Origin of the sequence: Acidovorax sp. 107, assembly GCF_003058055.1 — a bacterium.
Classification (GTDB): Bacteria; Pseudomonadota; Gammaproteobacteria; order Burkholderiales; family Burkholderiaceae_C; genus Acidovorax.
Genome location: NZ_QBTZ01000001.1, coordinates 2,560,001 through 2,674,214 on the forward strand (window position 1 = coordinate 2,560,001; position 114,214 = coordinate 2,674,214).

The 114,214-nt window shown below is 65.4% G+C and carries 109 protein-coding genes (2 of these 109 cut by a window edge); 64 read left to right on the top strand and 45 right to left on the bottom strand.

Annotated elements, in window-relative coordinates:
- Positions 1-922: the 3' portion of a bifunctional diaminohydroxyphosphoribosylaminopyrimidine deaminase/5-amino-6-(5-phosphoribosylamino)uracil reductase RibD gene (gene ribD / locus C8C99_RS11975; RefSeq protein ID WP_108625868.1), read on the top strand. The gene continues 173 nt to the left of window position 1, outside the view; 922 of the gene's 1,095 nt are visible here — the last part of the coding sequence; the start codon falls outside the window, past its left edge; it ends in the stop codon at positions 920-922.
- 136 nt (positions 923-1,058) lie between these two features.
- Complete coding sequence (locus C8C99_RS11980) at positions 1,059-2,960, top strand: ATP-binding cassette domain-containing protein (RefSeq protein ID WP_108625869.1); 1,902 nt, start codon at positions 1,059-1,061, stop codon at positions 2,958-2,960.
- An 86-nt stretch (positions 2,961-3,046) separates the two neighbouring features.
- Here C8C99_RS11980 and C8C99_RS11985 read toward each other — a convergent pair whose 3' ends face one another.
- From C8C99_RS11985 to C8C99_RS12015, 7 genes are all read right to left on the bottom strand, one after another.
- Entirely contained in the window at positions 3,047-4,150 is a 1,104-nt protein-coding gene (locus tag C8C99_RS11985) for a chemotaxis response regulator protein-glutamate methylesterase (protein ID WP_056648315.1), read from the bottom strand.
- Between the two features lie 15 nt (positions 4,151-4,165).
- The gene (cheD, locus tag C8C99_RS11990; RefSeq protein WP_199226383.1) at positions 4,166-4,915 is read right to left on the bottom strand and encodes a chemoreceptor glutamine deamidase CheD; all 750 of its coding nucleotides are present in this window, start codon (positions 4,913-4,915) and stop codon (positions 4,166-4,168) included.
- 30 nt (positions 4,916-4,945) lie between these two features.
- A complete protein-coding gene (locus C8C99_RS11995) occupies positions 4,946-5,851 on the bottom strand; it encodes a CheR family methyltransferase (protein ID WP_056648310.1) in 906 nt (301 codons plus the stop codon).
- Between the two features lie 104 nt (positions 5,852-5,955).
- Positions 5,956-6,444: a chemotaxis protein CheW gene (locus C8C99_RS12000; protein ID WP_056648307.1), complete on the bottom strand. Its 489-nt coding sequence runs from the start codon at positions 6,442-6,444 to the stop codon at positions 5,956-5,958.
- Between the two features lie 53 nt (positions 6,445-6,497).
- Positions 6,498-8,633, bottom strand: a complete 2,136-nt coding sequence (locus C8C99_RS12005) for a chemotaxis protein CheA (protein ID WP_108625870.1) — start codon at positions 8,631-8,633, stop codon at positions 6,498-6,500.
- Between the two features lie 40 nt (positions 8,634-8,673).
- Entirely contained in the window at positions 8,674-9,036 is a 363-nt protein-coding gene (locus C8C99_RS12010; protein WP_015015796.1) for a response regulator, read from the bottom strand.
- A 49-nt stretch (positions 9,037-9,085) separates the two neighbouring features.
- Entirely contained in the window at positions 9,086-9,532 is a 447-nt protein-coding gene (locus C8C99_RS12015) for a hypothetical protein (RefSeq protein WP_108625871.1), read from the bottom strand.
- A 188-nt stretch (positions 9,533-9,720) separates the two neighbouring features.
- Here C8C99_RS12015 and C8C99_RS12020 point away from each other — a divergent pair, with 188 nt between their 5' ends.
- Positions 9,721-10,830, top strand: coding sequence for an ATP-binding protein (locus tag C8C99_RS12020; protein ID WP_108625872.1), 1,110 nt, complete (start codon positions 9,721-9,723; stop codon positions 10,828-10,830).
- Positions 10,827-11,456, top strand: a complete 630-nt coding sequence (locus tag C8C99_RS12025) for a response regulator transcription factor (protein WP_056648301.1) — start codon at positions 10,827-10,829, stop codon at positions 11,454-11,456. Before C8C99_RS12020 ends, C8C99_RS12025 begins: the two co-directional genes overlap by 4 nt.
- Before the next feature lie 9 nt (positions 11,457-11,465).
- Here C8C99_RS12025 and fliR read toward each other — a convergent pair whose 3' ends face one another.
- The 13 genes from fliR to fliF form a co-directional block, all read right to left on the bottom strand.
- Positions 11,466-12,236: a flagellar biosynthetic protein FliR gene (gene fliR, locus C8C99_RS12030; protein ID WP_056648300.1), complete on the bottom strand. Its 771-nt coding sequence runs from the start codon at positions 12,234-12,236 to the stop codon at positions 11,466-11,468.
- Between the two features lie 132 nt (positions 12,237-12,368).
- Entirely contained in the window at positions 12,369-12,638 is a 270-nt protein-coding gene (gene fliQ / locus C8C99_RS12035; protein ID WP_015015801.1) for a flagellar biosynthesis protein FliQ, read from the bottom strand.
- Positions 12,639-12,649: 11 nt separating this feature from the next.
- Positions 12,650-13,441, bottom strand: a complete 792-nt coding sequence (gene fliP, locus C8C99_RS12040) for a flagellar type III secretion system pore protein FliP (protein ID WP_233247211.1) — start codon at positions 13,439-13,441, stop codon at positions 12,650-12,652.
- Positions 13,434-13,799, bottom strand: a complete 366-nt coding sequence (locus tag C8C99_RS12045; RefSeq protein ID WP_108625873.1) for a flagellar biosynthetic protein FliO — start codon at positions 13,797-13,799, stop codon at positions 13,434-13,436. The genes fliP and C8C99_RS12045 overlap by 8 nt, the downstream gene beginning before the upstream one ends.
- 7 nt (positions 13,800-13,806) lie before the next feature.
- Complete coding sequence (fliN, locus tag C8C99_RS12050; RefSeq protein ID WP_056648293.1) at positions 13,807-14,247, bottom strand: flagellar motor switch protein FliN; 441 nt, start codon at positions 14,245-14,247, stop codon at positions 13,807-13,809.
- Entirely contained in the window at positions 14,237-15,241 is a 1,005-nt protein-coding gene (gene fliM / locus C8C99_RS12055; RefSeq protein WP_056065744.1) for a flagellar motor switch protein FliM, read from the bottom strand. The genes fliN and fliM overlap by 11 nt, the downstream gene beginning before the upstream one ends.
- A 22-nt stretch (positions 15,242-15,263) precedes the next feature.
- A complete protein-coding gene (gene fliL / locus C8C99_RS12060) occupies positions 15,264-15,857 on the bottom strand; it encodes a flagellar basal body-associated protein FliL (protein ID WP_108625874.1) in 594 nt (197 codons plus the stop codon).
- Between the two features lie 194 nt (positions 15,858-16,051).
- Positions 16,052-17,389 (bottom strand): flagellar hook-length control protein FliK, encoded by a 1,338-nt coding sequence (locus C8C99_RS24205; RefSeq protein ID WP_233247212.1) that lies wholly within the window; start codon positions 17,387-17,389, stop codon positions 16,052-16,054.
- A gap of 2 nt (positions 17,390-17,391) precedes the next feature.
- Positions 17,392-17,841, bottom strand: coding sequence for a flagellar export protein FliJ (locus tag C8C99_RS12070; protein ID WP_108625876.1), 450 nt, complete (start codon positions 17,839-17,841; stop codon positions 17,392-17,394).
- A 21-nt stretch (positions 17,842-17,862) separates the two neighbouring features.
- Complete coding sequence (gene fliI, locus C8C99_RS12075; RefSeq protein ID WP_108625877.1) at positions 17,863-19,257, bottom strand: flagellar protein export ATPase FliI; 1,395 nt, start codon at positions 19,255-19,257, stop codon at positions 17,863-17,865.
- Positions 19,247-19,981, bottom strand: a complete 735-nt coding sequence (locus C8C99_RS12080) for a flagellar assembly protein FliH (RefSeq protein ID WP_108627137.1) — start codon at positions 19,979-19,981, stop codon at positions 19,247-19,249. The genes fliI and C8C99_RS12080 overlap by 11 nt, the downstream gene beginning before the upstream one ends.
- Positions 19,968-20,963 (bottom strand): flagellar motor switch protein FliG, encoded by a 996-nt coding sequence (gene fliG, locus C8C99_RS12085; protein ID WP_056648278.1) that lies wholly within the window; start codon positions 20,961-20,963, stop codon positions 19,968-19,970. Before fliG ends, C8C99_RS12080 begins: the two co-directional genes overlap by 14 nt.
- Before the next feature lie 30 nt (positions 20,964-20,993).
- Complete coding sequence (gene fliF, locus C8C99_RS12090; RefSeq protein ID WP_108627138.1) at positions 20,994-22,688, bottom strand: flagellar basal-body MS-ring/collar protein FliF; 1,695 nt, start codon at positions 22,686-22,688, stop codon at positions 20,994-20,996.
- A gap of 175 nt (positions 22,689-22,863) precedes the next feature.
- Here fliF and fliE point away from each other — a divergent pair, with 175 nt between their 5' ends.
- Positions 22,864-23,175 carry a flagellar hook-basal body complex protein FliE gene (fliE, locus tag C8C99_RS12095; RefSeq protein ID WP_056648275.1) on the top strand — a complete coding sequence of 104 codons (312 nt, stop codon included), beginning with the start codon at positions 22,864-22,866 and terminating at the stop codon, positions 23,173-23,175.
- Positions 23,176-23,499: 324 nt separating this feature from the next.
- Here the strand turns inward: fliE and C8C99_RS12100 are convergent, their stop codons facing one another.
- From C8C99_RS12100 to C8C99_RS12115, 4 genes are all read right to left on the bottom strand, one after another.
- A complete protein-coding gene (locus C8C99_RS12100; RefSeq protein ID WP_007860919.1) occupies positions 23,500-23,799 on the bottom strand; it encodes a flagellar protein FliT in 300 nt (99 codons plus the stop codon).
- Between the two features lie 2 nt (positions 23,800-23,801).
- Entirely contained in the window at positions 23,802-24,251 is a 450-nt protein-coding gene (fliS, locus tag C8C99_RS12105) for a flagellar export chaperone FliS (protein ID WP_108625878.1), read from the bottom strand.
- 62 nt (positions 24,252-24,313) lie between these two features.
- Positions 24,314-25,747 carry a flagellar filament capping protein FliD gene (gene fliD, locus C8C99_RS12110; RefSeq protein WP_108625879.1) on the bottom strand — a complete coding sequence of 478 codons (1,434 nt, stop codon included), beginning with the start codon at positions 25,745-25,747 and terminating at the stop codon, positions 24,314-24,316.
- Positions 25,748-25,964: 217 nt separating this feature from the next.
- Positions 25,965-27,524: a flagellin gene (locus C8C99_RS12115; protein ID WP_108625880.1), complete on the bottom strand. Its 1,560-nt coding sequence runs from the start codon at positions 27,522-27,524 to the stop codon at positions 25,965-25,967.
- A gap of 324 nt (positions 27,525-27,848) precedes the next feature.
- On the opposite strand from C8C99_RS12115, the gene C8C99_RS12120 reads away from it, so the two are divergent.
- The 10 genes from C8C99_RS12120 (at position 27,849) to C8C99_RS12165 (ending at position 39,179) form a co-directional block, all read left to right on the top strand.
- A complete protein-coding gene (locus tag C8C99_RS12120) occupies positions 27,849-29,414 on the top strand; it encodes a flagellin (RefSeq protein ID WP_108625881.1) in 1,566 nt (521 codons plus the stop codon).
- 275 nt (positions 29,415-29,689) lie between these two features.
- On the top strand, positions 29,690-30,550 hold the full coding sequence (gene motA / locus C8C99_RS12125) for a flagellar motor stator protein MotA (RefSeq protein WP_056648254.1): 861 nt from the start codon (positions 29,690-29,692) through the stop codon (positions 30,548-30,550).
- Positions 30,551-30,592: 42 nt separating this feature from the next.
- Positions 30,593-31,525: a flagellar motor protein MotB gene (motB, locus tag C8C99_RS12130; RefSeq protein WP_108625882.1), complete on the top strand. Its 933-nt coding sequence runs from the start codon at positions 30,593-30,595 to the stop codon at positions 31,523-31,525.
- Positions 31,526-31,597: 72 nt separating this feature from the next.
- A complete protein-coding gene (gene cheY, locus C8C99_RS12135; protein ID WP_010466076.1) occupies positions 31,598-31,984 on the top strand; it encodes a chemotaxis response regulator CheY in 387 nt (128 codons plus the stop codon).
- 4 nt (positions 31,985-31,988) lie between these two features.
- Positions 31,989-32,606: a protein phosphatase CheZ gene (locus C8C99_RS12140; protein ID WP_108625883.1), complete on the top strand. Its 618-nt coding sequence runs from the start codon at positions 31,989-31,991 to the stop codon at positions 32,604-32,606.
- Positions 32,607-32,829: 223 nt separating this feature from the next.
- Complete coding sequence (locus C8C99_RS12145) at positions 32,830-33,984, top strand: flagellar biosynthesis protein FlhB (RefSeq protein WP_108625884.1); 1,155 nt, start codon at positions 32,830-32,832, stop codon at positions 33,982-33,984.
- Positions 33,981-36,062 carry a flagellar biosynthesis protein FlhA gene (flhA, locus tag C8C99_RS12150; RefSeq protein ID WP_108625885.1) on the top strand — a complete coding sequence of 694 codons (2,082 nt, stop codon included), beginning with the start codon at positions 33,981-33,983 and terminating at the stop codon, positions 36,060-36,062. Before C8C99_RS12145 ends, flhA begins: the two co-directional genes overlap by 4 nt.
- Positions 36,059-37,555, top strand: coding sequence for a flagellar biosynthesis protein FlhF (gene flhF / locus C8C99_RS12155; RefSeq protein WP_108625886.1), 1,497 nt, complete (start codon positions 36,059-36,061; stop codon positions 37,553-37,555). Before flhA ends, flhF begins: the two co-directional genes overlap by 4 nt.
- Entirely contained in the window at positions 37,548-38,345 is a 798-nt protein-coding gene (locus C8C99_RS12160; RefSeq protein WP_108625887.1) for a hypothetical protein, read from the top strand. Before flhF ends, C8C99_RS12160 begins: the two co-directional genes overlap by 8 nt.
- A gap of 117 nt (positions 38,346-38,462) precedes the next feature.
- Positions 38,463-39,179: an RNA polymerase sigma factor FliA gene (locus tag C8C99_RS12165; RefSeq protein ID WP_108625888.1), complete on the top strand. Its 717-nt coding sequence runs from the start codon at positions 38,463-38,465 to the stop codon at positions 39,177-39,179.
- Positions 39,180-39,293: 114 nt separating this feature from the next.
- Here C8C99_RS12165 and C8C99_RS12170 read toward each other — a convergent pair whose 3' ends face one another.
- From C8C99_RS12170 to flgA, 3 genes are all read right to left on the bottom strand, one after another.
- Complete coding sequence (locus C8C99_RS12170) at positions 39,294-39,668, bottom strand: hypothetical protein (RefSeq protein WP_056648231.1); 375 nt, start codon at positions 39,666-39,668, stop codon at positions 39,294-39,296.
- A gap of 42 nt (positions 39,669-39,710) precedes the next feature.
- Positions 39,711-40,031, bottom strand: a complete 321-nt coding sequence (flgM, locus tag C8C99_RS12175; protein ID WP_056648228.1) for a flagellar biosynthesis anti-sigma factor FlgM — start codon at positions 40,029-40,031, stop codon at positions 39,711-39,713.
- 94 nt (positions 40,032-40,125) lie between these two features.
- A complete protein-coding gene (gene flgA / locus C8C99_RS12180) occupies positions 40,126-40,848 on the bottom strand; it encodes a flagellar basal body P-ring formation chaperone FlgA (RefSeq protein WP_233247370.1) in 723 nt (240 codons plus the stop codon).
- Positions 40,849-41,169: 321 nt separating this feature from the next.
- Here flgA and C8C99_RS12185 point away from each other — a divergent pair, with 321 nt between their 5' ends.
- From C8C99_RS12185 to C8C99_RS12240, 12 genes are all read left to right on the top strand, one after another.
- Entirely contained in the window at positions 41,170-41,640 is a 471-nt protein-coding gene (locus C8C99_RS12185; protein WP_056065666.1) for a flagellar basal body protein, read from the top strand.
- 36 nt (positions 41,641-41,676) lie between these two features.
- Entirely contained in the window at positions 41,677-42,081 is a 405-nt protein-coding gene (gene flgC / locus C8C99_RS12190; protein ID WP_056648222.1) for a flagellar basal body rod protein FlgC, read from the top strand.
- 18 nt (positions 42,082-42,099) lie between these two features.
- Complete coding sequence (locus tag C8C99_RS12195; protein ID WP_108625890.1) at positions 42,100-42,753, top strand: flagellar hook assembly protein FlgD; 654 nt, start codon at positions 42,100-42,102, stop codon at positions 42,751-42,753.
- Between the two features lie 38 nt (positions 42,754-42,791).
- Positions 42,792-44,072 (top strand): flagellar hook protein FlgE, encoded by a 1,281-nt coding sequence (gene flgE, locus C8C99_RS12200; protein WP_108625891.1) that lies wholly within the window; start codon positions 42,792-42,794, stop codon positions 44,070-44,072.
- Positions 44,073-44,118: 46 nt separating this feature from the next.
- Positions 44,119-44,859 carry a flagellar basal-body rod protein FlgF gene (gene flgF / locus C8C99_RS12205; protein ID WP_015015835.1) on the top strand — a complete coding sequence of 247 codons (741 nt, stop codon included), beginning with the start codon at positions 44,119-44,121 and terminating at the stop codon, positions 44,857-44,859.
- Between the two features lie 43 nt (positions 44,860-44,902).
- Positions 44,903-45,685, top strand: coding sequence for a flagellar basal-body rod protein FlgG (gene flgG / locus C8C99_RS12210; protein WP_056648212.1), 783 nt, complete (start codon positions 44,903-44,905; stop codon positions 45,683-45,685).
- A gap of 49 nt (positions 45,686-45,734) precedes the next feature.
- Positions 45,735-46,457: a flagellar basal body L-ring protein FlgH gene (locus C8C99_RS12215; protein WP_233247213.1), complete on the top strand. Its 723-nt coding sequence runs from the start codon at positions 45,735-45,737 to the stop codon at positions 46,455-46,457.
- A 289-nt stretch (positions 46,458-46,746) separates the two neighbouring features.
- Positions 46,747-47,898, top strand: a complete 1,152-nt coding sequence (locus C8C99_RS12220; RefSeq protein WP_304529397.1) for a flagellar basal body P-ring protein FlgI — start codon at positions 46,747-46,749, stop codon at positions 47,896-47,898.
- A gap of 71 nt (positions 47,899-47,969) precedes the next feature.
- Entirely contained in the window at positions 47,970-48,890 is a 921-nt protein-coding gene (flgJ, locus tag C8C99_RS12225; RefSeq protein WP_108625892.1) for a flagellar assembly peptidoglycan hydrolase FlgJ, read from the top strand.
- A 25-nt stretch (positions 48,891-48,915) separates the two neighbouring features.
- Positions 48,916-50,892 carry a flagellar hook-associated protein FlgK gene (gene flgK, locus C8C99_RS12230; protein ID WP_108625893.1) on the top strand — a complete coding sequence of 659 codons (1,977 nt, stop codon included), beginning with the start codon at positions 48,916-48,918 and terminating at the stop codon, positions 50,890-50,892.
- Positions 50,893-50,919: 27 nt separating this feature from the next.
- On the top strand, positions 50,920-52,173 hold the full coding sequence (flgL, locus tag C8C99_RS12235) for a flagellar hook-associated protein FlgL (protein WP_108625894.1): 1,254 nt from the start codon (positions 50,920-50,922) through the stop codon (positions 52,171-52,173).
- Between the two features lie 135 nt (positions 52,174-52,308).
- Positions 52,309-53,556: an HDOD domain-containing protein gene (locus C8C99_RS12240; protein ID WP_056648198.1), complete on the top strand. Its 1,248-nt coding sequence runs from the start codon at positions 52,309-52,311 to the stop codon at positions 53,554-53,556.
- Between the two features lie 87 nt (positions 53,557-53,643).
- Here the strand turns inward: C8C99_RS12240 and C8C99_RS12245 are convergent, their stop codons facing one another.
- A complete protein-coding gene (locus C8C99_RS12245) occupies positions 53,644-55,140 on the bottom strand; it encodes a PLP-dependent aminotransferase family protein (RefSeq protein ID WP_108625895.1) in 1,497 nt (498 codons plus the stop codon).
- 165 nt (positions 55,141-55,305) lie between these two features.
- On the opposite strand from C8C99_RS12245, the gene C8C99_RS12250 reads away from it, so the two are divergent.
- The 12 genes from C8C99_RS12250 (at position 55,306) to C8C99_RS12305 (ending at position 65,990) form a co-directional block, all read left to right on the top strand.
- Positions 55,306-55,920, top strand: coding sequence for a LysE family translocator (locus C8C99_RS12250; RefSeq protein ID WP_108625896.1), 615 nt, complete (start codon positions 55,306-55,308; stop codon positions 55,918-55,920).
- The gene (locus C8C99_RS12255) at positions 55,917-56,822 is read left to right on the top strand and encodes a DMT family transporter (RefSeq protein ID WP_108625897.1); all 906 of its coding nucleotides are present in this window, start codon (positions 55,917-55,919) and stop codon (positions 56,820-56,822) included. Before C8C99_RS12250 ends, C8C99_RS12255 begins: the two co-directional genes overlap by 4 nt.
- On the top strand, positions 56,819-57,148 hold the full coding sequence (locus C8C99_RS12260; protein WP_108625898.1) for a DHCW motif cupin fold protein: 330 nt from the start codon (positions 56,819-56,821) through the stop codon (positions 57,146-57,148). The genes C8C99_RS12255 and C8C99_RS12260 overlap by 4 nt, the downstream gene beginning before the upstream one ends.
- 98 nt (positions 57,149-57,246) lie before the next feature.
- Positions 57,247-58,452 (top strand): PLP-dependent aminotransferase family protein, encoded by a 1,206-nt coding sequence (locus C8C99_RS12265; RefSeq protein WP_199226387.1) that lies wholly within the window; start codon positions 57,247-57,249, stop codon positions 58,450-58,452.
- A 6-nt stretch (positions 58,453-58,458) separates the two neighbouring features.
- Positions 58,459-59,088 (top strand): glutathione S-transferase, encoded by a 630-nt coding sequence (locus tag C8C99_RS12270; RefSeq protein WP_056648184.1) that lies wholly within the window; start codon positions 58,459-58,461, stop codon positions 59,086-59,088.
- An 8-nt stretch (positions 59,089-59,096) separates the two neighbouring features.
- Positions 59,097-59,960, top strand: a complete 864-nt coding sequence (locus C8C99_RS12275; protein ID WP_056648179.1) for a PhzF family phenazine biosynthesis protein — start codon at positions 59,097-59,099, stop codon at positions 59,958-59,960.
- Between the two features lie 180 nt (positions 59,961-60,140).
- Positions 60,141-61,016 (top strand): PhzF family phenazine biosynthesis protein, encoded by an 876-nt coding sequence (locus C8C99_RS12280; protein WP_056648176.1) that lies wholly within the window; start codon positions 60,141-60,143, stop codon positions 61,014-61,016.
- On the top strand, positions 61,013-61,732 hold the full coding sequence (locus C8C99_RS12285) for a VOC family protein (protein ID WP_056648175.1): 720 nt from the start codon (positions 61,013-61,015) through the stop codon (positions 61,730-61,732). Before C8C99_RS12280 ends, C8C99_RS12285 begins: the two co-directional genes overlap by 4 nt.
- A 6-nt stretch (positions 61,733-61,738) precedes the next feature.
- Positions 61,739-62,380: a LysE family translocator gene (locus tag C8C99_RS12290; protein ID WP_056648172.1), complete on the top strand. Its 642-nt coding sequence runs from the start codon at positions 61,739-61,741 to the stop codon at positions 62,378-62,380.
- The gene (locus C8C99_RS12295) at positions 62,377-63,363 is read left to right on the top strand and encodes a threonine dehydratase (protein WP_108625899.1); all 987 of its coding nucleotides are present in this window, start codon (positions 62,377-62,379) and stop codon (positions 63,361-63,363) included. The genes C8C99_RS12290 and C8C99_RS12295 overlap by 4 nt, the downstream gene beginning before the upstream one ends.
- A 73-nt stretch (positions 63,364-63,436) precedes the next feature.
- Positions 63,437-65,200, top strand: coding sequence for a hypothetical protein (locus C8C99_RS12300; RefSeq protein ID WP_108625900.1), 1,764 nt, complete (start codon positions 63,437-63,439; stop codon positions 65,198-65,200).
- Between the two features lie 118 nt (positions 65,201-65,318).
- Positions 65,319-65,990 carry a histidine phosphatase family protein gene (locus C8C99_RS12305; protein WP_056648163.1) on the top strand — a complete coding sequence of 224 codons (672 nt, stop codon included), beginning with the start codon at positions 65,319-65,321 and terminating at the stop codon, positions 65,988-65,990.
- Positions 65,991-66,078: 88 nt separating this feature from the next.
- On the opposite strand, the gene C8C99_RS12310 is transcribed toward C8C99_RS12305, so the two are convergent.
- Positions 66,079-66,930 carry a creatininase family protein gene (locus C8C99_RS12310; protein ID WP_056648160.1) on the bottom strand — a complete coding sequence of 284 codons (852 nt, stop codon included), beginning with the start codon at positions 66,928-66,930 and terminating at the stop codon, positions 66,079-66,081.
- 64 nt (positions 66,931-66,994) lie between these two features.
- Here C8C99_RS12310 and C8C99_RS12315 point away from each other — a divergent pair, with 64 nt between their 5' ends.
- From C8C99_RS12315 to C8C99_RS12340, 6 genes are all read left to right on the top strand, one after another.
- Positions 66,995-67,747, top strand: coding sequence for an alanyl-tRNA editing protein (locus tag C8C99_RS12315; RefSeq protein ID WP_056648157.1), 753 nt, complete (start codon positions 66,995-66,997; stop codon positions 67,745-67,747).
- A gap of 301 nt (positions 67,748-68,048) precedes the next feature.
- Positions 68,049-71,888 (top strand): DUF748 domain-containing protein, encoded by a 3,840-nt coding sequence (locus C8C99_RS12320; RefSeq protein ID WP_108625901.1) that lies wholly within the window; start codon positions 68,049-68,051, stop codon positions 71,886-71,888.
- Positions 71,889-72,105: 217 nt separating this feature from the next.
- Positions 72,106-74,361 carry a protein-disulfide reductase DsbD gene (locus C8C99_RS12325; RefSeq protein ID WP_199226389.1) on the top strand — a complete coding sequence of 752 codons (2,256 nt, stop codon included), beginning with the start codon at positions 72,106-72,108 and terminating at the stop codon, positions 74,359-74,361.
- Positions 74,362-74,424: 63 nt separating this feature from the next.
- Entirely contained in the window at positions 74,425-75,039 is a 615-nt protein-coding gene (locus C8C99_RS12330; protein ID WP_056648151.1) for a thioredoxin family protein, read from the top strand.
- A 40-nt stretch (positions 75,040-75,079) separates the two neighbouring features.
- Positions 75,080-75,595 (top strand): CoA-binding protein, encoded by a 516-nt coding sequence (locus C8C99_RS12335; RefSeq protein WP_056648147.1) that lies wholly within the window; start codon positions 75,080-75,082, stop codon positions 75,593-75,595.
- Positions 75,596-75,699: 104 nt separating this feature from the next.
- On the top strand, positions 75,700-77,022 hold the full coding sequence (locus tag C8C99_RS12340; protein WP_108625902.1) for an O-acetylhomoserine aminocarboxypropyltransferase/cysteine synthase family protein: 1,323 nt from the start codon (positions 75,700-75,702) through the stop codon (positions 77,020-77,022).
- Positions 77,023-77,034: 12 nt separating this feature from the next.
- Here C8C99_RS12340 and C8C99_RS12345 read toward each other — a convergent pair whose 3' ends face one another.
- On the bottom strand, positions 77,035-77,844 hold the full coding sequence (locus C8C99_RS12345; protein ID WP_108625903.1) for an IclR family transcriptional regulator: 810 nt from the start codon (positions 77,842-77,844) through the stop codon (positions 77,035-77,037).
- A gap of 142 nt (positions 77,845-77,986) precedes the next feature.
- On the opposite strand from C8C99_RS12345, the gene C8C99_RS12350 reads away from it, so the two are divergent.
- The 4 genes from C8C99_RS12350 to C8C99_RS12365 all read left to right on the top strand — a co-directional run bounded on the left by C8C99_RS12350 (position 77,987) and on the right by C8C99_RS12365 (position 81,971).
- The gene (locus C8C99_RS12350; RefSeq protein ID WP_108625904.1) at positions 77,987-78,946 is read left to right on the top strand and encodes an MBL fold metallo-hydrolase; all 960 of its coding nucleotides are present in this window, start codon (positions 77,987-77,989) and stop codon (positions 78,944-78,946) included.
- A 27-nt stretch (positions 78,947-78,973) separates the two neighbouring features.
- On the top strand, positions 78,974-80,620 hold the full coding sequence (locus C8C99_RS12355) for an FAD-dependent oxidoreductase (RefSeq protein WP_108625905.1): 1,647 nt from the start codon (positions 78,974-78,976) through the stop codon (positions 80,618-80,620).
- Positions 80,621-80,646: 26 nt separating this feature from the next.
- Entirely contained in the window at positions 80,647-80,904 is a 258-nt protein-coding gene (locus C8C99_RS12360) for a DUF2783 domain-containing protein (RefSeq protein ID WP_108625906.1), read from the top strand.
- 98 nt (positions 80,905-81,002) lie between these two features.
- A complete protein-coding gene (locus C8C99_RS12365; RefSeq protein WP_056648130.1) occupies positions 81,003-81,971 on the top strand; it encodes a tripartite tricarboxylate transporter substrate binding protein in 969 nt (322 codons plus the stop codon).
- Between the two features lie 64 nt (positions 81,972-82,035).
- On the opposite strand, the gene C8C99_RS12370 is transcribed toward C8C99_RS12365, so the two are convergent.
- The 3 genes from C8C99_RS12370 to C8C99_RS12375 are packed head-to-tail and all read right to left on the bottom strand — an operon-like array spanning position 82,036 to position 83,753.
- The gene (locus C8C99_RS12370) at positions 82,036-82,587 is read right to left on the bottom strand and encodes a DUF2062 domain-containing protein (protein ID WP_108625907.1); all 552 of its coding nucleotides are present in this window, start codon (positions 82,585-82,587) and stop codon (positions 82,036-82,038) included.
- A complete protein-coding gene (locus C8C99_RS24035; RefSeq protein WP_199226391.1) occupies positions 82,584-82,742 on the bottom strand; it encodes a hypothetical protein in 159 nt (52 codons plus the stop codon). The genes C8C99_RS12370 and C8C99_RS24035 overlap by 4 nt, the downstream gene beginning before the upstream one ends.
- Positions 82,743-82,769: 27 nt before the next feature.
- Positions 82,770-83,753, bottom strand: coding sequence for a TerC family protein (locus C8C99_RS12375; protein WP_060987433.1), 984 nt, complete (start codon positions 83,751-83,753; stop codon positions 82,770-82,772).
- A 162-nt stretch (positions 83,754-83,915) separates the two neighbouring features.
- Here C8C99_RS12375 and C8C99_RS12380 point away from each other — a divergent pair, with 162 nt between their 5' ends.
- Complete coding sequence (locus C8C99_RS12380) at positions 83,916-84,818, top strand: LysR family transcriptional regulator (RefSeq protein WP_108625908.1); 903 nt, start codon at positions 83,916-83,918, stop codon at positions 84,816-84,818.
- A gap of 79 nt (positions 84,819-84,897) precedes the next feature.
- On the opposite strand, the gene C8C99_RS12385 is transcribed toward C8C99_RS12380, so the two are convergent.
- The 4 genes from C8C99_RS12385 to C8C99_RS12400 all read right to left on the bottom strand — a co-directional run bounded on the left by C8C99_RS12385 (position 84,898) and on the right by C8C99_RS12400 (position 89,152).
- On the bottom strand, positions 84,898-85,626 hold the full coding sequence (locus tag C8C99_RS12385; protein WP_108625909.1) for an alpha/beta hydrolase: 729 nt from the start codon (positions 85,624-85,626) through the stop codon (positions 84,898-84,900).
- A 188-nt stretch (positions 85,627-85,814) separates the two neighbouring features.
- A complete protein-coding gene (locus tag C8C99_RS12390; protein ID WP_108625910.1) occupies positions 85,815-86,786 on the bottom strand; it encodes a helix-turn-helix domain-containing protein in 972 nt (323 codons plus the stop codon).
- An 84-nt stretch (positions 86,787-86,870) separates the two neighbouring features.
- A complete protein-coding gene (locus C8C99_RS12395; RefSeq protein ID WP_108625911.1) occupies positions 86,871-88,199 on the bottom strand; it encodes a sulfatase in 1,329 nt (442 codons plus the stop codon).
- Entirely contained in the window at positions 88,196-89,152 is a 957-nt protein-coding gene (locus C8C99_RS12400; protein WP_108625912.1) for a Bug family tripartite tricarboxylate transporter substrate binding protein, read from the bottom strand. Before C8C99_RS12400 ends, C8C99_RS12395 begins: the two co-directional genes overlap by 4 nt.
- Before the next feature lie 118 nt (positions 89,153-89,270).
- Here C8C99_RS12400 and C8C99_RS12405 point away from each other — a divergent pair, with 118 nt between their 5' ends.
- The 4 genes from C8C99_RS12405 to priA all read left to right on the top strand — a co-directional run bounded on the left by C8C99_RS12405 (position 89,271) and on the right by priA (position 95,815).
- On the top strand, positions 89,271-89,816 hold the full coding sequence (locus C8C99_RS12405) for a MarR family winged helix-turn-helix transcriptional regulator (RefSeq protein WP_056648103.1): 546 nt from the start codon (positions 89,271-89,273) through the stop codon (positions 89,814-89,816).
- A 135-nt stretch (positions 89,817-89,951) separates the two neighbouring features.
- A complete protein-coding gene (locus tag C8C99_RS12410; RefSeq protein ID WP_108625913.1) occupies positions 89,952-91,532 on the top strand; it encodes an MFS transporter in 1,581 nt (526 codons plus the stop codon).
- Between the two features lie 152 nt (positions 91,533-91,684).
- Positions 91,685-92,797 carry a uroporphyrinogen decarboxylase gene (gene hemE / locus C8C99_RS12415; protein WP_108625914.1) on the top strand — a complete coding sequence of 371 codons (1,113 nt, stop codon included), beginning with the start codon at positions 91,685-91,687 and terminating at the stop codon, positions 92,795-92,797.
- Between the two features lie 885 nt (positions 92,798-93,682).
- Positions 93,683-95,815 (top strand): primosomal protein N', encoded by a 2,133-nt coding sequence (gene priA, locus C8C99_RS12420; RefSeq protein WP_056648386.1) that lies wholly within the window; start codon positions 93,683-93,685, stop codon positions 95,813-95,815.
- A 92-nt stretch (positions 95,816-95,907) separates the two neighbouring features.
- Here the strand turns inward: priA and C8C99_RS12425 are convergent, their stop codons facing one another.
- The gene (locus C8C99_RS12425; protein WP_108625915.1) at positions 95,908-97,869 is read right to left on the bottom strand and encodes a gamma-glutamyltransferase family protein; all 1,962 of its coding nucleotides are present in this window, start codon (positions 97,867-97,869) and stop codon (positions 95,908-95,910) included.
- 335 nt (positions 97,870-98,204) lie between these two features.
- On the opposite strand from C8C99_RS12425, the gene C8C99_RS12430 reads away from it, so the two are divergent.
- Positions 98,205-98,486, top strand: coding sequence for a cupin domain-containing protein (locus tag C8C99_RS12430; protein WP_108625916.1), 282 nt, complete (start codon positions 98,205-98,207; stop codon positions 98,484-98,486).
- Positions 98,487-98,514: 28 nt separating this feature from the next.
- On the opposite strand, the gene C8C99_RS12435 is transcribed toward C8C99_RS12430, so the two are convergent.
- Positions 98,515-99,468 (bottom strand): AEC family transporter, encoded by a 954-nt coding sequence (locus C8C99_RS12435; protein WP_056648088.1) that lies wholly within the window; start codon positions 99,466-99,468, stop codon positions 98,515-98,517.
- Between the two features lie 110 nt (positions 99,469-99,578).
- On the bottom strand, positions 99,579-100,859 hold the full coding sequence (locus tag C8C99_RS12440; protein WP_108625917.1) for an ABC transporter substrate-binding protein: 1,281 nt from the start codon (positions 100,857-100,859) through the stop codon (positions 99,579-99,581).
- 323 nt (positions 100,860-101,182) lie between these two features.
- On the opposite strand from C8C99_RS12440, the gene C8C99_RS12445 reads away from it, so the two are divergent.
- The 4 genes from C8C99_RS12445 (at position 101,183) to C8C99_RS12460 (ending at position 105,791) form a co-directional block, all read left to right on the top strand.
- Entirely contained in the window at positions 101,183-103,282 is a 2,100-nt protein-coding gene (locus C8C99_RS12445) for an ATP-dependent helicase (protein WP_108625918.1), read from the top strand.
- A 179-nt stretch (positions 103,283-103,461) separates the two neighbouring features.
- Positions 103,462-103,815: a hypothetical protein gene (locus tag C8C99_RS12450; protein ID WP_233247214.1), complete on the top strand. Its 354-nt coding sequence runs from the start codon at positions 103,462-103,464 to the stop codon at positions 103,813-103,815.
- On the top strand, positions 103,812-105,032 hold the full coding sequence (locus C8C99_RS12455) for a phospholipase A (RefSeq protein ID WP_108625919.1): 1,221 nt from the start codon (positions 103,812-103,814) through the stop codon (positions 105,030-105,032). Before C8C99_RS12450 ends, C8C99_RS12455 begins: the two co-directional genes overlap by 4 nt.
- Before the next feature lie 372 nt (positions 105,033-105,404).
- Complete coding sequence (locus C8C99_RS12460) at positions 105,405-105,791, top strand: hypothetical protein (protein WP_108625920.1); 387 nt, start codon at positions 105,405-105,407, stop codon at positions 105,789-105,791.
- Positions 105,792-105,872: 81 nt separating this feature from the next.
- Here C8C99_RS12460 and C8C99_RS12465 read toward each other — a convergent pair whose 3' ends face one another.
- Entirely contained in the window at positions 105,873-106,352 is a 480-nt protein-coding gene (locus tag C8C99_RS12465; protein WP_056648077.1) for a universal stress protein, read from the bottom strand.
- Positions 106,353-106,461: 109 nt separating this feature from the next.
- On the opposite strand from C8C99_RS12465, the gene tgt reads away from it, so the two are divergent.
- From tgt to C8C99_RS12485, 4 genes are all read left to right on the top strand, one after another.
- Positions 106,462-107,634 carry a tRNA guanosine(34) transglycosylase Tgt gene (gene tgt / locus C8C99_RS12470; RefSeq protein ID WP_108627144.1) on the top strand — a complete coding sequence of 391 codons (1,173 nt, stop codon included), beginning with the start codon at positions 106,462-106,464 and terminating at the stop codon, positions 107,632-107,634.
- Positions 107,635-107,826: 192 nt separating this feature from the next.
- A complete protein-coding gene (locus C8C99_RS12475) occupies positions 107,827-108,225 on the top strand; it encodes a hypothetical protein (RefSeq protein WP_108625921.1) in 399 nt (132 codons plus the stop codon).
- Between the two features lie 51 nt (positions 108,226-108,276).
- Positions 108,277-108,846 carry a PAS and helix-turn-helix domain-containing protein gene (locus C8C99_RS12480; protein WP_056648071.1) on the top strand — a complete coding sequence of 190 codons (570 nt, stop codon included), beginning with the start codon at positions 108,277-108,279 and terminating at the stop codon, positions 108,844-108,846.
- A 48-nt stretch (positions 108,847-108,894) separates the two neighbouring features.
- Positions 108,895-110,304, top strand: coding sequence for a diguanylate cyclase (locus tag C8C99_RS12485; RefSeq protein ID WP_108625922.1), 1,410 nt, complete (start codon positions 108,895-108,897; stop codon positions 110,302-110,304).
- Positions 110,305-110,338: 34 nt separating this feature from the next.
- Here C8C99_RS12485 and C8C99_RS12490 read toward each other — a convergent pair whose 3' ends face one another.
- The 4 genes from C8C99_RS12490 to C8C99_RS12505 all read right to left on the bottom strand — a co-directional run bounded on the left by C8C99_RS12490 (position 110,339) and on the right by C8C99_RS12505 (position 113,483).
- A complete protein-coding gene (locus C8C99_RS12490; RefSeq protein ID WP_108627145.1) occupies positions 110,339-111,391 on the bottom strand; it encodes a zinc ribbon domain-containing protein in 1,053 nt (350 codons plus the stop codon).
- A 119-nt stretch (positions 111,392-111,510) separates the two neighbouring features.
- Positions 111,511-112,362, bottom strand: coding sequence for a DUF2145 domain-containing protein (locus C8C99_RS12495; protein ID WP_082576982.1), 852 nt, complete (start codon positions 112,360-112,362; stop codon positions 111,511-111,513).
- Between the two features lie 14 nt (positions 112,363-112,376).
- On the bottom strand, positions 112,377-112,862 hold the full coding sequence (locus C8C99_RS12500; RefSeq protein ID WP_369818085.1) for a hypothetical protein: 486 nt from the start codon (positions 112,860-112,862) through the stop codon (positions 112,377-112,379).
- A 132-nt stretch (positions 112,863-112,994) separates the two neighbouring features.
- A complete protein-coding gene (locus C8C99_RS12505) occupies positions 112,995-113,483 on the bottom strand; it encodes a YiaA/YiaB family inner membrane protein (protein ID WP_056648063.1) in 489 nt (162 codons plus the stop codon).
- Between the two features lie 292 nt (positions 113,484-113,775).
- Between C8C99_RS12505 and C8C99_RS12510 the strand changes: the two genes are divergently transcribed.
- Positions 113,776-114,214, top strand: the 5' portion of a protein-coding gene (locus C8C99_RS12510; protein ID WP_056648058.1) for a trans-acting enoyl reductase family protein. Its footprint extends 755 nt past the window's final position; the window shows 439 of its 1,194 coding nt (coding positions 1-439); the start codon lies at positions 113,776-113,778; the stop codon falls past the right edge of the window.

Consider the following 114,214-nt stretch of genomic DNA (forward strand, 5'->3'; position numbering starts at 1 on the left):
GCAGCAAGGTCATTCGACCCAAGGCGCCACTGCCTATGTCACGCTGGAACCCTGCTCGCACCACGGACGTACCGGCCCTTGCTGCGACGCATTGATCCAAGCGGGAGTCGCCAAAGTCGTCGCATCGATCGCTGACCCCAACCCTGCCGTGGCGGGCAACGGATTCGCGCGACTGCGTGCTGCGGGGATAGCGGTGGAAGTAGGCCCCGGGGCAGAGGCGTCCCGTGAAATGAATCTTGGGTTCTTCAGCCGGATGATTCGCAAAACGCCCTGGGTGCGGATGAAGGCGGCCGCCTCGCTCGACGGTGTCACCGCATTGCCCAACGGAACCAGCCAATGGATCACCGGACCGGCGGCGCGTGCTGACGGACATGCCTGGCGCGCAAGGGCCTGCGCGGTGCTCACGGGCATCGGGACCGTGCTCGCGGACAACCCAAGACTGGATGTGAGGGATGTACCTACCGAACGTCAACCAACGTTGATTTTGGTGGACAGCGCGCTGGAGGCGCCCCTCAGCGCCCAACTTTTCGCGGCGAAACGCCCGGTCTATATCTATACAGCAGCCGCGCACAAGGAGAAGCGCGGCGCGCTGGAAGCCCAAGGCGCCATTGTGATCAGTCTGCCCAACAAGGCTGGCAAGGTGGATCTGGCAGCCATGGTGCAAGACCTTGGACGGCGGGACATCAATGAACTGCACGTAGAAGCGGGATACAAGCTCAATGGCTCGCTCCTGCGCGAGGGACTGGTCGATGAATTGCTGGTTTACCTCGCCCCCAAACTGATCGGCGAGGGTCTCGGATTGGCCCAGATGAACCCCATGACCGAGCTTTCCGAGGCGCATGCCCTCAGCTTTCACTCGGTGGACCGATTGGGGGACGACTTGCGCATTCTTGCTCGCGTGCAGGGACGCGACAGGTTCTGACGCCATCGCGGCGGTATGCGCGCTGAAATTTAGTGTTGGCCGAGGCCTTGCCCAAAGAGCACTGATTGCCGCGCCGTCAGGTCATTCAGGGCCGAGAAAATGCCTCGCCAGAGTGCGGCAAGGATAATCCCGCCCTATGGCACTTATCACCTTACTGGACGCCCAACTCGCATTTGGGCATGTTGCACTGCTGGATCACGCCGGCTTTTCTCTGGAGACCGCAGAGCGTGTCGGCCTGATCGGGCGCAATGGCGCGGGCAAATCATCCCTCCTCAAAATCCTGGGAGGGCTTGCCAAACCGGACGATGGCTCGTTGCAGGTGCAGCAAGGGGTGCGCATTGCCTTTGTGGCGCAAGAGCCTACGCTCGACCCTGGCGCCACCATTTTCAAGGCGGCCTCGGAAGGCCTGCAACGCGTGATCGCCATCCGCGATCAATACCTGTCGGGCGCAGATGGGCTGGATCTGGATGCCCTGCAGTCTGAAATCGAGGCCTACGACGCCTGGAACTGGGAGCAGCGCGTAGAAGAAACCCTGCAGCGATTGCATCTGGACCCCGAAGCCGTGGTGGGCACACTCTCGGGCGGTACCAAAAAGCGCGTAGCGCTGGCACAGGCGCTGGTGGCCCGCCCTGATGTGTTGCTGCTGGATGAGCCCACCAACCACCTGGATTTGGACTCCATCGAATGGCTGGAAGACCTGTTGCTGGACTTTCCCGGCAGCGTCGTGACCATTACCCATGACCGGTCGTTCCTGGACCGTGTGGCCACCCGCATCGTAGAGTTGGACCGAGGGCAGTTGCGCTCTTATCCTGGCAACTTTGCGCAGTACCAGATACAAAAGGAGGAGCAGTTGGCGCAAGAGGCGGTAATCGCCACCAAGGCCGACAAGCTCCTCGCGCAAGAGGAAGTGTGGATACGACGCGGCGTGGAAGCGCGCCGCACCCGCAGCCAAAGCCGCATCAGCCGACTCGAACAGTTGCGCGCACGCCGCGAGGCCCGCCGCGAAGTCGTCGGCAGCGTGCGTATGGACGTTGCCACCGGCAGCTCCAACGGGTACCAAGGCAAGATCGTGGCGGAACTGGAAGGAGTGGGCAAATCCTTCGGCGACAAAACCATCGTTCACAACTTTTCCGGGACGATTCTACGCGGTGACAAAGTGGGCTTGATCGGCCCGAACGGCGCTGGCAAAACCACGCTGCTCAAGATGATCCTGGGCGAATTGCAGGCCGACAAGGGCACCATCCGGCAGGGAGCAAACCTGCAGGTAGCCTACTTTGACCAGATGCGCCACGCCGTCAACCTAGATGCCACCCTGGAGGACTTCATCAGTCCCGGCAGCGAGTGGATCGAGATCGGCAACCAGCGCAAACACGTCAAGAGCTATCTGAGCGACTTTCTGTTCTCCCCGGCACGCGCTCACTCTCCGGTGCGGTCTCTGTCCGGCGGCGAGCGCAACCGCTTGCTGCTGGCCCGGCTGTTCGCCCGCCCTGCCAATGTGCTGGTTCTGGACGAACCCACAAACGACCTGGACATCGACACCCTGGACTTGCTGGAGGAACTGCTCGAAAACTACGAGGGCACAGTGTTCCTCGTCAGCCATGACCGCACCTTCCTCGACAACGTGGTGACCAGCACCATTGCTTTTGAGGGCAATGGCCTGTGGCGCGAGTACGAAGGTGGCGTTCAGGACTGGCTGCTGCAATCCAAACGCAGTCGGTCGTTGCAGGCGGCTGCGTCAGCACCTGCCAAACCATCCACCTCAGAAAATTCAGACCAAAACGCGTCGGAGCGCATATCAAATAAGCCTGTGCAGCTATCAAAAAAGAAGCTTAGCTACAAGGAACAGCGCGAGCTGGAACAACTGCCCGACCTGATCAGCTCGCTGGAGACTGAACAGAAGACCCTCCAGGAGGCCCTGGCGGACGGGTCACTGTTTGGCACCGACCCAGCCCGCGCAACCGCCATGACGACCAGAGCCGCAACCATCGACGAGGAACTCATGACGGCCCTGGAGCGCTGGACAGCCCTCTCTGAATAGGCACCGAGGCACTAGCGAGCTCCCGGCGGGGGAGCTCCTCCGGCCACGGACAGACCGCTGTGCCGCCCCTGCGCGCAGCGACCCCCTTAAATCCGGTGGTGGAGGCGGTCTGTCGTTCCGCGCAATCGGGCAATCAAAGCAGGGGCAATCTGCCCCAGCGGCAGCACTTCATCGGCAGCGCCGTGGGCAATGGCCTCGCGCGGCATGCCAAAGACGATGCAGGTCGCTTCGTCCTGAACGTAGTTGTAGCTGCCTGCGTCTTTCATTTCACGCATTGCCACCGCACCGTCATTGCCCATGCCCGTGAGCATGATGCCGAAGGCATTGCGCCCCACCACGGTCGCCGCGGACTTGAAGAGCACCTCCACTGAGGGCTTATGGCGGTTGACCGGCGGACCATCATCGACCACCGCCACATAGTTGGCGCCACTGCGGGCCACATGGAACTGGGTCCCGCCCGGGGCTATATACGCGTGGCCAGGCAAAATGCGCTCGCCATTCACGGCCTCTTTCACCGTGATCTGGCACAGCCCGTTCAAGCGGGCTGCAAAACTGGTGGTGAACCCGGGGGGCATGTGCTGGGTAATCACGATCGCCGGCGAGTCCGCCGGCATCTGGACCAGCACTTCCTTGATGGCTTCCGTGCCGCCCGTTGACGCCCCGATGCAGATGAGCTTTTCGGTGGACAGGCGCCCCAGCAAACCTACTGCGGGCACGGCGTGCGACACGGGAGCCCCAACGGCACCGCTGGCAGGTAAAGCGTCGCGCGCGGGCGCACGGCGCACCTGCGCGACGGCAGCAACGCGGATCTTGTCCACAATCTGTGTCGCCAGTTCATTGAGCCCGCTGGCCAGCCCCACGCGCGGCTTGGCCACAAAGTCCACAGCGCCCAACTCCAGCGCCTTCATCGTGACCTCCGCGCCGCGCTCGGTCAGCGTGGAGATCATCACTACCGGCATGGGCCGCAGGCGCATGAGGCGCCCCAGAAAATCAATACCGTCCATGCGCGGCATCTCGACATCCAGGGTGATGACATCCGGATCCAGCTCGCGAATCATCTCGCGCGCCACCAGAGGGTCGTTGGCAGTGCCAATGCACTCCATGTCACGCTGGCGGTTGATGATCTCTGACAGCAGACTGCGGACCAACGCCGAATCGTCCACCACGATCACCCGGATTTTCCTGCTCATTCACTCACACCCTTATCAAAACAGATCCACAGAACCACCCGACGTGGTCTTTGCCACAGTGGCCGCATTGCCACGAACCTCCTGGGCCACCAGGGCTTCGGGATGGGCATGTGCCAGCCGCTTGACCATGGCTTTGCCGGTCACCGGGAAAAAAACCACCTTGCGCGGGTAGATATCCAGCACATCCTCGGAGACGATCGGAATGCGCTCCGTGTGCAAATAGTTCAACACGAAATTGGTGTTGCGCTCCCCCACGTTCATGGTGGTGAAGTTGTGCATGACCTGGGCGCCCCCGAAAATCTTGGCCTGCATGGTTTCACGGCGGGCGCCGAGCTTGAGCATTTCATTGATCAATAGCTCCATGGCATACGAGCCGTACCGCCCCGACGCATCCGCCAGATCACCGTCGGGCAGCATGAAATGGTTCATGCCCCCAATGCGCGCGCGACTGTCCCACAGGCAGGCCGCGATGCATGACCCCAGCACCGTCATGATGACCATGTTCTCGTCCGACACAAAGTACTCGCCGGGGAGCACCTTCACCGCGTTGTGCTGAAAGTGGTGATCGAGGTAGAAAAACGAGGCCTCGCCTGGCTTGCGGCTGCGTGCCTTGAGCTCCTGCAGCGATGACTCCCGCGCGGGGGTATTGCCAGACACATAAATGTCGGCACTCAGCGGTGCAATGCGGGGAGCACGGCGCCTTTCGGAGGTGCCAAGCGCAGCAGGCGCACTGGTAGGAGATGAACCTGTGTAGATGTTGGTCATGGGTGCAATGTGCAGGACAACATGGACAGGTCAGCGGCGCTCGTACACCGTCTTGCCACGCAGGGTAAACAGGTCTTTGGACTCGCTGAAATTCTCGGCGTGCCCTACAAACAGCATACCGCCGGGCTTGAGCACTCGGTGGATTCTTTCGAGCACGCGCCGCTGCGTAGGGGCATCAAAGTAAATCATTACGTTACGGCAGAAGACCACATCAAAGGGTTCCTTGAACGGCCAATCGTCGCGAATGAGATTCACGCTCATGAAGTCAATGGCGCGCCGCAGTTCAGGCTTGGCACGGACCATGCCAGCGTTCCCGGCTTTGCCTTTGAGGAAAAACTTCTGCAGGCGCTCAGGGCTTAAGCCCTTGACGCTGTCGAGCCGGTACACACCCTGAGCAGCCGTCGCCAGCACGCGCGAATCAATGTCACTGGCCGTCAACTTGAAAGAAGCGTTGGCTCCCAGCGCCTCCAGTGCGGTGATCACGATGGAGTAGGGCTCTTCGCCAGTGGACGCCGCATTGCACCAAACCCTCCAGTTGGCCGATGGCTTGGACCGCAGGTGCGACGCAAAGATTTCAAAGTGATGCTGCTCACGGAAAAATGCCGTGAGGTTGGTGGTCAGCGCATTCACAAACTCCTGCCACTCCGGCCCATCATGGGTCTCCAGCCAGCTCAGGTAGTCGTGAAAGCTGGTGTGCCCGGTGTCGCGCAACCTCCGGGACAGGCGGCTGTACACCATCGCATGCTTGCCATCGTGCAAGCTGATGCCCGCGCGCTGGTAGATCAGGGCCTGAACCCGGGCAAAGTCCGCATTGGTCCAGACAAACTCCCGCCCCTGGGCCAGGGGGCCTGAGGGCGCTGCCGCTGCGGCCTGCGCGGGATCGCCCCTGGCCGGCCCTGACCGGGCTGACGCAGAAGCACTGGTGGTTTGGGCCATATTGATCGTCCGAGAGGAAGTCCTGTTCGCTCCAAAAGGTCTGCAAGCTCCGGCTCACAGCCTGACATGTGCCTGAGCCACCACTGGCTGCTGACTATTGCGCCTTATTCGTTGGCGGTCACCAAGCCCATGTCCACGCTGGACATGAGTTTTTCGATATCCAGCAAGATCAGCATGCGCTCGCCCACAGATCCCAGACCCAGAATGCAGCTGTTATCGATGGCACTCTCAATGTCTGGCGCTGAGCGGATGCTCTCTGGCGTCAGCTCCATCACGTCGCTCACGGAATCCACCACGATGCCGACCACCCGGTTGCGCAAGTTGAGGATGATGACCACCGTGAAACTGTTGTAGTCCGCTTGCGCACAATTGAACTTGATGCGCATGTCAACGATGGGAACGATCGTGCCGCGCAAATTGACTACGCCCTTGATGAAATCAGGGGCGTTCGCAATGCGCGTGGGTGGCTCGTAGCCACGGATTTCCTGCACCTTCAGGATATCGATGCCGTACTCTTCCTGGTCGAGGCGAAACGTCAGGTATTCACGCGCGCCCGTGGGCGCTGCATCTGCTGCTTTACCGATCACACTCATGGTGCATTCTCCTTTCATGACGGCGCAGCGCCTTTGGGCGCCAACGCCTGAATCTAGTGGCGCGCCCGGCGGACCAGGCCACCCGTGTCGAGAATCAACGCCACGGTGCCGTCGCCCAAAATGGTGGCGCCCGACACGTTGGGCACCTTGCGGTAGTTCGACTCCAGGTTCTTGACCACCACCTGGTGCTGGCCCAGCAACTCATCCACCAGCAGCGCCACACGGCTGCCGTCAGCTTCCACCACCACCATGATGTTGCTGGATTTGTTCAGATCGAAGCGCGGCACCTGGAAGATCTTCTCCAGCGCGATGACGGGCATGTATTCGTCACGCACCTTCACCAGCTGCGAGCCTTGCGCCACGGTGCTGACATCATCGGCGTTGACCTGGAAAGATTCGACCACCGATGACAAGGGGAGGATGTAAACCTCTTCACCCACACCCACCGACATGCCGTCCATGATGGCGAGCGTCAGTGGCAGGCGAACCGACACCTTCATGCCATAGCCCTCGGCAGAATCGATCTCGACAGAGCCGTTGAGCGCTGCAATGTTCCGCTTGACGACATCCATACCGACACCACGCCCGGACACATCGGTGACCTCGTCCGCCGTGGAGAAGCCGGGGGCGAAAATCAGTTGCCAGACCTCGGCATCGCTCATTTGCTCCGACACCTCGATGCCGCGCTCCTGGGCCTTGCTGAGGATTTTCTCGCGCGACAGACCGCGGCCATCATCGCGCACCTCAATCACAATGGAGCCGCCCTGGTGGGATGCGGACAACGTGATCGTTCCGTGCTCGGATTTGCCCTTGGCCAGGCGATCAGCAGGCATTTCAATCCCATGGTCGCAGCTGTTGCGAACCAAGTGGGTCAACGGGTCGGTGATTTTCTCGACAAGCCCCTTGTCCAGCTCGGTGGCTTCACCCAGGGTCACCAGTTCCACCTTCTTGCCCAGCTTGTTCGCCAGATCGCGCAACATGCGGGGGAAGCGGCTGAAAACGATGGACATTGGAATCATGCGGATAGACATCACCGACTCTTGCAAGTCGCGCGTGTTTCGATCCAGATCTGCCAGCCCGGCCAGCAATTGCTGATACGCCCCAGCATCGAGGCCCCGGCTGTTCTGCGCCAGCATGGCCTGCGTGATCACCAGCTCACCCACAAGGTTGATCAGTTGATCGACCTTCTTCACATCCACGCGGATGGTGGTGGACTCCATCTGGGCCTGCATCGCAGCCTTGGGCTCCGCCGCAGCCCTGGTGGCAGCCTTGGGAGCTTGCGGTGCTGGCGCATGCACGGCCCGTGTCGCCTCTCCGAGCGGCGCACCGGGCGCACCATTAAAGAAGCCGTAAGGTGCTTCCCCCCCGGAGGTATCCACGGCCGCTGTGGCCTCATCATCGGCACCTGCTGAACCGTCACCCGCTGCATCGCGGATCAGTACCTGCTCCTTGGCGACATGGAAGGCAAACAGGTCCAGCAAATCGTCGTTGGTAGAAGTCGTTTCCACCGCGAAGACCCGCGTATTGGGAGGACTGCCCGGAACATCGCGGATCGCGCCCAAACCGGGAATATCCCGGAACAACTCCTTGATCGCATCGGCCTGCTCGGGGCGATCCAGGGGGCCGATCTGGATTTCCAGTTGCCGCGCCTGCCCCGGCGCTGAGGAGGAGGAAGGCTTGGGCGCTGGAGCCGCCGCAACGGGAGCTGGTGCTGGAGCCGAAGGGGGAGGAGCAGCCACAACCGGCGCGGTGTCGCCAGGCACCAAGCCGGCGGCCAGGTCACTGATGCGACGAACCAGTGAGGTGGTCGAGACGGCCTCGCCCTGCCCCCCTGCCTGATGGCGCGCCAACAGGCTACGGGATGCGTCAGCAGACTCCAAAAGAACGTCCACCATCTGGGGGATGGGCTGCAGCTCATGGCGACGCAGACGGTCGAGCAGGGACTCCATCTGATGGGTCAGTTCGGCCACATCAGAGAAGCCGAAAGTGGCCGAGCCACCCTTGATCGAGTGTGCGCAGCGAAAAATTCCGTTGAGCTCCTCGTCGTTGGCACTGCTCAGGTCCAGATTGAGCAGCATCTGCTCCATCTGGTCGAGGTTCTCACCTGCTTCCTCGAAAAAGATCTGATAGAACTGGCTGAGATCGAAGTCAGCGCCAGCACCCGATCCTTCTTGGTAGGTTTCCGCCATGGTGGGCTCCTGTGTACTAAATGCTCTCAGTCAACCCGGCTCAGCGGATCACTTTCTGGATGACTTCGATCAGACGATTCGGATCAAAAGGTTTCACCAACCAGCCTGTCGCGCCCGCCGTGCGGCCCGCCTGCTTCATCTGGTCGCTCGACTCCGTCGTAAGAATCAGGATGGGAATCGTTTTGAACTTGGGGTGCTCACGCAGTTTCCGGGTCAGACCAATGCCGTCGAGGCGCGGCATATTCTGGTCGGCCAGAACCAGATCGATATTGTGCGTCTCGGCCTTTTCGAGGGCATCTTGCCCGTCCACTGCCTCCACGACGTGATAGCCGGCACCGGTGAGGGTGAACGACACCATTTTTCGCATGGAAGGTGAATCATCAACGGCAAGGATCGATTGCATGTACGGCTCCAACTGACTTGAATATATAAGGTAACCAGTGATGTGAACGTCAAAACAGGTCCACAGAACCTGCATCCATCTCGCTTTGGGTGACAGGGTTTGGCCTGTCGGGCGCCATCTCAGCAAAGGGCGCCGCGTCTTCACCTTCTTCGTGCCCCATGGCTTCCGAAGCCAGCCGAAAGGCGCAGCCCTGCAGCACCTTGGTGGTATGCCAGATCAGTTGGGAGGCCATGTCCTGGAACTGCAACTCCGTCACCGCACTGCGCAACGCTGCACGTGCAGCCACCAGTTCCGGTGAGTCTGCCACCACGGTATCGGTCAACAAGGAGTTCGCCTCGCCAAACCGCTCCAGCAGATTGTCGGTGGCGTGGTTCAGCAAACCTTCCAGGCGGTGCAGATCGTGCATTACGACCAGCAAGGAGTCCTGCAGCTCTGCCGCCACCATGACGGGAACCTGGACAGCAGGTCCTCCAGGCGTTGTTAGCGTAGATTGCATCGTTTCTCCATCGCAGCACGTAGCAGCAAAACACGCAAATACACAGGACTACGATACATGCATCAGTAACCTGCCAAGGCCCCCGAGCAAACCGGAGCGTCCGCGCCCATTGAACGCTGACGCGCAAACCATCCCAACCAGACAAACACCGTTGTTTGTTCCAATTTGTATCCTATGATAGCGCTCCTATGGGCCCTGCAACACCAGACCAGACCCTTGACATCCTGCATCTTGAAGACTCACCCGCCGATCACGAATTGGCAGCGCGTGTGTTGCGTCGATCCGGGCTCCAGTGCCACCTCCAGCGGGTCGATACGCTTCCAGAGTTCCAAAGGCTGACGGATAACGACAGCTTTGACATCATCTTGGCAGATTACCGCCTGCCAGGTTTCACCGCATTGGATGCCTGGGCCCATGTGGCGCAAAAACCGCAGCACCCCCCTTTCGTGCTGCTCTCGGGCGCCATCGGCGAGCCTGCAGCAGTAGACGCCATGCGCCTAGGGGTGGCGGACTATCTGCTCAAAGACGATATCCAGCGTCTGCCCCACGTGATCGCCAGGACCCTGGAGGTCCATGAAGCACGCAACGCGCGCGAGCAGGCCATTGCCGAGCTGGCGATGTCCCAGCGCCGTTTGGCTGAGTTGGCCGAACACCTGCAAACCTCCATAGAGCAAGAGCGTGCCTCCATCGCACGCGAAATCCACGATGACATTGGTGGTGCCCTGACGGCCGTGCGCTTCGATGTGGCCTGGATCGGACGCCACAGCACGGACCCGATCATGCAGGAGCATGCAACATCGGCGGCGGACATGCTGCAACATGCGATCGGCGCCAGCCAGCGCATCATGATGAACCTGCGCCCACCCATACTGGAGCAAGGTCTGGTGGCTGCTGTCCAGTGGCTGGCCACCGGCTTTGAGCGCAGGACTGGCATCCCCACTGGAGTGCAGAGCAGCAGCGACGCCATAGATACGCGTGCCGACATTCAACTGGTGGCGTACCGCACCGCCCAAGAGGCATTGACCAATATCTCCAAGCATGCGCAGCCCAGCAAGGTGGACATCGAACTGTCTGACAAGGAGGGGGTGCTGACCCTGGAGGTCACAGACGACGGCCGTGGCATGGATGCCACAGTGCGTGACAAACCCAAGGCCTTCGGGCTCAAGGGCCTTCAAGAGCGTGCGCGCACCGTAGGAGGGTGGCTGGACATCAGCAGCCGGCCCGGTCAGGGCACGTCGGTCATCCTGTCCATCCCGTTACCATCTCCCCTCACACCCGCACCAGGAGATGCCCCGTGATCCATGTCGTCTTGTGCGACGACCATGCCGTCCTGCGGCGCGGCATTCGCGACACACTCACCGAAGCGCCGGACATTCAGGTAACCGGCGAAGCGGGCGGATATTCAGAACTCCGTGATGTTCTGCGTACGGCCGCCTGTGACGTGCTGCTGCTGGACCTGAACATGCCTGGGCGCAGCGGCCTGGAAGTCTTGGCCAGCCTGCGAGAGACCCACTCCACCATCAAGGTGCTGGTGGTTTCGATGTACCCCGAGGACCAATACGCATTGCGCTGCCTCAAGGCAGGGGCCCAGGGTTATGCAAACAAGGCCGGCGACCCGGTCGAGCTCATTGCCGCCGTACGCACAGTGATGCAAGGGCGCAAATACCTCACTGCCGAAGTGGCTCAGATGCTGGCGGACAGCTTGGCCCAACCCACGCCAGAGGTGCCCCATGCGGCGCTTTCCGAGCGCGAACTGCAAACCCTGGTGAAGATTGCCTCGGGTCGGCGCTTGTCGGACATTGCCGAAGAGTTGATGCTGAGTCCCAAAACCGTGAGCGTCTACCGCTCACGGGTTCTCGAAAAACTGAAGCTCTCTAACAACGCGGAGCTGACTGTATACGCCATCCGCAACCAGCTTGTGTAGCTGCCAGCCTCATCTGCCGGCCGCAAAAAGATCCACCGCCTGCTGCATCAACGCCAGCACGGGCTGTTCCAGCATCGGGAGAGTTGCCGCGATGCCCAGCATCCCCACCGTGAGCGTGACCGGAAAACCCACCGCATAGATGTTCATCTGCGGCGCAACGCGCGAGATGATCCCCATGGTCAGGTTGACGAACAGCAGTAACGCAATCATGGGCATGGCGATCCAGAGCGCGCTGGAGAAGAGTGAAGCTCCCAGCTCATGCAACCTCATCTGCCCCAACGCCTGCAGAAAATTGCCGTCGACCGGGAAGCGGTCAAAACTCTTGACCACGGCCATCAGTATCAACAAATGGCCATTGATGACGACAAACAGCAGCATGGACATGTGACCAAAGAAACGGGCCACAGCGCTGATCTGTCCATTGGAGGTGGGGTCAAAAAATGAAGCAAAGTTGAGCCCCATCTGCAGCCCAATGATTTCGCCCGCCAGCTCGACCGCCGTGAACACCAGTCGCACCGAAAAGCCAATGGCGAGTCCCACGGCCACCTGCTGAGCGACCGCACCCAGAGCGCCTCGACCATTCACGCTGATGACAGGCTGTTCACCCAGCACACCTTGCGCGCACAAGGCCACCAGGAATGCGAGGCCGATCTTGACGCGCATGGGCACCACACGCATGGAAAACACCGGGGCCACAGAGAACAACGCCAACACCCGCAAAAAGGGCCACAGGATGGGCGACAGCCAGCCCATGATCTGTGCTTCGGAAAAGGTAATCATCGGCCCCCTCCCCTGGCGTCGCCGAGGTATCTTGAAAGCGATGGCAACCGATCTCCACGGGACACGGATTCCCACGAGCGCCAAGCCGGCCGCACGGTCCTCAGGCAGCCAGTTGCCCAGATTGACATGGCGCTACCCAATCATCGACGGGATTGATTCGATCGTCCTGCGGATGAAATCCACCAGCGTGCTGAGCATCCAGGGCCCCGCAATCGCAAACACCACCATGGCAGCAATCAACTTGGGCACAAAGGCCAGCGTGGCCTCATGGATCTGTGTGACCGCCTGGAAAATACTGACCAACAACCCCACAGCCATGACCACCCCCAGCACAGGCATGGAGATCATCAACAACAAGGTGAGGGCATCACGCCCGATGGTCAGCACCATTTGTGAGGTCATGGCGAAATCTTTCAGGTGACAAAGCTGGCAGCCAATGATCCGATCAGCAAATTCCAACCATCGGCCAGAACAAACAGCATGAGCTTGAATGGCAATGCCACCAACACCGGCGACAACATCATCATGCCCAGCGACATGAGGATGCTCGACACCACCATGTCGATGACCAGGAATGGAATGAAGATCATGAACCCGATCTGGAACGCCGATTTGAGCTCACTGGTCACAAAAGCCGGTACGAGCACACGGATCGGTGCAGTCTCAGCCGTCACGCTGGGATCCAGACGTGCGAGCCGGGAGAACAGCGCAAAGTCCGATTGCCGCGTCTGCTTGAGCATGAAGCTGCGCATGGGCGCCTCCGCTCGGTCCAGCGCCTGTTCAAAGCTGATCGTGTTGTTGGTGTAGGGGACATAAGCATCCTGGTACACCCGATCCAGGGTCGGCCCCATGACAAAAAAGGTAAGGAACAAAGACAGCCCGATGATGACCTGGTTGGGGGGCGCCGACTGTGTTCCCAAGGCCTGGCGCAGCAAGGACAACACAATCACGATCCGGGTAAAACCCGTCATCATCAGGAGCACGGCGGGCAAAAAAGACAGCGCCGTGAAAAACAGCAAGGTCTGTATCGGTACCGAGTAGCTTGCGCCAGAGGGCCCACTGCCCACCACCAATGGCAACGCCCCCGCCGTCTGCGCCCAGGCCGAGCCTTGAACTCCCAGCCCCAGCACAGCGACAGCCCAAGGCCACGAGCGCGCGGCCCATCGCGCCCCTTTGCCTAGGAACGAGGATTCGCGCTCAGACATGGGCAGACTTTCCAACCTCAGCGGAGGCTGATTGCATCTCCCGGGCAAACGATGGCCCCGCTGGCGACGCAGCAGCCACCGCATCACCGGCCCCCTTGCTGGCCAGCGGCAGCACATGCAGGCAACTGACCTGCTGCGCCGTCACCCCCAGCACCAGCCAGGTACGTGCATTTTCCGGGCCGACCTCCACGGTGACGACCCGCTGCTGGGGTCCGACGGCTACGGCAGACACCACGCGCGATGCCACCCCGGCGGCCAACGCCCCGGAGGATTGGCGCTGCTGCAGGCGACGCACCGCCCAGGGAAGCAAGGCCATGGCCCCCACAAAAAGCACCACAACCAGCAGCGTCTGGGTCATGCTCCCACTATCCACGGCTGACCCGGCGTAACCGCTCCGACGGAGTCACCACATCGGTCAGGCGGATACCGAACTTGTCGTTGACCACCACCACCTCGCCTTGTGCGATGAGGTAGCCGTTGACCAGCACATCCATGGGTTCGCCTGCCAGCGCATCCAGCTCCACCACTGAACCTTGTGCCAGCTGCAGGATGTACTTGATAGGTACCTTGGTGCGCCCCAACTCCACCGACAGTTGCACTGGAATGTCCAGCACCATGTTGATGTCGTTGACGGAGTCACCGCCCGCAGCGCCAGAGAACGGCCGCACAGGCTCTCCCGACAGCGGCCCGCCCTGCTCTGCATCCGCCGGCTTTTCGTCCGTTCGCTTCTGCTCTTCCAGCGCCTCAGCCCAACCCGCAAACGGATCATCCGCGCCTGCGTCCTTGTTGTCTTCTTCAGTTGCCATTTTTCTCTCCCAGCCAGCTCATGTCCGAAGTACGCAGACACTCTTCAATGCGAATGGCGTACTTGGAATTGTGGGTTCCATACTGGCATTCAAAAATTGGAACCCCTCCGATCGACGCACGGATACGGGGCTCACGGTCCAGTTCAATGAAGTCACCCGGCTTCATCGCCAGCAGTTGCTCGACGGTGGCATCGGCTTTCGCCAGCTCCGCCACCAGCGTAACTTCTGCAGACTGAATTTCACGCTTGAGCACGTTCACCCAGCGGCGGTCCACCTCGATGGAATCGCCCTGGGTGGACGAATACAGCACATCGCGGATGGGCTCCAGCGTTGCATAGGGCATGCAGATATGGATGGCGCCTGACAGGTCACCAATTTCCAACTGGAAGGCCGTGGACACCACAATCTCGCTGGGCGTGGCAATGTTGGCAAACTGGGGTTGCATTTCTGAGCGCTGGTACTCCAGCTCCAGCGGATAGATGCCCTGCCATGCCTTTTTGTATTCCGCACAGATCACATCCACCAACCGGTTGATGACACGCTGCTCCGTGGGCGAAAAATCACGGCCCTCAATGCGGGTCTGGAACTTGCCGACCCCGCCGTACAGCGTGTCGATGATGCCGAACACCAGCGAAGGCTCGCACACGATGAGCCCGCTACCGCGCAAGGGCCGAATCGCCACGATGTTGAAGTTCGTGGGCACCGCCAGCTCCCGCAGGAAGGCGCTGTAGCGTTGCACCGACACGGTCCCCACCGAAATCTCGGGGCTGCGGCGGATGAAATTGAACAGCCCGATGCGGAAGTTGCGCGCAAACCGCTCATTGACGATTTCCATCGTCGGCATGCGGCCGCGGACGATGCGTTCCTGGCTGGAGATGTCGTAGTTGCGGACCGAGCCCGCCTCGGCCACCTCTTCGACCGACTTCTGGCTTTCACCAGTGACCCCTTCCAGAAGGGCATCGACCTCTTCCTGCGAAAGAAATGAATCACTCATGGCTGGTCCTTACCCGGCGGGCTCATTGGATGATGAAGCTCGAGAAGAGCACCCTGCGCACCGGATTGCGCTCCGTGCGCTTGCGCGCGGCGGGACGCTCCTCGGCATCTCCGTCCTGCTCGGCGGCGGCCGCAGCCTTTGCACGCTCACGCTCTGACGGCACCGAGTAGCCCAGAGGCCGCGAGACCTCGCGCAAGATGTCGGTGGCCAGCTTCTCCTTGCCCTCGCGCTGCAGCAGCTCGGTGGACGTGCGCTGCGACACCAGCATCAGGATGCCGCTACGGATCGTAGGCAGATATTGCTTGACTTGGTCAGACGTTTTGGCGTCTTCCAGCTCCAGGGTGATGCCAATCTGCGCAAAACGGTCGCCGCCAGGATCGGCCAGGTTGACCACCATGTTTTCCATGGGCAGAAAGGTGGGGGCAACTTTTGGAGCCTCCTTGTGTGCCGCAGGGGCGCCGCCCTCCTCATCCTCAGCGGCGTGCGATCGGCTGGAGATGAACCACGCTGCAGCCCCCCCTCCGATCACCAGCACGGCCACCACCACGCCGATGATGATCAACAGCATCTTCTTGCTTTTGGCGGGCGCCGCTGCTGCGGGAGTATTGGCTGACACGATGGAATTCCTTGCGGTAGGGAGCTGCTGTGCAAGCGCTATCAAAGCGCAAGCACAACCGGGTAGCTCATTATTGGACGGGGGTGCAACCAATAATAGCCAGAATAAAAGCCCAAAACCATGGCATTCGCCGCGCTCATCTGCGCAGCCGGGCGAGACAAGTCAAACCGCAGCCTGTCCACGCCCTCATCAAATCAGACGAAGACGTCCACGGCGCGATCTGCCGCCCCACCGCCGCGCGCCAGCGAGACCGTGCCCCCAGGCACTGCAGACACTACCTGTGCCTGGCGCACTCCCTCTCGGGGGCGCTGCTGACCGGACTCCCGGCCCCCTCCACTGTCACGTGCCGATGTACCCACGGACATGCCGGACAGCACCAATCCCTCGCTGCGCAACAGATCGCTCAGCTGCGCCATGCTTTGGTCGAGCAGCTCCCGCGTCTGCGGCTGGTCGCTGCGGAATGACACATGCGCCTCATTGCCCGACAGAGACACGGATACCTCCACAGGTTGGCCATCACGTTGCAGGGTCAACTCCGCGTTCTGGGTCTTCTGATTCACCCAGTAGGCGACCTGCTCGGCAACCTGTTCTTCTGTGCCGAGGGCGGTAGGGTCGGTCAATGTCGTTGCATCAGTGAAATTAGCCGACTCCACAGGCGAAGCGCCTGATGCACCTTCGGACCAGGCTCCACCGCCCGCGCCATCTTCATGCGAACGTCCACCAGCCGAGGCTTCTGGCGCGCGCGCTGAGGCAACAGCCGCCAACAAACCGTCAGGGATGGGCGTACCGGCCTCGGCCCCAGTGGGACTGGAATGGGCAACGCCTGATCGCTCGGCCACAGAGCCAACGGGCAACCCGGAGAACGCCCGTTCTCCCGCGGAGGACGCCAACGCTACCGAGCCGCCATGAATCGCGCTGGAATGCGCTGCAGAGTCCCGCACGGTGGCTAAACCCAGCGCTGCATCGGCCATACCCGCGCCACCTGCTCGTTGAGCGCTGGCACTCTGCAAACGCGAGAATGTGCGCCCCAATGCAACCAATGCTCCTTGCGAAGGCTCTTCCCTGAGGTCAGCAGAGGCATCCAGCTTCGCAGTCTCAGCAACCAAACCCTGGGGAATACCCCCCAGCAGCAGGTCATTGAGCGCATTGCCTTGCGAACCCGGCTGCGCCACCGCCGTGATTCCTCCCAAACCTGAACTGGCAAGTTGAGACGTCCCCAAGCCTGTCTGCCCATTGGCCCCACCGGGCTCGTTCAGGTTTTGCATAGGTGCAAGTAACCCCTGCCATGCAACCATCGCTGAAGCATCTGCCGCAGCCAACGAGGCAGGATCAGCGCCGTTTTCGGTCAAAGGGATCACGGTATCGCCCGAGATCTCACCGTCCGACCCCTCCCCCAACGCCGCCAGCAGCGCCAAGAATCCGCCTGCGGCGGTCGGGTCGCCAGCATCTGCAGCCGACTGGGACGGCGATTTGGCGCGGGCCGCGTGCGCGGGCTGGGTCCCTTGCGAGGAAGCTACTTTGGTCGGTTCCATATTCAATTTTCCTGGCCTGCGGTGCGGTACTGCAGCGCGGCGCGTTCGTCGGTCTGCTTCTGGTCCCTGCGCAGTTGTTGCAGCGCGAGATCATTGCGCCGCTTGTCCACCACCTTGCGCAGACTGGCCAAACGTAGCTCTGCATCCAGCAAAGCACGCTGCGCAGCCTGCACCCGAGCTGAATGATCACCCACCACCCCGGTCTGGATGCTGGCCGCATGACCCAGCCGGTCCATGAAGTGATAGTGGTGGTACATCACTTCGGGTTGCACGGCCGTGTTGGCCTTCATGCCCCAGCGGGACTCGGTTTCACGGGCATAGTCCTGGAGCTGATCGAGTTGAGCGCGTGCCGCCTGCTCTGCAGCCAAGGTGTCCTGCAGCACTTGACGGGCCTCGTCCCGCTTGCGGGAGGCCACTTCAACGGCGACAGACAGGGCGTTGAGACTGGACATGAAGATTTACCTGTTCCGCCCTCAATGGTCCAGCACCGCCGCCATTGCGCCGACGCTGTGGTCCATGGAGGCTGCCTCGAACATGTCCTGCTGCAGAAAACCCGCCATCTGCGGCTGCAAGCGGATCGCCTCGTCCAGCGCGGGGTCCGAACCGCTCATGTAAGCCCCCACCTGCACCAGATCACGGCTCTTCTGATAGCGCGAATACACTGCACGAAACCGCCGCGCCAGATCAAAGTGCCCGCGCGACACCACGTTGTGCATGACCCGCGATGCCGATTGCTCGATGTCGATGGCCGGGAAATGCCCAGTCTCCGCCAAGGCGCGCGACAGCACAATGTGGCCGTCCAGAATGGCACGCGCTGCGTCCGCAATCGGGTCCTGCTGGTCATCGCCTTCCGACAGCACCGTATAGAACGCGGTGATGGAGCCCACCCCATGCAGACCATTGCCACTGCGTTCGACCAGCTGTGGCAGCTTGGCAAAACACGATGGCGGATACCCCTTGGTCGCAGGCGGCTCGCCGATGGCCAGAGCTATTTCCCGCTGCGCCATTGCGTAGCGAGTGAGCGAGTCCATGAGCAGCAGCACATGCTGGCCCTTGTCGCGGAAATGCTCTGCCACCGCAGTGGCATAGGCCGCCCCCTGCATGCGCAGCAGGGGCGGCGCGTCGGCGGGTGCAGCCACCACCACCGACCGCGCACGGCCTTCCTCTCCCAGGATGTCTTCCACAAACTCTTTGACTTCGCGTCCCCGCTCGCCAATGAGCCCCACCACAATCACGTCGGCCCGGGTGTAGCGGGCCATCATGCCCAGCAGCACACTCTTGCCCACGCCAGAGCCCGCAAACAACCCCAGGCGCTGACCGCGCCCCACGGTCAGCAAGGCATTGATGGCGCGCACGCCGGTATCCAGAGGCTCGCGCACCGGGTCGCGGTCCATGGCGTTGATCTGGCGCCGGCCCATGGGTTCGGACACCACATCCTGCACAGGTCCTCCGTGGTCAAGAGGAAGGCCCTGGGCATCCACCACGCGCCCCAGCAACCCGTCACCCATAGGCAAACGCAGCACACCAGCGCGCTGCACCGGTCGAGCAGGCTCTCCCAGGCGAGGCATAGGGATATAGGGCACAGCCGGCACCACGCTGGCGCCACTGGACAACCCGTGGATATCGCCCGCAGGCATCAGGAACGCGCGGTCGGCAGAGAATCCGACGACCTCAGCCAACACTGGCGCATGTCCGGGCATTTGCACCATGCATTGCGAACCCACGGGCACGCGGATACCTACCGCCTCCAGCACCAGGCCCGTCAGGCGAGTGAGCGTACCGCGCGTCTCCAGCGGCGTGCCTTCTGCAACTCGCTCGCGCGCGTCGTCCATGAAGCGGTCCCAGGCGGTGGGGGTTTCAACGGTCATCGCCATCTCCGCGGTCCCCATCGTCCCAGGGAGACTGCAACCCCAACGACGCGATCGCGCGCTGCCAGCGCTTGTCGATGCTGCCATCCACGACCGCGCCCGCCGACTCCACCAGGCAGCCGCCAGCAGGTACGGTGGCATCGGCCATCCATTGCACACCGGGCGCATTGATCTCTTCCCGCAGGGGTTCGGCCATGGCCTCCATATCCACCGGATTGAGCCGCACCGTGGCAGGACGCCCCTCGTTCACCAGCATGCCCACAGCCTCCCGTACCACAGGCAGCAAGGCATTGGGGTTGACCGACAGCTCCTGGCGTACCACCTGGCGCGCGATGTCGCACGCCAGTTCCAGCACCTGCTGCGCCATCTGCTGCTGCATGTCGATCAGGCTGGCGTCGAGGGTCTGCAGCACGCCCTGCAGGCGCTGGGCCGCCTCTTGTCCCTGCTGGGCAATGTATTCATCCATGCGGCGCTGCCACTCCAGCGCGGTCTGTGCCTGTCCCTGGGCAAAGCCCTCGGCATAGGCATCGTCGCAAGCCTGCTGGAGCAGCGCCTGCTGTGCCGCTTCGTCCAGCTCAACCGGCAGTTCTGCCACAGGCTCCGGTTCGGGCTCCGGCTCCACCAGGTCGGAGCCATCCACCGCAGCAAACTTCCACTGCTTGAAGTCGCCGACCTCCTCGCTAGGAATGAAGCGCGAATAGGACCGCTGGTTAGACGAAGGCATCATCACCACCGCCTCCGATCACGATCTGGCCTTCGTCGGACAGGCGACGCACCGTCTTGAGGATTTCCTTCTGCTGCGCCTCCACCTCGGACAGCCGCATCGGACCACGCGACTCGAGGTCCTCACGCAGCGCTTCAGCGGCGCGTGAAGACATGTTGGACAGGAATTTCTCGCGCAGTTCGGGCACCGCACCCTTGAGGGCCACGATGAGGGTTTCCGACGCCACTTCCTTGAGCACCGTCTGAATGGCCTTGTCGTCGAGTTTGAGCACGTCTTCGAACACGAACATCTTGTCCATGATCTTCTGGGCCAGGTCAGGGTCGTAGCCACGGATGGACTCGAGCACCACGGCATCCATGTTGCCGCCCAGCATGTTGATGATTTCTGCGGCCGCCTTGACGCCGCCCAGAGAGCTCTTGCGGATTTTGTCGCCACCCGCCAGGACCTTGAACAACACCTCGTTCAGGTCCTTGAGGGCCGTGGGCTGGATACCTTCGAGGGTGGCCACGCGCAGCAGGATCTCGCTGCGCTGGCGGTCCGTCAGGTGCATCAGGATGCCCGACGCCTGGTCGCTGTCCAAGTGCACCAGGATGGCGGCGACGATCTGCGGGTGCTCGTTGCGCAACAGCTCGGCCACCGACAGCGGGTCCATCCACTTGAGGCTCTCGATGCCCGAAACATCGCCACCCTGCAAGATCCGGTCAATCAGCAGCCCGGCCTTGTCGTCGCCGAGGGCACGCTTGAGCACAGCGCGCACGTAGTTGCCGGTGTCGGACACCAGCAGGCTCTGCGCCGCGGCTGCGTTGGAGAACTTGTTGATGACCTCGTCCACCTTCTCGCGCGACACCGAGCGCATGCGCGCGATGGTTTCGCCCAGCTTCTGCACCTCTTTGGGCGAGAAATGCTTGAACACCTCGGCGGCCTCTTCCTCGCCGAGGGACATCAGCATGATGGCGGCGTCGTGGAGTCCTTGGTCGTCCATGGTTGTCGTCCGTGCAATCGGTATCGGCCACTAAACGGGGTCGCCGTTCAGCCAGGTCTTGAGAATATTGGCGACCGCGACCGGGTTTTCCTTGGCCAGCGTGCGCGCGTCTTCCAGGCGCAGCTGCTCGGGGGTCGCTGGCAACACCTCGTCCTTGCGGACGGGTGCCGCCAATGCCGGACGCTCGGGGGTCTCTGCTTCCAGTGCATCCAGCTGACCGCCAGCCACCGACTTGGCGCCACCCGCCTTGGCCGGCGCCGCGCCCTTGAGTGCGGGACGCACCAGCCCCATCAGCACCAGAGCGGCAAACAGAACCGCGCCGACCGGCCAGGCAAAGGTCTTGGCCAGGTCCACCACCTCAGGCTGCTTCCACAGCGGGGTATCGGTAGCGGGCACAGCAGTGACCTGGAACGGTGTGTTCATCAGGTTCACCGAGTCGCCACGTTCACGGTTGAAGCCAATGGTCTCGCGCACCAGCGCCGTCATCTGCTCGATCTGCTCGGGCGTGAGCGCCTTGGTCACGGTCTTGCCCTTGTCTTCAGCCGACTGGTAGTTGACCACCACCGCAGCGCTCAGCCGCTTGACGGCGCCCGTGCTTCCACGGACCACCTTCACCGTCTTGTCCACTTCGTAGTTGGTGGTGGACTCGCGCTTGTTGGACTGCTCTTCGGTGCCCTGCTGCCCGCCCGCATTGGGCGCGGGGTTGGCACCGTTAATGGGCGCTGCGGAGGGAGCAGGAGGCTGGTTGGCGACAGCGCCCGGCACACCCGTGGCGGTCTTGGTCGCACTGCCACGGCTTTCCAGCACTTGCTGACTGCGCACAGCACTGGAGTCCGGTGTCTGGTTGGGGCGGAATTGCTCGGAGGTGGACTCGGTCTGGGAAAAATCCACCTCGGCCGTGACCTGGGCCTTGACGTTGTCGCGGCCGACCACAGGCTCCAGGATGTCCATGATGCGGCGCGAATACTGTTGCTCCAGCTGCTGCACATACAAGAGCTGCTGGGCATTGATTTCGGCACCGGCCGTGCTGTCGGGCGACTGAGAGAGCAGTTTGCCCGTGTCGTCCAGCACGCTCACGGCCGACGGCGCCAGCTCCGGCACACTGGAAGCCACCAGGTGCACGATACCCGCGAGCTGGGCGCGGTCCAGAATGCGCCCGGGGTGCAGACTCACCAGCACCGAGGCCGAGGGCTTTTGCTGCTCACGGAAAAACCCATTCTGGTTGGGCAAGGCCAGATGCACACGGGCGCTTTGCACCGACGACAGGGCCTGGATGGAACGGGTGAGTTCACCCTCCAACCCGCGCTGGAAGTTCAGGCGCTCCTGGAACTGCGTCATCCCGAACTTGCTGGATTCCATCAGCTCGAAACCCGCTACGGAGCCCTTGGGCAAGCCCTGAGTGGCCAACCGCAGGCGCACATCGTGCACCCGCTCCGCAGGGATCAGAATGGCGCCGCCGCCCTCCGAATACTTGTAGGGCACATTCATCTGGGACAACTGGGCCACCACGGCCCCGCCATCCTTGTCACCCAGATTGGAAAACAGCACCCGGTAGTCAGGCTGGCGCCCCATCACGACGGCCGCAACGGCTGCAGCCACCAGCAGCGCCACGCCCGCACCCAGCCGCATGCGCTGCGCCCGGTCGAGGGCGGACAGCCGCTGCAGCCAATTGGGGCTGGCCGGCGTCGGGAGCGGATTGAGAGGGACTTCAGCAACAGCAGACATCTTGCTTTCCATTAAAGCAGGCCCTGCAACAGACCTAGCGTGGGGTCGATTATTCGGTCACGCCCCCAAAATGTTCGCTGGATAAGCCGTCCGTTTGTCCATCTATTCAGCGCGATGCATGTTGGGCCGGTAGCTAGGATACGCAGCATACCGCCATTCCCCTACGGATACCGCCATGGACCTTCGCATCTCCAGCTCAACCGCCCCGCTGACGGGCGCTGGCGTCGCGCGCCGTGCCGCAGCGCCGCAAACCACGGGCAATGAAGTCGGCTTCTCCGGCGCACTCAAGGGCGCACTGCAATCTGTGAGCGCCGCGCAGAACAAATCGTCCGACATGCAAAAGGAGGTGCAAATGGAAAACCCCTCCGTGAGCCTCGAGGAGACCATGGTGGCCATCCAGAAAGCGCAAATCGGCTTTCAGGCCACTCTGCATGTACGCAACCGCATGGTGCAGGCGTACACAGACATCATGAACATGCAGGTGTGACGATGAGCGGGGCAGTGAGCCCTCGCCTCTCAACCGGCAACTGTGTGGCATCACGCTGCGCCAACACAAGAAACTATATTTTTGATAGCAACAAAGGCATATCGCACTAGCGCTTGGTACGAATTAGGCTCAAACCCCTGAGATTTGAGCGTTTGTAGACCGAAATTGCCCCCTGTGTTCAGCGCTGCGCGCCTTAAGAGCTTGCGGTTAGCACCGCCTGGCTACTAGGCCAGCACCCCACAAGCCACTCAACCCCTATAGACGCCCCCTTCGACGGTCAGGCCACTGCCTCGCAACAGCTTGTGCGTGCCGCGCAGCACGCACTCAATGCATCATCTGGGGCTGACCCTCGAACAAATGCTCAAACTGCGCGAGCCAAGGCTCGGCCAGGCAGCGGATCTGCGCATCGTTTCGCAATATGCGCTGCATGATGCGGGTCTTTTCACGGCGGTGCTCGGGCAGCAACTCGTGCTCTTGGGACTTGAAGCGCAACTGCTCGATCAGCACGGCACAAGCGCCTTCGTAACGCACCACACCATCCCAGTCCTTGAGCTTGGCGGCCTCCAGCATCTTGGCGCTGCTGTCTTCAATCGCCTTGTAATAGTCAATCAGCATGTGGGACATGGTCAGGCCTCCACCAGCACGGGCTGGCCCGAGACGGGTGCTTCGGCAGCACCTGCACCCGACTTCTTGATTTCATTCCATCCCGTTGCCACGGGCTCGATCAGGCGCATGACTTCTTGCATCATGGCATCGTCGTTGCGGGCGTTGGCCAGGATCAGACGGTGGATGCAATAGTCGTAAAGAGCGCCCAGGTTTTGGGCTAGCTCACCACCATCCACCTTGTCGAGCGCCGTGTTCAAGCCCTCCTCGATGATGCGAATAGCTTTGGAAACGGCGTTGACTTTGCACAGCACATCGCCACGCGCCATGGCGCCACGGGCCGTGGCAATGGAGTTGAGAACACCTTCATACAGCAAGCTGACCAGCTGGTGCTGGTCGATCGTGTGCATGCTGGTCTCTACGTTGATGCGCTGATAAGCGTTGGCTGCACGGGGGCTGTAGGCGCTGAACATGCTTGCATCCTTGCTATATGTTGTTTTATTTATCGACCAACGTCGGAAAAACTAAAGCAAAACTATCCAGACGACTTATTCCATGTCGTCACTTGCTGAGCAATGTAGGCATTCAGTGCATTCAGCTGACTCATCTGCTTGTCCAGTGCCGTGTAACGCGCTTTCAGGCTTGTTTCCAAGCGATCTGCTTGGTCGTTCACTCGCTGTATTTCCTGGGCATTCAACTTGAGAGACCCCTGAAGCAACTTGTCCTTGCTTGCAAAAAATCCGGTGGTGGACAGGAGACCAGCAGTCACAGCATTGATTTTTTCGGCAACACCGTCGTTGCCCCCTCCACTATCAGGCCCACGGAACATCGCTTTGACAGCATCTGGGTTCTCCAGCGCCTTGTTCAATTTGCTCGCGTTCACCTCCAGATCGCCGGTAGGGGACAAGTTGGAGAGCCCTCCGGCAGACACAACTCCGATGTCCGAAAGGCTACGAAACGGACCAGTCCCGCCAGCCAATGACTGGATGGCATTTCGCAAAGCATTCTGCAAGCCAATCGCCGTCGAATCCCCCTGCAGCAGACCGGCAGTCTTGGTGTCCTTATCGTACTTCGTGATGTTGTTCAGCGCTTGGTTAAGCGTGTTATAGGCCTTCACAAAAGCATCAATATTGCTTTTAACTGCCGTGTCATCTTTAGCCACGGTGATCTCAACAGGGGCCGTTGTTACCTTGACGGCATTGAATGTGACACCAGCCACGGTATTGACAAACTGATTGGTTGCAGAAGAAACCGCCATACCGTTGACCGTGGCTTGCGCATTGGCGCCCGCTTCAATTGCTGCACCGTTGACAAGACGCGATAGCCCTGACGCATCTGTGTTGTTGCCATCCCCGTCGGTCACAGAAAGCCGAAACCCTGCGTCCGCACCCGTTGTTTTGCTACGCAGTAGCAATCTTTCGCCAGATGCATCCGAAAGGATGGTTGCGGTAACGCCTACGTTAGCGCCATTGATCTTGCCCGCGACATCGGACAATTTGTCGTTAGGGCCGATACCAAGCTCAATAGAAGTGGCCGTACCTGCTGCAATTGTTTGGGGGGTTCCTAGCTCCAACTTCAAAGCTCCCACACCCAGAAAGCCCCCCACCGGAAGCAATGGAGCAGAGGCCATGGTCTGGGCCTTGGCGAGGCTTTGTACTTCCACACTGAATGATGTCGCAACAGTGCCACCTGTGGCGGTCGCCGAGACATAGTCCGTGTTCGACGAAGTCGTTGTTACAGCATTCCAACCGGTCACGCTATTGAGCTTGCTGACCGCAGCAGACAAATCGGAAACCATGGACTTGAGCTGCCCGAAGGTCGATATTTTTGCGCTCACGAACGAAGCCTGGTCGTTCAACCCATTTGTCTTAGTGATTGGAATTTTGACCGCATCCACGGAGGCCTTGATGAGTCCATTGACATCCACACTGCCACCAAGCCCCACGCCTATTGATGAAAAGCTAGCCATGATCCATCTCCTAAAAGCGTTGCGGGTTACAGCCAAGAATTATCGAAGACCTTTACGCCGACAGCCTGCAAAAAAACACCTGAGAACCCTGCCAATCTACCGCCTTGCGTTATTCTTTGCAAAGGCAAAAAAGCGGCGGCGAATCAATCACCGCCGCTTCGCACCCAAAACCCGTGCCCCAAAGGGCTGCGAGTTCCGGGTAGCCGATGAGCGCCTATTAACGCAGCAGAGCCAACACGCCTTGTGGCAACTGGTTGGCCTGGGCCACCATCGCCGTGCCGGCTTGTTGCAGAATTTGCGAGCGCGACAGGTTGGCAGTTTCTGCTGCGAAGTCAGCATCCAGGATACGTCCACGCGCCGCCGACGTGTTTTCCGACGTGCTTTGCAGGTTGTTCACGGTGCTCTCAAAACGCGCTTGCAAGGCGCCGTAGCTGGCGCGCTGGCCACTGATGGCCGACAGTGCGGCATCCACGATAGCCAAGGTGCGATTGGCTCCATCCACCGTACTGACGTCCATATTCTGAACAGTTTGAATCTGACTCGCCGTCGAAGTGGCGGCCAACAGGAAACCACCCGACGCACCGCCGGCTGAGTCCACTGCACTGAACGACTTCGACGAATCGAGAGTAATCTGACCGGTGGCCACGAGGTCGTCTGTACCGAACGCGCCCGCACCTGCTGCACCAGCAATACCTGCACCAGCACCGCCAGCCAACGCAGTGCCATCTGCATTGGTAACGTCAATCGTGTTGGCAGCTACCGAATCGTTGACGATCTTGACGTCGTTACCAGCGGCGTTGGTCAACACCAAGCCATCCCCAGCGTCATTGACACGCGCTGTCACGCCCGTTTTGGCAGCGGCGTCGTTAAATGCCTTGGCAGCGTCGCTCAGGCCGTCATTATTGAGTTGCGCGCCCACGGTGAACGAGATCGTCACGGCTTGGCCCGTAGCGTTATCCGACGCCACCTTGAGCGTGTAAGACGATCCAGCAGTCAAACCGCCCAGACCGATTTCCGTGCGTGCCGTAGCGCTGACGCCGGTCTTTTCAGTTTGTGCGTTGACCAGCGCCGCCACATCTTTTGCCGACGCGGCTGCAGCGTAAGTGATTTGCTGGCTGCCATAAGCGCCGTTTACGTCCAGGGTACCGCCAGTGATTGCGGAGGCGCCCACATCACCCTGAGCCACTACAGCACCGGCGGTGCTGCCCAGCGTCAGATCGCCAGCGCCACCCGTGGTGGTTGCAGCCGTGGCACCCACGCGGTAGTTGCCGTAAGCGCTGGTGCTGAAGTTGGAAGAGGTTGCAGTGATGGTCTGGTTGGCATTGGCGCCGACCTGGAAAGCTGCGCTGGTGAACGAACCATCCAGCAGCTTGCGACCGTTGAAGTCGGTGGTTTTGGCAATACGGTCCAGCTCGGAAGTGAGCTGGTTCACTTCGGCATTCAGCGCCTGGCGGTCAGAAGCCGAGTTGGTGGCGTTGGCCGACTGCACTGCCAGTTCACGAACACGTTGCAGGATGTTGCCGGAAGATGCGAGCGCGCCTTCAGCAGTTTGCGCCAAAGAGATACCGTCGTTCGCATTGCGTACAGCCTGGTTCAGACCACGGATTTGCGAGGTGAAGCGCTCCGAGATGGCCAAGCCAGCAGCGTCGTCTTTGGCGCTGTTGATGCGCAGGCCAGAAGACAAACGCTGAATGGAAGTGTTGAGCGACGCTTGGCTCATGCCCAAGTTGCGCTGGGCCGTCAAAGAAGCGACGTTGGTGTTGATGGTAGCTGCCATGGCAAATCTCCTGAAAAGAACTGACTGAATATGGCGTTGCCGCCAACCTGGTGCCAGGCAAGGCACCCGGCTATACGGTTCACAGCGCCAGCCTGGCTTCTGTAGAACGGCGGGTCAATTACGTCCCGTTGCAAATGTTTTCGGTTGCTGGCGAGAAAACTTTAGGGCGGAACGCACAAGTTACGGGGTTTTTGTGCTCTTTATCCCGCCACTGCGCTGGGCATCGGACTTTCACAATTCACCCATCGTTCCCGTCTTGTCTGCCGGACGGTGGGGCTTCTACCGGCGCAGATTTGGTTTTCAAAGCCTTTAAGGAGCATATCCATGGCAGCCACTATCAACACCAACGTCAGCTCCCTGACTGCCCAGCGCAACTTGAGCATGAGCCAAGCGTCTCTGAGCACTTCCATTCAGCGCTTGTCTTCTGGCCTGCGCATCAACAGCGCCAAAGACGACGCCGCGGGCCTCGCGATCTCGGAACGCTTCACCACCCAGATTCGCGGCATGAATCAAGCCGCCCGCAATGCCAATGACGGCATATCGCTCGCACAGGTGGCAGAAGGTGCACTGGGCGGCGCTGGCAACATTCTGCAGCGCATTCGTGAATTGTCGGTGCAATCAGCCAACGCCACCAATTCGGCTTCTGACCGCCAGGCGCTGAATGCCGAAGTGAACCAGCTCACTTCCGAATTGGACCGCATTGCCAAAACCACAGAGTTCAATGGTCGCAAGCTACTGGACGGCTCGTTCACCAGCGCGGCATTCCAGGTCGGTGCCAATGCCAACCAGACCATTACAGCCACTTCTTCGAATTTCAGCACCAACGCCTACGGCAACTACCGCATTGGAGGCACAGCGGCCACCACGACGGGTGGTGCCGGCGATTTGACGCTGGGCAGCACGCCCAACGCAGTAGTCGCACAAGGTGTCATCGGAGCGTCCGCCATTACCGGCAGCACACTGACTGTCAATGGCGCGTATGGCAGCGTCGCCATCCCCTACCCTGCCGGCGCTTCGGCCAAGGATACGGCGGCGCTGGTCAATGCACAAACCGAAAAAACCGGGGTGAGTGCCAGCGCGCGCACGGAAATTGGCCTGTCGGGCCTGACTGCCGCCACCTCCTACACCCTCAAGCTCGCCTCGGACAACGGTGATGCGCAGGCGGTCACCATTTCCTTCACCGTGGGTAGCCCGATCAACAACGATGGTTTGAGCGACGCCGCCAAGGCATTCAACGACGCGGCGGCCAAAACTGGCGTCGTTGCCCGGGTGAATGACGGCGGAACGGGCCTAGTGCTGACCAATGCAGCGGGCAATGACATCAAGATCGCCAATGACTCGCTGGCGGCCAACACCATCGATATCACGGATGCTGCGGGGGGTGCGTTGATTGGGGGCGCAGGCGCGGGGATTGCAGGAAACGGCGGCGCCGCCACCGTCCCAGGCACCGCACTGGTAGTTACCGGCCAGATCACACTCGACTCGTCAAAATCCTTCAGCGCAATCGATGCCGCTGGTGCTGCTGCAGGCGGGGGCTTTCTTGATATCGCGACCGCCGCAGGCAGCCAGATCCAGACCGTGCAAAACATGGACGTCAGCACTGTGGATGGCGCCAACCGCACGCTCGCCATCGTGGATTCAGCCATCGCAGCCATCAGCGGGCAACGCGCCAACTATGGCGCCTTGCAGGCGCGCTTCGAAACGGCCATCGCCAACCTGAACGTGTCGTCGGAGAACATGTCGGCAGCGCGTGGACGCATCCAGGACGCCGACTTTGCCGCTGAAACTGCCAACCTGTCGCGTGCCCAGATCCTGCAACAGGCCGGCACCGCAATGGTCGCCCAGGCCAATCAGATTCCCCAGGGCGTATTGGCACTTTTGAAGGGTTAAGCGCCAAGTGGACAAGCCGGCGCCTCAAACAAATGAGCAGCCATAGCCCACCCACAGAGCATAAGAGGCCAATTTGGCCTCTTTTTTTTGAACCACCTGCCCGTGCCATGCGCTAGCATGAGTGAACTGTCGAGCCCCTACAGTCATTCGGTCCTTGGCCCCGGCTACTGCAATCCGATACATTTAAGAACAATGCGCTCGCGCCCTGATGTTCCTTCTGCAGGCGCACTGTCGGCAGCGCCTCTCCATTAGCCGTATCTCATACCGCACACAGCATGTTCGTCATCATCGGTTACGTCGTCTGCCTCGGCTGCATCTTCGGTGTTTACATCATGCACGGGGGCAATATCAGCGTGATTCTCAAGGCACTGCCCTTTGAGATCGTCACCATCCTGGGTGGCGCCCTGGGTGCGTTTGTGGTGAACAACCAGCCCAAGGTGATCAAGGCCACCCTGGCGGCCCTTCCGATGGCGCTCAAGGGCTCCAAGTACACCAAGGAGCGCTATATGGAGCTGATGGCCATGCTCTATGACATCCTGCAGAAAGCCCGCAAGGAGGGGCTGATGGCGATTGAAAAGGATGTCGAAGCGCCCCACGAATCCGAGATCTTCAAGAAATACCCCACGGTGGGTAGCGACCACCATGTGATCGAGTTCACCACCGACTACCTGCGCATGATGGTGTCGGGCAACCTCAACTCCCACGAGATCGAGGCGCTGATGGACAGCGAGATCGACACCCACCACCAGGAGGCCCATGCCCCCGTCGCGGCCCTCGCGCGCCTGGCGGGCGCCCTGCCCGCCTTCGGTATCGTGGCCGCCGTGCTGGGGGTGGTGAACACCATGGGCTCGGTGGGCCAGCCGCCTTCGGTGCTGGGGGGCATGATCGGTTCGGCGCTGGTGGGCACGTTCCTGGGCATTTTGCTGGCCTACGGTGTGGTGGAACCCCTGGGCGGTCTGGTCGAGCAAAAGACCGAGGACGCCGCCAAGGAGCTGCAATGCATCAAGTCCACCCTGTTGGCCAGCATGCAGGGGTACAACCCCGCCACGGCCATTGAGTTTGGCCGCAAGGTGCTCTTCTCCAACGTTCGCCCCAGCTTCACGGAACTGGAAGGGCATGTGAAGGGCAAAAAGTAAGCCTTCGCAGCCAGCACACCCGCCTCGCCACGCCCCAGCACCATGGCAGAAAAGAAACTCCAGCCCATCATCATCAAGCGCATCAAGAAAGGCGGCCATGCGGTGCATGGCGGTGCCTGGAAGATCGCGTACGCCGACTTCGTGACGGCCATGATGGCGTTCTTCCTGCTGATGTGGCTGCTGGGGTCCACAGCCAAGGGCGAGCTGCAGGGCATTGCCGCCTATTTTTCGTCACCGCTCAAGGTGGCGATGACGGGCGGGGATGGTGCCGGCAACAGCTCCAGCGTGATTCCGGGTGGTGGCAACGATCTGGCCAAGGTGCATGGTCAGGTGCGCCGCTCCGACGTGGAAGAGGCCAAGCAGCGCCGCATGAGCATCGATGCAGCGCGGGCAGAACGCGCCAGGCAGGACCAGGAACGCATCAAGGCCCTGGAGGCCAAGATCGATGCACTGATCACTGAAAACCCGCGCCTGAACGAGTACAAATCGCAGATTCGCATCGACATCACGCCCGACGGCCTGCAGATCCAGATCATCGACGACCAGAACCGCCCCATGTTCGACAGCGGCAGTGCGTTGGTAAAACCCTACATGCGGGACATCCTGCGTGAAATCGGCGCCGCCCTGGGGGGCGTCGAAAACCGCATCAGCCTCGCTGGCCACACCGACGCCGTGCCCTATGGCAACAGCGAAAAGGGTTACAGCAACTGGGAGCTCTCGGCAGACCGCGCCAACGCCTCGCGGCGGGAGCTGGTGTCTGCCGGCATGCCAGACGCTAAACTGGGCCGCGTGGTGGGCTTGGCCGCCAGTGATCTGCTGGATCCCAAGAACCCACGCTCTCCCTCCAACCGGCGCATCACCATCACGGTGTTGACCCGCGAGGCCGAAGAACGGCTCATGGGCAAAGGGATCCCCGAAATCACGTCTACAGAACTGTTGACGGAAAAGCGGGAAAATCCCCCCCCAAGCAGGTAACGGTTACGACTTGTCACCAAACCTGCCGCCTATGACAATGCTTACAGTAAATCTCGACTGAAAGGGTCCCAAGTGACCACAGCCCTTCGTTTTTTGATCGTTGACGACTTCTCCACCATGCGACGCATCGTTCGCAATCTGCTCAAAGAGAGCGGGTTTGCTGACGCCGATGAAGCCGAAGACGGCGTCGCTGCACTCAACAAGCTGCGCAACAGCAAGTTTGACTTTGTGGTGACCGACATCAACATGCCCAACATGAACGGCTTCCAGCTGCTGGCCGAGATCAAGAAGGACGACAAGCTCAAACACCTGCCCGTCCTGATGGTGACTGCCGAAGCCCGCAAGGAAGATATCGTTGCCGCCGCGCAGGGCGGCGCAGCGGGTTACATCGTCAAACCCTTCACCAAGGCGACTCTGGAAGAGAAGGTGACCTTGATTCTGAAGAAGATGGGGCTATGACACCATGGACGACACACCGGACAACAGCCAGCCTGCCGATGTTCACCACAAAATCGGCCTGCTGACGCGCCAGCTTCACGATTCCCTCAACGAACTGGGTTATGCCGACAAGCTGCGCGGCTCAATGGGCGAGTTGCCGGACGCCCAGAGCCGACTGTCCTACATCGCGCGCTTGACCGGGGAAGCCGCCGAAAAGGTGCTCAACCGCGTCGAACAGGCCAAGGCCCAGCACGACTACATCGCGACGGAAACGCGGCGGGTTGTCACCTCCCTGGTGGCCGACCCGGTGGCTGCCGTGGCCAAGGGCGAGATCTTCAACTTCCTGACCGACGTGGAGCGCGTGACCAAAGAGGCAGACACGCACCTCACGGAAATCATGATGGCGCAGGATTTTCACGACCTCACCGGCCAGGTGATTGCGCGCGTGGTGAATCTGGCGGCCACCATCGAAGAGCAGCTGGTGCAATTGCTCATCCAGACGGCCCCTCCCAACGCCCAGGTCGCCACCGAACCCGCTCGCGCTGCGCATCTGCAAGGCCCCGTCGTGGACCCGGAGAACACCCCCGACGTGGTCACCGACCAGTCCCAGGTGGACGATTTGCTGGCCAGCTTGGGCTTCTGACCCTGAAATTTCGGCATTTTTGGCTTCAAGTGCTAGTGCAGCATGCGCGGAGCGCTATCATTTTTGAAGTACCAGGGTGAGGGTATAAGGTGCAGCCCAGGTGAAGCCCCTCCACTGAAAGCACCCCGGGCACTACCGAAAAGAGGGGGCTGCAGCCCCCTTATCAGCCTTTAGATTTCCAGGTCGCTCACGACAATGGCATGACACCAGCCGTCATGCCACCATGGAATCCAGCCAAGAAAAAAGCCTCCCCGCGTCAGAGCGCAAGCTGCAAAAAGCGCGCGAAGACGGCCAAGGGGCGCGCTCGCGCGACCTGTCGCACCTGGCCATCCTGGGTGCGGGCGCCGCGTGCATGCTGCTGCTGGCCCCCCAACTGATGGACCGCCTGCAGTGGGCCATGAGCCAGCAGTTGGCGTTCAATGCCGCCACCGTGATGGCACCGGGCACCATGCTCTCCCGGCTGCAGGACATGGTCATCGTGGGCGTGATCGCCAGCACGGTGTTTGCCGCGCTGACCAGTGCCGCGGCGCTGATCAGCGCCATCGGGGCCGGTGGCTGGATCCTCAGCGCCAAGCCCATCACGCCGCAGTTCAGCCGCCTCAACCCGATCTCCGGGCTGGCCAACCTGTTTTCCAAGCAGCAGATGGCCAACGTGGCCAAGATGGTGCTGATGACAGCCATCCTGACCTATGTGGCCTGGAAGTTCCTGGGCAACAGCATCGAAACCGTCGCCATGCTGGTGCTGCAGCCCTCACCCATGGCCATTCGCCAGATTGCCGACTGGCTGACCTCGGGCATGAGCCTGTTGCTGCTCGTCGTGTTCCTGGCGGCGCTGGTGGACGTGCCCTTGCAGGCGTACTTCTTCAAGGAGCGACTGAAGATGTCGCACGAGGAAGTCAAGCAGGAGCACAAGGAGTCGGACGGCAACCCCCACACCAAGGGCCGCATCCGCCAGAAGCAGCGCGAGATCGCCGATCGCGCCAGCGTGGGCGCCGTGCCCAAGGCCGATTTTGTGGTGATGAACCCCACCCACTATGCGGTGGCCCTCAAGTACGACGAGAAGACCATGAGCGCGCCCCAGGTCATCTCGCGCGGCACCGACCTCATCGCCATGAAGATCCGTGACGTGGCCAAGGAGCACAACGTGCCCGTGCTGCAGTCACCCATGCTGGCCCGCGCACTGTATGCCCATGCCGAACTGGACCAGGCCATCCCCGCCACGCTCTACACCGCCGTGGCCCAGGTGCTCGCCTATGTGTACCGCCTGAAGGCCGCGCTGCGTGGCGAAGGCCGCATGCCCGACAGCCTGGTGGAGCCTTTCGTGCCGCCTGAACTCGATCCGCTGAACCGCACCACGGTGCAAGGTGCTGCCGTATGAACACCTCCGTAAAGTCTTTGCAGCAATGGGCGGGCACCAACGCCAGCGCCCTGCAGGGCCTGTCGGCACCGCTGCTGGTGGTGGCGATTCTGGCGTTGATGGTGCTGCCCATCCCGCCCTGGCTGCTGGATGCCTTCTTCACGCTCAATATTGCCGTCGCGCTGATGGTGATGATGGTGGCGGCGTACATGCTGCGTCCGCTGGACTTCGCGGCCTTCCCTTCGGTGCTGCTGCTGACCACGCTGATGCGCCTGTCGCTGAACGTGGCCTCTACGCGTGTGGTGCTGCTCGAAGGCCACCAGGGCCCGGGTGCAGCGGGTGCAGTGATCGAGGCTTTCGGCCACTTCCTGATCGGCGGCAACTTCGCCGTTGGTCTGATCGTGTTTGCGATCCTCGTGGTGATCAACTTCGTGGTGATCACCAAGGGCGCGGAGCGCATTGCCGAAGTGTCGGCCCGCTTCACCCTGGACGCCATGCCCGGCAAGCAGATGGCGGTGGACGCCGACCTGAACGCCGGCCTGATCGACGAAAAAGAAGCCAAGCGTCGTCGCGCAGAAGTGGCAGAAGAAGCCAACTTCTTCGGCTCCATGGACGGCGCCTCCAAGTTCGTGCGCGGCGACGCCGTCGCGGGCATCCTGATCCTGCTCATCAACATCATTGGCGGCTTTGCCATTGGTGTGTTGCAGCACGACCTGTCGGCCAAGCAAGCCGCAGACAGCTACATCCTGCTGGCCATTGGCGATGCGCTGGTGGCGCAGATTCCGGGCCTGCTGATCTCGGTGGCGGCTGCCATGGTGATCTCGCGCGTGGGCAAGGACCATGACATGGGCCGCCAGATCGTGCAGCAGCTGTTCATGTCGCCCCGCGTGCTGGGTGTCACGGCCGGCATCCTGATCCTGCTGGGCCTGATCCCCGGCATGCCGCATGTCGTGTTCCTGACCATGGGCGGCCTGCTGGGCTACGGCGCCTGGGTGCTGTACGAACGGCAGAAGGTGCCGCCCGTGGTCGAAGCTCCACCCCCACCCGTCACCGATGGCGAGGCCACGTGGGACGACCTGCAGCCCGTGGACCTGCTGGGCCTGGAGCTGGGCTACCGCCTCATCAGCCTGGTGGACAAGAGCCGCCAGGGCGATCTGCTCACCCGCATCAAGGGCGTGCGCCGCAAGTTTGCGCAAGAAGTGGGCTTCCTTCCCCCTGCCGTGCACGTGCGCGACAACCTCGAACTCAAGCCCAGCGGTTACCGCATCACGCTGCGTGGCGTGGTGGTGGGCGAAGGCGAGGCCTTCCCGGGCATGTTCCTGGCCATCAACCCCGGCGGCATCACCACACCACTGATCGGCACGGCCACCACCGACCCCGCCTTTGGTCTGCCAGCACACTGGATCGACGACCGGCAAAAGGAAGCCGCACAAATGGCGGGTTTTACCGTCGTTGATTCCGAAACCGTGATGGCCACCCATTTGTCACACTTGATGCAAGTGCAAGCCGCCAAGCTCCTCAGCCGCACCGAAACGCAGCAGCTGGTGGAACACGTGGCCAAGCTGGCCCCCAAGCTCATCGAAGAAGTGGTTCCAAAAATGGTCTCCATCGCAACGTTCCAGAAAGTCCTCCAGCTGCTGCTGGAAGAGTCTGTGCACATCCGCGATATCCGCACCATCATCGAAACGCTGGCCGAGCATGCCGGTGGCGTCTCGGACCCCGTCGAGCTTGCCCGCCGCGTGCGCATCGCGCTCTCGCCCGCCATCGTGCAACAGATCTACGGCCCCACCCGCGAGCTCAACGTCATTGCCATCGAGCCCGGCCTGGAGCGCCTGCTGGTGCAAGCCCTGGGCAACACCGCCGGGCCCGCGCTGGACCCGGGCGTGGCCGACATCCTCACACAGAAGGCCGCCGAAGTGGCCCTCAAGCAGGAAGAGATGGGCCTGCCCGCCTGCCTGCTGGTTCCCGACCAGATCCGCAATGCCATCTCCCGCCTGGTGCGCCGCGTAGCGCCCCGCCTGCAGGTGCTGGCACACAGTGAAATTCCAGAGACCCACACCATCCGTATTGGGCCGATCCTTAAAGGTGCATCAGCATGAACATCAAACGCTTTACCGCCCCCACCTCCCGGGAGGCTCTGGCCAAGGCGCGCATGGCCTTTGGCGACGGCACGCTGATCCTGTCCAACCGCCCCACGGCCAACGGCGTCGAAGTGGTGGCCACGGCCGAGGACACACTGTCTGCCCTGGACGGTGGTGCGCCCATGGCCTCTTCCAACGCGCCCCTGCTGGCGCCCAGCACCGGGCGCAGCGCCCTACAACGCGCCAGCCAGCCGGCAGCGGCGTCGGGCCTGGGCCGCAACCCGGTCGAGGAAGACACCGAACAGCTGGCCATGAGCACGCTGTCGTTCCAGGACTATGTGCGCGAACGCATGCTGCGCCGCCGCCACGAGGCACTGAACGGCCCGTCGGAGCCCCAGACACTGTCTGAACGCAGCCGCGACCAGGAGCCCGAACGCGAGCGCATGCCCGCGCCTTCCGTGGCACGCCACAACCCGCTGCGCACCATCCCGATGGACATCCCGCCCGAGCCGCCGCGCCGTCGGCAAGAGGCCCCCAGCGCCCACCTGATCCAGTCGAACAACCAGCAGAGCGTGATGAACGAACTGCATGCGATGAAGGAACTGATCGAGGACCGATTCAACACGCTGGCCTGGCTGGGTCAAGCGCGCCAGAACCCGATCCAGTCCAACCTGATGCTCAAGATGATCCGTGCCGGGTACTCCCCGTCGCTGGCCCGTGCCGTGCTCGAACGCATGCCGGAAGACTTGTCGGCCGGCGAATCGGTGCGCTGGCTGATGGAGGTGCTGGAGCGCAACCTCAAGACCGACCAGACCGATCCACCCCTCTACGAACAGGGTGGCATCTTCGCCATGGTCGGCTCCACCGGTGTGGGCAAGACCACCACCACCGCCAAGCTGGCAGCGATGTGCGCACGCATCCACGGCCCTGGTAGCGTGGGCCTGATCACACTCGACACCTACCGCGTGGGCGCCCACGACCAGTTGCGCACCTATGGCCGCATGCTGGGCATCGTGGCCCACCTGGCGCACGACCGCGCAGCCTTGCAAGACCTGCTGGGCCTGCTCAGCGGCAAGAAGATGGTACTGATCGACACCACCGGTGTGGCACCCCGCGACCCGCGCAAGCGCGACATGCTGGACGTGCTGGACCTGCCCAACGTGAACCGTCTGCTGGTGCTCAATGCGGGCTGCCATGGCGACACGCTGGACGACGTGCTAACCGCCTTCAAGACCGACGGATCGCAGCAAGCCATCCTGTCCAAGGTGGACGAAGCCGTGAAGCTGGGCCCCGCCATCGATGCACTGATCCGCCACCAGATGGTGCTGCGCGGCGTGACCAACGGCCAGCGCGTACCCGAGGACTGGGAACGTGCTAACGCGCACCAGCTCATCAGCGCGTCCATGCGTGCGCCGGCCAAGTCGGCGTTCGATCCCAAGGCCACGGACCTGAACTTCTTTTTCTCGCACTCTCCCGACACGGTGACGGAGGGGGGGCTGGTCGATGCTTGATCTGGGTTTTCACCAGGCCGCCAGCCTGCACAGCCTCACTCCGCAGGCGGAGCTTCGGTTGCTGGCGGTCGCCAGCCAGGGCAACACGGCGAATGGACTGGAAACGCTGTGGCAGATCTGTGCGAGCCTGCAGCGGCTGGGCTATCCGGTGGTGGTGCTTGACGGAACGGCGCAGGAATCCGACGACAGCCCCGGGCTGCTGCACCTGCTGCAACATGCCACATGGAATGACGGTGCCAGCCTCAACCTGGGCGCCACGGCCTCTTCGCTCGCCGTGATTCCGGCGGCCAAGGGGCTGCAGCATCTGAGCCGCAAGGCAAGCGGCGACACACGCTCGCCCATGGAGAGCCTGCTGCCCTACTTCAGAACCTATGGCCTGATGGTGATTCACGCCCCCGCCTCCACCCTGGGGCCTTTGCTCACCCACACGGCCACGGTGCCACTGGTGGTCATGGGCAGTGGGGCAGCGGGCGTGATGACCAGCTACAAGAGCCTCAAGCAGATTGCCCTGCACACCGGGTTGCCGTGCATGGTGGCGGCTTTGTTGCACAGCAACACGGCCGCCGAACGCCGCAAGGCCCAGTCCCAGTTGATGACGCTGCAGGCCTGTGCCGAGCGCCATCTGGGCGGCCCCATACGGACCACCACCATTGCCACGCAGAACCCCCAGGAGCTGCAGCGCCTAGCCTTGCAACTGCTGGAAAATGCGGGCACTATGAACGGAGCGCTGGCTGCCCTGCCCACCAGCAACCTGGCAGGCATGCCTGCGCATTTTGTGCGGAGCCATTGACCAGCGCCTGTGATGCATCTCTACGTACCCACGTTGACCCGAAGCACTCCGATGGCCCCTCCTGCGGCTTGAGAACAAGATTGCCTACCCGCCCTACCAGTGCATAACACCCTCTCTATGTACACCGCCAAAGGCCAGCTTGATCGCGATGCCATGATCCGCCAGCATGTACCGCTGGTGCGGAGGATTGCGCACCACATGATCGCCAAGCTGCCTCCCAACGTCGAGCTGGACGACTTGATCCAGGTCGGCATGATGGGCCTGGCCGAAGCACTGTCCCGCTACGAAGTCGCCCAGGGCGTGCAGTTTGAAACCTTTGCCACCCAGCGCATCCGGGGCGCCATGCTCGACGAGCTGCGCGAGGGTGACTGGATGAGCCGCAGCTCGCGCAAGAGCCAGAAAGACATTGAACATGCCGTACACCGGCTGGAGCAAAAGCTGGGCCGCAGCCCGCTGGAGTCAGAGATAGCGGGCGAAATGGGCATGGGCCTGGCGGACTACCAGAATCTGCTGGGCAAGGTGCGGGGTACCCAGCTGGTGTACCTGGAAGACATGACGCATGGCAACGACGACGAGGACGGTTTTCTGGACCGCCACGTTGCCGACAGCGCGGCCGACCCGGTGGAGTTGCTGCGCGACCAGCGGCTCAAGATATCGCTGGTGAACGCCATCAAAACCTTGCCAGAGCGCGAGCAGCACATCATGGGCATGTACTACGAACATGACATGAACCTCAAGGAGATCGCCGCCGTGCTCGGCGTCACCGAGTCGCGCGTGTGCCAGCTACACAGCCAGTCCATCGCCCGGCTGCGGGCCAAGATGCGCGCGCACTGAGCGCGTACGCCAACCACGCCGGGCGCCGCGAGGGCCGTGGCGTGTGCCAACCAGGCTCCTAGGGTGTCGCATGTGGCCCCCGGCCACAAAACCCTTTTGAGAAATGAGGCGCGCTCAGCCCGCTGAGCGGTAGATGCGCGCGACGCCCGGCGCAGCACCACGCGTGCCCAGGCCATCACCGTAGGTAGACGCTGCATTGGACGGAGGCAGCAGGCCGGCGGCCTGGCGGTCGGTGCTGGCGGCAAGCCGGGCCAGGCTTTCACGATGCAGGGCCAGCATGGTGCGGATAGCATCCGCGCGCTTTTGCAGCGACGCCGGCAGAGGCATGCCACGCGCGGCCGCTTGCTCCAGAGCGCGCGAAAAATCGGCCGCTGCATCACGCAAGGCCGTACTGTGTTTTTCCAGGGAGGTAGGGTCTGCCGCCAGGAGTGCGGTCGAGACTTGTTCGATCAGCTGCTCAACAGCCGAGAGGGATTCTTCCAGAGACATGGCGCATTGTGCGATGGATTGCGCCGGGGAGCAAAACGCCGATCAGCCCCGCGAGCGGGACAGGATCTCCTGGGCGTTGGACAACAGCTTGTCGGCGATGGCTTCGGCATCCACCGAAAATTCGCCCTTTTCGATGGCAGCGCGCACGGCCTTGACCTTGCCCGCATCAAAATCAGCCGTGCTGCGGGTGGAAGGGCTGAGCGCCCGGGCAGCGGTAGAAACAGTGACAGGCACACCGGCGGATGACGCAACGAGCGCGTCTTTGGCGGCGCCTTCAGCAGCGCTTGCTGGGGCCTTGGCTTGCTTGGCAAGCCCCGTCGGCGGCAACCCGCCCGGCAGTTCCGGTGTTTGACCTATCTTCATCGCTCTCTCCACCACCCCGTTGGATGTGGGGCATCAGTAGCAATGTTTTCGACCCATTTGGCCCGGACTTTAGCCATTTATTGCCAGGGCGTCATCACAGAGTGACGTCCACTGTCCCAGAATCATTCACAGTTCCACTTACTATGCGCCCATTCTCCATGCGAACGCGCACAGTCTGCCCGGAAGAGCCTGCGGTCAGTGCCTGACCCGCTGAACTGACCGCATAACCCGGCCCCTGAGCCACCACCTTCACCTGTGCGCCGGCCTTGAACAGCAGAGGGGCTCGCACCATGGCCTGGCGCACCGCCTGCCCTGCCACCAGCTGGCGGGCAGCGGTCTGGCCCACCCACAGGTCGGGATTGGCCATGACAGGAGAGGCATCGGCCGCCCAGTCTACCTCGGCCTCGGTGGCGTCATTGGCCGTCAGCACGGCACCCGGTGCCACATTGTTGGTCAGTACCCAGGCCGGGCCAAACGCCTTGATGGTCACTGGCAAAAACACATTCCATGCGGTGGCGCCCTCCACGCAGCGCAGCCCCAGGCGTGTGCGGCCCCACAGGCGGGCACCCACGGGGAGATAAGGTTCAACGCGCGCGCAGGGCGCCAGCCGCAGGCGCGAATCCAGTGAGCCAACACTTACTTCCATACGCAAAGGCAGTGCAGAGGACGGGTTGCGGGACATCGCATCGTCCAGCCAGCGCTGGGTGAGTGGGCCCAGATCTGCCGCGGGGTCTGCCGCCGACTGGGCGTGTACAGCACCACCAGTGCCCAGCGCGGCCCCAGCCACGGCGCCCACCAGGCACAACCGACGCAACATGGCGCGGGCATGCACAGCCAGCAACGACCGGGTGGTGCTGCGCAGCGCGGCGCCATGGTTGGCAGGAGAGAAAAAGGAGCGGATGGTCATGGGAGCCTCCTGGGCATCGGCTGGCCAGGCTGCCCGCGCACGGTGCGCTACGGAAGGCAGGGGCCATTTCACCCCTGGAACTATAGGCAGATGGCCCATGCGCAAAACCCGGAACTGCGCATCCATTTGCCAGTTCTTCGCGCTTTAGAAAAAAGGCGCGGTTTCCATAATCGAGCAACGCCAAAAAGCCCCCGGGGCTGGCGACTTTGCAACCGACGGTGTGAGGCACACATGCTTGACAAGATGACCAACCAGCTGAATTTTCACGGCAACGCCCTGGTGTTGCGCGGGGAACGCCAGCGCGCCATCGCCAGCAACATTGCCAATGCCGACACGCCCGGCTACGTGGCCCGCGACTTCAAGTTTGGCGACGCGCTGCGCGAGGCCACGGGCATGACCTCTTCCGCCACGGGCACCGCTGGAGCGGCGGTCACGCGGCTGGCCACCGGCGGCTCGTACGGAACCGCAGGCACCACCGATCCGCACCATATCCCGCTGCCCACCGTGAATTCCAGCACCAGCATCGACCGGCAGGGCGCGCTGGGCTATGCCGTGCAGACGCAACCCAGCCTGGACAACAACTCGGTGGACCTGGACCGCGAGCGCGCCAACTTCGTGGACAACGCTGTGCGCTACGAAGCCACGCTGCGGTTCATCAACGGCAACGCCAAAACCATGCTCAGCGCCATCCAGGGCCAGTAAGCAGCCAGACCTGCAGCGCAGAAAGCGAGCCACCCCATGTCCATGTTTTCGATCTTCAACGTGTCGGGCAGCGCCATCAGTGCGCAGTCGCAGCGACTCAACGTGGTGGCCAGCAACCTGGCCAACGTGGATGCCGTGGCTGGCCCCGACGGACAGGCCTACAAGGCACGCCAGGTGGTGTTCCAGACGGCACCCATGGGGGCCGACAGCTCTGCGGGCGTCAAGGTCAGCGGCGTCAGCGAAAGCAATGTGCCCGGCCGCCGCGTGCACGACCCCAGCCACCCGTCGGCAGACGCCGAGGGCTACGTGACCCACTCCAACGTCAATGCGGTGGAGGAGATGGTCAACATGATCTCCGCCTCGCGCTCGTACCAGAACAACGTCGAGGTCATGAACACGGCCAAGTCGCTGCTCCTCAAGACCCTGCAGATGGGCCAGTAATTCCCGGGAGACCCCACCATGATTCTCAGTGCCACCAACGCCGTTACCACCACCACGGATGCGTCCACCAAAGCCAATGCCGCAAGCGACCCCTCGGCAGCCCAGGACCGCTTCTTGAAACTGCTGGTGGCGCAGCTGAACAACCAGGACCCGATGAACCCCCTGGACAACGCCCAGATGACCTCGCAGATCGCGCAGATCAACACGGTGACCGGCATCCAGCAGCTGAACCAGACCATGCAGAGCATGGCCGCGCAGTTCAACTCGCTGCAGGTCATGCAGGGCACCGCCCTGGTCGGCCGCAACGTGCTGACCGAGGGCTCCAGCCTGGCGGTGGCGGACAAGGCGGGCAAGGGCGGCTTCGAGCTGGGCTCGGCCGCCACCAACGTGAAGATCGAGGTCACGACCGCAGGCGGGCAGGTGGTGGACACCATCGACCTGGGCGCCAAGGCAGCAGGCCGCCACACCTTCGACTGGGACGCCAGCAAGTACACCGGCGCCACCGATGCACTGCAGTTCCGCGTGACCGCCGTCAATGGCTCCACCAAGCTGGATTCCACCGCTCTGAGCCTGGCCAAGGTCACGGCCGCAGGCGCCGAGGACGGACAGCTGGTGCTGAGCCTGTCCAACGGAAAAACCATCAACTACAGCCAGATCAAGGCCTTGGTGTAACACCAGCCCGCTTCGTATCGCGTCAACAGGAGAACACCATGAGTTTTCAGCAAGGCCTGTCCGGCTTGAACGCCGCCAGCAAGAACCTCGATGTCATCGGGCACAACATTGCCAACTCCAACACCGTCGGGTTCAAGGCCTCGCGGGCCGAGTTTGCCGAGATGGTGGCCTCGGCCATCGGCTCTGCCGGTGGCTCCAACGCGGGCATCGGGGTGGAAGTCGCTGCCGTGGCACAGCAGTTCACCCAGGGCAACCTGACCATCACCGGCAACAGCCTGGACGTGGCCATCAACGGCAACGGGTTCTTCAGCCTGACCCTGCCCGATGGCACCGCCGCCTACACCCGCTCCGGCAACTTCAAGCTGGACAAGGAAGGCAACATGATCACCAACGACAACGCCAAGGTGATGGGCTTCCCGGTGGACCCGGTCACCGGCCTGCGCTCCGGCACCGACCCCATCCCCATGGTGTTCCCGACCTCCGAGCCGATCCCTGCCAAGCAGACCACCAAGATCACGGCAGCCTTCAACCTGGATGCCCGCGCCACCGACGCCGCAGGCGACCCTGCGGCCACGCCCCCCATCCCGGCCACGCCACGCGCCACCTATGGCACGTCGATCAACGTGTTCGACAGCCAAGGGGTCGCCAAGCCGGTGAGCCTGTACTTCCAAAAAACCGCCACCGACAACACCTGGGACGTGTACGACGCCCTGGACGACCCCACGGCCGTGCCGCCTGTGGTGGCCACGCCCATCGGCCAGATCACGTTCGACAACAACGGCACCATCACCGGCCCGGTGGCTACGCCACCCGCCACCGGCTTCTCGCTGCCGCTCACCGTCAACCCCACGCCGCCCAACCCCAACAACCTGCCCACCTACACCGTGGACGTGAGCCTGGACAAGGTGACCCAGTTCGGCACCAAGTTCGCGGTGTCCAACCTGAGCCAGGACGGCTACACCTCGGGCGAGCTGACCGGCATCAACATCGAGAACAACGGGATGATCATGACCCGTTACTCCAACGGAGTGACGCGTGCCGAAGGCCAGCTCGCGCTGTCCAGCTTCCGCAACACGCAGGGCCTGGCCTCGGTAGGCAGCAACAACTGGGTGGCCACGTTCGAGTCGGGCCAGCCCGTCGTCGGCACCGCCACGGATGGCAGCTTTGGTTCGCTGCGCTCCGGCGCCCTCGAAGACTCCAACGTGGACCTCACGGCCGAGCTGGTGAACATGATGACCGCCCAGCGCGCCTACCAGGCCAACGCACAGACCATCAAGACGCAAGACCAGGTGATGTCCACCCTGGTCAACCTGCGCTGACCGGCTGAGCCCCTACTGAACCCGTACAGGACACCGGAGAGCCCCCATGGACCGCATCATCTACACCTCGATGACAGGCGCCAACGCCGCCGCCCACCGGCAGGCGGTGCTGTCCAACAACCTGGCCAACGTGTCCACCGGCGGGTTCCGCGCCGAGATGTCCACCTTCCGCTCGGTGCCCCTGCAGGGCGACGGCGCCAAGACGCGCGTGTTTGCGCTGGAGGCCACTTCGGGCTACGTCAACACCCCTGGCCCCGTGCAGCGCACCGGCCGCAACCTCGACGCGATGGCCGCGGGCAATGCCTGGTTTGCCGTGCAGGGGCTGGATGGCACCGAGGCCTACACCCGCGCCGGCAGCTTTGAAGTGTCGGCCACGGGCCAGCTGCTCACCCCCACCGGACTGCCCGTGCTGTCGGACGGCGGCGCGCCCATCGACGTGCCACCCGGGGCCGATGTATCGCTCGGGTCGGACGGCACCGTGACCTCCAAGATTCCGGGCCAGCCCGCCCAGGCCATCGGCCGCCTCAAGCTGGCTACGCCCACGCCCGAAGACCCGCTCAAGCGCGGCGACGACGGGCTGTTTCGCACCACCTCGGGCGACCCCATGCCCAATGACGCCAACGCGCGCATGCTGTCAGGGGCGCTGGAAGGCTCGAACGTGAACCCGGTCGAATGCATGGTCGGGATGATCGCTGCATCGCGCCAGTTCGAGCAGCAGATGAAGCTGCTGCAGACCGCCGAAACCAACGACAAGACCGCCAGCCAGTTGCTGAGCATGAACGGCTGATGCCGCTGCCACCCCACGCACGCACCCGCCATAAGGAAGCACCATGATCAACTCCCTCTGGATCGCCAAGACCGGCATGTCTGCCCAGCAGACCCAGCTCGACGTCATCTCGCACAACCTGGCCAACGTCTCCACCACCGGCTACAAGCGCAACAACGCGGTGTTCGAAGACCTGATCTACCAGAACCTGCGCCAGGTGGGCGCCAACACCACCGAGCAGAACCAGCTGCCCACCGGCCTGCACCTGGGCCTGGGCGTGCGCACCGTGGCGACCAGCCGCAACTTCATGCAGGGCAGCCTGCAGGAGTCCAAGAACAACCTGGACGTCGCCATCAACGGCAACGGCTTCTTTGAAGTGACCATGCCCGACGGCACCGTGGGCTACACCCGCGACGGCTCCTTCCAGGTCGATGCGCAGGGCCGCATGGTCACATCCAGCGGGCTGCCCGTGGTCAACGGCATCACCATTCCGGCCAACGCCACCAGCGTCAGCATCAGCGCCGAAGGCGCCGTGGCTGTTACCGTCCCGGGCAATACGCAACCGCAGACCGTGGGTAACCTGGCCATGGCCAGCTTCATCAACCCGGCCGGCCTGGAGCCTATCGGGCAGAACCTGTTCAAGGAATCCGCCGCGTCCGGCCAGCCCCAGCAAGGCACCCCTGGCACGAACGGCCTGGGCATCATCAAGCAAGGCTTTCTGGAAGCCTCCAACGTGAACGTGGTGGAAGAGCTGGTCACCATGATCCAGACCCAGCGCGCCTACGAGATGAATTCCAAGGCCATCCAGACCTCGGACCAGATGCTGGCCAAGCTGGCCCAGCTGTGACCCCCTTGTGACCTCCCTTTCGCCCGCGCTTTCGCCCAGGACCTTCGCCATGCGCACTTTCACACGCTCCCTTCGCCTGCTGCAGGCACTTGGCTCGCTTCGCGCGGGCGTCCCCGCCCTGGGCGCAGCACTGCTGTGCGCCGGTTGCGCCACCCTGTCGCCACCGCCGCCGGTGGACATCCTGCCCACCACCCCGCCGCCGCTGACCGCTGCACCGCGCACCCCGCCCCCGGTGACCGGCGGGCTGTTCCACAACGCCAGCTACCGCCCCGCGTTTGAAGACCGCCGCGCACGCCTGGTGGGCGACAACGTGACCGTCCAGATCGTGGAGAACGTGACGGCCAGCCAGAAGTCCTCGTCCACGGTGGACCGCGACTCCAAGGTCTCCGCGGGCGTGACCGCCCTGCCCTTCACCAGCACCAGCTTCACCGACAAGCTGGGCGTGGGTGCTTCGTCCGGCAACGCGTTCTCGGGCAAGGGTGGCACCGAAAGCGCCAACACCTTCACCGGCTCCATCACCGCCACGGTGGTGGATGTGCTGCCCAACGGCCACCTGGTCATCGCCGGCGAGAAGCAGATCGGCGTGAACCAGAACGTGGATGTGCTGCGCTTTTCGGGCACGGTGGACCCACGCGCGCTGCAGCCCGGCAGCATCGTGAACTCGACCCAGGTGGCCAACGTGCGCGTCGAATCGCGCGGACGCGGCGCGCAGAACGAAGCCCAGGCCATGGGGTGGCTGGGCCGGTTCTTCAACACCGTCACGCCGTTCTGACCGCCCAGGGCTTCGGCATCTCCACGCACTTGGCGCCGGGACATCGGCGCTGCGCCCCATCGGCGCCCTCTCGGGCGGCGGCGGGGTGCGCGCCATCCATCACTACCAATTTGATAGCTGCTTGCGCATATAGCACTAGCACATCCGGCTGTTTTGTTCAAAAAGTCACTCGCCAGAGCGCGAGCGGCGCACGCCTGCGCTCACCCCGTGAAAGCGCGCTCCAGACCCATCCAATAAGCCGGTGAACCTGCTTCTTTTTGGGTTTTAGTTCTGGCCATGGCCCACCACAATGGATGCCATGAAAGCCTCGTCCCACTCCCCCCTGCCCCGCACCGTGCGCGCCCTGTGGCTGCTGCTGGCCGTTGTGGCCGCAGGCCTGGCAACGCCGGCGCAGGCCTTGCGCGTCAAGGAAGTGGCGGCGGTGCAGGGTGTGCGCAGCAACCAGTTGACGGGCTACGGCCTGGTCGTCGGACTGGACGGCACGGGTGACCAGACCACACAGATGCCCTACACCACGCAGGCCATGTCCAATTACCTGCAACAGATGGGTATCAGCCTGCCACCCGGCACGGCGTCGCAGCTGCAGCTCAAGAACGTCGCAGCGGTGATCGTCACCGCGCAACTGCCCGCATTCGCCCAGCCGGGCCAGCAGATTGACGTGAACGTCTCGTCCATGGGCAATGCCAAGTCGCTCAAGGGCGGCACGCTCATCGTCACGCCGCTGCGCGGCGCCGACGGCGAGATCTATGCCCTGGCCCAGGGCAACATGGTGGTCGGCGGCGCTGGTGCGTCGGCCGGTGGCAGCAAGGTGCAGATCAACCACCTCAGCGCAGGCCGCATTCCGCTGGGTGCGCAGGTGGAACGGGCCGTGCCCACGCCCCTGAACGAAGGCGACACCATCAACCTGGGCCTGAACGCCTCGGACTTCCAGACCGCCCGCCGCGTGGCGCAGGTGATCAACGCCAAGCTGGGCCAAGGCCTGGCCACCGCACTGGACGGCCGCACGGTACAGGTGCGGGCTCCCATCGACCCCGGCGCCCGCGTGGGCTTCATCGCCGACCTGGAAGAGCTGCCGCTTGAATCGTCCACCCCCGCGGCCAAGGTGGTCATCAACGCCCGCACGGGGTCGGTGGTGCTCAACCAGTCAGTCACGCTGGGGCCTTGCGCCATCGCCCACGGCAACCTGTCCATCACCATCAGCTCCACACCGGTGGTCAGCCAGCCCAATGCCTTCTCGCAAGGGCAGACGGTGGTCACGCAAAAGAGCGACATCACCATCAACCAGGAGCCGGGCAACGTGATCCAGATGCCCGCGTCGCCGCAACTGGCCGACGTGGTCAAGGCCCTCAACACGCTGGGCGCCACGCCGGGCGACCTGCTGGCCATCCTGCAGGCCATCAAAGCCGCCGGCGCACTGAACGCCGAGCTCGAGGTGATCTGAATGAAGCACCCCCTGCGTCGCTTCGCGCCGGATTCACGGCCTGTGGGTGACCCACCGCAAGAGGCTTGACCATGGCCCTCACCCTCCCCTCCTCCGGTAGCACCACCAGCCCATCGAACGCGCTGGCGGTCGATATCCGCTCGCTCAATTCCCTCAAGTACGACGCGGGCACCGCCAACAGCGCACAGGTCACGCGCGAGGCGGCCAAGCAGTTTGAGTCGCTGTTCATGCGCGAACTGATCAAGAGCATGCGCGACGCCACGATGAAGTCGGGCCTCATGGAAGGCGAGCAGGCCAACCTGGGCCAGGACATGCTGGACCAGCAGCTGTCGGTCAACATGTCGGGCCAGCAGGGCGGTCTGTCGGAAGCCATTGCCCGCCAGCTCTCGCGCCAGATGGGGGGCGCAGATGCCAACTTTTCGGTGCCTTCCACGCTGAGCCTGCCGCAGGCCCAGCCCCGGTCTGCGACCTCCGCCACCACGTCGTCCGTCGATACCACCCTGCCGGTCCCCAAAGGCCGCGAAGGCTTTGTGCAGCACCTGAGCGGCACCGCCGAGCGCGTGGCACAGGAGAGCGGCATTCCCGCCAGCTTCATGCTCGGCCAGGCCGGACACGAAACCGGCTGGGGCAAGAGCGAAATCAAGACCGCCAGCGGCGGCAACTCGTTCAACCTGTTCGGCATCAAGGCAGGCAAGGGCTGGACCGGCAAGGTGGCCGAGATCACCACCACCGAATACATCAACGGTACCCCCCGCAAGGTGGTGGCCAAGTTCCGTGCGTACGACTCGTACGAGGATTCGTTCCGCGACTACGCCAAGCTGATCACCGACAACCCGCGCTACGAAAAGGCCCAGGCCACCGCCAAGACGGGCTCTGCCGTGGCCTACGCGGCCGAGCTGCAAAAGGCGGGCTACGCGACCGACCCCGAGTACGCCAAGAAACTCAGCGGCGCCATCAACAGCGCACTGCGCGTGCAGCGCGCCCAGGCATGATGGACCAGAAGAACCGAGGTAAGCCATGAGTCTGCTCAACGTCGGCGCCCGCGCCCTGCTGGCCAATCAGGTGGCCCTGCAGACGGCGGGCCACAACATTGCCAACGTCAACACGCCCGGCTATTCGCGCCAGACCGTGGTGCTGCAAACCGTGCAGGGCCAGTTCACGGGCGGTGGCTACATCGGCCAGGGCGTGGACGTGCAGACCATCCTGCGCAACCAGAGCGAGCTGCTCACGCGGCAATCGGCCGCTGCCGGATCGACCCAGGCGGCCGACGCCGTGCGCGCCGAGCGCCTGAGCCAGTTGCAAGAAGTGTTCAGCGGTGGCACCCAGGGTCTGGGCGCCGCCATCAACGACATGATGAACGCTTTCTCGGACGTGGTCAGCAGCCCCACCGACATCACCGCACGCACGGTGGTGCTCACGCGGCTGGACGAAACGGCCGCACGCATGCGCACGGCCAGCGACCGGATCAACGAGATCGAGTACACCGTCAAGGAACAGCTGCAGAGCAGCGTGACCGCGATCAACAGCCTGGCCACCCAGATGGCGGCCATCAATGAGCAGATCGCCCGTGCCACCGGCAATGGCCAGAGCCCCAATGACCTGCTGGACCAGCGCGACCAGATCATCCGCGACATCAACCAGTACGTGCAGACCACCCAGATCCCGGCGGATGACGGCACCGTGGGCCTCTTTGTGGCGGGCAGCCAGCCCTTGGTGCTGGGCTCCACGGCCACCAGCCTGTCGATCGGGGATGCGACGGCCTTCCCGGGCAGCGGCCAGTCCAAGCTGTTTTTCAATCGCCCCGGAGCCACCCCCGTCGAACTGGACGAGAACGTGCTGGGCGGCGGCACTGTCTCGGGCCTGCTGCGCTTTCAGAACACCGACCTGAGCGAAGGACGCAACCTGCTGGGCCGCATGGCGCTGGCCATCGGCATGACGATGAACGACCAGCAGAACCTGGGCCTGACGCTCGACGGCGTGCCGGGCAAGGACCTGTTCGCCTTGCCCACCAGCATGCCGGGGTACACCAACGGTGCAGGTGTGGGCACGGTGTCGTTCACCGGCCCTACGCAATTCGCGGCCTCGGACTATGAAATCCGCTTCACCACAGGTACCGCCGGGCAGGTGGTGCGCCTGTCCGATGGCAAATCGACCCCGTTCACCGACGCGGCCAATCTGGCCACGCTGCAGATCGACGGGCTCAACTTCAACCTGACTACACCCGGCAACCCCGGCGAGCGCATGCTGTTCAAGCCGTTCAGCACGGCCGCCAACAACATCCAGGCGCTGGTGTATTCGCCGCGCGACCTGGCCGCCGCCAACCCCATCAACGCGGCCATGGGCACCGCCAACGGCGGCACCATGCAGCTGGGCAATCTCAAGGCCACGGGCCTGCCCAACCCGCCGGGGCTGGTGCTGCCGGCCAATGCCAACCCTGCGGCCGTCCCACCCATCCTGGGGGGTATCCAGCTGCAGTTCAACGCCGGGCCGCCCACGACGTACGACGTGCTGGACCGGGGCACCGCCCCCCCCACGTCGCTGGCCACCGCGCAGCCTTACACCTCGGGCCAGCCCATCTCGATCAACGGCTGGGAAATCACGCTGCAGGGCACGCCCAAGACGGGCGATACCGTGGTGATCGGCAATGCGGTGGACCCGCAATACGGCGACACCTTTACCCGCAACGCGGGCAATGCCAGTGCGCTGATGGGCCTGCGCGACGTGAAAATGTTTGACGAATCCACCCTCACCGACGGGTACGCGGGCGCCATTGCCCAGGTGGGCACGCGCACCCAGAGCGCCAAGTTTGCAGAACAGCTGTCTTCCACCATCGCGGCCAACCTGGAGCGCGACCGCACGGCGGTCTCGGGCGTGAACCTGGACGAAGAGGCGGCCAAGCTGATCCAATACCAGCAGGCCTACCAGGCATCCGCCAAGATGATCCAGATTGCACAGAACATTTTTGATTCGCTGATCCAGGGCCTGGGCCGCTAACCGCCGCCCCAGTGTGAGGAGTTCGACATGAGCACAAATATCTACCGCGTCGGCACCGCCAACATGTATGACAACGCGCTGCGCAATCTGGGCGCGCGCCAGACCAGCCTGACCACCTTGCAGGAGAACCTGACCTCGGGCAAACGCGTGGTGCGCGCCAGCGACGACCCGGTGTCGGCCGCGCAGGCCGAGCGTGCGCTCAACCGCCTGTCGCGCATCCAGACCGAGCAGCGCGCGCTGGAAACCCAGCGCAATGCCATCGCGCAGGCCGAATCGACGCTGGGCGACGCGGTGGGCCTGGTGCAGAGCTTCCGCGAGCTGGTGGTGAATGCGGGCAGCGCCACACTCACCACCAACGACCGCGCCACCATCGCCAACCAGCTGCAGGGCCTGCGCGAACAGCTGGTGGAAGTGGCCAACCGCAAGGACACCAATGGCATCCCGTTGCTGGGCGCGCTGGGCAGCGCCCTGGCGCCGTTCCTGGGGCCCCTCAGCAGCAGTCCCGACTACGTCTTTGATGGCCTGCCCGGCCAGACCGCCAGCAATGGCGTGACCATCCCCGGTACCGTGGACGGCGACGCCGCTTTCATGTTCGACCCCAACCGCGATGGCGTGTACACCGCGGGCGTCAGCCCCATCCCCAACAGCCGCCAGCTCACCACCACCCCCGTCACGCCCGTGGACAAGAGCCTGATCACCGGCGACAACTACACCATCACCTTCAGCGCGGTGGGCGCGGGCGCCACGCCGGGCACGAGCACTGCCACCTACACGCTGACCAACACCACTACGGGGGCCGTGTCTGCGCCCGTCACGGTGCCCGACTACCCCACCGACAAGCCGGTCACCATTTCCGTCACCGGCATTCCGGGGCTGACCTTCGATATCCAGGGCAACCCTGCCAACGGCGACACCGTCACCCTGCAGCCCAGCCCGAGCATGTTCAGCACACTGGACAGCGCCATCAACGGCATCCGCAACGCCCCCAACAGCAACGCGGCCATCCAGGCCGTGGGGCAGGCACTGGCCAACATGGACGTGGGGCTGGAGCGGCTGCACAACATCCGCGGCTTTGCGGGCGAACTGCTGAACCGGGCAGACCGCATCACTGGCGACCAGGACAAGCGCTCCATTCAGCTTGAAGGCGACCGTTCGCGGGCGGAGGATCTCGATATGATCAAGGGCATTTCCGACTTCCAGAACCAGCAGGTGGGTTATGAGGCCGCACTCAAGTCCTACGCGCAGGTTCAGAAGTTGTCGCTGTTCAACTTTATTGGCTAAGAGCCTGCGCGGCAGGGTGTTGTGGGTACTGCACCCGGTGCGCCCTGTGCCGCCCGGCCTCAGCACCGGCTGGTGCACCGTGGCGACACCCATCCCACGCGCGCTGGCTGGCCCCGTTTTTTTGCCTGAGAGCACATGGTCCAATCCGTCCTTGGCAGCCTGATCCTGGGCTACCGCCCTTTGTGGAACCGCGCCCGCAAACTGGCGGGCATCCAGCTGTACGCCCACAACGAGGCCTCGGCGGCGGTCGACGGCGGCCACCTGCTGCGCACGCTGCAGGAGCTGTGGTCAGCCAGCTCCCCCCCGCTGCTGATCTCGGCAATGACCCGCCAGCTGCTGTGCGACCTGCTTGAGAACGCGCCACGGGCCGCACCCTGGATCGAGGTGCGTGGCGAGTGGCTGTCGGACTCGGCCATCTATGACCGGGTGAAGGCCGCGCACCAGCGCGGGTTGCGCATGGTGTGGCGGGGCGACATGGACAAGCTGCCCGAGCCCGAGATTGCCCGCTGCTTTGACAACAGCCTGCTGACCCTGCGCCCCGAAGACGCCGTGACCGCACTGCAGGCCACGCCCCCACGCCCCGGCAGCGCAGCGGCTGCCACTGCAGCGCCCGCCGCCAAGCGCACTCCCAGCCCGGTGCTGGCCGGCCAGATGTACGAAAACATTGCCAGCCGGGCCCTCATGGAGCATTGCCTGGACCAGGGCAACGCGATGGCCCTGGCCGGTTGGCCCACGGAAGACGTGCTCTACAGCCTGCGCCACCATCCGCAACAGCCGTCGCACGCGGTGATCTTCAAGCTCATGAAAGCCATCGACGCCGAGCAGTCGCTGGAGACCTTTGAAGACATCATGGGCGAGGACCCGCTGCTCGCCTACCGCTTCATGGTCTATACCAACTCGGCCGCATTGGGGCTGCGCACGGGCATCGATTCGCTGCGCCGGGGCCTGGTGATGATGGGCTACAGCTCCATCAAGCGCTGGCTGTCCGACCAGCTGCCCCATGCAAGCACCGAGGCCAACATGCAGCCGGTGCGCGAAGCCATGGTGATCCGCGCCCAGCTCACCGCCAGGCTGCTGGACGCAGGCATCGAGAACGACCTGCGCCGCGAAATCTACCTGTGTGGCCTGCTCTCCCAGATCGATGAGCTGCTGGGGGAGCCGCTCGGCACCATCCTCAAGCGCCTGCCCCTGTCCGAACGTATCTACGACGCCGCCGTGCTGCGCACCGGCCCCTACACCGGGGGCCTGCAGATGGCCTGTGCGCTGGAGACGGACGATGCCAGCGCCATCCGCCAGCTGTGCGAAACCTTCGAGATGGATCTGGAAGAGGTCAACCGCGCGCTGCTGCGGGTGCTGTCTGACCTGGAAGTGGAACGGAAATAAGCGCGCCCCGAGCCGCCGCGTGCCTTCTCCCGGGCCTGCAACGCGTTGAAGCGCTTGCTCTGCGCGAACGGGCCGATCCCGGCTTGCTTACCTCGCCTGCTCGTCGCGCACCCGGGCAAACGCCTTCCAGAACGCCGCCTCCTGCGTGGTGGCAAAGTTGATGCGCATGAGCGTGCTGGGCTTGCGCTCTGCATGGAACAACGCACCGGGCGCCAGCAGGTAGCCTTCGTCCAGCATGCGCTGCGACAGCGCATCAGTGTCTACCCCCGTCTCCACCCAGCCGAACAGGCCCACCGGCTCGGCTGCAAAGGTGCAGCCCGCCCCCATGGCGAGCTTGACGCTGCGCGCACGGGCGGCATCGAGCCGGGTGCGGATGCGTTCGGCGTGGCGGCGCAGCTGCCCTTGCTCGATGCACAAGGCCAGGGCTTTTTCCAGTAGCGCAGGCGTGGTGAGCGTGGCCAGCAGCTTGGTGTCGAGCAACTGTTCCACCAGCGCGGGCGGCGCAGCCATGAAGCCGATGCGCCAGTTGGGCGCCAGGATCTTGGCGAAGCCGCTCACGTAGATGGTGCGCTGCAGGCCATCCAGCGCCGTGAGGCGCGTGGCGTGCTCCGGTGCAATGTGGCTGTAGGTATCGTCCTCCACCACATGGAAGTTGTGCTGGTTGGCCAGCTGCAGCACGCGGTGGGCACTGCCCGGCGACAGGCAATAGCCCGTGGGGTTGTGGAACACGCTCACGCTCACGTAGAGCTTGGGCTTGTGCACCTCGCAGTAGCGCGCCATCACCTCCAGGTCAGGGCCATCGGCGCGGCGCGGCACGGGCAGGATGTGCATGCCCAAAGCAGCCAGGCGCGCAAACTCCACCGCCCAGCCGGGCTCCTCCACCATCACCGGGTCGCCCGGGCGCAGCAGCGTACGGCTCACGATGTCGAGCGCGTGCGTGGCGCCCACGGTGGTGATGATGTTCTCGGGCACCGTGTGCACGTTGAGCGTGGAGAGCTTCTTGGCCAGCACGCGCCGCAGGCCTGCATCGCCCAGCGGCTCGCCGTATTGCAGAGAGAAGTCCTGCAGAGCGCGTGAGTTGGTGACCTTGCGCACCGCAGCAGGCATGAAGGTGGACTCCAGCCAGTCGGGCGGGAAGACCCCCATGCCAGGCTGGGGCTTGTCGCTGATCTTGTGGAACATGCCCCGGATCAGCGCCGTGGCGTTGACGGGCGAGACCCCAGGGCCTGCGCGCCCGGCGGCACGCGCTGCAAACCAGTGCGCCGTGCTCCAGTTGGCCGCCGCACTCTCCAGCGCCAGATCGTCGGGGCGTGCCCGTGTGTCGAGGTCGGCGTCCGACGCGTCCGCCGCCCGGCCACTTTCACGCACAAAAAAACCCCGGTTCTTGCGCGCCTCCACCAGCCCCTGCGCCAGCAGCTGGTCGTAGGCCGCCACCACGGTGGAAGGGCTCACCCCATGCTGCTGCGCGCATTGGCGCACGGAGGGCAGCCGCGCGCCCGGCGCCATCAGGCGGTTGCGGATGCGTTCGGCAAACCGGGCAGACAGTTGTTCGGTCAGCGACTGGGTGGACGATTTCATCAGCATGGTGGCATCCTGCAGGGGTGCGCCGCCAGGCGCCTGTGTGTATTGTTTTGCCGGGCAATACAGATTTGCAACTGCCCCGACTGTCTGTACTGGTCGTGTACTGGTAGCAAGATTACATTGGAGGCAGACCTCCGACAAGCCCCCTACCTATCCCCGCACCCCACCATGAGCGTCGCCGAACTCACCGCCCTGCTGCTGTTTTGCACCGCCATGAGTTTTTCGCCAGGGCCCAACACCACCTTGTCCACCGCGCTGGCGGCCAACCTGGGCCTCAAACGCGCACTGCGGTTTTGCCTGGCCGTGCCCACAGGCTGGACACTTCTCATGCTGGGCAGCGGCCTGGGCTTGGGGGCCCTGATCACGGGCGTGCCCGCACTGCGCTGGGCGGTCACGCTGCTCGGGGTGGCCTACATGCTGTGGCTGGCCTTCAAGCTGGCCCGCGCTGGCCAGCTCACCGCCATCGACCCCGCGCGGCTCAACGTCACCTTCTGGCAGGGCGTAGGCCTGCAGTTCGTGAACATCAAGGCCTGGATGCTGGCGCTCACGCTCAGTGCCGGATGGGTGGTCAACGCCGCCGGCCAGCCTGCCGCCAACCCGGGGGAGCGCCTGGCCATCATCTGCGGTGTGATGATGGTGTTTGCCTTCTCCAGCAATTTTGTCTATGCGCTGGTGGGCTCGCTGCTGCGCCAGTGGCTGGCGCAGGGCGCGCGCCTGCTGTGGTTCAACCGCCTGCTGGCCCTGGTGCTGGTGGCAACTGCACTGTGGATGCTGACGCTATGAAGCCCGAAGAAATCAAGGGCCTGTGGCTGGGGTTGCTGGGTGTCACCATCTTCGCACTGACCCTGCCCATGACCCGCATGGCGGTCGGCACGCCCGAAGCGCCACAGATGTCGGGCGTGTTCATTGCCCTGGGACGGGCGGTGGTGGCTGCCGGGCTGTCGGCCCTGTTTTTGCTGGCCACGCGTGCGCCCTGGCCCCGGCGTGAAGACTGGTGGCCCCTGGCCATCACGGCCGCGGGGGTGGTGTTCGGGTTTCCGCTGTTCACCTCGGTGGCCATGCGTTATGTGGAGGCCGTGCACGCCAGCGTGATCGTGGGGGTGTTGCCGCTGGCCACCGCCGCTGTGGGCGCGCTGCTGCACCGGCAGCGCCCGTCGGCAGGCTTCTGGATCTGCGCCGCCATTGGTAGCAGTTTGGTGGTGGGGTTTGCGTTGCTGCGCTCGGGCAGCGCAGGGCTGGCCCTGCACCCGGCCGACGCGCTGCTGCTGGCCGCCATGGCCTGTGCTGCCGTGGGCTACGGGTATGGCGCGCGGCTGTCGCAGCGCATGCGGGCCGAGCATGTGATCTGCTGGGCGCTGTTGATCGCGTTGCCGATCACCCTGCCCGCCACATTCATCGCCCGCCCGCAGGGCACGCTGCAGGCCTCGGCCTGGTGGGGCTTTGCCTACGTGGCCGTGTTTTCGATGTGGCTGGGGTTTTTTGCGTGGTACCGGGGCCTGGCCCTCGGGGGCACCGTGCGCGTGAGCCAAGTACAGCTGGTGCAGCCGTTCCTGGGCATGCTGTTTGCCGTGCCTTTGCTGGGCGAGCGGCTTGATGCCGTCACCCTGGGGTTTGCGCTGGCTGTGATTGCCACCGTGTTCGTCGGAAAGAAGATGCCTGTGCGCGCAGTGAAAGGCCAGCCATGAAAATGCAACACATCCCGTTTGCCACCACCGACTGGGCGGCCATTCCGCGCGAAGAAAAAGGCGCCGAAGCCGGCCAGGCCTTCTGGCGCACCCAGACCTTTGGCGAGATGCGCGTGCGCATGGTGGAGTACACGCCCGGCTATGTGTCCGACCACTGGTGCACCAAGGGCCATGTGCTGCTGTGCCTGAGTGGCGAGCTGCACACCGAGCTGGCCGACGGCCGCCAGTACACCCTGACGCCCGGCATGAGTTACCAGGTGGCGGACAATGCAGAACCCCATCGGTCCACCTCAGCCCAGGGCGCCACCCTGTTCATCGTGGACTAAGAAGATGTGAACACGCCCGCCAGGGCTGCTGCACACCCATTTTTTGACAACAACTTTGCAACCGTAGCGGCCCAGGCGGCCGCCCGCAGGAGACGAGAGTGAAACTGAACGACCTTCCCACCCCCAGCACCTGGACCCTGGCACGCCGCGCCGAGCGCATGAACCCCTCGGTCATCCGCGAAATCCTCAAGGTCACCGAGAAGCCCGGCATCATCAGTCTGGCGGGCGGCCTGCCATCGCCCAAGACCTTCCCGGTGTCGGCCTTTGCCGCCGCCTCGGCCGCCGTGCTGGCCAACGACGGCCCGGGCGCCCTGCAATACGCCGCCAGCGAAGGCTACGGCCCGCTGCGCCAGGCGATTGCCGACTTCCTGCCCTGGGACGTGGATGCCGAGCAGGTCCTGATCACCACCGGCTCGCAGCAGGCGCTGGACCTGATTGCCAAGGTGCTCATCGACGAAGGCAGTCGCGTGCTGGTCGAAACCCCCACGTACCTGGGCGCGCTGCAGGCCTTCACGCCCATGGAGCCCAACGTGGTGTCGGTCGCCAGTGACGACGAAGGCGTGCTCATCGACGACTTGAAGGCCAAGGTGGGCACGGGTGCGAGCAAGGCGCGCTTCCTGTACGTGCTGCCCAACTTCCAGAACCCCACGGGCCGCACCATGAGCGACGCGCGCCGCGCCGAGCTGGTGGCCGCCGCCGCCGAGCTGAACCTGCCCCTGGTGGAAGACAACCCCTACGGCGACCTGTGGTTTGACGCCCCGCCGCCCGCCCCGCTCACGGCCCGCAACCCCGAGGGCTGCATCTACATGGGCTCTTTCTCCAAGGTGTTGGCCCCCGGCCTGCGCCTGGGCTTTGTGGTGGCACCCAAGGCCGTGTACCCCAAGCTGCTGCAAGCCAAACAGGCGGCCGACCTGCATACGCCTGGCTACAACCAGCGCCTGGTGGCCGAGGTGATGAAGGACGGCTTCCTGGACCGCCACGTGCCCACCATCCGCGCGCTGTACAAGCAGCAGTGCGAGGCCATGCTGGCCGCGTTGACGAAGGAAATGGCTGGCCTGGACGTGCACTGGAACCGTCCCGACGGCGGCATGTTCCTGTGGGTGCGCCTGCCCGCAGGCATGAGCGCGATCGAGCTGCTGCCCAAGGCGGTGGAGCGCAACGTGGCCTTTGTGCCCGGCGCCGCGTTCTATGCCGACAACGCCGACCAGCGCACGCTGCGCCTGTCGTTCGTGACCTCCACGGTCGAGCAGATCGCCACCGGCATCGCCGCGCTGGCTGCGGCCATTCGTGAGCACCAGGGCTGATTCGGCATGCTGAGGCTCTGGGGTCGCCTGTCGTCCATCAACGTGCGCAAGGTCGTGTGGGCCGTGCAGGAACTGGGCCTGCCCTCGGTGCAGCGCACCGACGCGGGCGGCCAGTACGGCATCGTGCGCGAGGCGCGCTTTCTGGGCCTCAACCCCAACGGCCTGGTGCCGCTGATCGAGGACGAGGACACGGGCGTAGTGCTGTGGGAGTCCAACCCCATCATGCGCTACCTGTGCGCCCGGCATTCGCTGGGCAACCTGTACCCCGAAGACCTGCCCACGCGCTTTGTGGCCGAACAGTGGATGGACTGGCAACAGACCACGCTCAACCCCGCCGGGCGTGATGCGTTCCTCCAGTGGATTCGCACCCCTGCCGCGCAGCGCAATGAGGCGCTCATCGCCGCATCGGTCGCACTGACCGAACCGCTGATGGCGATGCTCGATGCCCACCTGGCGCGCCAGCCCTTCATGGCGGGTGAGCGGTTTACCATGGCCGACATCCCGGTGGGCTGCGAGATCCACCGCTGGTGGGGCCTGCCGCAAGATCGCCCTGCACACCCCCATCTGGAGCGGTGGTACAACACGGTCAGCACCCGCCCCGGCGCCCGGGGCGTGTTGGATCAGCCTCTCGCGTGAGCCTCTCCATGCACCAGCGCCCCTTCAAGCAGATCGACGTGTTCAGCGACCGCCCCGGCTACGGCAACCCCGTGGCCGTGGTGCTGGATGCCGACGGCCTGAGCGACAGCGACATGCGCCGTTTTGCGGCCTGGACCAACCTGTCGGAAACCACCTTTCTGATGCCGCCCACCGACGCCGGGCGCGCGGCCGGGGCCGACTACCACTTGCGCATCTTCAGCCCCAGTGGCGAGCTGCCTTTCGCGGGCCACCCCACGCTGGGCACCTGCCACGCCTGGCTGCAAGCGGGCCACCGCCCGCAGCAAGACAGCATGGTGATCCAGGAATGCGCACTGGGCCTGGTGCGCATTGCGCTGAGCGGCGACACGCTGGCGTTTGCCGCGCCCCCGCTCAAGCGCAGCGCCCCCAGCCCCGCGCTGGTGCCGCTGATTGCCAGCGCCCTGGGCCTGCGCCCGCAGCAGATTCTGGGTGCGCAGATGCTGGACAACGGCCCCGTGTGGCTGGGCCTGCTGCTCGACAGCGCCGACACGGTGCTGGGCCTGCGCCCCGACCACGCCCGCCTGAAGGACCTGGGCCAGGACGTGGGCGTGATCCATGTGGGCCCTGCCGCCAGCAACACCGCCCAGCCCGGCGTGGTGGTACGCGCGTTTGCCGCGCCCATGGGCAACCCCGAAGACCCGGTGACGGGCACCCTCAACGCCAGCCTGGCCGAATGGCTGATTGCCGACGGCCTGGCCCCCCGCAGCTACCTGGTGGCCCAGGGCGAATGCCTGGGCCGCGCGGGCCGCGTGCACATCCGCCAGGACGATGACCACCAGTTGTGGGTGGGCGGCCGCGCCGTCACCTGCATCGAAGGCACGGTGCTGCTATGAGCCCGCGCCGCCTTGCCCCACACCCCAGTGGCTGATCCCCGCGACTGATTCGAACTGGGCCCTTCGCGCAACGGGGGCCGAGCCAATGACAACCCGTTCCCACCGGCAACCCCCCGGTGAGCCCCCGGCGTGCCCGGCCCACCCCGCTCCATTGCTTTTTTGCTCTCAAGGACCTGCCCCATGCACCAACGCCCGTTCCAGCAAGTCGATGTGTTCACCGCCACGCCCTACCGGGGCAACCCCCTGGCCGTGGTGCTGGACGGCTCCGGCCTCACCACCGAAGCCATGCAGGACTTCACCAACTGGACCAACCTGTCCGAAGCCACGTTCCTGCTGCCCCCCACACCGGAAGGCCGCGCCGCCGGTGCCGACTACCGCGTGCGCATCTTCTGCCCCGGGCTTGAGCTGCCGTTTGCCGGACACCCCACGCTGGGCAGCTGCCACGCATGGCTCAAGGCTGGCGGGCAGCCCCAGGCAGTCGGCAAAGTGGTGCAGGAATGCGGCGTGAGCCTGGTCACGCTGCGCCAAGACGGCGAACGCCTAGCCTTTGCTGCGCCGCCCCTCATCAAGAGCGGCCCGCTGGCCGAAGAGGACGTGGCGCTGATCGCGCGCGGGCTGGGCGTGGCGCGCAGCGACATCCTGCACCACGCCTGGTGCGACAACGGACCCAACTGGCGGGGCGTGATGCTGCGCAGCAGCGAGCAGGTGCTGGCGCTGAAGCCCGACGCCAGCCTCCTGGGCCAGCTGGACGTGGGCGTGGTGGGCCCGCGCGGCAAGGTCGGCGTCATCGGCAGCACTGACGCCGAAGGCATCGCCTTTGAAGTGCGCGCCTTTTTCCCCGGCAACAACGGCCTGGCCGAAGACCCCGTGACCGGCAGCCTGAACGCAGCGCTGGCCCAATGGCTCATCGGCGCCGGGCTGGCCCCCACCCAGTATGTGGCCGCCCAGGGCACCTGCCTGGGCCGCGCCGGGCGGGTGTTTGTGGAGCAGGACGGAGACACCCTCTGGGTCGGCGGCAGCTCGGTCACCTGCATGGCCGGTGAGGTGCTGCTGTGACCGCCACGACCACCCAACACGCCCCTTGCGTGGACCACCTGGTCGTGCTGGCGGCCGACCTGGCCAGTGGTGTGGACTGGTGCGAACGCACGCTGGGCATCACCCCCACGGCGGGCGGCGAACACCCGCTGATGGGCACCCACAACCGCATCTTCAACGTCTCCAGCCCGGCGCATCCGCGCGCCTACCTGGAGATCATTGCTATCAACCCAGGAGCAACCAAGGCAATACCCGCTAGCGCAAGACGCTGGTTTGACATGGATGACGCCAATTTGCAGGCCCAGGTGGCCCAACATGGCCCGCAGCTCATCCACTGGGTGGCGAGCGTGCCGGACGTCGCGGCCGCGTGCACAGCGATGTCGGCGCTGGACATTGAACGCGGCGCCGTCATCACCGCCAGCCGCCCCACGCCCCATGGCCTGCTGCAATGGCAGATCACTGTGCGCGACGACGGCCTGCGCCTGATGGACGGATGCCTGCCCACCCTCATCCAGTGGGGCACCGTGCACCCCTGCGACAGTCTGCCTGCCAGCGGCGTGCAGCTGAAACAACTCGCACTGCAGCACCCGCAAGCCGCCACCTTGCAGGTGGCGTGCAATGCCGTGGGCGTGGCCGCCTCCGTCCTCGTCACGCCGGGCGCCGCACCGCGCCTCTGTGCCCAGCTCAGCACGCCGCAGGGCCCCGTCACCCTCACCTCGTTCACCCCCCAGGAGTAAACCGCCATGCTGTTTTCGTTGCAGGAATTGCTGTTCTTCGCGCTCGCCGCCCTCGTGCTGGTGCTCACGCCGGGCCCCAACATGGTGTATTGCGTCTCGCGCAGCCTGACCCAGGGGCCACGCGCCGGGCTCATCTCGCTGACCGGCGTGGTGCTGGGTTTTGTTGTGCACCTGCTGGCAGCGGCGCTGGGCCTTACCGCGCTGCTGGCCGCCGTGCCGCTCGCGTTCGACGCCATCCGCTACGCTGGCGCCGCCTACCTGCTGTGGATGGCCTGGCAGGCCATCAAGCCCGGTGGAGCCGCACCTTTTGAAGCGCGCAACCTGCCGCACGACCGCCCGCGCACGCTGTTCCTCATGGGCTTCATGACCAACCTTCTGAATCCCAAGGTGGCCATGTTCTACCTGTCGTTCTTCCCCCAGTTCCTGCACCCCGAGCGCGGCCAGTTGCTGCTGCAAAGCCTGACGCTGGGCGCCGTGCAGATCGGCACCAGTGCCGCCGTGAACGCCCTGCTGGTGCTGGGCGCCGCCCGCGTGGCGCTGTTCCTCAACCGCAACGCTGCCTGGATGCGTGCGCAGCGCTACTTCATGGGCACCGTCCTCGGTCTGCTCGCCCTCAAATTGTTGACTGAAAAGAAAGCCGCCGCATGAACACCCGCCTCGACCCCACCGCCCTGCTGCCCACCCTGGCCGACATCGAAGCCGCTGCCCAGGTGGTGTACCGGGACTTCGCCGCCACGCCCCAGTACCGCTGGGGCCTGCTCAGCCAGCGCCTGGGCACCGACTGCTGGCTTAAACACGAGAACCACACGCCCGTGGGCGCGTTCAAGATCCGGGGCGGCCTGACCTACTTTGACCAGCTCGCGCAACGCGGCGCGCTGCCCAAGGAGGTCATCAGCGCCACCCGCGGCAACCACGGCCAGAGCATGGGCTGGGCTGCGCGCCGCCACGGCGTGGCCTGCACCATCGTCGTGCCGCGTGGCAACTCGGTGGAGAAGAACGCCGCCATGCGCGCTTTGGGCGTCACGCTCATCGAACACGGCGACGACTTTCAGGAAGCGCGCGAACACGCCATCCAGCTGGCGGCCCAGCGCGGCGCCCACATGGTGCCCAGCTTCCATCCCGACCTGCTGCGCGGCGTGAGCACCTACTGGTGGGAGTTCTTGCGCGCCGTGCCGCAGCTCGATGTGGTGTACGTGCCCATCGGCCAGGGCTCAGGCGCGTGCTCGGCCATCGCCGCCAAGCTGGCGCTGCAGCACTCTGTGCGCGTGGTCGGCGTGGTCAGCAGCCATGCCACCACCTATGCCGATTCGCTGGCCGCCGGCCACGTGGTCGAAGCACCGGTGACCACCCAGCTCGCAGACGGCATGGCCTGCCGCGTGGCAGACGCCGAGGCGCTGGCCGTTCTGGCCCCGCACATCGACCACATCGTGCAAGTGAGCGACGCCGAAGTGGGCGCCGCCATGCGTGCGATCTTCACCGACACCCACAACGTGGCCGAGGGTGCGGGCGCCGCCGCGCTGGCGGCAGCCCTGCAAGAGCGCGATGCCCTGAAAGGCCAGCACGTGGGCCTGGCGTTGACAGGCGGCAACGTCGATGCCCCGATGTTCGCCAACACCCTCGCCAGCCACTGACAGTCTGTTGGACAATGCCCTCGCATGGCTCCCACGGGGGCCGTGACATAACAAAACCGTTGAGGGAGTGTCCATGGCAAGCCAACCACCGTCCGGCTATCGCTGGGGCCTGCGCGCGGTCATCGCGCTGCAGTGCCTGCTGATTTTCGCGTTCGTGTACCAAGGGCTGTCCGCCCCGGGGCCCTTCGGCCCCCGGCTGCCCGCGGTGCAAGGCGACACCCTCTGGCTTGAAAGCCACGGGGCACTCCACCAGTTCGACGCCAATGGTCGGCGGCTGCAGCAGATTCCCCTGAGCGAGCTGAAGATTTCCGACGGCCCGACCAGCCTGCAGTTCACGCAAGCGCAGGTCTTCTGGGTGCATGACGACAGCCGTGTGCACCGCTGCGACCTGCAGCAGCGCCAGTGCCTGCCCGTGGAACTGGCCGGGCTGGACAGCCGCCGAAGCTACCGCTGGGTGCGCGTGAGCGACGATGAGTCGGAGATCATCGTGTCGGACGCCTCGCACCACCGGGTGTTGGTGTACCGGCGCGATGCCGTCACGGCCCGCTACACTCTCGCGCGTACCGAGACCGAAGGCCTGCGCTTCCCCAACCAGACGCTGCAGGTAGGCCCGTCGATGTGGGTGGCCAACACCAACCGTCACGAGATCCTGCAGCTGCACACCGGCCCGGACGGCAAGGCGGCACGGCAACCGCACACCATCACCTACCCCGACTTGCGCCCCGGGCGCTCGTTCCCCTTTGCCATGGCGCAAGACCCGCGCGGGCAGTTGTGGGTGCTGGTGGCGGGCCCCAACATGCAGAACGCCGACCTGCTCATCATGAACCCGCAGTTGCGGCCCGAGCGGGTGATTCCCCTGGCCCCCAAACAAGACCCCAACGCCATCACCCTGTTCCAGCAGCACATGCTGCTGACCGACATGAGCAATTTCCTGGTGCGCAGACTGGACCTGTATGGCCGTGTGCTGGGGCCCTTTGGGGATGCCAGCTTCCAGGCCGAGCTGGAAGCCGCACGCAACCAGGCGCAGTGGTCGCGCCGGTTGCCCACGCTGCTGATGTCCAGCATTGGCGTGCTGCTGCTGGTGGCCTTGTGGCTGGCCTGGAAGGCGGGCGAATTGCGCCAGTTGCGCGGCACCGCCTGGCGGGCCGATCCGGCAGCAACGGCGGCCGAAGACGAAGACGACGACACCGCCCCCACCGGCCCCTCGGCAGCACCCACCGTCACGGCGACCACCACAGCGCCCGCCCTGGAGCGCGGCCAGGTCACCATGGTCAAGGCACTGCCCGGCAGCACCCGCACCCGCCGCCGCATGTTGCTCGTCACGGACGCCGTCGTGCTCCTGGCCATCGGGGCCCTGGTCTACTGGGCTTGGCCCCAGTTCTACCAACACGACTGCGCCCCAGGCAAGGCCTGCGCACCCTGGATGCCCTATGCCTTTGCGACGCTGGCCCTGCTGCCCTTGATCCCCTCCATTGCCGTGCGGCGCAGGTTGAAGGCGCTGGAGAGCATCCGCATCGGCACCGATGGCGAACAGGTGCAGGCCCGCGTGGGCAAAAAGCACTACCAGGCCCCGGCCGATCAAGTCACCTGCACGCGCCAGCAGCTGCTGATCGGCCTGGGCACGGTGCCTCTGCGGCTCAATGGCCAGGCCCTGTTTGACGAAGAGGCGTTGCGCCACAACATCATCAACCGCCTCCCCCAGATGCACATGGCCGACAGCCCCTGGCATCCGGGATGGCTGGTCCACTACTGGAAACGCGGCGGCTGGCGCGGGCGCGCCATCGTGATCGGCATGGGAGCCCTGTGCGGCCTGTGGCTGGGGCTGATGCTTCGGTGAGCCCCTGGCACCGCACACCCCGGCAACTGCTGCAGCGCAGCATCGAAAACTCCCAAATTGATAGCACCGGTCGCAATAGCGACAAGCGCCCTGCGCCTTGCTCATCACAATCCGGTGCATGGGAACCCTCTACCTCGTGCGCCACGGCCAGGCCTCGTTTGGCGCAGATGACTACGACGTGCTCAGCCCCCGCGGCCGCGAACAGGCCGTGCGCCTGGGCGAATACTGGCGAGCCCGCGGGATGGCGTTTGACGCCGTCCTCACCGGCACGCTGCGCCGCCACACCCAAACGCTGGAAGGCATTGCCGAAGGCCTGCAGACCACGCCCGATGCGCTGCAGTTGCCGGGTCTCAACGAATACGACAGCCACGCGCTGATCGCTGCCATCCACCCCCAGCCCCTGGGCCCGGCCGACACGCCCGAGCGCTACCGCGCGCACTTCCGCATCCTGTGCGACGCGCTGGCGCAGTGGATGGCAGGCGTCATCAGCCCCCAGGGCATGCCCAGCTGGAACGAATTTTCAGCCGGCGTGCGCAGCGCACTGGACCATGTGCGCCACCACCACGCAGGCCAGAGCGTGCTGCTGGTCAGCAGCGGCGGCCCCATCTCCACGGCCGTGGGCGAGGTGCTGGGCACGGCGCCCGAAGTGACGATTGCGCTGAACATGCGCATCCGCAACAGCGCGGTGACGGAGTTCTCCATCTCGCCCAAGCGATTGATGCTGCAGACCTTCAACACACTGCCGCACCTCAATGAGCTGGAGCATGCGCAGTGGGTCACGCACGCCTGAGCGCCGACATTTCGGTTTTTTGAGCCTTTCAGGCCGCTTGCGCTAGTGGATCATGCGCCAGAAGCTATCAATAAGATAGCAACTCGAATCAACCCAGGTCAGGCCCGCTCGCCAGGGTAGATAGCGGCAGTGCCTGCAGTTCCTGCAGCAGCGCCACCAGTTGCTGCGCTGCAGCGTCCACCACCGCCCGCCCCTTGTCGGCCGTGGCTGCGGCCGCGTCACCCACGGCACCCGCTGGGTGGTAGTCCTGCATCTGCCAGCCCAGCTTGGCGCTTTTGCCGTTACCCAGGATGGCGTAGCGCTCCGACCGGTCTTGTGAAGTGGAGCGGAAGTTCTGCGCCTGTTCCATGCGCACCGTGGCGGGCGCCAGGTGCAGCATCATCGATGTCTCGATCTCACCCGCATGGATGCCAAAGCGGTGCTCCTGGGCGCTGAACTGGCCCGCCACCGCATCGGGCAGCGGCAGGCTGAACCAGCTGGCGCTGTAGACGATGAGGTCGCAGCGCGTGCGCAGCTCGCGCGCCACGATGTCCATCACGCTCACCTGGCCGCCGTGGCCGTTGAAAAGCAGCAGCTTCTTGATGCCCGCGCGGGCTACGCACTCGCCAATCTCGGTCCACAGCGCAATGACTGTAGCGGGCGACAGCGTGAGCGTGCCCGGAAAGCGGATGTGCTCCGGGCTCAGGCCCACGTTCTGCGGCGGCAAGAACAGCACAGTCAAATCCGCAGGCAGCTGCGGTAGCGCGGCATCTATCACACCCTGCAGCAGCGTCGCATCGACCGACAAGGGCAGGTGCGGCCCATGCTGCTCGACGGCCGCCACGGGCAGCACGGCCACCACCTCTTCAGCCCGCCCGCTGGCCTTTAGCGCCGCGAAATCACGGGTGGACAAGTCGGCCCAGAAGCGGGAGGGCAAGGGAGTCAATGCGGCAGAAGTCATGCGTGCATGGTAGCGGCGCTGTTGGCGTCTGGGAAACGGCCCGCAGCGCCGCTAACATGCCACCATGACCCAAGACCTCTTCCGCCAAGACGCCTACCTGCGCGAATGCAGCGCCCACATCACCGCCGTCACCGATGCCGGCATCGTGCTGGACCAGACCGTGTTCTACCCCCTGGGCGGCGGCCAGGCCGGTGACAGCGGCGTGCTGGTGCTGGCAGATGGCACGCAGATCACCATTGCAGACACCCGCAAGGGCAAGGACGCCGAAGGCAACCCCACCAGCGACATCGTCCACGTCCCCGCCCCCGGTCAGGAAGACCGCGTGGCGCAGCTCAAGCCCGGTACGGCCGTCACCGCCCGCATCGACTGGGAGCGCCGCCACCGCATGATGCGCCTGCACACCACCAGCCACCTGCTGTGCCACGTGGTGCCGCAGCTGGTCAACGGCTGCTCGATCACGCCCGACTACGCGCGGCTGGACTTTGCGATGACCGACCCGCTAGACAAGGAGCAGCTGACCACCGCCATCGCCACCCTGGTGGCCGCTGCGCACCCGCTCACCGTGGCCTCGATCAGCGACGAAGAACTGGACGCCAACCCCGCACTGGTCAAGAGCATGAGCGTCCAGCCCCCGCGCGGCACCGGGCGCATCCGCACCATCCGCATCGGCGGAGAAGGCGACGCACCGCTAATCGATCTGCAGCCCTGTGGGGGCACGCATGTGGCCAACACGTCGGAGATCGGCGGCATCGTCGTCACAAAGATTGAAAAGAAAAGCGCCACCACCCGGCGGGTGGTGCTGGGCTTTGCCCAGTGAGCGGAGCGAAGAGCGCTTTTCTTTGGGGTGGAATCATTTGCACGCAGTGCAAGTAAGGCCGCACCAAAAGCCCTGGCATCAACAACCACCCGCAGGGTGGTGCTGGGCTTCGCCCCGTAAGCGGCGCCCGCCCCCACTGTCAACAATCTTGAGCCACCGCAGCCCCCGGTTGCATTGGCTTACGCAGGCAGGCGGACAACGGGGACAATAGCGCCCGCGCGCAGCACCGGCCCGTCATCCCTCGGGCTGCGGTGACCGGTTCTTCCTCCCGGGGCTGCGGCGCCTACCCTTGCCTGCCGCCATGCCGATCTCCCTGCGCTCCGTCTCGTTTGCCACCCTGCGCCAGCACCGCTGGTTCCGCCCCGCCGTCCGCGCGCTGGTGGGTCTGATCGCCCTGTGGCTGGTCACCTGGCTGGCCATTCCACCGCTGGTCAAGGGCCCGCTGGAGCGCATCGCGTCCGAGCAACTGGGCCGCGCCGTGACCATTGGCAGCATCGACTTTCAGCCCTGGAGCCTCGAATTGGCCCTGCGTGACGTGGCCGTGGCGGGTGCCAACGGTGCGCCCCCGCAACTGACCATTGGCCGCGTCTATGCCGATGGCGAGCTGCAATCGCTGTTTCGCCTGGCGCCTGTGGTGGATGCCTTCACCATCGACAACCCGGTGCTGCGCATCACCCACCTGGGCGACGGCCGCTACGACGTGGACGACATCATCGCCAAGGTCATCGCGCCCAAGAGCGACCCCGAGCCCGACCAAGGCCCCGCGCGCCTGGCGCTGTACAACCTGGCGCTCACAGGCGGCAGCATCGACTTCATCGACAACACCATCAGCGAGACCCACGAGGTGCGCGCGCTGACGCTGAAAGTGCCCTTCATCAGCACCCTACCCTCGCAGCGCGAGGTGAAGGTGGAGCCCCACTTGGCCTTCACGCTGGACGGCAGCCGGTTTGACTCGTCCGCCGAGGGCACGCCTTTTGCACAGACCGGCAAAGCCGACGCGCAGATTCGGCTGGATGGGTTGAACCTGGCACCCTACCTGGGCTACCTGCCCGCCAACCTGCCCGTAAAGGTGCAAAGCGCCACGCTGGATGCGGATGTGAAGGTGGCCTTCGAGCAACACCCGCGCATGGCCGTGAAGCTGAGCGGCACCGTGCAAGCCAGCGGTGTGCGCATGGCCGACCGCCAAGGGGCCGACCTGCTGAGCTACGAGCGCCTGAAGATCGACATGGCCGATGTGCGCCCGCTGGAGCAGATCGTGCGCCTGCAGCATGTGGAGCTGACGGCGCCGGTGGTCACGGCCACGCGCGATGCGGCGGGCCAGATCAACCTGGCACAACTGGCGGCGCCTGCACAGCCTGCAACACCCGCCAAGGACAGGACCACCGCATCTGCCGACGCTGCATCTGCTCCAGTGGCCAGCGCCAGCACAGCCTACGCCCCTGCATCCTCCGCCTCTGTGGGTGAAGGCAAAGGCAAAGCCAAGGCCAAAACAGCCGCCCCCGCCTGGGCGGTCGAAGTCGCCACGGCCGCCGTGCGTGGCGGCACCCTGCGCTGGGCCGACGCCACCACGCGCCCTGCCGCCGCCCTGCAGGCCACCGAATTTGCGCTGGAGGCCGCCGACATCGCCCTGCCGTTTGCCAAAGAGAATGCCAAGCCGTTCACCTTCAAAGGTGGACTCAACCTGCAAGGCAGCACGCTCAGCTTCACTGGCGAAGCCACGGACCAGAAGGCCCAGGTCAACGCCACCCTGAACGCCTTGGCCTTGCAACTGGCCGCGCCCTACCTGGCCCAGGCGCTGGAGCCCACGGTGACCGGCCAACTCAGCGGCGATGTGGGTGTGCTGTGGCAAGCCCCCACGCCACAGGCCACGCAGACCGGCGCCACGGGCGTCACGCTCAAGGCGGGCCCCCTGGCGCTGGAGCAACTGGCCGTCAAGCAGGGCAAGACCACCTTGGCCAGCCTGGGCAAGCTGGAGATTGCGGGCGCCGAAGTGCCCCTGGACGCACGCACCGCCACGCTGGAGCGCTTGGCCATCAACCAACCGCAACTGGCAGTGGAGCGCGGCGCAGATGGCCGCTGGATGTTTGAACGCTGGCTGAAATCGGAGAAGGCCGCCCCCGCCGCGCAAGGCAGCGCCACCGCAGCCGCTGACCCAGCCCCCACCAGCAATGCCGCGCCCTGGAAGCTGCGCGTGGCCGACTTCTCCGTGCAGGGCGGCACGGTCACCCTGGCCGACAACGCCCAGCCGCGCCCCGTGGCGCTGGACCTGGCGGCCCTGGGCATCACCGCCCGCAACCTGGCCAGCGACGGCAGCAAGCCCGAGGCCTTCACGCTCACCGCCCGCGCCGCCGCGCCGGGCAAGGGCAGCAACAAGGCGGCGCCCGGCACGATCGACTACCAGGGCACGCTGGCCCTGCAACCGCTGACCACCCAGGGCAAGCTCGACGCCACCCGCCTGCCGGTGCACGCACTGGACGGCTACCTGGCCAGTCAGCTGTCGGTGGAGCTGCTGCGCGCCGACGTGGGCTACCGGGGCCAGGTGGCGCTGGCGCAGACGGACAAGGGAGTCAGCCTGCGCCTGAGCGGCGATGCGGTGGTCGAAGACTTGCGGGCCAACAGCACGGCCGCCTTCACCCCCAAGACCGAGGCCCAGGTGGGTGAGGAACTGCTGGCCTGGAAGAGCCTGAACCTGCGCGGCCTGGCCGTGGCCACCACCCCCGGCACCGCGCCGCGCGTGGAGGTGAAGGAAACCAGCCTGGTCGATTTCTTTGCCCGCATCACGATCAATGAGGCGGGCCGCATCAACCTGAGCGACATTGCCAAGACCCCGGCCGAGGCCCAGGCTGCCAATGCGGCCAGCGCTGCGGCCAGTGCGGCCACCCCTGCCGCATCGGCGCCCGCCGCCACTGCATCGGCAGCGACATCCGCCCCCTCTGCAACCGTGGCCCAGGCCGACCCGTTGGCCCCCGTGGTCGTGTTTGGCCCGGTGAGCCTGGTCAACGGCAAGGTGCTGTTCTCGGACTTTTTCATCAAGCCCAACTACTCGGCCGACCTGTCGGAGCTGACCGGCAAGCTCAGCGCGTTCTCGTCCGAAGCGCGCGGCGGCGATCCCGTGCTGGCCGACCTGGAGCTGCGCGGCCGCGCCGAGGGCTCGGCATCGCTGGAAGTCACCGGCAAGCTCAACCCGCTGGCCAAACCACTGGCGCTCGACATCACCGGCAAGGTGCGCGATCTGGAGCTGCCCCCGCTCACACCGTATTCCGTCAAGTACGCCGGGCACGGCATCGAGCGCGGCAAGCTCAGCATGGACGTGAACTACAAGGTGCTGCCCAATGGCCAGCTCACCGCCAGCAACCGTCTGGTGCTCAACCAGCTGACCTTTGGCGAGCCCGTGGAGGGCGCACCCAACAGCCTGCCCGTGAAGCTGGCCGTGGCCCTGCTGGCCGACCGCCAGGGCGTGATCGACCTGGACCTGCCCATCAGCGGCTCGCTCAACGACCCGCAGTTCCGCATCGGCCCGGTGATCTTCAAGATCATCATCAACCTCATCGGCAAGGCGCTGACCTCGCCCTTCAGCCTGCTGGCCAGCGCCTTTGGTGGTGGCGAGGAAATGAACCATGTGCCCTTTGCCCCCGGCAGTGCCACCCTGACGCCCGAGGCGCAGCAGAGCCTGGACAAGGTGGCCAAGGCCCTGGCCGACCGCCCCGCACTCAAGATCACCGTGACCGGCACGGCCAGCCTGCCGGACGAACGCGAAGGCCTGCAGCGTGAGCACCTGCAGCAGCTGGTGCTGGCTGAAAAACGCCGCGCCAACCCGGCGGATACCGCCCCGGTGTCGGCCACCGAGTACCCCGCCCTGCTCAAGGAGGTATACCGCCGCGCCGACATCCCCAAGCCGCGCAACCTGGTCGGCCTGGCCAAGGACCTCACCGTGCCCGAGATGGAAGCCCTGCTGCTGGCCCACCAGCCCGCCACCGAGGCCATGGCCGCCGAGCTGGCCACCCAGCGCGGCCAGGCGATCCGCGCGTACCTGGTGGCGCAAAAGCTGCCGGTGGAACGCCTCTTTGTGGCGGCCCCCAAGTCGGGCAAACCGCCCGAAAAGTGGACCCCGCGTGCGGATTTGAGCCTGGCGACACAGTGAGCAACACCCCCTGAGTCGCCTACGGCGCCTTCCCCCTCTCTCGCTACGCGGGAGGGGGACGCCCCCAGCGCGGCGGGGCGGCCCTTGCGCGGGGGCCCTGGTACTGGCCACGCCAGTTTCCACGGACATGGACGGCTCCAAGCACAATGGTGGATCGAGAATCGAAACGGCGGCAGCGCCGGAACCAATCCCGCCCCGCCCGCTCCCACATTGCACCATGCCTTCACGCCTGTTCCACCGCCTTGCAGCCACTCTCTTTTTTATAGCTGCCAGCGCTTTATGGACTAGCGCTACCGCCCAATTGGGCACCAAAACGACCGGCCAGGGCACCAGCGTGGTCACCACGCCCTATGTGCGGGCCGAGCTGCTGGCCCATGCGCCCCAGGGCGTGGCCCCCGGCCAGCCGCTGTGGCTGGGCCTGCAGATCACCCACCAGCCGGAGTGGCACACCTACTGGAAGAACCCCGGCGACTCCGGCCTGCCCACCGACCTGGCCTGGACGCTGCCCGCAGGCCTGGACGCAGGCGAAATCGCCTGGCCGCTGCCCAAGAAGATCCCCATCGGCACGCTGGCCAACTATGGCTACGAAGGCACGGTACTGCTGCCCGTGCCCGTGACGGTGGCCAGCACCTATGCCCCCGGGCCGCTGGCCAAAGATGCCACCATCAAACTGCGCGCCTCGTGGCTGGTGTGCCGCAAGGAGTGCATCCCTGAAGAGGGCGAGTTCACGCTGCAGCTGCCCATTCAGAGCACCACGGCGCTGAACGGCGACGCGTTCGAGGCAGCGGCCAAAGCCCAGCCCCGCTCCGTGCTGGCAGGTACCAACGGCATCGTGCCCCACAGCCAGGCGCAGATTGCAGATGGCAATCTGCTTCAAGTCAGCGTGCAGGGCCTGCCCGTGGCGCTGCGCGGCAAGACGCTCGACCTGTTCCCCGAAACCGCCGAGGTCATAGACAACGCCGCCGGCTGGAAGCAGGCCTGGAACGGCAGCGTGTGGACCGCGCAGATTCCCCTGTCTGCCCAGCGCAGCGCCAGCCCCAGCCTGATGCCCGTGGTGCTGGCCGAGCAGGCGGCCGCAGGCCATGGCGCCGGCCCCGACACCCGCACCGGCTACCGCGCCGAGCTGAAGGTGCTGGGCACCTGGCCGCAGGGCGCGTCAGCAGCTGCGGTGTCGCCCGCGCTGGAGGCAGCGCTCAAGGCCAACGCGGCGCAGGCAGGCGGCGCGGCAACGTCGGCCGCAGGCTCTGGCGCCTCGTCCCTCACCCTCACTGCCGCGCTGCTGGGCGCCTTGCTTGGCGGGCTCATCCTCAACCTCATGCCCTGCGTGTTCCCGGTGCTGGCGATCAAGGTGGTGGGCTTTACCCAGCACGCGCAAGACCGGCGTGCGCACCGCGTCAGCGGCATCGCCTACACGGCGGGCGTGGTGCTGTCGTTCATCGCCCTGGGCGCGCTCATGCTGGGCCTGCGTGCGGCGGGCGAGGCCGTAGGCTGGGGCTTCCAATTGCAGTCCCCGGCCGTTGTCGCCTCGCTGGCGGCGCTGTTCACGCTGATCGCGCTCAACCTGGCGGGCGTGTTCGAGTTCGGGCATTTCCTGCCGTCCTCGGTGGCCAGCCTGCAGGCGCGCCACCCGGTGGCCGACAGCTTCCTCACCGGCGTGCTGGCCGTGGCCGTGGCCTCGCCCTGCACCGCGCCGTTCATGGGCGCGTCCATGGGCCTCACCGCCACGCTGCCCGCGCCCCAGGCGCTGGCCGTGTTTGCGGCGCTGGGCCTGGGGCTGGCGCTGCCGTACCTGGCGGCCAGCTTGGTGCCCGCCGTGGCGCGCGCCCTGCCCCGCCCCGGCGCGTGGATGGACACCTTCCGCAAGCTCATGGCCTTCCCCATGCTGGCCACCGTGGTCTGGCTGGTGTGGGTGCTGGGCCAGCAAAGCGGCATCGATGGCGCAGGAGCGCTGCTGATCCTGCTGGTGGGGCTGTCGCTGGTGGTGTGGGCCCTGTCGCTGGCCGGGCGTGCGCGGGTATGGATGGCCACGGTGTCCATCGCGGCGATGGCGCTGCTGGTCTGGGCGTTTGCGCCGCACGTCACCAACGTGTCCAACGCGCAAGCCGCCAACACACCGTCCGCGCAAGCCTCGGCCACCGGTTGGCAGCCCTGGGCACCCGGCGCGGCCGATCAGATCGTGGCCAGTGGCCGCCCTGTGTTTGTGGACTTCACCGCCGCCTGGTGCGTGACCTGCCAGTACAACAAGAAGACCACGCTGGCCCACGCTGACGTGCTGGCCGACCTGCAGACCAAGAACGTCGCCCTGCTGCGCGCCGACTGGACGCGCCGCGACCCCGCCATCACGGCCGCCCTGGCATCGCTGGGCCGCAACGGTGTGCCCGTGTACGTGTTCTACCGCCCTGGCAAACCGCCGGTGGTGCTGACCGAGGTGCTCAGCGTGGACGAGGTGCGCGCCACCATTGCCCAGTTGTAGGTCGCGCTGCCAGCCCACCTTTCCGCTTTCGACCACCCGCCAACCCCTTCAGGAGACCCTGCCATGAAGCTGCTTCGCCGTACGTTGATCGCCACCGCCGCCCTCGTCGCCCTGGGCGCCCAGGCCGCTGCCACCGTGGGCCAGCCCGCGCCCGACTTCACGCTCAAGGACACCAGCGGAAAGACCGTGCGCCTGTCGGACTTCAAGGGCAAACATGTGGTGCTGGAGTGGACCAACCCCGGCTGCCCCTTTGTGCGCAAGCACTACGACAGCGGCAACATGCCCGCCACACAGAAGGACGCCACCGGCCAAGGCGTGGTGTGGCTGTCCATCAACTCCACCGAAAAAGCCAGCAGCGACTACCTGGAGCCCGCCAAGCTCGCAGCCTGGAAGACCGAACGTAAAGCCGCCCCCACCGCCGTGCTGATGGATGAAGAAGGCACCGTGGGCAAGAACTACGGCGCGCGCACCACGCCGCACATGTACATCGTCAACCCGCAGGGCATGCTGGTGTACGCAGGCGGCATAGATAGCATCCCCTCGGCCCGCCCGGCCGACATCGAGAAGGCCACCAACTATGTGAAGGTGGGGCTGGCCGAGGCGCTGGCGGGCAAGCCGATCTCGGCAGCGACGACTGCGCCGTATGGGTGCAGCATCAAGTACAAGTCGCCGGCCTGACCCTCCGCTGCGAACCCGAGGGCATGCGTACACTGTTTGCATGCTCCACACCCCCGACACCATCAGCACCCTGCGCCACCTGCTCACCGCCTGCCGCACCATTGCGGTGGTGGGCCTCTCGCCGCAGTGGCACCGCCCCAGCTACTTTGCCGCCAAGTACATGCAGGCGCATGGCTACCGCATCGTGCCGGTCAACCCGCTGGTGGCGCGTGATGGCGGGCAGATCCTGGGCGAGACGGCCTACGGCAGCGTGACCGAGGCGGCCGCCGCCCTGGCCGCGCAGGGCCAAAAGATCGACATGGTGGACTGCTTTCGCAAGAGTGAGGACATCCCGCCGCTGGCCGAGGAGGCCGTCGCCATCGGCGCACAGTGCCTGTGGCTGCAGCTGGGGGTTTTCAACGAGGCCGCAGGCCTCCGTGCTGAAGCGGCCGGGCTGCAAGTCATCCAGAACCGCTGCGTGAAGATCGAACACGCGCGGCTGTTTGGTGGCCTGGGCTGGATGGGCGTGAACACCAAGGTGATCAGCGCCAAGCGCTTGCGGCAGCTGCCTTACTAGCAAATTGATAGCTATCAGCGCATATTGCACTAGCGCTTGCGGCCAGTTTCATTCAAATTCCTTCACCCAACCCTCTGCGCAGCACTGCGGGCTGCGCCACCGCCATGACCGAGCCCACATCCAACGGCGCCGACCGCCACTTCGGCTTTGGCACCCGCGCCATCCACGCCGGGGCCCAGCCCGACCCTGTGACCGGCGCGCGCGCCACGCCCATCCACCAGACAACCAGCTTTGTGTTCGACAACGCCGAGCACGCGAGCAGCCTGTTCAACCTGCAGACCTTTGGCAACGTCTACAGCCGCATCAGCAACCCCACGGTGGCAGTGTTCGAGGAGCGCATCGCCAGCCTCGAAAACGGCCGCGCCGCGCTCGCCTGCGCCAGCGGCATGGCCGCGCAGATGGCGGCGCTGCTGGCCATTTTGAAAACCGGCGACCACATCGTGGCGGCCAGCACACTCTATGGCGGCACGGTGGGGCAGCTGGGCGTGGGCTTTGGCCGCTTGGGGCTAGAGACCACGTTTGTGGACCCGGTCGACCCCGAAAACTTTGCGCGCGCCATGCGTCCCAACACCCGCGCCGTGTATGGCGAGACCATCGGCAACCCACTGGTCAACGTGCTCGACATCGCAGCCGTGGCCGAGGTGGCGCATGCGCATGGCGTGCCGCTCATCATCGACAACACGGTGGCCAGCCCCTACCTGTGCAACCCCTTGCAGTTGGGCGCCGACATCGTGGTGCACAGCGCCACCAAGTACATCGGCGGCCACGGCACGACCATGGGCGGCGTGGTGGTGGAAGGCGGCAAGTTCCCGTGGGACAACGGCAACTTCCCCGAGATGGTGGAGCCCAGCCGCGCCTACCACGGCGTGAAGTTCTACGAGACCTTTGGCGACTTCGGCTACACCATGAAGGCGCGCATGGAGGTCAACCGCACCTTCGGCGGCGTGCTCTCGCCCATGAACGCGTGGCAGCTGCTGCAGGGCGCCGAGACGCTGCACCTGCGCATGCGCGAGCACTGCCGCAATGCGCTGGCCGTAGCGAAGTTCTTGCAGAGCCACCAGCAGGTGGCCTGGGTCAACTATCCCGGGTTGGCGGATTCGCCGTACTTCGACCTGGCGCAAAAGCAGTTCCGCGCGGTGGACGGCGCGCCGGGGGCCTCGGGCATCCTCACGTTTGGCGTGAAGGGGGGCGCTGCGGCGGGCGAGAAGTTCATCGACGCCTGCGAGTTTTTGAGCCACCTGGCCAACATCGGCGACGCGAAGACGCTGGTGATTCACCCCGCATCGACCACACACCGGCAGCTGAACGAAGAAGAGCTGGCCCGCGCGGGGGTGAGCGCGGACATGGTGCGGTTGTCGGTGGGGATTGAAGACCTAGACGACATCCTGTGGGACACCGACCAGGCGCTGGGGCGCGCAGCGGGCTGATCGCCCAACGGCCTACACGGGGCCGACCGGCGCCCCCAAGCGCTGCGACAAACTCCGCGCCGCTTCCCGCAGATGCTGCGCCGCCGGGCTCGCAGGCCCCGTCTGCAGCGTGGCACTCGGCCCGATCACGGCGATGCACAGCACCAGCTGCCCGAACCCGTCGAACACCGGCGTGGCCAGCGCGCTGATGCCGGGCAGGAGCTGGTCGGTCACCTCGCTGATCTGGTGCTGGCGCACGGCCTCCAGTTCGGCCGCAAATGCGGGCTCATCCAGCGCGCCTGCAAACCCTTCGGCGGCCAGCGCGGCGGCAGCGCGCTCGCGCGGGCCGAACGCCGCAAACACCTTGCCCGTGGCCGTGTGCCGCACCGAGGCCGTGGTGCCGTGGCGCATGGCCACATACACGGCGGTGGGCCCCTCTTCCACCCGAATGATGGTGGGGCCGTTGTCGCCCCAGACCGAGGCCGACACGGTGTAGCCGATGCGCTGGGCCAGCGCGGGCAGCTCGGCAATGGCCAGGCGCACCGGGTCCACCTGCTGCAGGCTGATCAGGCCCAGTTGCATGGCCAAGGGGCCCAGGCCGTAGTGGCCGCTCACAGCGTCCTGCTCGATGAGGCCCAGCTTGCCAAAGCTCACCAGGTAGGGGTGGGCCTTGGCGGCCGTCATGTCCGCCGCGCGGGCCAGGTCCTTGAGCGCCATGCGCCGGCCGGTGCGCGCCAGCACCTTCAGCAGCTGGCCGCCCACCTCCACGCTCTGGATGCCGCGCGGGCTGCGGGGCGTGTCTTCGTCGTCGGCGGGGGGCAGGTCGGGGATCGTGGTGGGCATGGGGCGATTGTCCACGCAGCGCAGCATCCACACGCCCTTCGGGTTTACACCTAAACAAATGCGTTAGACATAAACAAATTTCTTGCCTAACATCAACATATTCCGTTTAGATAAACGCATTCACTATTAACAAACAATCACCATGAGCACCGTCAAAACCTTTGCCTCCGCCGCCGACCTCGAAGTGAAGAAGGTGAGCTTCGACAAGCTCTCCGACCACGCCTATGCCTACACGGCCGAGGGCGACCCCAACACCGGCATCATCATTGGCGACGACGCGGTGATGGTCATCGACACCCAGGCCACGCCCGTGATGGCGCAGGACGTGATCCGCCGCATCCGCGAGGTGACGGACAAGCCCATCAAGTACGTGCTGCTGAGCCACTACCACGCCGTGCGCGTGCTCGGTGCCAGCGCTTACGGCGCCGAGCACATCATTGCCAGCGAAGACACGCGCGATTTGATCGTGGAGCGCGGCCAGTTCGACAAGGACAGCGAGATCGGCCGCTTTCCGCGCCTGTTCCAGAACGTGGAGAGCGTGCCCGACGGCCTGACCTGGCCGACCATGACCTTCAACCAAAAGATGACGCTGTGGCTGGGCAAGCTGGAGGTGCAGATCCTGCAACTGGGCCGGGGCCACACCAAGGGCGACACGGTGGCCTGGCTGCCGCAAGAAAAGATCCTCTTCAGCGGCGACCTGGTGGAGTTCGACGCCACGCCGTATGCGGGCGATGCGTACTTCCAGGACTGGCCCCAGACGCTGGACAACATTGCTGCCCTGAAGCCCGAAAAGCTCGTGCCCGGCCGGGGCGCCGCGCTGCAGACGCCCGAGCAGGTGCAGGCCGGCCTGGCGGGCACGCGCGCCTTCATCAGCGACCTGTACGACAGCGTGAAGGCCAGTGCGGCCAAAGGCGAAGACCTGCGCAAGGTGTACGAGGCCACGTTTGCCAAGCTGCAGCCCAAGTACGGCCACTGGGTCATCTTCAACCACTGCATGCCGTTTGACGTGACCCGTGCCTACGACGAGGCCACGCAGTACCCGGACCCACGCATCTGGACGGCCGAGCGCGACGTGCAGATGTGGAAATCGCTGGAAGGCTGAACCGCCGAGGTTGGAGGAGACGCAACAATGAACCCCAGAGACATTCCCCCCGAGGCCTTCCACGCCAGCGGTGCCGAGGTGCAGGCCATCGATTTTGGTTATGTGCGCTCGCCCGATCAGGACCGCGCCATGCCTGCGCAGCACCCCATCGTGGTCATTGGCGCGGGCCCTGTGGGCCTGTCGCTCGCGATTGACCTGGCGCAGCGCGGGCAGCGTGTGGTGGTGCTGGACAACGACCACAAGCTCTCCATCGGCTCGCGTGCCATCTGTTTTGCCAAGCGCACGCTCGAAATCTGGGACCGCCTGGGCGTGGGCCAGCGCATGGTGGACAAGGGCGTGTCGTGGAACCTGGGCAAGGTGTTTTTGAAGGAAGAGCAGCTGTATGAATTCAACCTGCTGCCCGAGGAGGGCCACGAGCGCCCCGCCTTCATCAACCTGCAGCAGTACTACGCCGAGGCCTACCTGGTGGAGCGTGCGCTGCAGTTGCCGGGTATCGACATCCGCTGGCACAACAAGGTCACTGCCGTGGCCGCGCGGGACAACGGTGCACTGCTGAGCGTTGAGACACCGGATGGCGCGTACCAGATCGATGCGCAGTGGCTGGTGGCCTGCGACGGTTCACGCTCACCCACGCGGCAGATGCTGGGGCTCGAAAGCAAGGGCCGCATCTTCCAGGACCGGTTCCTGATCGCCGATGTCAAGCTGCAGGGCGACGCGGACTTCCCCACCGAGCGCTGGTTCTGGTTTGACCCGCCCTTCCACCCCCACCAGAGCGTGCTGCTGCACCGCCAGCCCGACAACGTGTGGCGCATCGACTTCCAGCTGGGCTGGGACGCCGACCCCGAGGAAGAAAAGAAGCCCGAGAACATCATCCCGCGCGTGCAAGCGCTGCTGGGCGCGGAGGCGCAGTTTGAGCTGGACTGGGCGAGCGTCTACACCTTTGCCTGTCTGCGCATGGACCAGTTCGTGCACGGCCGCGTCATCTTTGCGGGTGACAGCGCGCATGGGGTGTCGCCCTTTGGTGCACGCGGTGCCAACAGCGGCGTGCAGGACGCCGAGAACCTGGCCTGGAAGCTGGACTGGGTGCTCCAGGGCCGCGCCAGTCCCGCGCTGGTAGCCACCTATGGGCCAGAGCGCGAATACGCCGCCGACGAGAACCTGTGCAACTCCACCCGCGCCACCGACTTCATCACGCCCAAGAGCGAGGTGAGCCGCCTGTTCCGCGACGCCGCGCTGCACCTGGCGCGTGAACATGCGTTTGCAAGGCGCATCGTCAACAGCGGGCGTCTGTCGGTGCCCGCGACGCTGCATGCATCGCCATTGAACACGCCCGACACCGATGCGTTTGCGGGCACGCAGGTGCCCGGCGCCGTGCTGCTGGATGCGCCCTTGACGAAGCAAGGCCAGCCCACCTGGCTGCTGCGCGAGCTGGGACCGGACTTCACGCTGCTGGTGTTTGGCCCGGCCCCTGCGTGGGCCCGTGACCTGCCCGGTGTGACGGTACTGCAGATCGGCATCGACGTGATCGACCACCAGGCGCTGGCCGCCCAGCGGCTGGATGCGCTGCCGCGCACCGTGTACCTGGTGCGGCCCGACCAGCATGTGTGCGCACGCTGGCGCACACCCACCGAAGCGGCCGTGCGGAGCGCACTGGCGCGTGCCGCAGCCGCCTGACGAGGATGACGACAAGGAACATGCCCATGCTCAACACCCAACCGAATCTGCTGGCCTGCGACGATTTTTATGAAGCGCTGATTGCGGCGCATCAGGGCCTGTCCACGCCCGAGAGCCACGCCATGAACGCACGCCTGGTGCTGCTGCTGGCCAACCACATCGGCGACCAGGCCACGCTGCAGCACGCGCTGCAACTGGCGCGCGGCAGTGTCGTGCCCACGGCCGACCGGCGCACCACCCCGGCCATCACGCCGGTGGTGCCCACCCACGCGGTGGCGGCCTAGCCACCCCCATCCCTTCCACCCCCACCGCCCCAGCACCGCGCAGACGGTGCAGGGCCCGACTCGCCTTGAACCTTGACCACCACGGAGACAACACCACCATGCAGCGCAAACATTTCCTCGCCACCCTCGCGGGTCTGGCCCTGGCCACCACCCTGCCCCTGGCCCACGCCCAGGACTCCAAGCCGCTCGAATGGGTGGTGGGCTACGCCGCAGGCGGCGGCTCGGACATCGTGGCGCGCACCATTGCCGAGTCGATGTCGGCCACGCTGGGCCGCACCATCATCATCAACAACAAGCCTGGCGCGGGCACCAACATTGCCGCCGAGTACAGCGCACGCAACAAGGACTACGGCAACCTGATGTTCTCGGCCGACTTCGCCACGCTGGCGGCCAACCCGTTTTTGTTCAGCAAGCTGAGCTACAACGCCGAAAAAGACTTCCAGCCCGTGGGCCTGCTGGTGCGCTTTCCGATGTTCCTGGTGGTGTCCAACAGCGTACCCGCCAAGAACCTCAAGGAGTTCATGGCCTGGGCCAAGGGCATGCCCGATGGGGTGAACTGGGCATCGGCCGGCCCGGGCAGCCCGCACCACCTGGTGGGCGAGCTGTTTCGCGAGCAGAGCGGGCTCAAGCTCACGCACGTGCCGTATCGCGGCGCAGCCCCGGCCATTCAGGACGTGATTGGCGGCCAGGTGTCCGCGATGTGGATCGACAGCGCCACGGTGTACCCGTTCCTCGCGGGCAACAAGGTGCGCGCCATTGGCGTCGCCAGCCCGCAGCGCGTGGCGACCATGCCCGATGTGCCCACGATTTCCGAACAAGGCCTGCAGGGGTTTGAAGGCTTTGCGTGGCAAGGCCTGGTGGTGCCCACCGGCGCACCGGCCGATGTGGTGGCCAGCTTCAGCAAGGCACTGCAGACGGCCCTGGCCGACACGCGCACCAAGGCGCGCCTGCAGGCCCTGGGGGTGGAGCCCATGCCCGGCACCGCTGCCCAGATGGGCAGCTTTGCACGCACCGAGCGGGAGAAGTGGGGGCGCGTCATCACCAAGGTGGGCGTAAAACTCGACTAACCCCCCAAGCCGCTGCGCCCCGTCCCCCTGCGGGGGCGCCCACGGTGCGGGCCCAATACAAGGCTCAGCGGCTGCGCGCCAGCCTTCGCTTGCGGTGCAAGGCGGGCGCGAGCCACAGCAGCTGCACCGTCAGATAGCCCAGCACCGCCAGCAGCAGGCCCAGCGTGGGCAGCCCGATCAGCAGCGGCGTGCCCAGCGCCTGCATCCAGGTGCCCAGGGCCTGCACCGTGAACTCCCCGCCCGGCGCCACGCTGCTCCAGGCGGGCAGCGTCTGCGCGCCAGGCATCACCAGCGCCCCGAGGTAGAAGGCCATCACATACAGCGGCACGGTGGTGAGCGGGTTGGTATAGAAGGTGGCCACGCCCCCGGCCACCACGTTGCCGCGCAGCCAGGCGCATACCAGCAGCGTGCCCGGGATCTGCAGCGGCCCGGGGATCAGGCCGCAGAACATGCCTGCCGCCACCCCGCGCGCCAGCGGCTGGCGCTGAAAGCGGAACAGCGCGCGCTGCTCCAGCCAGGGCTGGAACTGCGCCAGCCAGCTGCGGTCCAGCAGCTGCCGGGCCCGGGGTTCCAGGGCCCGCAGCCAGCGGCGCAGGCGACACAGCGGCTGCATCATGCGACGAACGCTACTGCGGTGCCAGAGCCCCACAAGGCGGTCAGGCCCACCAGCAGGCGCACGTCGCGCGGCTCGTTCTCCGCGCGGTAGGCCATCGCGGTGGCCCCCACCAGGCCCAACAACATGCACAGCATCACCGATTCGATCAGATCCATGGTTCGGGTCTCCCGGTTCGGCAGCGATCAGGCCTTGGGGGGCAGTGCGGGTGGGGCGCCCTTGGCCGCCTCGCCCGAATTGCGCAGCGACAGGAAGATCGACCCGGCGATCAGCGTGGCCGTGACCAGCAAGGCATAGCCAATCGGAATCTTCACAAAGTCGATGAGCAACATCTTGCCGCCGATGAAGACCAGGACCAGCGCCAGGCCATAGGCCAGCAGATGGAAGCGGTCGGCCAGGTCTGCCAGCAGGAAGTACAGCGCACGCAGGCCCAGGATGGCAAAGATGTTGGCCGTGAGCACGATGAACGGGTCGCTCGTGATCGCGAAGATGGCCGGGATGCTGTCCACCGCAAAGATGATGTCGGTCGTGCCGATCAGGATCAGCACCACAAACAAGGGCGTGTAGTGCTTGACGCCGTTGATCATGGTGGAGAGCTTTTCGCCGTCGAACTGGTCGGTGATGCGGATGCGCTTTTTCAGGAACTTGAGCACCGGGTTGGTGGCGATGTCAGGCTCCTGCCCGGCGGCAAACCACATCTTCACGCCCGTGACGACCAGGAACGCACCGAACACATACAGCAGCCAGTGGAAGGTGGCCAGCAGCCACGCGCCTGCCAGGATGAGCAGCGTGCGCAGCACGATGGCGCCAATGATGCCGATGATGAGCGCGCGCTTCTGGTACTGCGGCGGCACGGCAAAGTAGCTGAACAGCATCAGGAAGACGAAGATGTTGTCCACCGACAGACTCTTCTCCACCAGGTAGCCGGTGATGAACTGCATGGACACCGTGTTGGCGACCTCGCGGCCCTGGCTGCTGTCCAGGTACCACCACAGAATGGCCACGAACACAAAGGCCAGCGAGAACCACAACAGGCTCCAGCGCGCGGCCTCGCCCATGGTGACCTTGTGCGCGCCCTGGCGCTCCATGACCAGCAGGTCCACGCCAATGGCGATGACCACGAAGACGGCAAATCCCGCCCACATCCACCACGTTCCGATTGTTTCCATCGAGTTTCTCCAAAGATGCCCTCACACGCCCAGACCAGCCGGGCGCCCAAGCCCCGCACTGTAGGGGCTGGTCTACTTCTTTAAAACCTGTGATAGCAGTAGTATTGGTTCGGTTTTTACGAACCAAACCCCTTCGCTCGACTTCTCCCCTCGGAAAACCCCATGAGCCAGAGCTTCAACTACCGCCATCTTTTCTACTTCTGGGTGGTGGCCAAGGAGGGCGGCATTGCCCGCGCCGCCGAGCGGCTGGACATGGCCGTGCAGACCATCAGCGCCCAGGTGCGCGAGCTGGAAAAGTCGCTGGGCGTGAGCCTGCTGCGCACCGAGGGCCGCAACCTGGTGCTGACCGACGCAGGCGTGGCCGCGCTGCACGAGGCCGACCACATCTTTGCACTGGGCGAGCTGCTGCCCGTGCGCGTGCGCGAGGCCGCCAGCGGCCAGACGCTGCGGCTGAACCTGGGCATCTCCGACGGCATTGCGAAGCTGGCCGTGCACCGGCTGCTGACGCCCGTGCTGGACGAGCCCCATCTGCGCCTGCTGTGCCACGAGGGCGAGTTCCAGCCCCTCTTGGGCGAGCTGGCGCTACACAAGCTGGACGCCGTACTGGCCGACCGCGCCGCGCCCCCCAACCCCGCCCTGCGCACCACCAGCCAGCTGCTGGGCACGAGCGCGATTGCCTGGTACGCGCCCCCGCTGTGGGCCGAGGCGGCGGCCAACAACTTCCCGCACAGCCTGGCCGTGGTGCCCGTGCTGCTGCCCACCGACCACGCCGCCATGCGCGCGCGCATCGACCACTGGCTGGAGCGCGAGCGCATCCGCCCGCACATTGCCGGTGAGTTTGAAGACAGCGCCCTCTTGAGCACCTTTGCCGCCACCGGCATGGGCGTGATGCCCGCACCGGTCTCGCTGGGCGAGCACCTGGCCCAGACCCACGGGCTGGTGCAGGTGGGCACCGCGCCCGACGTGCAGGAGCAGTTTCACCTGATCTACAGCGCGCGCAAGGTGATGCACCCGCTGCTCACGCGGCTGCTGGAGGCGGGTCAGGGTGGAACGCTACTGAATTAATAGCTGCTCGCGCATATTCATCTAGCGCTTGGGGCCAAAAACGCTCAAAAACCGCCGCATACCCCCTCCGCAAGGCCTGTCAGTCGCGCCCGGCCCGCTCGATGTGCAGCGCGGCCGACGCCGGGTCCGAAAAGCACAGCTCGTGGCTGCCCGGGCACTCCACCAGTCGGAACAGGCCCAGCCGTTCCGACAGGCGCGGGTGCCAGGGCAGGCTGTGGGGCAGCGCGGTGTCTTGCTGCGCATTCAGGTAGCTCTTGCCCACCTCCAGCGCGGCCAGCGGCAGGGGCAGTTGCGCAGGTTCGGTGAAGGTGCGGTAGGGGTGGGGGTTGAGCAGCGCGTAGGTGCTTTGCGCCAGGGCCTCGTCGGCATCGTTGATGAAAGCCTCGCGCCAGATGGGGTACGGCAGCATCACGGCATTGCCATTGCTGGCCGCCACCTGATCGAACAGCGCGCGGTAGTGCGGCGGCACCAGGTCGTTCAGGCATTCACCCGGCTGCGGCACAAAAGCGTTCCAGTACACCAGGCGGCGGATGCGCCCGGGCAAGCGTGCGGGCATGTGGCTGATGACCATGCCGCCGTAGCTGTGGCCCACCAGGCGCACATCGGTCAGGCCCTGGCCTTCAATGAAGGCCGCCAGCGAATCCACCGCGTCGGCGAGACCCGTGGCCGCGCGGTCGTCGCCGGGGTTGTTGCCCGCGAGCGTGGGGCAGTGCACCGTGTGGCCGCGCGCCCGCAGGTGCGTGGCGGTGGCTTCCATCTCGGCACCGGTGTGCCAGGCGCCATGAACCAGGACATAGGTATCCGGCATGTGTGTGTCTCCTTGGGGTTGTGTTGCAGGACCGGGCTATTCGCCCTGCCGCTACCTTAGGAACACCGGACGGGGCTGAATGGCCTGCGCGTGCCAGCCGGCTGTGCTGGGTGTGCCAAAAGCTCCACCGCCGTGCAGCACGGCAAGGCGAAGCAACAACGACACAGAGGATCGGGAGACGGAATCAATCAGCCGCCGCGCCGCCACTGCGCGGGCGACACACCCATTACGCGCTGAAAAGTGCGCGCGAAATGCGAAGGGTCGGCAAAGCCGCAGCGCCGCCCGATCTCGCCCACGGCCACATGGGCCAGCTGGGGGCGGCGCAGCAGCTCGGCCGCACGCGCCAAGCGCAGTTCGCGCAAGGTGCCCGCAAAGGTGTGGCCCTGGGCCGCAAACGCCCGATGCAGGGTGCGCAGCGACACGCCTGCCTCCTGCGCCAGCACTGAGGCCGAGAGGTCGGGCTGGTCGATGCGCGCCCGCAGCAGCGCGCACAGATGGGCATGCAGGCTGCCTGCCGCCGTAGGGGCGGATGGCTGGGGTGGCTCCAGCGCCGCGCACAGCAGCGCGCCCAGGTGGTCGGACAGCAACGCGGGCGGCAGGGCCTGCGCCGAGGCCGGGTCGCGCGCCAGCTGCACGGCCAGCGCCCCCAGGCTCTGGCCCCAGCCCTGGTCACGCCAGGCCACGCGCGGCCCGGGCGCCTCGGCCTGCTGCAGCCACTGCCCCACCCAGGCGCGCGGCAGCTGCAGCGACACACTGTGCACACCTTCAGGAAAGTGCAGTTCGTACGGCCGGGCCGAGTCCAGCAGCACCACATCGCCCGGCCGCAGGTGGGCCACATGGCCATCCTGGCGCACATGCCATGCGGTCTCGGCCTGGCCGATCAGGTAGAAGGGCAGCTGGCGGCTGCGCGCAATGCCAGCGGGCGTGCGAAACACGTCCTGGGTGGAGGCCCGCACGCGGTTGATGGACAGCGTCTCCACCGGCAGGCTTTGCAGCTCGCCGCCAAACAGCGGCGCCTCGCGGGAGCTGCAGTCCATCTCCAGAAACGCCTCGCAGATCGCACCCACCCAATAGTCCAGGCGTGCGGGCGGCGCCACCACGTCGGTGGTCCACTGGCGCAGAGCAGCGGGGGACGAAGGCGCGGGGGCGGCGGCGGGCATGGCGCCCAATCTACCGGCAAGGGTGCCGGGCGGGCAACAGGGCAAGCCCTGCCGTCCGCCCGCTAACTTGCATGCCCGCCGGGTTCAGCGCTGCGGCATGTCCTTGGCCGAGTACCCCAGGCTCACCGTGGCGTCGTCAGGAATGGCGGGCATCGAGGCGTTCCACGCCTCCCACGCGGCGCGCATGGCCTGCAGGCGGTCGGGCTCCACGGGCGCACGGTTGGCGCGCTCGCGTTCGTCGTCGGCCAGGTTGAACAGGTAGTCGTTGCCGTCCACCCGCAGGTACTTCCACACGCCCTGGCGCATGGCGCGCTGGCCCCGGTGGTTCATGCGCCAGAACAGCGGGGGCTCGTCGTGCAGGCTGGCATCGCGCAGCAGCGGCATCAGCGAGCGGCCGTCCAGCGGGTAGTCCGCATGCGCGGCGGCCCCGGCAGCGTCGAGCATGGTGGCCGACCAGTCCATGGTCATGCAGGTCTGCGCGCTCACGCCGCCCGGCGCAATCAGCGCAGGCCAGTGCGCGATCCAGGGCACGCGGATGCCGCCTTCGGTCAGGTCCATCTTGCCGCCCACCAGCGGCCAGTTGTCCGAGAAGCGCTCGCCACCGTTGTCGCTGGTGAACACCACCAGCGTATCGCGCGCCAGGCCCTTTGCCTCCAGCAGCGCCATGATGCGGCCAATGCCCTCGTCCATGTGGTGGATCATGCGGCGGTAGGTCTCGATGTTGCCGCCGTGCAGGTGGAACAGGTTCGTCTTCACCTCCTGCGCCAGCGCCTCGTCGTCGCGGGTCTCCCAGGGCCAGTGGGGCGCGGTGTAGTGCAGGCTCAGGAAGAACGGCGTACCGGCCTGTGCGCCGGGCGCCATGCGCTGCACATAGTCGAGCGCGTGGTCGGTGATGAGGTCGGTGAGGTAGCCGTCCTGCCGCTTTTCCTCCTCGCCCAGGTACAGGTCGTGGGCGCCATTGGAGCTGCAGTGGGTGAAGTAGTCCACCCCGCCCGACATGGGGCCGAAGAACTCCTCGTAGCCCGAGCGCAGCGGCCCAAACGCGGGCGGGTAGCCCAGGTGCCACTTGCCCATCAGCGCCGTGCGGTAGCCCGCTGCGCGCAGCAGCGACGGCAGCGTGGGGTGCTCGGGCGGCAGGCCCAGGGTGGTGCTGCCCCGGCTTTTGCTGTTGATGGGCTCCTCGGCCGCACCGCGCAGGCGGTACTGGTAGCGCGCCGTCATCAGCGCAAAACGTGTGGGCGAGCAGACGGGCGAATTGGAATAGCCCTGCGTGAGCTTGAGGCCGTTGGCCGCCAGCTGATCGAGCACCGGCGACACCGGGCCAAAGGCTGCATCGCGGCCGCCATAGCAGCCCAGGTCGGCATAGCCGAGGTCGTCGGCGACGATGAAGATGATGTTGGGGCGGGTGGTCATGGCTTGAAGCCCGAGCGCTGCACCACCGGCGCCCATTGTGCGCGGTAGGCCTTGAGCATGGCTTCGGTCTGCGCCATGGTCGCCACCACGGGCTCCATCTTGGCGGTTGCGAACTTGCGCTGGGTGTCAGGGTCTTTCATCACCTCATGGATCAGCCCGGCAAGGCGCTCGGCCTGCGCCTTGGGCATGGTCATGGGCGCAAAGAAGGTGTTCCAGCCGGTGGCGGCCAGGTCCATGCCGGCTTCCTTGAACGTAGGAATCTGGGGCGCCAGCGCGCTGCGCTTGGCGCTCGACACGGCCAGGATGCGGATCTTGCCGGCTTCGTGCTGGGGAAGCAGGGTGTCAAACGTATCGAACGCCACAGGCACCTGGCCGCCTAGCAGGTCGTTCAGCAGCGGCGCCGAGCCCCGGTAGCCCACCACCTCGGCGCGCACCTTGGCCGCGTCGCCCACCATCAGGCCAAAAAAGTGCGGCAGACTGCCGGTGGCGGGCACGCCGAAGTTGGCCTTGTCCGGGTTGGCCTTGAGCCAGGCCATGAGGTGCGGCAGCTCCTTGACCGGCACGGCACTGCCCACAGCCACGCCGAATTCGTAGCTGTTGACATGGCTCACGGGGCGGAAGTCGCGTTCGGGGTCGTAGCCCGCGTCAGGGAACACCAGAGGCGCCACCAGCATCACGGCGGGGTTGGCCAGCAGCAGCGTGGGCTGGTTGGCGGGCGCGGCTTTGACAGCCTGGGCCGACAGGCGGCCGCCCGCGCCGGTCTTGTTCTCCACGATCACAGGCGTGCCAAGCTTGCTGCCCAGCTTGTCGGCCACGATGCGGGCCACGCGGTCGGTCGCGCCGCCAGGGGCGTAGCCCACCACGATGCGCAGCGGGGTGTCCTGGGCATGCGCCAGGGTGGCACACAGAGCCAGCACGGCGGTCAGGGCAGAGGTGGCAAGGGGTTTCCACATGATCGGTTTCTCCAGCGTGGGCAGACGGTCCCGGCAGCGGGGCTGCCCGGATTGATGGGCGCAATGTATTGGCCACACAATCAATTGATCTAATCAATCATTGCCCGGAAATACCCTGATGCCTGCCCCGGCCCCCAACCCACCCGCAGCGCCTGGCCACCGGCTGGCCCACCCGCAGGCCGCCAACGACCTGCTGATGTACCGCCTCAACCGCCTGCTGGCAGTGGCGGGCAGCCTGGTGGTGCGACTGTGCGAAGGCGGCTATGGCATCACCCGCCGCGAGTGGGGGCTGATGATGATGCTGGCACAGCACCCCGGCATGCCCCCGGCCGAGTTGGCCCAACGCCTGGGGCTGGACCGGGCCCGCACCTCGCGCGCCATCACCTCGCTGCTGGCCAAGAAGCTCATCACCCGCGACGCCATGCCTGGCGACCGGCGCCAGGCCCAGTTGTCGCTCACGGCGGCGGGCCAGGCCGTGCACGACGAGCTGTTTCCTCAGGTCAAGGCGCTCAACCAGGAGCTGCTGGCCGGACTCGGCACCGAGGCGGTGGCAGGCCTGGACCAGGCCCTGGCCGACATGCAGCAGCGCGCCGAGGCACTGGTCGCTACCCGCACCGATGTGCCTCGCACCTACCGGCTGCGTGGTGGACGGCATGTGGATTGAGGGGGTTTGCAGAATGGAGTGGCCCCAAAACGGGGAACCGGCGATATCCTCAAACCCGCCCTGAGCCACCCGCCCACGGCACGCACGCGCTCCCCTTGTCCCACAACGACCCACGCACACCCTACGCCATCCCTCATGTCCCAGCACTCGACCTCTTTGTGGAGCCCCCTGCGCCAACCCGCGTTCCGGGGCCTGTGGATTTGTGGCGGCATCTTTTTTGTGGGCAGTGGCATGCAGACCATGGCAGCCGCCTGGCTCATGGTGGAGCTGACGGGCTCGTCCTTTCTGGCCGCGCTGGTGCAGACCGCTGTGTTCATGCCCATGTTCCTGCTGGCTCTGCCCGCCGGCGTGCTGGCCGACACCACCGACCGGCGGCGCCTGATCTCTGGCGCACTGCTGGCGCAGGCGGGGGCCAGTGCACTGCTCACGCTGCTGGTGCTGGGCGGCTGGGGCGGGTCGGCCTCGGTGCTGTTTTTGGTGTTCGTCTGCGGCTGCTGCACAGCGGTGCTCACACCCGCCTGGAACTCCTCAGTCATCGACCCGGTGCCGCGTGACGAATGGCCTCAGGCCATCACCGCCGTGAGCATTGCCTACAACGCCGCGCGCGCGGTGGGGCCCACGATGGCAGGGCTGGTGTTTGCGCAGCTGGGCGCGGGCTGGGTGTTTGCCGTCACGGTGACCACGACGCTGGTGATGTGGGAGTCGATCCGCCGCTGGCCGCCCAAAGCGCACCCGCCCTCCAAGCTGCCCGCCGAGCGGCTGTGGGGCGGCACGCTCAGCGGCCTGCGGTTTGCATGGCACTCGCGCATGATTCTGGCGCAGCTGGTGCGCGTGATGGCTTTCAGCGCAGCGGGCTCGGCCTTGTGGGCGTTGCTGCCCGTGATCGCCCAGCGGTTGGGCACAGGCGCCCAGGGCTTTGGCCTGCTCATGGGCTGCCTGGGCACGGGCGCCGTGGGCGTGGGTCTGGTGCTGGGGCGGCTGCGCGCACGCTTTGGCATGGAAGTCATCGTAGGCGTGGGCGGCGTCGTGTTTGGCATCGCCATGCTGGTGGCGGCACTCACCCACATTACCTGGGTGGTCTACATCGCCATGCTGTTTGCAGGCGCGGCCTGGATGTCGGCCATGTCCACCTTCAACACCGCCACGCAGGCCAGCGCGCCGCAGTGGGTGCGCTCACGCGCCGTGGCCATGCACATGGTGGCGGCGCTGGGTGCGTTTGCGATGGGCTCGGCGTTCTGGGGCGCTGCGTCGGACATCCTGGGCCTCACGCCCACGCTGTGTGTGGCCGCCGCGCTCATGGGCGTGGGCCTGCTGCTGGCCCGCCCCATGCCGCTGCGCATGGGTGCGCTGCACGAGGTGACCCAGGCCACGCCCTGGGATGAACTGTTCATCGAAGCCGAGCCCCTGCCCGAAGCAGGCCCCGTGGCCGTGGAGGTGGGCTACCGCATCGCCCCCGGCACCGACGCCGCCTTCCTCGACACCATCAGCCGCATGAAGGCCCCGCGCCGCCGTGACGGCGCCACCTTCTGGCGCGTGTACAAGGACCTGGGCGAGCCCTCGCGCTATGTGGAGCGCTTCATCGTCGAATCCTGGGCCGACTACCTGCACCAGCGCGCCCGCGCGACCATGGCCGACCAAGCCCTGGAGACCGAGGTGCGGACGTTTCTGGCGCCGGGCGAGGTGGTACGCATGTCGCACTACATCGCTGAAAGGTGACGCCTCCCTGAGCGGCTGCGCCGCTTTTCCCAAAGGGGATGCATCCGGCGGCCCGGCAAAGCCGGTTCCGCAGGCGCACCAACTTGATGCGCGTCAATTTCTACCGCCAGGTCGGGTGCCAAGGCTGGCAGTCGGCCTGCGACAATTGCGGAATGACCTTCGCCCCTCTTGCCAACGACACCTTCCTGCGCGCCTGCCGCCGCCAGGCCACTGACTACACGCCCCTGTGGCTGATGCGCCAGGCGGGGCGCTATCTGCCGGAGTACAAGGCCACACGCGCCCAGGCGGGCAGCTTCATGGGCCTGGCCACCAATGTGGATTACTCCACCGAAGTGACTCTGCAGCCGCTGGAGCGTTTCCCGCTCGACGCGGCCATCCTGTTCAGTGACATCCTCACCGTGCCCGACGCCATGGGCCTGGGCCTGTCGTTTGCCGAGGGCGAGGGCCCGCGCTTTGCCAAAGTGGTGCGCGACGAGGCTGCGGTGAATGAACTGGCCGTGCCCGACATGGACAAGCTGCGCTACGTGTTCGACGCCGTCACCAGCATCCGCAAGGCACTCAACGGCCGCGTACCGCTGATCGGCTTTTCGGGCAGCCCCTGGACGCTGGCCTGCTACATGGTCGAGGGCAAGGGCAGCGACGACTACCGCCTGGTCAAGACGCTGATGTACAGCCGCCCCGACCTGATGCACCGCATCCTGGCCGTGAATGCCGACAGCGTGGCCGCGTACCTCAACGCCCAGATCGACGCGGGCGCCCAGGCGGTGATGATTTTTGACAGCTGGGGCGGCGTGCTGGCCGATGGCGCGTTCCAGGAATTCAGCCTGGCGTACACCAAGCGTGTGCTGGCGCAACTCAAGCGCACCGGCGTGGATGGCACCGACGTGCCGCGCATTGTCTTCACCAAGGGCGGCGGTATCTGGCTGGAAGACATGAAAGACATCGACTGCGAGGTGCTGGGGCTGGACTGGACGGCCAACCTGGGCAAGGCGCGCACCATCGTGGGTGGCACGGCGGGCGGCCCCGGCAAGGCCTTGCAAGGCAATATCGACCCCAACGTGCTGTTTGCGCCCCCCGCGCAGATCATCACGCAGGTGCACGCCGTGCTCGACAGCTTCGGCACGCCGCACACCGACCGAACCACCACGGGTCCCACGCACATCTTCAACCTGGGCCACGGCATCAGCCAGTTCACGCCGCCAGAGCATGTGGCAGCCCTTGTGGAAGCAGTGCACAGCCACTCGCGCGCGCAGCGCCAGCGCTGATCGCAGGGACCAGACAGCGGTAAGAGCCCGCCATCCTCTCTGGCGGCATGCGCTCCCTTCCCAGGCCCGCCCTGGGTGCAAGCACACTCCGGCCCTGGCAGCCACCCGCCGCCCGCCCCCTCTCCCCACCATTGCCCCTGCCCGGTCATCATCCTCTGGCTTGCACCTGGGTAGGGCGCCACAGCGGCCCCTGCGACAATCCGAGAGCGTTTACCTCCGGCCGAGGCGGCGCGCCAGGCGCACTTATGCACAAAACTGGAGCATCCGCCCGCCCCTTTCGGCTTCAGACCGGGGCTCGCCAAATATCCTTGCCCAATCGCTAAGTGGTTGATTTGTATGAATTTAAAGCCCCTGCCTTTTTGATAGGCAATCCAGCCAAAGCACGGATTGACAAAGACTTGCGGGGCAAACCCAAGGGATATCAACAAAGTTATCCACAGGAATTCTGAATTTCTTACAAATACCCTGTCAAATCAATCACTTGCAGCCCATATCGAAGAAATGCATGAACATGAAACCACGCCACTAGCACAAAAAGGGGCTACCTGTCCTCTTGACGAAGTCCGGGTGTCCGACTTATGCACACAATTCGTGATGCAGCGCAACATAAAGCCGCCGGCACGGCATAGCACAAAAATCGGCGGCAAATTTCTTCAGATGATTGATTCATAACGATTTTTTTGGGGTGCCGTATTTCCGGGCAATCTGTTCGCAGCCAGTATTCATGCGGCTTGGACGGTGGTCCGGGCAGGATGTCAACAAAGTTATCCACAGAAATTCGGGATTACTCACACACCCACGGCAAATCAAGCACTTAGCCGCTAAACCTCCAGATCACATCCACAACCCGCACTAAGCCTTCTTCTTGTCTCATAGCTTGTGTCAATCCCTTTCGCCATCGTCCACGTTGCCCTGCAAACGCCTTCCCACAGTGGCGTCGGCGACCTGCTGAGCTACGCCAGTGAGCACCCGCTCCCTCCAGGTGCGTTGGTGCGTGTGCCCCTGGGCACACGCGAGGTGCTGGGCGTGGTGTGGGATGCCGACGAGGCCCCTGGCGAGCTGCCCGATGGCGCCACCCTGCGCCCCATTGCCGGCGTGCTGGAGGGTGTCCCCCCCCTGGATGCGCCGTGGCGCCGGCTGGTGGGGTTTGCGGCGCGCTACTACCAGCGCGCCTTGGGCGAGGTGGCGCTGGCCGCCCTGCCCCCCCAGTTACGCGACCTGCGCCCCGAGCAGTTGGCGCGGCGGCTGCGGCGCCCGGCCAGGGGCGCTGGAGACGCCTCATTTACTATCGAAAACATAGCACTCACCGCAGAACAGGAAAGCGCCAGAGCCCGAATTTCTGCAGAAAGAGGGCCCTTCCTGCTGTTTGGCAGCACGGGCAGCGGCAAGACCGAGGTGTATCTGCGCTGCGTGCAAGAGATGCTGGAGGCCGATCCCACCGCCCAGGCGCTGGTCATGGTGCCCGAGATCAACCTCACGCCCCAGCTGGAGGAGCGGTTTGCAGGCCGCTTTGCGCCGCGCTTTGGCCCCGGCGCCGTGGTGTCGCTGCACAGCGGCATGACGAACCCGCAACGCCTGGCCAGCTGGCTGGCCGCCCATGGCGGCAGCGCGCGCATCGTGCTGGGCACGCGCATGGCGGTGTTCGCCAGCCTGCCGGGGTTGAAGCTCATCGTGGTGGATGAGGAGCACGACCCCAGCTACAAGCAGCAAGAAGGCGCGCGCTACTCGGCCCGTGACCTGGCCATCTGGCGCGGGCGCGAGCAGGGCGCGAAGGTGGTCCTGGGCTCGGCCACGCCTTCGCTGGAGAGCTGGCACGCCAGCCGCCCGCCCACGGCCGAAGACCCCGAGGGCGGCCGCTACGTGCGCCTGCACATGCCCAGCCGCATCGGCGCCGGGGCCCTCGCCCGTGTGCGCCGGGTAGACATGAACCAGCAGCCCCGCCGCACCGTGTTCAGCGCGCCGCTGCTGCAGGCCATTACCGAACGCGTGGCGCGCGGCGAGCAGAGCATGATCCTGCTGAACCGCCGGGGCTACGCGCCCGTGCTGCACTGCGTGGACTGCGGCTGGAAGAGCGACTGTCCGCACTGCAGCGCGCACCAGGTGTTCCACAAGACCGACCGCACCCTGCGCTGCCACCACTGCGGCTACACGGTGCGCGTGCCGTTTCACTGCCCGACCTGCGGCAGCCCCGACATCCACCCCATGGGCAAGGGCACCGAGCAACTGGAGGAGCAGCTGGGCACCCTGTTGCGGGAGGTGCTGCGGCCCGACCGCACGCCCGCCCGCATCGCCCGCATCGACGCCGACACCACCAAAGCCAAGGGCGCACTGGAAGCCCAACTGGCACAGGTGCATTCGGGCGAAGTGGATGTGCTGGTGGGCACGCAGATGATTGCCAAGGGGCACGACTTTCGGCGGATCACGCTGGTGGCTGCGGTGCAGCCCGATGGCGCGCTGTTCAGCAGCGACTTCCGCGCCGCCGAACGACTGTTTGCCCTGCTGATGCAGGCGGCGGGCCGCGCCGGGCGCGACGCTGCCTACATGGCCGCCCAAGCGGTGCACGGCACGCAGCCCGAGATGTGGGTGCAGAGCTTTCACCCCCAGCACGCCGTGTTCGAGGCGCTGCGCAAGCACGACTACGAAGCCTTTGCCGCCCAGCAGCTCAAGGAGCGCGAAGAGGCCGCCATGCCCCCGTTCTCGTACCAGGCGCTGGTGCGGGCCGATGCGCGCACGCAGGAGGTGGCCCAGGGCTTTCTGACTGCAGCCACCGCCGCCGCCCACGCCGCGCAGTTGCCGGGTTTGCCCGATGGCACGGTGATCCTGTTCCCGCCCGTGCCGCTCACGATCCAGCGCGTTGCCAATGTGGAGCGCGCCCAGATGCTGATGGAAAGCAGCAGCCGCGCCACCCTCCAGCGCTTTCTGGCCGCGTGGCAGCCGATATTGCAAGCCACGCGCAGCCAGCCGGAGCACAAGGGGCTGATCCGCTGGCTGGTGGACGTGGACCCGCTGGCCATCTAAGTCCGACCGGCAGGCCCACGCAGCGGCCTCAATACACAACGGGGGCTGCGCTTTTCAACGCAGCCCCGTCTCGTCAGAGCGTGGTTCGCCGGTTACAGCGCGCCGTCACCCAGCACGATGCCTTCACGGCGGGGGTCCACCCCACCCTCCAGCCGGGTCTGGCCGTTGCGGTTGACCCGCATGATGGTAGACACGCCGCTCGACTGCGCGGCGTTGTTCACGGTGTGGCCCTTGGCCTTGAGGCCGTCGATCAGGCCGGTGAGGTCCAGCGCCGTGTTGGCACCATCCACGTTGGTGGTGGGGCTGTTGGTGGCGCCAAAGTTCACCAACGATGTGGCCTGCTGGGCATCGAGGTTCCAGTCCACCGCACCGACCACGGTCTTGAGCACGTACTGGATGATGGTGCCGCCGCCGGGCGAGCCCGTGGCCATCACGAAATCACCCGGCTCCGAGCCCTTGAACACCAGAGTGGGCGCCATGGTGCTGCGGGGGCGTTTGCCGGGCGCCACGCGGTTGGCAATGGGCACACCGGCGCCGTCAGCCGGCTGGGCCGAGAAGTCGGTGAGCTGGTTAGTCAGCAGAAAGCCGCCCACCATGTGGAACGAGCCCATGCTGGACTCGACCGTGGAGGTCATCGACACCACGTTGCCGTAGGCATCCACGATGGAGAAGTGCGTCGTGCCGCGCTCCACCGTCTTGTCCACGCCCAGAGGCACATCGCCCAGCGCCCCTGCCGAGGCCGTTCCCAGCGACTTGCCGTCCGGCTGAATCAGTGCCGCGCGCTGCTTGAGGTAGGCCTTGTCCAGCATGGTGGACACGCCCTTGCCGGGCAGGGGGATGAAGTCAGTGTCGGCCACGTACTTGTCGCGGTCGGCATAGGCCAGGCGCTCTGCCTCAGACACCAGGTGCACGCCCATCACGCTGGGTACGCCGCCTTCGTTGGTGGGGTTGGTGGGGCCGTATTTGGAAAGGTCGAAGTTCTCCAGAATGCCTAGCGCCTGCGCAATGGCGATACCGCCCGACGACGGTGGCGACATGGTGCAGACGTAGTAGCTTGCGCGGTAGGTGGTGCACACGGGCTCGCGTTTTTTGGCCTGGTAGTTCTTGAGGTCGGCCACCGTCATCAGGCTGGGGGTGATGGGCGTCTTGGCCGCATCGTCACCCACCGCCTGGGCTGCCTTGGCTACGATGGCTTCGGCCAGGGGGCCGGAGTACAGGGCATTGGCGCCGCCGCTGGCCAGCGTGCGCAGCGTCTGTGCATAGGGCAGGTTGGTCGTCACGGTGCCGGTGGCCTTGGGTGTGCCGTCGGCGTTGAAGAAGGCGGCGACCGCATTGGCGTCCAGCGCCAGGCTGGCAGCGTTGCCCTTGATGGCGTCGCCCATGCGGCCCGGAATGCGGTAGCCGTTGGTGGCCAGCTGGATGCCTTCGTCGAACAGCTTGTCCCAGCCCAGCTTGCCGTGTTCCTTGTGGGCCATGTCCAGCATGCGCATCACACCGGGCACGCCGATGGAGCGGCCGCTGCGCCGGGCGCTGGGCACGGGCGCGGCGGAAGAGGCATCGCCCTGGTCCTGGCGCACCAGGTAGTAGCCATTGGCGGCAGCAGGCGCGGTCTCGCGGCCGTCGTAAGCCACGACCTTCTTGGTGTTGGCGTCGTAATACATCATGAAGGCGCTGCCCGCCAGCGTGCTGGACTGCGGCTCCACCAGGCCCAGCACGGCCTGCACGGCCACGGCAGCGTCCACCGCCGTGCCGCCCGCCTTGAGCACGTCACAGCCGGCCTTGGTGGCCAGCGGGGTGTTGGCCACCACCATGTACTTGCTCGACTGCTTGGCCTTGTAGCCCAGGCGGTAGCCCGATGCCGCCTCGGGCGCTGCCGGGTCGCCCGCCACGCCAGAGCCCACCACCACGGCCGAGCCGGAGCTGGACACCACCGAGCAGCTCTGGGCATTGTTGTCCACGGCCAGGTCGTTGTCCGAGCCACTGCCGCAGCCCGAAAGCACCAGCGCAACGGCCACGGGCGTGAGTGCCCACAGCGCAATATTCCTCTTCCTCATAGTGAATCTCCTGTTGTTGTCCGTTCGTGGGCATGGATTGACCACGTGGCATCGTCGGCGCAAAAAGCATGCCGTGTCGAATGTTTTTTCGTATCGTTTTCTCAAGGCTGCCATCTAAGGAAGGCAACGACAGGCAGGCCAAGGCAGCGGCAACACAGCGGCACGGCCACATTGTCTGGACAACGCCGGCGCGCGAGCCCCGCATGAAAAATGAAGCAAATCCGGCTGTAGCGCTCGTACATCATGCGCTGGTAGCTATCATTTTTGAGAGTCCGAGCCCCCACCCTGGCTTTGAGCCCGCACCTACACTGCCCCGTACCGCAGCAGGAGACCCCATGACCCCCGAACAATTTGCAGACGAACTGGCCCGCGAGGGCTTTGAGCCCGCCGTCACCGTGACCCGCGAGGCCGGGGGCATGCTGGGCGATCACACGCACCCGTTCGAGGCCAAGGCGCTGATCCTGTCGGGCGATATCCGCATCGCCACGGCTACGTCAGAACGCGTGTACCAGGCGGGTGATGTCTTTCACCTAGCGGCCGAAGAGCCGCACTCGGAGTTCTACGGAATGCTGGGCGTGCAATACCTGGTGGGGCGCAAGACGCCTGCAGCGGCCTGAGCCCACCGCACCGCAGCAGCCTGGCGGCTCAGGTCAGCAGCGCGACGGCGGCAGAGAAGCTCAGAAACGCCAGCGCGGTGGACACCAGGATGATGCGCGCCACCCGCCCGTTGTTGGCGCCAAACTTCTCGGCCAGCAGCGACACGTTGCTGGCGCTGGGCAGCGCCGCCAGCAGCACCATCACCGTGAGCGCAAACGGCGTGAGCGGCACCCCCAGCGCCATGGCCGCGGTACCTGCGCCCCACACCAGCAGCGGGTGCACCAGCAACTTGGCCAGCGCCACCGGCACATAGTCCCGCGCGGGGACCTGCTCGTGCTGGTTCATCTGCGAGCGGGCCAGCACCGCGCCGATGGTGAACAACGCGACCGGCGAGGCCGCGTCGGCCAGCATGGCGATGGTCTTGTCCACCGGACCGGGCAGCTTGAACTGCAGCGCCGACGCCAGCGCGCCCAGCGCAATCGACCAGGGCATGGGGTTGGTGGCCATGCCCCTGAAGGCGTTCCTCAGCGCCACGCCCACGCCATGGGTGCCTGCGCCATCCAGGCGCGAGAGCGCAATGCACAGCGAGCTGGTGATGACCATGTCCACCACGATGGTGACGATGGCCGGGCCCGCGCTCTGCGCGCCCAAGAGGGCCACCAGCAGCGGCACGCCCATGAAGCCGGTGTTGGGGAAGGCCGCCACCAGCGCACCAAAGGCCGCGTCGTTCCAGCCGATGCGCGCGTTGCGCGTGAGCGCCACCGTGGCTCCCACCATGACCAGCGCGCACAGCAGATAGACGCCCGCCACGGCCGGGTCCAGCAGTTGCCCGATGGGCGTGCTGGCGCCAAAGCGGTACAGCATGCAGGGCAGCGCAAAGTACAGCACGAAGGCGTTGAGCCCCGGGATTGCCGGTTGCGGCAGCACGCCGCGCCGTGCGGCAAGGTAGCCGCAGAGCACCAGCGCAAAGAAGGGGAAGGTGATGAGCAGGACGGACAGCACAGCCCGATTGTCCTTGTTGCGCCTGCGGCCAGGGCCTGCAGCGCCCGGGGTGGTCAGCGCAAAGTCAGGTGGGTGGGCTCGCGGGTGGCGAGCGCAGGCACCGTTTTTTGTTATTGCTTGCGCTGGATGATGAGGTTGCGCTTGGCATCCTCGGGGTAGGCAAAAGTGATGGCGCCGTTCTTCACCTGCCCGATCACCAGCATGTTGCGGGTGATGGCGTCCTTGTCCTGCACGCTGAACGGCTTTTCGTAGGTGGAGACCACACCGTAGTAAGTCTTCATCTTGCCTTCCAGCGACTCCTTGATGGCCTTGCCGTTCAGGTTGCCGTCACGGATGCCTAGGAACGAATACATCAGCAGATAGGTGGCGTCGTAGGCGTTGGCCGCAGCCATGGGCACGGCCACCTTGCCCTGGTACTTGCGGGTGTAGCTCGACAGGAAGGACGCGCGGCGCTCGTTGCTGGGCTCGGCGATGAAGGTCTGCACCATGAGCGCGCCCTCGGCCGCATCCTTGGCGCCTTCGAGGAAAAACGGGAACGACAGCGGCCAGGCGCCCACCTGGGGCACCTTCCAGCCCAGCGCCTTCTTGCCGTTGGCGATGACCGCGTTCTCCGGACCCACGGTGTAGCTGTAGACCACATTGGCGCCCGCGTTGCGCGCCGCTGCGAGTTCGGCCGTGAGGTCCTTCACGCCCAGGTCGAAGCGGGCCACGTGCACAGGCTTGAGGTTCTTGGCCGCCAGTGCCGCCACCACATCGGTATAGCCACCTTCGCCATAGCCGGTCTTGTCGGCAAAGATGGCCACCTTGTCCCAGCCCCGCTTGACGATGTCATCCACCATAAAAGGGGCCTGCAGCGCGTCGCGGGCCTGCACGCGGAAGATGTAGCTGTCGGCAGAGGGGTATTTGGTGGTGACCGCCGTGCCCGTGGCGCAGGGCACGATGAGCGGACTCTTGGCGTCCTGGAACAGGTCGATGGCCTTCATCGCCACGCCGGTGTTGCAAAAGCCGATGGTGGCGACGACCTTCTCGGCCAGCAGCTCCTGCGACACCTTGCGGCCCTGGTCCGGGTTGGCCGCGTCGTCCTTGACCACCAGCTCCAGCGGCCGACCCAGGTAGCCGCCCACGGCGTTGATTTCGTCCACCGCCAGCTTGATGCCGTTGAGCATGGGCACACCAAAGTCGGCCGACGGCCCGGTGAAAGGCCCCACCACGCCGACGCGCACGGGGGTGTTGCCGCCGATCTGTGCCTGCGCCAGCCCCGGCAGCACCGCCGCGCCCGCTATCGCACCAGCAGCCACCAGCGCCGTCCACACGGGCGGCGGCAACAGACGGCAGCGCGGCCGGGTAGCTGCGGCGGGCAAGGCGGCGGGAGGCAGATCAACAGGGTTCATGGCGGTGCTCGGTTCACAACACACCCCGCCCGACAACGGGAGGGACTCGCCAACCAGTATCAAATTGTGAAAACAAAGCCCCTAGCGGGGTTACCCGGAGCACGGGGGCCACACCCTGCTCCGGCGGCGGGCCCGTCAGCAGGCCGTCAGGCGTCGCGCGCATGGGCGACGGCCGATGCCCCGCGCCGCCGCCAGGGGCGCGCCGGTATCATTGCGCCCTTGCGCTGCACACCCCCGGTGTACCAACTGCGCCGTGGCAAGCATCTGCCCCGGCCCTGCCCCGCTCCGGCCCTTCGCCTCTTTATTCCCCCCGCCCCATTCCCATGTCCGCCGGTCTCAATCTCGCCCAGCTCCAGGCTGTCCACTACACCGACGGGGCCTGCCTCGTTCTGGCGGGTGCGGGCTCAGGCAAGACGCGGGTGATCACCCAAAAGATCGCCCACATGATCGAAAAAGGCATGGACCCCAAGCGCATTGCGGCCATCACCTTCACCAACAAGGCGGCCGCCGAAATGCGCGAGCGCGCCAAGGGCCTGATCGGGCGCCGCGCCAAGGATGTGCTGGTCTGCACCTTCCACGCCCTGGGTGTGCGCATGGTGCGCGAGGACGGCGCGGTGCTCGGCCTCAAGCCGCAGTTCAGCATCCTCGACGCCGACGATGTGACGGGCATCCTGAAGGAAGCCTCGGGCGGCACCACCGACATGGCCACCGCGCGCCAGTGGCAGTGGGTCATCAGCAAGTGGAAGAACATGGGCCTGACCTCCGAAGAGGCCCTGGCCCAGGCGGCGGACGACAACGAACGCATCATCGCCACGCTGATGGCGCGCTACGAAGAGCGCCTGGCGGCCTACCAGAGCGTGGACTTTGACGACCTGATCGGCATGCCGCTGCGCCTGCTGCGCGACTTCCCGGAAGTGCGCGCCAAGTGGCAGGCGTCGCTGGGCCATGTGCTGGTGGACGAATACCAGGACACCAATGCCACGCAGTACGAGCTGCTCAAGCTGCTGGTGGGGGAGAACGGCCACTTCACCGCCGTGGGCGATGATGACCAGAGCATTTATGGCTGGCGAGGCGCGACGCTCGACAACCTGAAAAAGCTGCCCATCGACTTCCCGCACCTCAAGGTCATCAAGCTGGAGCAGAACTACCGTTCCACCAGCGCCATCCTGCGCGCGGCCAACAACGTGATCGGGCCCAACCCCAAGCTGTTTCCCAAGACGCTGTTCAGCGAGCTGGGCGAAGGCGAGCCCGTGCGCGTGGTCGATGCCGACAACGAGGAGCACGAGGCCGAGCGCGCCGTGGCCCGCATCCAGAGCCTGCGCGCGGCCAGCAACCCGCCACCGGACTGGAAGAGCTTTGCCATCCTGTACCGCGCCAACCACCAGGCCAAGCCCTTCGAGAAAGCGCTGCGCAAAGCCAACGTGCCGTACAAGGTGTCAGGCGGCACCAGCTTTTTTGACCGCGCCGAAATCAAGGACCTGTGCGCGTGGTTCCGCCTGTGGATCAACAACGACGATGACCCGGCGTTTTTGCGTGCCATCACCACGCCCAAGCGCGGCATCGGTCACACCACGCTGGCGTCGCTGGGGGCGTTTGCCACCCAGCACAAGCAGAGCATGTTCGGCGCGCTGTTCAACGGCATGCTGCCGGCCGCGGTGCCTAAGCGCGCCATGGACGGGCTGCACGAGTTTGGCCGCTACATCAACTACCTGGAGTACAGCGCGCGCCGCACCCACGGCGCCGAAGAGGCCCGTACCTTCTTGAACGAATGGCTCAAGGAAATCGGCTACGAGCAGCACCTGTACGACAACGAGGACAGCGAGAAGGTGGCTGCCGCCCGCTGGAGCAACGTGATGGAGTTCTGCGACTGGATGGCCCAGCGCGCGGGCGGGCAAATCGACGACACCGCAGGCGCCGTGGTGGCCAAGGAGACCAAGAGCCTGCTGGAGGTGTCGCAGACCATTGCGCTGCTCTCCACCATCAGCGAGCGCGAGCAAGAGCAGGACATGGTCACGCTCTCGACCCTGCACGCCAGCAAGGGGCTGGAGTGGCCGCATGTGGTGCTGGTGGGTGTGACCGAGGGCATGCTGCCCTTCAAGCTGGACGACGACGAAGGCCGCCAGCAGAAGGTGACCGACGACGTGCTGCAGCGCCTGCAGGAAGAGCGCCGCCTGATGTACGTGGGCATCACACGCGCCCAGCGCACCCTCGCCGTGAGCTGGACCAAGCGCCGCAAGAAGGGCCGCGAAATGGTGGCCGCACAGCCCAGCCGCTTCATCGCCGAAATGGGCCTGGACAAGACCACTGCCCGCGAAGACCCGCGCGAAAAGCTCAAGGCCCTGCGCGCCGAGTTTGCGGCCAAAGCCCAGGCCACCACGGCGGCCAACGCCGCTGCGGCCGCCAACCCGGCGCCGACTGCTTGAGAGGGCGTACGCACATGGCACAACACCCCGCCACTGATACCACCCCACGCCCCGCCCTGCCCCGTGGCCGCAGCGCCTGGGGCATTGCTGCGCTTTTGATAGCTATAAGCGCTTGTCCTACAAGCGCCATCGGCCAAAAAGGCCCACAATCCACCGCGGCATGCCCGACGGCGGCAGACATGGACCACCAACACCTGCAGGGCCAGTGGCGCGCCGAGCTGCCGGCCCCGGCACCGGGAGACAAGCCCACGACGGCCACGCTGCAACTGGGCCCGCACCCCGAGCTGGCACAGAGCGTGCGCGGCACCGTGGTGCGCGGCGGCACCACCGCCCAGGTCAGTGGTGACGTCGATGGCGGCGACCTGACCCTGGAAGAATCGATCAACGGCACCAACATCAGCGCCACCTGGACAGGCCAGGTGGTCGATGGAAGTTGCGGCAAGGAAATACGCGGAACATGGAACAACGCCCACCCCACCCCCACCACGCCGTCAGCACCGTTTGTGCTGCGCAAACAGGCGGCCTGGCAATGAGCGCCGTGACGCGCGTCCCCGCAGCACCCCATCGGCACCGCTCGCTGGCCTTGCTGCTGGTGGCAGCCCTCGCACCGGCTGGCGCGGCGCTGGCGCAATCAGCCCCTGCCGCAGCCACCGGCGCCGCAGCCCTGCGCCGCTGCACCGCCCTGTCCAGCGACAACCAGGCGCGCCTGGCCTGCTTTGATGCCTGGGCGGCCGAGCAGGCGCAGGCGGCTCCTGCGGGTGGGCAGGCGTGGCAAGCCCCGGCGGCATCGGCCAACGCCAGCGGCGCAACATCTTCGTCGGCAGTGCCGCCGCCGGTGGACGCCACGCTGCCCGCCACGCGCATCATCGACGTGGCGCGCACCGAAGGCTGCCGCGACCCGCAGTACAGCGACCTCTCCCGCTTCTGGGAGCTGGAGACGGGCACCGACTGCGGCACGTTCAGCTTCCGCGGCTACCGCCCGATCACGGTGTCAGTGGTAGCATCGAGCAGCGTGAACCGCCAGCCCACGTCGGATGCCGACGGCAACTCGGCCACCGACTCCACGCCGTACCGCCGCACTGAAAACCGCATCCAGCTGTCCGTGCGCACCAAGATCGCCCAGGGCATGCTGACCCAGGGCCACCCCACGCTCAAGGACTCGCTGTGGTTTGGCTACACGCAGCAGTCGTACTGGCAGCTGTTCACCCCCGAGATCTCGCGCCCCTTCCGCGCCACCGACCACGAGCCCGAGCTGATGTACGTGTACCCCACCACGGCGCAACTGCCGTTTGGCTGGAAGTGGCGCTACAGCGGCATCGGCCTGGTGCACCAGTCCAACGGCCAGAGCAAACCCTTGTCGCGCAGCTGGAACCGCGCCTACCTGATGACCGGCGTGGAGCTGGACAACCGCTTCAGCGTGAACGCCCGCCTCTGGAAGCGCATCCCCGAAAGCGCGGGCAGCGACGACAACCCCGGCATCAGCGACTACATCGGCCGGGGCGAGTTGTCACTGCTGTGGAACGTGAACAAGGACAACACCCTGGGCGCCACCGTGCGCCACACCCTGGCCAGCAGCGATCGGGGCTCGGTGCGCGTGGAGTGGCTGCAGGCCCTGGGCACCGGCCTGTTTGGCAGCAAGAGCAACCTGCGCCTGCACACCTCGCTGTTCAGCGGCTACGGCGACAGCATGATCGACTACAACCGCAAGCGCACGGTGTTCAGCGTGGGGTTGAGTCTGGTGGATTTTTAGCAGAGACATCCCCCTGAGGCGCTGCGCGCCTTCCCCCTTCTCTCGAATGGCTGCGCCATTCGGGAAGGGGGACGCAGCCCTCGCTGCGGGGCGGCCCTTGCTTGGCTGCCCTCGCCTGGTGCGTGCCAGTTTCGACGGCCACGTGCCTTGCCAGGCAATGCCAATAGTGGGCACCCGACATTGCTCACAACTCGTTACGACATCGTCCTCAAGTTTCTCCGGATGGCGCCGACGCGCGGCCACAATGGCACGCGCACAGAAACCGGCGTGGCCTTCTGCGGAAGGCGTTCAAAAAGAGCCCCTTTCCCACCGTTTTACCTGCCATCGCCTGCAGCGTGCCCCTCGACAATGCCCCGAGAGAGGAACACACCCATGGACATGCAATACCAGCTCAAGGCAGGCAGCTACTACCTGTATGACATGCGCGAGGCGCCCAGCGCCGTCACGGGTGAACGCCGCTTCAAGCTCAAGACCGACACCGTGGCCATTGCGTTCGACAAGCACACGGGCGAGGTGCACCAGCATGGCAGCCCCACGCGCATCCAGTCGTGGGCCAACAACACGCGCCGCCGCCTGCGCGCCGCCGGGGCGCAGGACGTGGCCAACGACATCGTGGTGGTGTCGGGCCCGCTACCCGTGGACGAGCTCAACAAATGCCTGTGGGTGCGCGGTTATGTGCGCCGCATGTTCTCGCGCCTGGCCACCTTGCCCCATGGCAAGCTGCAGCGCCCTGCGGAGCCGTTTCGCAAGGCCGCCTGAACCCGGCACATTTTTTCCAATATTTCGATCAGGGCCGCGCACAGCGGCCCTTTTCTTTTCAGACGCGTGCACTGAAAAGGCTCAGGCCTCCGTATCCTCAGCCACATCACTTCCCTGGGTCTCCAGCACCTCCGCATGCTTGACGATGGTCACGGGCACCGGGCTCGCGTGCGCCACCTCCTGCGACACCGAGCCCAGCAGCGCGCTGGTGATGGCGCCTTGCCCCTTGGCGCCGATGATGACCATGTCGCAGCCCGAGCGCTCGATCATGTCCACCAGCGTGTGCGCCACGTCGCCCACGCCCACATCGGTTTCGTAGGCCACCCCGGCGGCATCGAGCAGCGCTCGGGCAGGTGCCATTAGGTGCTCGCCCGCCTCCAGGCTGGCGGCGGCGATCAGGTCGGGGTCGCGGGTGGTGACCAGCTCGTACAGCGTGGCGGGCTCTTGCACATTGGCCAGCACCATCGTGGCCTGGAGCCCCTGGCGCACCAGCGCCAGCGCGTGGTGCACGCCGTCCAGGGAGAGTTCAGAGCCGTCCACGGCGATGAGGATCTTGAGCATGGGGTTCTCCTTGAGTCAGTGAAGACCAGTGTAGCGACGCCATCCGCCAGCGCCAGTCCAATCCCTTGCGGCAGGTCAGCCCGGCCCGTCTGGGACAATGCGCCCCATCATGCTGCAGTTCGACCTTCTCAAAACCGATCCCACCAGCCACGCACGCCGTGGCCAGCTCACGCTCAACCACGGCGTGGTGCAGACCCCCATCTTCATGCCTGTGGGCACCTATGGCACCGTCAAGGGCGTGATGCCGCGCAGCCTGCACGACATGGGCGCGCAGATCATCCTGGGCAACACCTTCCACCTGTGGATGCGCCCGGGGCTCGACGTGATGCAGAGCTTTGGCGGCCTGCACGGCTTTGAAAAATGGGACAAGCCCATCCTCACCGACTCGGGCGGTTTCCAGGTCTGGAGCCTGGGCGCCATGCGCAAGATCACCGAAGAAGGCGTGACCTTTGCCAGCCCCGTCAACGGCGACAAGCTCTTCATGTCGCCCGAGGTGAGCATGCAGATCCAGACCACGCTCAACTCCGACATCGTGATGCAGCTCGACGAGTGCACGCCGTACGAAACCAAGGGCCACCTCACCACCGAGGCCGAGGCGCGCAAGAGCATGGAGATGAGCCTGCGCTGGGCCCAGCGTTCGCGCGATGAGTTCCAGCGGCTGCAAAACCCCAACGCGCTCTTCGGCATCGTGCAGGGCGGTATGTTCAAGCACCTGCGCCAGGAGTCGCTGGAGCGCCTGGTCGAGATGGACTTCCCCGGCTACGCCGTGGGCGGCGTGAGCGTGGGTGAGCCCAAGGACGAGATGCTGGACATCATGGCCCACACGCCCCACCGCCTGCCCGCACACAAGCCGCGCTACCTGATGGGCGTGGGCACGCCCGAAGACCTAGTGCAGGGCGTGGCCGACGGCGTGGACATGTTCGACTGCGTGATGCCCACCCGCAACGCACGCAACGGCACCATGTTCACGCGCTTTGGCGACCTGAAGATCCGCAACGCCCGCCACAAGGCCGACCACAAGCCGATGGACACCAGCTGCACCTGCTATGCCTGTGCAGGCAGCTCGGGCGTGTCGTGGGACGACGGCGGGCGTGAAGGCTTCTCACGTGCCTACCTGCACCACCTGGACCGCTGCGGCGAGATGCTGGGCCCCATGCTCACCACCGTGCACAACCTGCACTACTACCTGAACCTGATGCGCGAGGTGCGCGAGTCGCTGGAGGCAGGCACCTTTGCCCAGTTCCGCGCGCAGTTCAAGGCCGACCGGGCGCGCGGCGTGTGAGCGGCAGATTCGCCCTCCGCCAGATTGCTATGTTTTGTATAGCATTTCAGGCATGATCCACTAGCGCATCGGGCCCCCATCATTCCAAAACTCCTGCGTCACCTGCTGCATTGGCCCCTGCGGGCCCTCACGGGCCTGGGCAGCGGCCTGCTGGCGCTGCTGATCCTGTTCGAGGAATGGGGCTGGGAGCCATTGCAGCGCCTGCTGGCGCGCATCGGCCGCTGGCCGGGGCTGCGCTGGATCGAAGGCTGGGTGCGCTCCCTGCCGCCCTGGGCGGCGGTGGCCCTGTTTGCGCTGCCCACGGCCCTGCTGCTGCCCATCAAGCTGCTGGCGCTCTGGGCCATCGGGCGCGGGCATGTGGTGCTGGGCATGCTGGTGATCGTGCTGGCCAAGGTGGTGGGCACGGCGGTGGTGGCGCGGCTGTTCACCCTCACCCAGCCTGCGCTCATGCAATTGCGCTGGTTTGCCTGGACCCACGCGCACTGGATGCAACTCAAGCACGCCGTGCTGGAGCGCGCCCGCGCGTCGTGGGCCTGGCGCGTGGCGCGGGTGATCCGGCGGCAGTGGCGGCTGCGCTGGCGCAGGCGCTGACCACCTGGCCCTGCCCCGGTGGCCCGCAGGGGCTGCTGCAAAATCCGCCCCATGCCTGCGACCCCGCCCGCTCCCCTGAATGAAGCGCTGGAACTGGCCTTCAACCTCGCCCCCGTGGGCATGTGCGTCACGCGCGAGCGCCGCATCGAAATCTGCAACGACGCTTTTGCACGCATGTTTGGCTATGAGCAGGCCGAGCTGCTGGGCCAGCCGCTGGCGCCGCTGTACCCATCTCTGGACGAGTTCACCCACACCGGCAACCTGGGCCTTCCGGCCATGATGGACACCGGCAGCTACGGCGACGAGCGCGTCATGCGACGCCGCGACGGCACTCTGTTCTGGTGCCATGTGGTGGGCCGCACGCTGGACCGTGCCGACCCATTTGCGCGCGCGGTGTGGATGTTCGAGGACATCTCGCACCGCCGCGTGGTCAGCACGCCGCTCACGGTCCGCGAGCGCGAGGTCGCCCAGCACATCGTGACCGGCGCCACCAGCAAGCAGATCGCGCGCCACCTGAACATCAGCCACCGCACGGTGGAGGCCCACCGGGGGCGGATCATGCGCAAGCTGGGTGCCACCAGCACGGGCGAGTTGGTAGCCCTGCTGCTGGGCACGCCCTGACACCACGGACAATCGGGACCCGCCCGCCCCCTCGCCCCTGTCACTGACATGCCGCCCACCCTGCCCCGCCTCTTTGCCCCCACCCGGACCGTTCCTCCGGCCGTGGCCTGGGCCGCCCTGGCACTGCTGATCTTTGCCGCCTGCCTGGTGGGCATCTTTGCGCGGCCCATCGGCTTTTTGTCGGCGTTCTGGCCTGCCAACGCGCTGCTGCTGGGGCTGCTGGTGCGCTACCCCTCACTGGCGCGGCCGCCCGCCTGGGTGGCGGCCGCAGTGGGCTATGTGGCGGCCGACCTGGTGACTGGCAGTGCCTGGGGCATGGCCCTGTGGCTCAATGCCGCCAACCTGCTGGGCGCCACGGCCGGCTGGCTGGTGCTGCGGGGGCTGGACGAACGCATCCTGCGGCTGCAAAGCACGGCAGCGGCGCTGTACCTGCTGCTGGCAGCCTTGGTCGCCAGCGCGGTGGGCGCACTGGTGGGTTGTGGCGCGGCGCCGGTGTATTTCGACTCCCCGTGGACGGACCTGTTGTCCCTGTGGTTCAGCACCGAGCTGATGAACTACATGCTCATCGTGCCTGTGGTGCTGGCGGCACCGCGGGCGGCAGATCCCCCCTCGCACACCCAGGACACCCCCCTATTCTGGCGCCTCGCACCCGTCAGTTCGCTGGTGCTGGCCGAGGGCATCCGCACGCTCATCGGCGGGCCCGGCATGCTGGCTTTTGTCGTGCCGGGGCTGCTGTGGTGTGCGCTGAGCTACAGCGCCTTCACCTCCGGCCTGCTGTCCCTGGTGGTGTGCCTGTGGACCATGGCGGGTGTGGCCACCGGTGTCCTCAATTTCACACCGGCCCATGCGGGCGACGTGTTCTCGCTGCGCGTGGGGGTCACGCTGCTGGCGCTGGGGCCGCTGGCCGTGGCCTGCGCCAGCGCGGCACGCGCCGAGGCGCTGCGCCGCCTGCACCATGCCGTGCGCCATGACGACCTGACGGGTGTGCTGGCCCGCCGCGCACTGCTCAAACAGGGCGATCGCCTGCTGGAGCGCTACCAGCGCGAATCCACCGGGCTGGCGGTGATGATGGTGGACGTGGACCACTTCAAACAGGTGAACGACCAGCACGGACACGGCGCGGGGGACCGGCTGCTGGTCAGCATTGCGCAGACCATGGCGCGCGCGCTGCGCGCCGACGACGTGCTGGGCCGCATGGGGGGCGAAGAGTTTGCCGCCGTGTTGCCCGGCGTGTCCCCCACCGAGGCCCAGGCCATTGCCGAGCGGGTGCGCGGCGCCGTGGAACGACAGGCGCTGGATGCGACGCAGGGCGGCCCCCAGCGGGCCACCGTCAGCATTGGCCTGGTGCACAGCGCCACCCTGGGCGCAGATGCCGACATGGACACCCTGCTGCTGGCCGCCGACACAGCCCTGTACCGCGCGAAGGCCGAGGGGCGCAACCGGGTGATGGTGGGCTAGGCCAAGCCCCGCATTGGCCCCAGCGCAGCCTGCCTCACTCCTGCGCCAGCTTCACACCCGCCCCGGTGCCGCAGGCGTGGCAAAACCGTGCGAACGCGCTCTTGCGGGTGTTGCAGTGGCCGCAGTGGTCGAACAGGCCGATGCCGCAGTGCGGGCAAAAGTCGATCTTCTCGTTCTTCAGGTCCACGGGCCGCTCGCAGCCGGGGCACACGCTCTTGGCCAGACGGGCCAGGGCCACGTCATAGCTCAGCTCCTTGCGGCGCTCCTGGTCGGGCAGGGCCTCGGCCAGCTTCTGGCGCTCCAGGTAGCGGTTGAGCGCCTGAATGGCATAGCGCCCCACCACAGCGGTCACGGCAATGCCCACCACGTAGCGCACGTAGCCGCCGTAGCTGGGCAGGTAGGGCACCAGCTCCACAAAGAAGGCAAACAGCGCAAAGAAGATGAAGCCCCACACAAACGGCCAGTAGGTGCTCTTGCGCTTCTTGACGAACAGCCAGCCGGCGGCGGCCAGCAGCGGCAGCGTGAGGGCCAGGCGGTACAGGAACACGCGCAGCTCGACCTTGCGGCGCTCGGCGGCGAGCTTCACATAGCCGTCAGACTCCATCTGGTTGAGCTGCTCCTGCCGGGCGGCTGCCGCCTGGCGGGCATCGAGGGCGGCCTGCTGCTGCGTCTCCACCGCCTGCTGGGCTTTGCGCTCCACCAGCTTGAGGGCATCGAGCGCCTGGGTGCGCGCGATCACCTCGGGGTCCTGGTCCGCCCGCTGCGTGGCGCTGCGCGTGGACAGCCAGTTGTTGAAGCTCTCCCGCTCGGCCTGCACCTCGCTGCGCACCTTGCTGCGCTGCAGCTGGGCCTGCTCCAGCGCGGTCTGCGCGTCCTGCTCGGCCTGGCGTGCTGTTTTGACCTCGGCGCGCAGCTTGTCGGCTGCGGTTTTGTCCAGAAAGTCGTCCACCCGCAGCGGGGTCTCGACCTTGGGCAGATCGCCCACGATGGTGCCGCCCAGCCCGATGAGGAAGCTGGCAAACACCAGCGCTACCAGCCACAGGCCACGACGGAACCATTTTTCGGACAGTCTCAGGGACTTGCTCATGTTCTTCTCCTCGGTGGCGCTGTGCGCCGGGTTTGGGTGCGCGCGGTAGCGCACCGGCAAATGCTCTTCTTTTTATAGCTACTAGCGCATATATTGATTGCGCCTGCTGGCATTTTGATTCAATTTTTGATCGCCAGCACCACCGGTGCGGCTGCCAGCTGGGTGCGCTGCATCCAGGCCAGCACCGAGTCGACGGTCACAGTCTCGATGCGGTCCGAGAACCGTTTTTCGTTCGGATGGTCGTCAAACGCAATGTTGGCCGACCCGACCCGCCCGCCCATGCGCGTGAGCGGGCCCAGCCTGAGCGTGGTGGGCTCATACCCCTTGAACTGCAGCCAAGCCTGCGCTTGGTCGCGCGAGCGCACGGTGGCGGGCTCCATGGCCATCGCCAGGGTCTCCAGCGCCCATTGGTTGGACTGCTGGTATTTGCGGCCCCACGCGTAGCTGACCATGCTATAGGGCGGGTGCTGCAGCGTCTTGGTGCGGCCCTTGTCCTGCAGCACCGCCAGCAGTCGCTGCTGCACCTCGGGCGTGGGCACGGCGTACACGGCCTCGTAGCGCCACAGGTCGTCCAGAAAGAATTCGCCCAGGCCCTGGCGGTACAAGTGGCCCACCGCAGTGCCACATTCGTTGAGCTTGTGCGCCACGCGCCACGGGCCTTCGGCTGTCTTGTAGGCCCAGCCAAAGTGTGAATAGCGCAGGCCGTACTTGGAGAGGTCCTGCCCCGCACGGGCCAGGGCCACCACTTGCACACCCGACTTGGCGTGCTCGGCATCGAGCGCTGCCGAGGTTTGCTCGGCCAGCTTCATGCCGCGCTCGATCACCTGTGGCGGTACAGGCTTGCGCGATTCGCAAGAGCGGCCCGCATGGGCCGGGGTGGCTGCCAGCAGCGCGGCCCCAGCGAAGAACACCATGCCCACCACGGCAGGGATGCGCTGTGCGGGGTCGCGGCCAAGGTTCAGGGCTTTCATCATCGCGCTGCTCCTCACAGGCGCTCGTTGTGCAGCAGCGCACGGCCGATGGCATTGGGTACGAAGGCAATGGCCTCACCCGCTGCCGACAGGATCACGCCCGTACCGATCACACTGCAGGTGACCACCGTGCCCACCGCGTAGGTCGAGCCCGCCACACCGCGGCCGATCACCTCCACACTGACCTGCGCACCGTCCGAGGCGCGCTCCAGCAAGTACACCGTGCCCACGGCCGAGGCCTCCACCGCCCGCACCGTCAGCACCGCGCCGCCCACCGACAACGCCGCCGGCACCGTCACGACCGCACCGGCGGCCGCCGAGGCCACCGACGCCGTGCCCACCACCGAGGCCACGGGCAACATCGACAGCACGGCAGAAGCCTCGCTCTGCGCACGGGCCGGTGCAGCGGCCACCAGGGCCACACACACCACCCCAGCCGCCAGCAGGGCGCGGGGCAGGCGGGCGGCAGAGCCCCACGAAGAAAACACGGCATTCATCATCATTCACTCCTCGGGGTACGGCCCGCCCACACCCCCAAGGTGCGGACCAGACCGGGTCGAAAGACCAGAAAGAACCAGAAAGAAATTCGTCCAGAAGGGCGGCGGATTGCCGCCTGCGCACACCGGGTGCGATCAGTTCACGTTGCTGCTCTGGGCGGCAGCGTGGGCCGCTTCGCGGCGGCCTTGCAGGCGGGCTTCGAGCAGGTCGGCCTCGTGGTGGTCGCGCAGCATCTTGGCGAGCGTAAAGGCGGTGGTGATGAGGTACAGCCAGCTCACGCCCAGAAACGCCTTGTAGGTCACGTTGATGTCCATGCTCAGCAGGCCCCAGCCCGTCAGGCCCATGGCCACCGCAAATCCACCCCACACCACCAGCTTCCACATGGGGGTGTCACCACCGCCACGGCGCGAGGCGCTTTCGCTGTCTCGCACAAACTTGGCCAGCACAAACGCGGCCGAGAGGCAGAACACATATCCCATCACCATGAACGCCTGCTCCAGCTGCTCGCCCGGCAGCCATGCCAGGCCCACGGCGCACAGAAAAACCGCGATGCCGAACGAGACCCACACCTGCAGCTGCCAGGCCTTGGTGTCACGCTGAACAACGATGGGAGAAGAAGACATTGCTGTGGTGCCCGGAGGGCGTTGGTTGAACACGGAACGAATGGTGCCCAGACGTAACTTGCGTGTCTGCATTGAACCGTAACAGTGGCCACCTGCAGGCCATCCGGTATCGTTTTACGATACTTTTTCTTAGAAAATGGGGTGCAAACCGTTGTTCATGCCCTACGCGGCCCTCGCCATGCACCTGCGCGACAGAGGCAGCAGGCACGGCCACAGAGAATGGCGGCCTCTCCGGGCAAGGCAACTTCTGCCTGCCCCCGGACCTTGCACTTTTGACGGACGGAACCCCACCATGACCAAACCTTTTGACCTCGTCGTCCACGGCGCCACCGGCTTCACCGGCCGCCTGGTGGTCGAGTACTTGCTGCAACGCTACCCCGCCGGCAGCGGCCTGCGCTGGGCCATGGGGGGCCGCAATGCCGACAAACTCGCCGCCGTGCGCGACGAAGTGGGCGCCCCGGCCGACACCCCGCTGGTCGTGACCGACACCAGCAACCCCGCCAGCCTGCAGGCGCTGATGGACGCCACGCGTCTGGTGCTGACCACCGTGGGCCCCTACCAGCTGTATGGCAACGAACTGGTGGCCGCCTGCGCCAAGGCCGGCGTGGACTATGTGGACCTGTGCGGCGAGCCTGCCTGGATGCGCCAGATGATCGACGCGCACGAAGCCGCCGCCAAGGCCAGCGGCGCGCGCATCGTGTTCTCGTGCGGGTTTGACTCCATTCCGTTCG

Bases quoted from the DNA above. Each gene is read 5' to 3' on its own strand.
- fliD (WP_108625879.1), bottom strand. From the start codon at position 25,747: ATGGCTAGCTTTTCATCAATAGGCGTGGGGCTTGGTGGCAGTGTGGAT.
- C8C99_RS12250 (WP_108625896.1), top strand. From the start codon at position 55,306: ATGAGCGTCGCCGAACTCACCGCCCTGCTGCTGTTTTGCACCGCCATG.
- flgC (WP_056648222.1), top strand. From the start codon at position 41,677: ATGTCCATGTTTTCGATCTTCAACGTGTCGGGCAGCGCCATCAGTGCG.
- fliF (WP_108627138.1), bottom strand. From the start codon at position 22,688: ATGTCTGCTGTTGCTGAAGTCCCTCTCAATCCGCTCCCGACGCCGGCC.
- C8C99_RS12240 (WP_056648198.1), top strand. From the start codon at position 52,309: ATGGTCCAATCCGTCCTTGGCAGCCTGATCCTGGGCTACCGCCCTTTG.
- flgE (WP_108625891.1), top strand. From the start codon at position 42,792: ATGAGTTTTCAGCAAGGCCTGTCCGGCTTGAACGCCGCCAGCAAGAAC.
- C8C99_RS12340 (WP_108625902.1), top strand. From the start codon at position 75,700: ATGACCGAGCCCACATCCAACGGCGCCGACCGCCACTTCGGCTTTGGC.
- C8C99_RS12280 (WP_056648176.1), top strand. From the start codon at position 60,141: ATGCACCAACGCCCGTTCCAGCAAGTCGATGTGTTCACCGCCACGCCC.
- C8C99_RS12485 (WP_108625922.1), top strand. From the start codon at position 108,895: ATGCCGCCCACCCTGCCCCGCCTCTTTGCCCCCACCCGGACCGTTCCT.
- C8C99_RS12145 (WP_108625884.1), top strand. From the start codon at position 32,830: ATGGAATCCAGCCAAGAAAAAAGCCTCCCCGCGTCAGAGCGCAAGCTG.
- C8C99_RS12245 (WP_108625895.1), bottom strand. From the start codon at position 55,140: ATGCTGATGAAATCGTCCACCCAGTCGCTGACCGAACAACTGTCTGCC.
- C8C99_RS12335 (WP_056648147.1), top strand. From the start codon at position 75,080: ATGCTCCACACCCCCGACACCATCAGCACCCTGCGCCACCTGCTCACC.
- C8C99_RS11985 (WP_056648315.1), bottom strand. From the start codon at position 4,150: ATGAGCAGGAAAATCCGGGTGATCGTGGTGGACGATTCGGCGTTGGTC.
- C8C99_RS12375 (WP_060987433.1), bottom strand. From the start codon at position 83,753: ATGGAAACAATCGGAACGTGGTGGATGTGGGCGGGATTTGCCGTCTTC.
- C8C99_RS12000 (WP_056648307.1), bottom strand. From the start codon at position 6,444: ATGAGTGTGATCGGTAAAGCAGCAGATGCAGCGCCCACGGGCGCGCGT.
- flhF (WP_108625886.1), top strand. From the start codon at position 36,059: ATGAACATCAAACGCTTTACCGCCCCCACCTCCCGGGAGGCTCTGGCC.
- C8C99_RS12405 (WP_056648103.1), top strand. From the start codon at position 89,271: ATGCCTGCCCCGGCCCCCAACCCACCCGCAGCGCCTGGCCACCGGCTG.
- C8C99_RS12010 (WP_015015796.1), bottom strand. From the start codon at position 9,036: ATGCAATCGATCCTTGCCGTTGATGATTCACCTTCCATGCGAAAAATG.
- fliQ (WP_015015801.1), bottom strand. From the start codon at position 12,638: ATGACCTCACAAATGGTGCTGACCATCGGGCGTGATGCCCTCACCTTG.
- motB (WP_108625882.1), top strand. From the start codon at position 30,593: ATGGCAGAAAAGAAACTCCAGCCCATCATCATCAAGCGCATCAAGAAA.
- C8C99_RS12185 (WP_056065666.1), top strand. From the start codon at position 41,170: ATGCTTGACAAGATGACCAACCAGCTGAATTTTCACGGCAACGCCCTG.
- C8C99_RS12170 (WP_056648231.1), bottom strand. From the start codon at position 39,668: ATGTCTCTGGAAGAATCCCTCTCGGCTGTTGAGCAGCTGATCGAACAA.
- C8C99_RS12160 (WP_108625887.1), top strand. From the start codon at position 37,548: ATGCTTGATCTGGGTTTTCACCAGGCCGCCAGCCTGCACAGCCTCACT.
- C8C99_RS24205 (WP_233247212.1), bottom strand. From the start codon at position 17,389: ATGGAACCGACCAAAGTAGCTTCCTCGCAAGGGACCCAGCCCGCGCAC.
- fliR (WP_056648300.1), bottom strand. From the start codon at position 12,236: ATGATTACCTTTTCCGAAGCACAGATCATGGGCTGGCTGTCGCCCATC.
- C8C99_RS12290 (WP_056648172.1), top strand. From the start codon at position 61,739: ATGCTGTTTTCGTTGCAGGAATTGCTGTTCTTCGCGCTCGCCGCCCTC.
- C8C99_RS11980 (WP_108625869.1), top strand. From the start codon at position 1,059: ATGGCACTTATCACCTTACTGGACGCCCAACTCGCATTTGGGCATGTT.
- C8C99_RS12430 (WP_108625916.1), top strand. From the start codon at position 98,205: ATGACCCCCGAACAATTTGCAGACGAACTGGCCCGCGAGGGCTTTGAG.
- C8C99_RS12015 (WP_108625871.1), bottom strand. From the start codon at position 9,532: ATGCAATCTACGCTAACAACGCCTGGAGGACCTGCTGTCCAGGTTCCC.
- C8C99_RS12220 (WP_304529397.1), top strand. From the start codon at position 46,747: ATGGATGCCATGAAAGCCTCGTCCCACTCCCCCCTGCCCCGCACCGTG.
- C8C99_RS12385 (WP_108625909.1), bottom strand. From the start codon at position 85,626: ATGCCGGATACCTATGTCCTGGTTCATGGCGCCTGGCACACCGGTGCC.
- fliM (WP_056065744.1), bottom strand. From the start codon at position 15,241: ATGAGTGATTCATTTCTTTCGCAGGAAGAGGTCGATGCCCTTCTGGAA.
- flgJ (WP_108625892.1), top strand. From the start codon at position 47,970: ATGGCCCTCACCCTCCCCTCCTCCGGTAGCACCACCAGCCCATCGAAC.
- flhA (WP_108625885.1), top strand. From the start codon at position 33,981: ATGAACACCTCCGTAAAGTCTTTGCAGCAATGGGCGGGCACCAACGCC.
- fliS (WP_108625878.1), bottom strand. From the start codon at position 24,251: ATGTTCAGCGCCTACAGCCCCCGTGCAGCCAACGCTTATCAGCGCATC.
- C8C99_RS12195 (WP_108625890.1), top strand. From the start codon at position 42,100: ATGATTCTCAGTGCCACCAACGCCGTTACCACCACCACGGATGCGTCC.
- C8C99_RS12365 (WP_056648130.1), top strand. From the start codon at position 81,003: ATGCAGCGCAAACATTTCCTCGCCACCCTCGCGGGTCTGGCCCTGGCC.
- C8C99_RS12080 (WP_108627137.1), bottom strand. From the start codon at position 19,981: ATGCCTTCGTCTAACCAGCGGTCCTATTCGCGCTTCATTCCTAGCGAG.
- flgF (WP_015015835.1), top strand. From the start codon at position 44,119: ATGGACCGCATCATCTACACCTCGATGACAGGCGCCAACGCCGCCGCC.
- C8C99_RS12465 (WP_056648077.1), bottom strand. From the start codon at position 106,352: ATGCTCAAGATCCTCATCGCCGTGGACGGCTCTGAACTCTCCCTGGAC.
- motA (WP_056648254.1), top strand. From the start codon at position 29,690: ATGTTCGTCATCATCGGTTACGTCGTCTGCCTCGGCTGCATCTTCGGT.
- fliE (WP_056648275.1), top strand. From the start codon at position 22,864: ATGGACCTTCGCATCTCCAGCTCAACCGCCCCGCTGACGGGCGCTGGC.
- C8C99_RS12320 (WP_108625901.1), top strand. From the start codon at position 68,049: ATGCCGATCTCCCTGCGCTCCGTCTCGTTTGCCACCCTGCGCCAGCAC.
- flgA (WP_233247370.1), bottom strand. From the start codon at position 40,848: ATGTTGCGTCGGTTGTGCCTGGTGGGCGCCGTGGCTGGGGCCGCGCTG.
- C8C99_RS12460 (WP_108625920.1), top strand. From the start codon at position 105,405: ATGGACATGCAATACCAGCTCAAGGCAGGCAGCTACTACCTGTATGAC.
- C8C99_RS12310 (WP_056648160.1), bottom strand. From the start codon at position 66,930: ATGACTTCTGCCGCATTGACTCCCTTGCCCTCCCGCTTCTGGGCCGAC.
- C8C99_RS12270 (WP_056648184.1), top strand. From the start codon at position 58,459: ATGCTGAGGCTCTGGGGTCGCCTGTCGTCCATCAACGTGCGCAAGGTC.
- fliG (WP_056648278.1), bottom strand. From the start codon at position 20,963: ATGGACGACCAAGGACTCCACGACGCCGCCATCATGCTGATGTCCCTC.
- flgL (WP_108625894.1), top strand. From the start codon at position 50,920: ATGAGCACAAATATCTACCGCGTCGGCACCGCCAACATGTATGACAAC.
- flgG (WP_056648212.1), top strand. From the start codon at position 44,903: ATGATCAACTCCCTCTGGATCGCCAAGACCGGCATGTCTGCCCAGCAG.
- C8C99_RS12020 (WP_108625872.1), top strand. From the start codon at position 9,721: ATGGGCCCTGCAACACCAGACCAGACCCTTGACATCCTGCATCTTGAA.
- C8C99_RS12505 (WP_056648063.1), bottom strand. From the start codon at position 113,483: ATGTCTTCTTCTCCCATCGTTGTTCAGCGTGACACCAAGGCCTGGCAG.
- C8C99_RS12450 (WP_233247214.1), top strand. From the start codon at position 103,462: ATGGACCACCAACACCTGCAGGGCCAGTGGCGCGCCGAGCTGCCGGCC.
- C8C99_RS12315 (WP_056648157.1), top strand. From the start codon at position 66,995: ATGACCCAAGACCTCTTCCGCCAAGACGCCTACCTGCGCGAATGCAGC.
- C8C99_RS12330 (WP_056648151.1), top strand. From the start codon at position 74,425: ATGAAGCTGCTTCGCCGTACGTTGATCGCCACCGCCGCCCTCGTCGCC.
- C8C99_RS12355 (WP_108625905.1), top strand. From the start codon at position 78,974: ATGAACCCCAGAGACATTCCCCCCGAGGCCTTCCACGCCAGCGGTGCC.
- tgt (WP_108627144.1), top strand. From the start codon at position 106,462: ATGCTGCAGTTCGACCTTCTCAAAACCGATCCCACCAGCCACGCACGC.
- C8C99_RS12100 (WP_007860919.1), bottom strand. From the start codon at position 23,799: ATGTCCCACATGCTGATTGACTATTACAAGGCGATTGAAGACAGCAGC.
- cheD (WP_199226383.1), bottom strand. From the start codon at position 4,915: ATGACCAACATCTACACAGGTTCATCTCCTACCAGTGCGCCTGCTGCG.
- flgM (WP_056648228.1), bottom strand. From the start codon at position 40,031: ATGAAGATAGGTCAAACACCGGAACTGCCGGGCGGGTTGCCGCCGACG.
- C8C99_RS12440 (WP_108625917.1), bottom strand. From the start codon at position 100,859: ATGAACCCTGTTGATCTGCCTCCCGCCGCCTTGCCCGCCGCAGCTACC.
- C8C99_RS12480 (WP_056648071.1), top strand. From the start codon at position 108,277: ATGCCTGCGACCCCGCCCGCTCCCCTGAATGAAGCGCTGGAACTGGCC.
- C8C99_RS12445 (WP_108625918.1), top strand. From the start codon at position 101,183: ATGTCCGCCGGTCTCAATCTCGCCCAGCTCCAGGCTGTCCACTACACC.
- C8C99_RS12295 (WP_108625899.1), top strand. From the start codon at position 62,377: ATGAACACCCGCCTCGACCCCACCGCCCTGCTGCCCACCCTGGCCGAC.
- C8C99_RS12410 (WP_108625913.1), top strand. From the start codon at position 89,952: ATGTCCCAGCACTCGACCTCTTTGTGGAGCCCCCTGCGCCAACCCGCG.
- C8C99_RS12045 (WP_108625873.1), bottom strand. From the start codon at position 13,799: ATGACCCAGACGCTGCTGGTTGTGGTGCTTTTTGTGGGGGCCATGGCC.
- hemE (WP_108625914.1), top strand. From the start codon at position 91,685: ATGACCTTCGCCCCTCTTGCCAACGACACCTTCCTGCGCGCCTGCCGC.
- C8C99_RS12260 (WP_108625898.1), top strand. From the start codon at position 56,819: ATGAAAATGCAACACATCCCGTTTGCCACCACCGACTGGGCGGCCATT.
- C8C99_RS12275 (WP_056648179.1), top strand. From the start codon at position 59,097: ATGCACCAGCGCCCCTTCAAGCAGATCGACGTGTTCAGCGACCGCCCC.
- C8C99_RS12400 (WP_108625912.1), bottom strand. From the start codon at position 89,152: ATGTGGAAACCCCTTGCCACCTCTGCCCTGACCGCCGTGCTGGCTCTG.
- C8C99_RS12120 (WP_108625881.1), top strand. From the start codon at position 27,849: ATGGCAGCCACTATCAACACCAACGTCAGCTCCCTGACTGCCCAGCGC.
- C8C99_RS12325 (WP_199226389.1), top strand. From the start codon at position 72,106: ATGCCTTCACGCCTGTTCCACCGCCTTGCAGCCACTCTCTTTTTTATA.
- fliI (WP_108625877.1), bottom strand. From the start codon at position 19,257: ATGACCGTTGAAACCCCCACCGCCTGGGACCGCTTCATGGACGACGCG.
- C8C99_RS12455 (WP_108625919.1), top strand. From the start codon at position 103,812: ATGAGCGCCGTGACGCGCGTCCCCGCAGCACCCCATCGGCACCGCTCG.
- C8C99_RS12305 (WP_056648163.1), top strand. From the start codon at position 65,319: ATGGGAACCCTCTACCTCGTGCGCCACGGCCAGGCCTCGTTTGGCGCA.
- C8C99_RS12495 (WP_082576982.1), bottom strand. From the start codon at position 112,362: ATGAAAGCCCTGAACCTTGGCCGCGACCCCGCACAGCGCATCCCTGCC.
- C8C99_RS24035 (WP_199226391.1), bottom strand. From the start codon at position 82,742: ATGGATCTGATCGAATCGGTGATGCTGTGCATGTTGTTGGGCCTGGTG.
- C8C99_RS12390 (WP_108625910.1), bottom strand. From the start codon at position 86,786: ATGCCCGCCGCCGCCCCCGCGCCTTCGTCCCCCGCTGCTCTGCGCCAG.
- C8C99_RS12140 (WP_108625883.1), top strand. From the start codon at position 31,989: ATGGACGACACACCGGACAACAGCCAGCCTGCCGATGTTCACCACAAA.
- C8C99_RS12490 (WP_108627145.1), bottom strand. From the start codon at position 111,391: ATGAGCAAGTCCCTGAGACTGTCCGAAAAATGGTTCCGTCGTGGCCTG.
- C8C99_RS12360 (WP_108625906.1), top strand. From the start codon at position 80,647: ATGCTCAACACCCAACCGAATCTGCTGGCCTGCGACGATTTTTATGAA.
- C8C99_RS12380 (WP_108625908.1), top strand. From the start codon at position 83,916: ATGAGCCAGAGCTTCAACTACCGCCATCTTTTCTACTTCTGGGTGGTG.
- C8C99_RS12005 (WP_108625870.1), bottom strand. From the start codon at position 8,633: ATGGCGGAAACCTACCAAGAAGGATCGGGTGCTGGCGCTGACTTCGAT.
- C8C99_RS12255 (WP_108625897.1), top strand. From the start codon at position 55,917: ATGAAGCCCGAAGAAATCAAGGGCCTGTGGCTGGGGTTGCTGGGTGTC.
- C8C99_RS12115 (WP_108625880.1), bottom strand. From the start codon at position 27,524: ATGGCAGCTACCATCAACACCAACGTCGCTTCTTTGACGGCCCAGCGC.
- C8C99_RS12215 (WP_233247213.1), top strand. From the start codon at position 45,735: ATGCGCACTTTCACACGCTCCCTTCGCCTGCTGCAGGCACTTGGCTCG.
- fliN (WP_056648293.1), bottom strand. From the start codon at position 14,247: ATGGCAACTGAAGAAGACAACAAGGACGCAGGCGCGGATGATCCGTTT.
- C8C99_RS12500 (WP_369818085.1), bottom strand. From the start codon at position 112,862: ATGATGAATGCCGTGTTTTCTTCGTGGGGCTCTGCCGCCCGCCTGCCC.
- C8C99_RS12070 (WP_108625876.1), bottom strand. From the start codon at position 17,841: ATGTCCAGTCTCAACGCCCTGTCTGTCGCCGTTGAAGTGGCCTCCCGC.
- C8C99_RS11995 (WP_056648310.1), bottom strand. From the start codon at position 5,851: ATGGCCCAAACCACCAGTGCTTCTGCGTCAGCCCGGTCAGGGCCGGCC.
- C8C99_RS12370 (WP_108625907.1), bottom strand. From the start codon at position 82,587: ATGATGCAGCCGCTGTGTCGCCTGCGCCGCTGGCTGCGGGCCCTGGAA.
- C8C99_RS12345 (WP_108625903.1), bottom strand. From the start codon at position 77,844: ATGCCCACCACGATCCCCGACCTGCCCCCCGCCGACGACGAAGACACG.
- C8C99_RS12300 (WP_108625900.1), top strand. From the start codon at position 63,437: ATGGCAAGCCAACCACCGTCCGGCTATCGCTGGGGCCTGCGCGCGGTC.
- C8C99_RS12350 (WP_108625904.1), top strand. From the start codon at position 77,987: ATGAGCACCGTCAAAACCTTTGCCTCCGCCGCCGACCTCGAAGTGAAG.
- flgK (WP_108625893.1), top strand. From the start codon at position 48,916: ATGAGTCTGCTCAACGTCGGCGCCCGCGCCCTGCTGGCCAATCAGGTG.
- C8C99_RS12165 (WP_108625888.1), top strand. From the start codon at position 38,463: ATGTACACCGCCAAAGGCCAGCTTGATCGCGATGCCATGATCCGCCAG.
- C8C99_RS12425 (WP_108625915.1), bottom strand. From the start codon at position 97,869: ATGAGGAAGAGGAATATTGCGCTGTGGGCACTCACGCCCGTGGCCGTT.
- C8C99_RS12395 (WP_108625911.1), bottom strand. From the start codon at position 88,199: ATGACCACCCGCCCCAACATCATCTTCATCGTCGCCGACGACCTCGGC.
- fliP (WP_233247211.1), bottom strand. From the start codon at position 13,441: ATGTCTGAGCGCGAATCCTCGTTCCTAGGCAAAGGGGCGCGATGGGCC.